At 64.3% G+C, this 115,343-nt stretch carries 82 protein-coding genes (1 of these 82 running past the window's edge); 40 read left to right on the top strand and 42 right to left on the bottom strand.

Annotation, left to right across the window (positions count from 1 at the left end):
• The 5 genes in view from QF015_RS03940 to QF015_RS03920 are tightly spaced (at most 31 nt apart) and all read left to right on the top strand, a layout consistent with a single transcriptional unit that may run on beyond the window.
• A protein-coding gene (locus QF015_RS03940; RefSeq protein WP_310201603.1) for a glycosyltransferase crosses the window boundary here: on the top strand, positions 1-370 show its final stretch. The gene continues 428 nt to the left of window position 1, outside the view; only the last 370 of its 798 coding nucleotides appear in the window; the start codon falls outside the window, past its left edge; the stop codon is at positions 368-370.
• On the top strand, positions 367-1,806 hold the full coding sequence (locus tag QF015_RS03935) for a glycosyltransferase family 4 protein (protein WP_310201601.1): 1,440 nt from the start codon (positions 367-369) through the stop codon (positions 1,804-1,806). Before QF015_RS03940 ends, QF015_RS03935 begins: the two co-directional genes overlap by 4 nt.
• 31 nt (positions 1,807-1,837) lie before the next feature.
• Positions 1,838-4,993, top strand: a complete 3,156-nt coding sequence (locus QF015_RS03930) for an oligosaccharide flippase family protein (RefSeq protein WP_429387186.1) — start codon at positions 1,838-1,840, stop codon at positions 4,991-4,993.
• A 4-nt stretch (positions 4,994-4,997) separates the two neighbouring features.
• Complete coding sequence (locus QF015_RS03925; protein ID WP_310201596.1) at positions 4,998-6,149, top strand: glycosyltransferase family 4 protein; 1,152 nt, start codon at positions 4,998-5,000, stop codon at positions 6,147-6,149.
• Between the two features lie 2 nt (positions 6,150-6,151).
• On the top strand, positions 6,152-6,943 hold the full coding sequence (locus QF015_RS03920) for a PIG-L deacetylase family protein (RefSeq protein WP_429387184.1): 792 nt from the start codon (positions 6,152-6,154) through the stop codon (positions 6,941-6,943).
• A 22-nt stretch (positions 6,944-6,965) separates the two neighbouring features.
• Here QF015_RS03920 and QF015_RS03915 read toward each other — a convergent pair whose 3' ends face one another.
• From QF015_RS03915 to QF015_RS03860, 12 genes are all read right to left on the bottom strand, one after another.
• On the bottom strand, positions 6,966-8,069 hold the full coding sequence (locus QF015_RS03915; protein ID WP_310201592.1) for a glycosyl hydrolase family 28-related protein: 1,104 nt from the start codon (positions 8,067-8,069) through the stop codon (positions 6,966-6,968).
• 101 nt (positions 8,070-8,170) lie between these two features.
• Positions 8,171-8,398, bottom strand: coding sequence for a hypothetical protein (locus tag QF015_RS03910; RefSeq protein WP_310201590.1), 228 nt, complete (start codon positions 8,396-8,398; stop codon positions 8,171-8,173).
• Between the two features lie 53 nt (positions 8,399-8,451).
• Positions 8,452-9,144, bottom strand: a complete 693-nt coding sequence (gene deoC / locus QF015_RS03905) for a deoxyribose-phosphate aldolase (RefSeq protein ID WP_310201588.1) — start codon at positions 9,142-9,144, stop codon at positions 8,452-8,454.
• 136 nt (positions 9,145-9,280) lie between these two features.
• Positions 9,281-10,189, bottom strand: a complete 909-nt coding sequence (locus tag QF015_RS03900) for an FAD-dependent oxidoreductase (protein ID WP_429387181.1) — start codon at positions 10,187-10,189, stop codon at positions 9,281-9,283.
• A 133-nt stretch (positions 10,190-10,322) separates the two neighbouring features.
• The gene (locus tag QF015_RS03895) at positions 10,323-11,702 is read right to left on the bottom strand and encodes a patatin-like phospholipase family protein (protein WP_429387179.1); all 1,380 of its coding nucleotides are present in this window, start codon (positions 11,700-11,702) and stop codon (positions 10,323-10,325) included.
• Positions 11,699-12,190 carry a hypothetical protein gene (locus QF015_RS03890; RefSeq protein ID WP_429387177.1) on the bottom strand — a complete coding sequence of 164 codons (492 nt, stop codon included), beginning with the start codon at positions 12,188-12,190 and terminating at the stop codon, positions 11,699-11,701. The genes QF015_RS03895 and QF015_RS03890 overlap by 4 nt, the downstream gene beginning before the upstream one ends.
• On the bottom strand, positions 12,187-12,669 hold the full coding sequence (locus QF015_RS03885; protein WP_310201579.1) for a hypothetical protein: 483 nt from the start codon (positions 12,667-12,669) through the stop codon (positions 12,187-12,189). Before QF015_RS03885 ends, QF015_RS03890 begins: the two co-directional genes overlap by 4 nt.
• On the bottom strand, positions 12,666-13,649 hold the full coding sequence (locus tag QF015_RS03880; RefSeq protein WP_310201577.1) for an acetoacetate decarboxylase family protein: 984 nt from the start codon (positions 13,647-13,649) through the stop codon (positions 12,666-12,668). Before QF015_RS03880 ends, QF015_RS03885 begins: the two co-directional genes overlap by 4 nt.
• The gene (locus QF015_RS03875) at positions 13,646-14,719 is read right to left on the bottom strand and encodes an alpha/beta fold hydrolase (protein WP_429387173.1); all 1,074 of its coding nucleotides are present in this window, start codon (positions 14,717-14,719) and stop codon (positions 13,646-13,648) included. The genes QF015_RS03880 and QF015_RS03875 overlap by 4 nt, the downstream gene beginning before the upstream one ends.
• The gene (locus QF015_RS03870; RefSeq protein ID WP_429387171.1) at positions 14,716-16,635 is read right to left on the bottom strand and encodes a hypothetical protein; all 1,920 of its coding nucleotides are present in this window, start codon (positions 16,633-16,635) and stop codon (positions 14,716-14,718) included. The genes QF015_RS03875 and QF015_RS03870 overlap by 4 nt, the downstream gene beginning before the upstream one ends.
• Positions 16,636-16,709: 74 nt before the next feature.
• The gene (locus QF015_RS03865; protein ID WP_429387169.1) at positions 16,710-19,445 is read right to left on the bottom strand and encodes a GMC family oxidoreductase; all 2,736 of its coding nucleotides are present in this window, start codon (positions 19,443-19,445) and stop codon (positions 16,710-16,712) included.
• 148 nt (positions 19,446-19,593) lie between these two features.
• Positions 19,594-20,025, bottom strand: a complete 432-nt coding sequence (locus QF015_RS03860; RefSeq protein WP_310201568.1) for a hypothetical protein — start codon at positions 20,023-20,025, stop codon at positions 19,594-19,596.
• Between the two features lie 177 nt (positions 20,026-20,202).
• Between QF015_RS03860 and QF015_RS03855 the strand changes: the two genes are divergently transcribed.
• Complete coding sequence (locus tag QF015_RS03855) at positions 20,203-20,799, top strand: dihydrofolate reductase family protein (RefSeq protein ID WP_429387166.1); 597 nt, start codon at positions 20,203-20,205, stop codon at positions 20,797-20,799.
• A 21-nt stretch (positions 20,800-20,820) separates the two neighbouring features.
• Here the strand turns inward: QF015_RS03855 and QF015_RS03850 are convergent, their stop codons facing one another.
• Positions 20,821-21,252, bottom strand: a complete 432-nt coding sequence (locus QF015_RS03850) for a hypothetical protein (protein WP_429387164.1) — start codon at positions 21,250-21,252, stop codon at positions 20,821-20,823.
• A gap of 244 nt (positions 21,253-21,496) precedes the next feature.
• On the opposite strand from QF015_RS03850, the gene QF015_RS03845 reads away from it, so the two are divergent.
• A complete protein-coding gene (locus QF015_RS03845) occupies positions 21,497-21,928 on the top strand; it encodes a LexA family protein (protein ID WP_310201562.1) in 432 nt (143 codons plus the stop codon).
• A complete protein-coding gene (locus QF015_RS03840) occupies positions 21,910-22,335 on the top strand; it encodes a hypothetical protein (RefSeq protein WP_310201560.1) in 426 nt (141 codons plus the stop codon). Before QF015_RS03845 ends, QF015_RS03840 begins: the two co-directional genes overlap by 19 nt.
• A gap of 23 nt (positions 22,336-22,358) precedes the next feature.
• Here the strand turns inward: QF015_RS03840 and QF015_RS03835 are convergent, their stop codons facing one another.
• Genes QF015_RS03835 through QF015_RS03825 form a run of 3 tightly spaced genes read right to left on the bottom strand, consistent with a single transcriptional unit; the run spans position 22,359 to position 26,658 of the window.
• Positions 22,359-24,011, bottom strand: a complete 1,653-nt coding sequence (locus QF015_RS03835) for an alpha/beta fold hydrolase (RefSeq protein WP_429387161.1) — start codon at positions 24,009-24,011, stop codon at positions 22,359-22,361.
• Positions 24,011-25,201 (bottom strand): MFS transporter, encoded by a 1,191-nt coding sequence (locus QF015_RS03830; protein WP_429387159.1) that lies wholly within the window; start codon positions 25,199-25,201, stop codon positions 24,011-24,013. Before QF015_RS03830 ends, QF015_RS03835 begins: the two co-directional genes overlap by 1 nt.
• A complete protein-coding gene (locus tag QF015_RS03825; protein WP_429387156.1) occupies positions 25,198-26,658 on the bottom strand; it encodes a tetratricopeptide repeat protein in 1,461 nt (486 codons plus the stop codon). The genes QF015_RS03830 and QF015_RS03825 overlap by 4 nt, the downstream gene beginning before the upstream one ends.
• 573 nt (positions 26,659-27,231) lie before the next feature.
• On the opposite strand from QF015_RS03825, the gene QF015_RS03820 reads away from it, so the two are divergent.
• Positions 27,232-28,530: a Y-family DNA polymerase gene (locus QF015_RS03820; RefSeq protein WP_429387153.1), complete on the top strand. Its 1,299-nt coding sequence runs from the start codon at positions 27,232-27,234 to the stop codon at positions 28,528-28,530.
• 31 nt (positions 28,531-28,561) lie between these two features.
• Here the strand turns inward: QF015_RS03820 and QF015_RS03815 are convergent, their stop codons facing one another.
• The 3 genes from QF015_RS03815 to nirB are packed head-to-tail and all read right to left on the bottom strand — an operon-like array spanning position 28,562 to position 33,406.
• Positions 28,562-29,719 (bottom strand): uroporphyrinogen-III synthase, encoded by a 1,158-nt coding sequence (locus tag QF015_RS03815; protein WP_310201550.1) that lies wholly within the window; start codon positions 29,717-29,719, stop codon positions 28,562-28,564.
• 12 nt (positions 29,720-29,731) lie between these two features.
• Positions 29,732-30,766 carry a uroporphyrinogen-III C-methyltransferase gene (gene cobA / locus QF015_RS03810; RefSeq protein WP_310201548.1) on the bottom strand — a complete coding sequence of 345 codons (1,035 nt, stop codon included), beginning with the start codon at positions 30,764-30,766 and terminating at the stop codon, positions 29,732-29,734.
• A gap of 9 nt (positions 30,767-30,775) precedes the next feature.
• Positions 30,776-33,406 (bottom strand): nitrite reductase large subunit NirB, encoded by a 2,631-nt coding sequence (gene nirB, locus QF015_RS03805; RefSeq protein WP_310201546.1) that lies wholly within the window; start codon positions 33,404-33,406, stop codon positions 30,776-30,778.
• Between the two features lie 283 nt (positions 33,407-33,689).
• Between nirB and nirD the strand changes: the two genes are divergently transcribed.
• Complete coding sequence (gene nirD / locus QF015_RS03800) at positions 33,690-34,052, top strand: nitrite reductase small subunit NirD (RefSeq protein WP_310201544.1); 363 nt, start codon at positions 33,690-33,692, stop codon at positions 34,050-34,052.
• An 8-nt stretch (positions 34,053-34,060) separates the two neighbouring features.
• Here nirD and QF015_RS03795 read toward each other — a convergent pair whose 3' ends face one another.
• From QF015_RS03795 to QF015_RS03780, 4 genes are all read right to left on the bottom strand, one after another.
• On the bottom strand, positions 34,061-35,806 hold the full coding sequence (locus QF015_RS03795; protein ID WP_429387149.1) for a phospho-sugar mutase: 1,746 nt from the start codon (positions 35,804-35,806) through the stop codon (positions 34,061-34,063).
• 101 nt (positions 35,807-35,907) lie between these two features.
• Entirely contained in the window at positions 35,908-37,533 is a 1,626-nt protein-coding gene (locus tag QF015_RS03790) for a glycoside hydrolase family 32 protein (RefSeq protein WP_429387148.1), read from the bottom strand.
• A 94-nt stretch (positions 37,534-37,627) separates the two neighbouring features.
• A complete protein-coding gene (locus QF015_RS03785; RefSeq protein WP_429387146.1) occupies positions 37,628-39,226 on the bottom strand; it encodes a glycoside hydrolase family 68 protein in 1,599 nt (532 codons plus the stop codon).
• 464 nt (positions 39,227-39,690) lie between these two features.
• A complete protein-coding gene (locus QF015_RS03780) occupies positions 39,691-40,491 on the bottom strand; it encodes a purine-nucleoside phosphorylase (RefSeq protein WP_429387143.1) in 801 nt (266 codons plus the stop codon).
• A gap of 123 nt (positions 40,492-40,614) precedes the next feature.
• On the opposite strand from QF015_RS03780, the gene QF015_RS03775 reads away from it, so the two are divergent.
• Positions 40,615-42,024 carry an NAD(P)H-quinone dehydrogenase gene (locus QF015_RS03775; RefSeq protein WP_429387140.1) on the top strand — a complete coding sequence of 470 codons (1,410 nt, stop codon included), beginning with the start codon at positions 40,615-40,617 and terminating at the stop codon, positions 42,022-42,024.
• Positions 42,025-42,128: 104 nt separating this feature from the next.
• Here the strand turns inward: QF015_RS03775 and QF015_RS03770 are convergent, their stop codons facing one another.
• The 4 genes from QF015_RS03770 to QF015_RS03755 form a co-directional block, all read right to left on the bottom strand.
• On the bottom strand, positions 42,129-42,860 hold the full coding sequence (locus QF015_RS03770) for an MBL fold metallo-hydrolase (protein WP_429387137.1): 732 nt from the start codon (positions 42,858-42,860) through the stop codon (positions 42,129-42,131).
• A 136-nt stretch (positions 42,861-42,996) separates the two neighbouring features.
• On the bottom strand, positions 42,997-44,559 hold the full coding sequence (locus QF015_RS03765; protein ID WP_429387134.1) for an FAD-dependent oxidoreductase: 1,563 nt from the start codon (positions 44,557-44,559) through the stop codon (positions 42,997-42,999).
• Positions 44,556-46,751, bottom strand: a complete 2,196-nt coding sequence (locus QF015_RS03760) for a molybdopterin oxidoreductase family protein (protein ID WP_429387131.1) — start codon at positions 46,749-46,751, stop codon at positions 44,556-44,558. Before QF015_RS03760 ends, QF015_RS03765 begins: the two co-directional genes overlap by 4 nt.
• Complete coding sequence (locus QF015_RS03755; RefSeq protein ID WP_310201529.1) at positions 46,752-48,164, bottom strand: MFS transporter; 1,413 nt, start codon at positions 48,162-48,164, stop codon at positions 46,752-46,754.
• Between the two features lie 294 nt (positions 48,165-48,458).
• On the opposite strand from QF015_RS03755, the gene QF015_RS03750 reads away from it, so the two are divergent.
• On the top strand, positions 48,459-49,868 hold the full coding sequence (locus QF015_RS03750) for an MFS transporter (RefSeq protein ID WP_310201527.1): 1,410 nt from the start codon (positions 48,459-48,461) through the stop codon (positions 49,866-49,868).
• A 69-nt stretch (positions 49,869-49,937) separates the two neighbouring features.
• Here the strand turns inward: QF015_RS03750 and QF015_RS03745 are convergent, their stop codons facing one another.
• The 6 genes from QF015_RS03745 to QF015_RS03720 form a co-directional block, all read right to left on the bottom strand.
• Positions 49,938-51,809: an acetyl/propionyl/methylcrotonyl-CoA carboxylase subunit alpha gene (locus QF015_RS03745; RefSeq protein ID WP_429387127.1), complete on the bottom strand. Its 1,872-nt coding sequence runs from the start codon at positions 51,807-51,809 to the stop codon at positions 49,938-49,940.
• Between the two features lie 60 nt (positions 51,810-51,869).
• Positions 51,870-52,544, bottom strand: coding sequence for a Maf family protein (locus QF015_RS03740; protein ID WP_429387125.1), 675 nt, complete (start codon positions 52,542-52,544; stop codon positions 51,870-51,872).
• Between the two features lie 150 nt (positions 52,545-52,694).
• A complete protein-coding gene (locus QF015_RS03735; protein WP_310201521.1) occupies positions 52,695-55,220 on the bottom strand; it encodes an MMPL family transporter in 2,526 nt (841 codons plus the stop codon).
• A gap of 1 nt (position 55,221) precedes the next feature.
• Positions 55,222-55,944, bottom strand: coding sequence for a TetR family transcriptional regulator (locus tag QF015_RS03730; RefSeq protein ID WP_429387122.1), 723 nt, complete (start codon positions 55,942-55,944; stop codon positions 55,222-55,224).
• A gap of 143 nt (positions 55,945-56,087) precedes the next feature.
• Positions 56,088-56,567, bottom strand: a complete 480-nt coding sequence (locus QF015_RS03725; RefSeq protein WP_429387119.1) for a YbjQ family protein — start codon at positions 56,565-56,567, stop codon at positions 56,088-56,090.
• Positions 56,568-56,659: 92 nt separating this feature from the next.
• Positions 56,660-58,093 carry a dicarboxylate/amino acid:cation symporter gene (locus QF015_RS03720; RefSeq protein ID WP_429387117.1) on the bottom strand — a complete coding sequence of 478 codons (1,434 nt, stop codon included), beginning with the start codon at positions 58,091-58,093 and terminating at the stop codon, positions 56,660-56,662.
• A gap of 339 nt (positions 58,094-58,432) precedes the next feature.
• Between QF015_RS03720 and QF015_RS03715 the strand changes: the two genes are divergently transcribed.
• The 3 genes from QF015_RS03715 (at position 58,433) to QF015_RS03705 (ending at position 64,935) form a co-directional block, all read left to right on the top strand.
• Entirely contained in the window at positions 58,433-58,714 is a 282-nt protein-coding gene (locus tag QF015_RS03715; RefSeq protein ID WP_026547649.1) for a hypothetical protein, read from the top strand.
• A 156-nt stretch (positions 58,715-58,870) separates the two neighbouring features.
• The gene (locus QF015_RS03710; protein WP_429387115.1) at positions 58,871-64,552 is read left to right on the top strand and encodes a DUF6531 domain-containing protein; all 5,682 of its coding nucleotides are present in this window, start codon (positions 58,871-58,873) and stop codon (positions 64,550-64,552) included.
• Between the two features lie 2 nt (positions 64,553-64,554).
• Entirely contained in the window at positions 64,555-64,935 is a 381-nt protein-coding gene (locus QF015_RS03705) for a hypothetical protein (RefSeq protein ID WP_429387113.1), read from the top strand.
• Positions 64,936-65,642: 707 nt separating this feature from the next.
• Here the strand turns inward: QF015_RS03705 and QF015_RS03700 are convergent.
• The 3 genes from QF015_RS03700 to QF015_RS03690 all read right to left on the bottom strand — a co-directional run bounded on the left by QF015_RS03700 (position 65,643) and on the right by QF015_RS03690 (position 69,229).
• Positions 65,643-67,325: a DUF885 domain-containing protein gene (locus QF015_RS03700; protein ID WP_429387111.1), complete on the bottom strand. Its 1,683-nt coding sequence runs from the start codon at positions 67,323-67,325 to the stop codon at positions 65,643-65,645.
• Between the two features lie 66 nt (positions 67,326-67,391).
• Positions 67,392-67,649, bottom strand: coding sequence for an acyl-CoA carboxylase subunit epsilon (locus QF015_RS03695; protein WP_429387110.1), 258 nt, complete (start codon positions 67,647-67,649; stop codon positions 67,392-67,394).
• On the bottom strand, positions 67,646-69,229 hold the full coding sequence (locus QF015_RS03690; protein WP_310201508.1) for an acyl-CoA carboxylase subunit beta: 1,584 nt from the start codon (positions 69,227-69,229) through the stop codon (positions 67,646-67,648). Before QF015_RS03690 ends, QF015_RS03695 begins: the two co-directional genes overlap by 4 nt.
• Before the next feature lie 212 nt (positions 69,230-69,441).
• Here QF015_RS03690 and QF015_RS03685 point away from each other — a divergent pair, with 212 nt between their 5' ends.
• The 19 genes from QF015_RS03685 to QF015_RS03595 all read left to right on the top strand — a co-directional run bounded on the left by QF015_RS03685 (position 69,442) and on the right by QF015_RS03595 (position 101,853).
• A complete protein-coding gene (locus QF015_RS03685) occupies positions 69,442-70,320 on the top strand; it encodes an SDR family oxidoreductase (RefSeq protein WP_429387106.1) in 879 nt (292 codons plus the stop codon).
• A 67-nt stretch (positions 70,321-70,387) separates the two neighbouring features.
• Positions 70,388-71,311, top strand: coding sequence for a biotin--[acetyl-CoA-carboxylase] ligase (locus QF015_RS03680; RefSeq protein ID WP_429387103.1), 924 nt, complete (start codon positions 70,388-70,390; stop codon positions 71,309-71,311).
• Positions 71,304-71,897 carry a PH domain-containing protein gene (locus QF015_RS03675; protein WP_429387101.1) on the top strand — a complete coding sequence of 198 codons (594 nt, stop codon included), beginning with the start codon at positions 71,304-71,306 and terminating at the stop codon, positions 71,895-71,897. The genes QF015_RS03680 and QF015_RS03675 overlap by 8 nt, the downstream gene beginning before the upstream one ends.
• Positions 71,887-73,065, top strand: coding sequence for an adenylate/guanylate cyclase domain-containing protein (locus QF015_RS03670; protein WP_429387099.1), 1,179 nt, complete (start codon positions 71,887-71,889; stop codon positions 73,063-73,065). The genes QF015_RS03675 and QF015_RS03670 overlap by 11 nt, the downstream gene beginning before the upstream one ends.
• Positions 73,066-73,383: 318 nt before the next feature.
• Complete coding sequence (locus QF015_RS03665; RefSeq protein ID WP_429387097.1) at positions 73,384-73,833, top strand: hypothetical protein; 450 nt, start codon at positions 73,384-73,386, stop codon at positions 73,831-73,833.
• Between the two features lie 157 nt (positions 73,834-73,990).
• On the top strand, positions 73,991-80,176 hold the full coding sequence (locus tag QF015_RS03660) for an Ig-like domain-containing protein (protein WP_429387095.1): 6,186 nt from the start codon (positions 73,991-73,993) through the stop codon (positions 80,174-80,176).
• A gap of 66 nt (positions 80,177-80,242) precedes the next feature.
• On the top strand, positions 80,243-81,214 hold the full coding sequence (locus QF015_RS03655; protein WP_310201494.1) for an AAA family ATPase: 972 nt from the start codon (positions 80,243-80,245) through the stop codon (positions 81,212-81,214).
• Between the two features lie 69 nt (positions 81,215-81,283).
• Complete coding sequence (locus QF015_RS03650) at positions 81,284-82,687, top strand: DUF58 domain-containing protein (RefSeq protein WP_429387093.1); 1,404 nt, start codon at positions 81,284-81,286, stop codon at positions 82,685-82,687.
• On the top strand, positions 82,684-85,179 hold the full coding sequence (locus QF015_RS03645) for a transglutaminase-like domain-containing protein (RefSeq protein ID WP_429387092.1): 2,496 nt from the start codon (positions 82,684-82,686) through the stop codon (positions 85,177-85,179). Before QF015_RS03650 ends, QF015_RS03645 begins: the two co-directional genes overlap by 4 nt.
• On the top strand, positions 85,169-86,722 hold the full coding sequence (locus QF015_RS03640; RefSeq protein ID WP_429387090.1) for an RDD family protein: 1,554 nt from the start codon (positions 85,169-85,171) through the stop codon (positions 86,720-86,722). Before QF015_RS03645 ends, QF015_RS03640 begins: the two co-directional genes overlap by 11 nt.
• Positions 86,719-87,654, top strand: coding sequence for a PP2C family protein-serine/threonine phosphatase (locus QF015_RS03635; protein WP_429387089.1), 936 nt, complete (start codon positions 86,719-86,721; stop codon positions 87,652-87,654). Before QF015_RS03640 ends, QF015_RS03635 begins: the two co-directional genes overlap by 4 nt.
• Positions 87,641-89,746 carry a hypothetical protein gene (locus QF015_RS03630; RefSeq protein WP_429387087.1) on the top strand — a complete coding sequence of 702 codons (2,106 nt, stop codon included), beginning with the start codon at positions 87,641-87,643 and terminating at the stop codon, positions 89,744-89,746. The genes QF015_RS03635 and QF015_RS03630 overlap by 14 nt, the downstream gene beginning before the upstream one ends.
• Positions 89,743-91,572 carry a protein kinase domain-containing protein gene (locus QF015_RS03625; RefSeq protein ID WP_429387085.1) on the top strand — a complete coding sequence of 610 codons (1,830 nt, stop codon included), beginning with the start codon at positions 89,743-89,745 and terminating at the stop codon, positions 91,570-91,572. The genes QF015_RS03630 and QF015_RS03625 overlap by 4 nt, the downstream gene beginning before the upstream one ends.
• A gap of 44 nt (positions 91,573-91,616) precedes the next feature.
• On the top strand, positions 91,617-92,321 hold the full coding sequence (locus tag QF015_RS03620; protein WP_310201481.1) for a hypothetical protein: 705 nt from the start codon (positions 91,617-91,619) through the stop codon (positions 92,319-92,321).
• Complete coding sequence (locus tag QF015_RS03615; RefSeq protein ID WP_429387081.1) at positions 92,318-96,772, top strand: FtsK/SpoIIIE domain-containing protein; 4,455 nt, start codon at positions 92,318-92,320, stop codon at positions 96,770-96,772. Before QF015_RS03620 ends, QF015_RS03615 begins: the two co-directional genes overlap by 4 nt.
• 98 nt (positions 96,773-96,870) lie before the next feature.
• On the top strand, positions 96,871-97,476 hold the full coding sequence (locus QF015_RS03610) for a hypothetical protein (RefSeq protein WP_429387078.1): 606 nt from the start codon (positions 96,871-96,873) through the stop codon (positions 97,474-97,476).
• A 39-nt stretch (positions 97,477-97,515) separates the two neighbouring features.
• Positions 97,516-99,813: an NAD-dependent DNA ligase LigA gene (ligA, locus tag QF015_RS03605; protein ID WP_429387075.1), complete on the top strand. Its 2,298-nt coding sequence runs from the start codon at positions 97,516-97,518 to the stop codon at positions 99,811-99,813.
• Positions 99,810-100,634: an inositol monophosphatase family protein gene (locus QF015_RS03600; protein WP_429387072.1), complete on the top strand. Its 825-nt coding sequence runs from the start codon at positions 99,810-99,812 to the stop codon at positions 100,632-100,634. Before ligA ends, QF015_RS03600 begins: the two co-directional genes overlap by 4 nt.
• A 10-nt stretch (positions 100,635-100,644) precedes the next feature.
• On the top strand, positions 100,645-101,853 hold the full coding sequence (locus QF015_RS03595) for an AAA family ATPase (protein ID WP_310201473.1): 1,209 nt from the start codon (positions 100,645-100,647) through the stop codon (positions 101,851-101,853).
• A gap of 88 nt (positions 101,854-101,941) precedes the next feature.
• Here the strand turns inward: QF015_RS03595 and QF015_RS03590 are convergent, their stop codons facing one another.
• The 4 genes from QF015_RS03590 to QF015_RS03575 are packed head-to-tail and all read right to left on the bottom strand — an operon-like array spanning position 101,942 to position 106,060.
• Positions 101,942-103,309 (bottom strand): LLM class flavin-dependent oxidoreductase, encoded by a 1,368-nt coding sequence (locus QF015_RS03590; RefSeq protein WP_310201471.1) that lies wholly within the window; start codon positions 103,307-103,309, stop codon positions 101,942-101,944.
• Positions 103,310-103,338: 29 nt separating this feature from the next.
• On the bottom strand, positions 103,339-104,058 hold the full coding sequence (locus QF015_RS03585) for an ABC transporter ATP-binding protein (RefSeq protein ID WP_429387069.1): 720 nt from the start codon (positions 104,056-104,058) through the stop codon (positions 103,339-103,341).
• Positions 104,034-104,948: an ABC transporter permease gene (locus tag QF015_RS03580; RefSeq protein ID WP_429387067.1), complete on the bottom strand. Its 915-nt coding sequence runs from the start codon at positions 104,946-104,948 to the stop codon at positions 104,034-104,036. The genes QF015_RS03585 and QF015_RS03580 overlap by 25 nt, the downstream gene beginning before the upstream one ends.
• A gap of 2 nt (positions 104,949-104,950) precedes the next feature.
• Positions 104,951-106,060: an ABC transporter substrate-binding protein gene (locus tag QF015_RS03575; protein WP_429387065.1), complete on the bottom strand. Its 1,110-nt coding sequence runs from the start codon at positions 106,058-106,060 to the stop codon at positions 104,951-104,953.
• 459 nt (positions 106,061-106,519) lie between these two features.
• Between QF015_RS03575 and QF015_RS03570 the strand changes: the two genes are divergently transcribed.
• Positions 106,520-107,026, top strand: a complete 507-nt coding sequence (locus QF015_RS03570) for a GNAT family N-acetyltransferase (protein ID WP_310201463.1) — start codon at positions 106,520-106,522, stop codon at positions 107,024-107,026.
• Between the two features lie 62 nt (positions 107,027-107,088).
• Positions 107,089-107,469, top strand: a complete 381-nt coding sequence (locus QF015_RS03565) for a RidA family protein (RefSeq protein WP_429387061.1) — start codon at positions 107,089-107,091, stop codon at positions 107,467-107,469.
• 71 nt (positions 107,470-107,540) lie between these two features.
• On the opposite strand, the gene QF015_RS03560 is transcribed toward QF015_RS03565, so the two are convergent.
• On the bottom strand, positions 107,541-108,200 hold the full coding sequence (locus QF015_RS03560) for a response regulator (RefSeq protein WP_310201459.1): 660 nt from the start codon (positions 108,198-108,200) through the stop codon (positions 107,541-107,543).
• Positions 108,193-109,893 carry a sensor histidine kinase gene (locus QF015_RS03555; protein ID WP_310201457.1) on the bottom strand — a complete coding sequence of 567 codons (1,701 nt, stop codon included), beginning with the start codon at positions 109,891-109,893 and terminating at the stop codon, positions 108,193-108,195. Before QF015_RS03555 ends, QF015_RS03560 begins: the two co-directional genes overlap by 8 nt.
• Before the next feature lie 156 nt (positions 109,894-110,049).
• On the opposite strand from QF015_RS03555, the gene QF015_RS03550 reads away from it, so the two are divergent.
• The 4 genes from QF015_RS03550 (at position 110,050) to gatB (ending at position 115,201) form a co-directional block, all read left to right on the top strand.
• Positions 110,050-111,525 carry a CitMHS family transporter gene (locus QF015_RS03550; RefSeq protein ID WP_310201455.1) on the top strand — a complete coding sequence of 492 codons (1,476 nt, stop codon included), beginning with the start codon at positions 110,050-110,052 and terminating at the stop codon, positions 111,523-111,525.
• Positions 111,526-111,813: 288 nt separating this feature from the next.
• A complete protein-coding gene (gatC, locus tag QF015_RS03545) occupies positions 111,814-112,110 on the top strand; it encodes an Asp-tRNA(Asn)/Glu-tRNA(Gln) amidotransferase subunit GatC (RefSeq protein ID WP_310201454.1) in 297 nt (98 codons plus the stop codon).
• A 5-nt stretch (positions 112,111-112,115) separates the two neighbouring features.
• A complete protein-coding gene (gene gatA / locus QF015_RS03540) occupies positions 112,116-113,693 on the top strand; it encodes an Asp-tRNA(Asn)/Glu-tRNA(Gln) amidotransferase subunit GatA (RefSeq protein ID WP_429387056.1) in 1,578 nt (525 codons plus the stop codon).
• Positions 113,693-115,201: an Asp-tRNA(Asn)/Glu-tRNA(Gln) amidotransferase subunit GatB gene (gene gatB / locus QF015_RS03535; RefSeq protein WP_429387053.1), complete on the top strand. Its 1,509-nt coding sequence runs from the start codon at positions 113,693-113,695 to the stop codon at positions 115,199-115,201. Before gatA ends, gatB begins: the two co-directional genes overlap by 1 nt.
• Positions 115,202-115,343: the final 142 nt, after the last annotated feature.

The raw sequence follows: 115,343 nt of genomic DNA, 5'->3' as shown, positions 1-115,343 counted from the left end.
GGGAGCCTCGGCTGTCATCGCCTCCCGCCACGCTCCCGGTTCCACCTTCGTTCAACCCCAACAGCTGGGACGCCGTGTGGGCGGAACCGCATTCCGTGTCTTGACCAAATCAAAGGTCAAAGGCATTTGGGATACGCAGTGCGGCTTTAAGTTCTTCGAACGCTCTGCCCTGACGGCTGCCATGGTTCAGTGCCGCACCACGGGTTTTGCCTTTGATGTGGAGCTCCTCCTCCGGCTTCAGCACCAGGGAGCCCGCATCGTTGAATTGCCCGTTGCCTGGACGGACGTGGCGGCGTCTACTTTCCGGCCGTTCAAAGATGGAATTTCCAGCTTTGCTTCAGTTCTCCAACTACAAAAGGCGATGCCGTGAACGAATCCCCGGGTAGTTCAAACCTCTCAGAACAGTTGGCAGGAAAACGAATACTCGTTCTGAACTGGCGGGACATCAGGCATTCACAAGCCGGCGGTGCCGAACAATACATGCATGAAATCTCGCATCGCTGGGTTCGCTCCGGTGCCGAGGTTACCTGGTTCACGAGCCGGGAGGCGCATCAGCCAGCCGAGGACGTCATTGATGGAATCCGGATGGTACGGTCCGGTGGTCCTTTGTCCCTTTACGGAAAAGCCGCCCTCAGGATGCTGCGCACACGGAGCGGATTCGATGCCGTGGTGGATTGCCAGAACGGCATCCCGTTCTTTTCCCCGCTGTTCCTGCCCCGGGAAATGCCCATTGTCCAGTTGATCCACCATGTACACCAGGACCAATTCCGTACCCGCTTTTCGGCTCCGATGGCTGCCGTCGGCCGTTTGCTCGAAAGCACAGGGGCCAAGGCCGTGTATGGACGGAGGGCCATAGCGGCGGTATCGCCGTCCACCCGGCTGGAACTGCGCAAGCTGGGGTTCGCCGGGGCAATCCACGTGGTGCCGAACGGGACCATCGACGTACCCAAGACTGTAGGCCCGCGCGATCCTGAACCGACCGTCGTCGTGGTCAGCCGCCTGGTTCCGCACAAGCGGCTGGACCTGCTGCTGGGCCAATTGGCCCTTGCCGCGGCCAGCATACCCAAGCTTCGCCTGGAAATCGTGGGCGATGGTCCCGAGCGGCCGCGCTTGCAGCAACTGGCCATGGACCTGGGCCTCGACGACACCGTGACGTTCCACGGCTACCAGCCCAACCACGTCCGCGACAGCATGCTGAACCGGGCATGGCTGACCGTATCCACCTCCGCTTCGGAAGGCTGGGGTTGCTCGGTGATTGAGGCAGCCGCATGGGGTGTTCCGTGCCTGGCGTTGCGTGTTCCCGGGATCAGGGACTCGGTGGTCGATGGCAGGACTGGCTGGTTGGTGGACACCGCAGCCGGGTTTGGGCCCGCGCTGGTGGACGCCCTCACAACCCTGTCTGAACAGCGAGCCGCCGGTGACATGTCGGCACGATGCCAGGAATGGGCGCGCTGCTTCACCTGGGACCGCAGCGCCGCCTTGCTCGCCGGAGTTCTCCTGGAAGAGGAAGCCCAGCGCCGCGAAGGGGCAGGGGCCGGTGCGACGTCGTCGGACATGTCCACGCTGGTGCATTTCGACCTGCCTGCCGGTGCCAACCTGGAGACCATCCTTCGGCCCACCGACGAGGTGGCCCACAGCGAAGGGCGCGTTTCTGTGTTGATGAAGGGCAAGGATGAATTCGAGGCCTTCGCGGTCATGCGGCGCATCGGAGTTGTGTCGGCCGAGCTCCGCGCCGTCGGCCGCAGCGCGCTCCTGGCCGGTCCTGGCAGCACCTTCACGGCCGCCGACGCCGTTGAAGGTATGTAGCACCTGCCCGTAGGCGATTTGAGGGGGAACCATGACTGAAACCATGCGTGACATCGGGCAGAAGGATGCTGTCCTTGCACTGGAGCGTCCGGAAGCGGCGGCGAAACGCCCCGCGGGACCCGGCACGGAACCACCCGGCACGGAACCACCCGGGGCACCTGCTGGTGATACCGGTGCCAAGGTCGCCGAAAACAGCGGCATCCTGTCGCTGTCTGCCGGCGTGGTGGGCGTCCTCAGCTACGCCTGCACACTGTTGATGGCCACCATGCTGGGAACTGCGGACTACACTCAGTTCGCAGCCGGCGCGATGCTTCTGGGGGTCGCGGGCATCGTCGCTTCCGCTCTGGTTCCCCTGCCCCTGTCCCACGTTGTCGCCGTCCACCCTGCAGGCTCTGAGGGTCGCCGGGAAGGCTTGGCTTTTTCGGTCTTTGTCTCCTGCCTCGCCGGCATCTGCGCCGCCGTGATCACCGGTGCCCTGACGTTGGCCTTTGCGACGCCGGCACTCGCCGCTGCGGTAGCGCTTGGTTCGCTGGCAGTCTTTGTGATGGCGGCGCCGTCGGGCTGGTTGCAGGGTGAACTGCGCTTCAGGTGGTACGCGCTGACAACCATTGGTGAGGTGCTGCTTCGCTTGGGATTCAGCCTCCTGGTGGTCGCCCTTGCCTGGGGGGCTGTGGGAGCTATCCTCGGATTCGCCCTGGGAGCTCTCGCCCTGGTGGTTGTTCCCTGGCCCTTCTACCGGGACCTGCAATGGCGCCCGGGAGTGCTCCGGCACAAGTGGCGGTGGGCCGAGACAGCCGATATCGCTTCTGTACTGTGCGTGGCCTCGGTGCTGGTGGGCATTGATGTGGTGGTGATGGCATTCCTGGACGAAGGGTCCGCTGCTGCAGGATTCCAGGCCCTGGCCACCATCGCCAAGGGCCCGGTTTACGTGGCGGCGGGTACCGCTTTGGTGGCGTTCCCCCTGCTCCGCACCCCCGGAATCAACGCCCGGCACGTGCTTGGCTCCGCTTTCGCTTCCTTCAGCCAACTTGCCGTGGTGGCCTTCGCCATTATTGCCACGGCGCCCCCGGTTTTTGCCGGCGTGATCATTCCGGAGAAGTATCACGGTTCCTTGGAACTTTTGCCCTGGCTGGCTGCCGCCGGATTGGGTTACGCCGTGCTGACCGTCCTGGCCACCATCCTCCTGGCGTTGCGGGCCTACCGCCGCTGCCAAATCGGCCTGGCGTACGCGTGCCTTCTGGTGGTGGCCGGACTGTGGGCAGGGTGGCACGTGGCGGCCGTCGGTGGCCTGGCCATGGGCTCGGCCATCGGCGCCGTCCTTGCCGCGGTGGTGCTGACACTCATTTCGTGGCCGGTCCTTTCGGCCCTTGGCCCCGTCAGAGGCGTTGGACGTCTGGTGGCCGGTGCCGGGATGCTCCTCCTGGTCCTGGCGGTTGCCGGCCAGCTGCAGCCCACGGTATGGCTGGTCCTGGCGACCGTCAGCGGGCTCGCGGTCCTGGCCCACCAGCGTGGCCTGTTGCCGCCAACGCCGGGCTGGGGGACCGTTCGACGACGGTCCGGGTCACCCTCCCGGGCTGCCGGGCGGCGCTCGAAAGACCAGGAGCCCGTCCTGTCCCGGCTCAAGGAAGCTTTACTCCGTGTGATGGGCAGCCCTGCGTCAGCGTTCGCCGCTGTGTCAGTTGCCGCTTTTGGAGTCCGGGCTTTCGGCTTGGAGCGCGGCTTTGAAGTGTGGGTGGATGAGGTGCTCTACGTCCGCCTGGGGGAGTCGCTCACCACGGGCCAGGTCCCCACCCTGCCGGACGGCCCGTTCTTCCTGCACCCGCCGGGCTTCTTCCTGTTGGAGGCCGGGGCCATCAAGCTCTTCGGCATCTCCGGCGACATCGTGGACGTGGTCCTGCAGCTCCGCTGGCTCAATGCCGCCCTGGGAGCCGTCACCGTCGGCCTCGGCTTCCTGCTGGTCAGACGCCTGGCCACCCCGACGACGGCATGGCTCACCGCCGTGGTCCTGGCCTTTGAGCCGTTCATCCTGCGCAATAACAGCCACGCGTTCCTGGAGACCTCAGCGATGGCCTTCGTCCTGGCGGGTTTCCTCGCCATGACGGTGAACCACACCAGGACGGCTACGAGCCACTCGGACGGCGCCCGGCGGACGGCCGGAAAGCTGCCCACCATGCTGCCGTTTGTCGGGGCCGGACTGCTTCTGGGATATGCCGTCCTGTGCAAGGACTTCTTCATCATCTGCACGGTCGGTCCGGTTGCCGTCGCCGTGATCTGGAAACGGACCCTGCCATGGCGGCAGGCCGTCGTCGTACTTCTTTGCGCTGCCGTGCCGTATGCGACGTACCTGGCCATCGCGGCGTCGCAGGCGCACCTTCCGGACTGGATCGAGGCGAAGACCAGCGGCTTGCTGCGCGCCTCGGGACTGGAAAAGAGCACGGGCTTCACCGCAGAAGGTTCACCGAACATCGTGACCCGGCTGATCGAACAGAGCGGGCACTTCGGCACCAGCTATCTGTTGCTGGCGCTGTGTCCTGTGGCCGGGGCGCTGTTGTGCTTCAGCCGCCGCGCGGACCGCCGGCTGATCGGGCTGGTTGGTCTCGCCCTGGGCGCTGCAGGGGCGTACAGTGCCGCCTTTGGAACCTTCGAAGAACAATATGGCTACGGGGTCATGATTGCCGGGGTGTTGTGCTCGGTGCTTGCGGTGGTCGAGCTCAGGGAACGCCATGCCAGGGGCCGGACGTTCCTGGCCGTGGCAGGCCTGTGCTTCGTGGTGTTGACCGTGGTGCTCGGTGCCCGGACGGCCCTGACGGTGGACAACGGCTTTGTCCAGGTCAAGGACTGGGTGAAAACCAACTTGCCCAAGGAAGCACGGGTGAGCGTCACCAACAGCACCGGGGAGTTCGCATTTGCCGATGACCCGAGGTTCGGGGTGTGGCCGTCGGCACCCCTGATGCAGGATGCCGGGGCCAACTACATCCTGACGCAGTCGCACCCCACCAGCCAAGGCTACGGCTACGCCAACCCTGCGATGCTCACCTGGCTCCAACAGCACGCAACACCGGTCTTCAGCGCCGAGGGACCCACCAACGGCTCCACCACTTTGTGGTTTGTGGCACCGGCCGATCTCAGCGCAGGAGCTGCCGACGGCACGGGCACGCCCTCCAAAACGTACGAGACAGAACGGTAGGGCCATGAGAATCCTGCACTTGGGCTTTGAGGACCCCCGTATGCCTGGCGCGGGCGGTGGATCGGTGCGGACCCATGAGACCGCCCGCCGCCTCGCGGCCAGTGGCTTCCGGATCACGGTGCTGACCACCCGGTATCCGGGATGGCAGGAACGGGTGCAGGACGGCGTGCATTACGTTCCGATCGGTTTCGGCCAGGCAAGCACCCGCATGGCCCGTTTGCTGGGATACGTGGTTCGACTGCCGTTTGAAGTCCGGAAGCGCCGTGCCGACGCCGACCTCGTGGTGGAGGACTTTTTCGCTCCTTTCTCCAGCATGGCTGCGCCGCTGTGGACCAAACGGCCGACCATTGGCGTGGTGCAGTGGCTCCATGCGCGGGATAAGGCACGCCAGTACAAGCTCCCGCTGCACTGGGTGGAACGCTTCGGCGTCCGGAGTCATGGGCGGGCCATCGCCGTCTCGCAAGGAATTTCGGACCGTCTGACTGCCCTGAACCCGGACCTCCACGTGGACGTGATCGGAAACGGCGTGGATCCGGCAGCCTGGAAACCTGAGCCCAAAGTTGGCCGGGACATCCTTTGCCTTGGACGGCTGGAGTTCACCGGCAAGGGCCTTGACCTCTTGTTGGCGGCCTGGGCCCAATGCTCCGGCCGAATCGAAGGGAAACTGCTCATTGCAGGAACCGGGCCTGATGAGGCAACCCTGCGCGCAGCCATTGAGGCCGCCGGCCTCTCGGACCGTGTTGTGCTCCTCGGTTGGCTTTCCGGGGAGGCCAAGTTTGAAGCCATGAGCGATGCCCGCTTGGTGGTGTGCCCCTCCCGGCAGGAAACCTTCGGGCTGGTCGCCCTTGAGGCACTGGCCACCGGGACGCCGGTTATCGCGTTCGACATTCCGTGCCTGCGGGAGATCGTTCCGGAGGGTGCCGGCTGGCTGGTGGACGCGTTCGACGTCGATGCCCTCGCCAAAGAGCTCGGGGACCGGTACTCCCAACCAGGGCTGGACGACGTCGGCGCGCGCGGCCGTGCCTTTGCCGCAGGCTACGACTGGGACCGGCTGGCGGCTCTGCAGGGAGTGGCCTACCGGGCCGCGGTTCCCGGTCCCACCCGCCCGGAACCGACGGACCTGTCCCACCGCGCGTCGTTGCTGGGGAAGGTTTGACAGTGTCTCCCCATTCCCGAATCGACCGGTCCCTCTCTGGTGATGCGCCGTGGCTGTTCCTCTCGCCCCACCTGGATGACGCCGTGCTGTCCTGCGGGGCGCTGATGGAGGCCCAGGCGCGGGGCCGTGAAGTGATCGTGGCAACCCTGTTCACCGAAGCGTCGCCGGGACCGCACACACGGGCCGCCCGGTCTTTCCTGGGCCAATGCGCGGTTAAGGATGCCGGAGAGTTGTTTGACGCCCGCAAAGCCGAGGACATGTCAGTGCTGGCGGACATGGGCATCCGATCGATCCATCTCGGCGCCGTTGATGCGCTGTTCCGCCAGCGGAAGGTGCCCAAGTTCGGCAGCGGTGCCTGGGACAGGCTTCTCCCGGAAATCACCCACCGTTATCCCACCTACAGGTTCGACATCGCGCTGGGACGGATCGCCGGCGGTGACCGGCCATTGATCACGCAACTTCGCACCGACGTTGCCGCCCTCATGGGACTGACCGGAGCCGAACTGCTGTTCTGCCCTGTGGGAGTGGGCAGGCATGTGGACCACCTCATCACCAGGGAAGCGGGCATGTCGCAGCGGGACAGTCTGGTCCTTTACTCGGATTTCCCCTACGACCTCACCGCGGAACCTGATGGAACGCGGTTGGCCCAGTGGGGTTACGTGCCATGGAGCTGGGACCAGGGCCTCGCTGCCAAACCCCCCAGAATCAGGCAGTACGCGACCCAGGCAGATGCACTGTTTCCGAGCGGCGAAATTCCTGTGAAGCCCGAGACCTACTTCGTCCCGGCCTTTTGAGCTGCCTGCCGAAGGACTCCGGTCAGCAGCCTTCCCGGTTATTGGACACAACATTGCCCGGAGCCTCGCCCAGCTTCATGGCTCCGCTCTGGCAGGAGACATTGTCCGTCACCGTAATGTTCCTCAAGTCTCCTTGGAAATCGAGCCACGGTCCCGGCGTATCGACGACGGAGTTGTTCTTCACCACGATGTCGTGCACAGCAGCATTGCCGTCGTAGTATCCGATCTTGATGCCGTTGGGGGATTCCCAGAAGCGGTTGTTTTCCACGGTGATGTCATGGATCTCGTGCTTTCCCACCGCCAACTGCAGTCCGGATCCGTGTGAACCGCCACGGACTTTGTTGTTCCGATAGGTGACGTCGTAAACCGGAGCGCCAATGGTCTGGGCCACCAGGCCGTCGTCGCCATCGTCGCCTTGGCGCTGATCAACGGTGTTGCCCTCCACCAAGCCGCCGTGCGAGTCGGTGATGTGGATGCCGTCCAGTTGGTCATACTTGCCGCTGCTGGTCACCAGCGTGTCGTTGTTGCGGATGCAGAAGTTGCTGCTGGCTACCACGGCGATCGAGTACGTGAATGGATTCCTTGTGCGGACATCTTCCACCAAGGCATTGGTAGTGTGGCGGACGTCCACCAGGTATTCATTCAGGCGCCCGGAGGCGTTGCCGTCCACCTCGTTGCCGCTGTGGTCCGCGGTGAGGTGGGAGATGGTGACGTTCTGCGCTCCGTTGGTGGTGATCAGCGGATGCCCGCCAAACGGACCCTTGCTGTCCAGGAAGCCCGGCCCGGCCTTCAGCACCGTGGCCGGCCCGGTTCCGGTGAGGGCAACGTTGCTTTTGAGGACCAAAGGCTTCCCCACGGTGAACGTTCCCTGGGGGAGCTGGACAATCCCGCCGCCGTCCTTGGAGGCGTTGTCGATGAGCTGCTGCAAGGCCTTGGACGTGTCTTCCGGATCCAGGTAGCCGTTGACGGTGAACTCCCTGACCTGGGTGGCTTGGCTGCCGGGGGAACTGCAGAATCCCGACGCCGGCCCCGCGGGCCCGGGTTTGGGCGCGACAACGGCAATCCCGAGGCCGGCCGCGGCCAAGGCAACCACTACCAACGCAACCTTCGGGACCGCCGATTTCATGGCAACACCCTATCTTCCACGGGTTTCCATCTGGTTAAAGCAGCTGGTTAAAAGGAAATGGCCCAGGCCAAAGCCTGGGCCATTGCCCGACATATCGGGGCTTAGCTCTCGCCGGCTGAATCAGAGCGGCCAAGAATGGTCTGCGGAATCCAGAAGGCCAAGGCGAACAGGCCCAGGCAAACGGCCATCGGCCACGGGTTCTCCAGGCTCAGGAAGGACAGCGAGTAGATGGCACCCAGAAAGAGCACGATCATGACCACGAACAGCACAATGCTTGTGCCCAGGTTGTTCTCGCGTTCAATGGGGGCGCTTGTTGCGTTCTTGGTCATTCGTTCCTCCTCGGCCCCGCGGGGCTCAAAAATCTCTGGCGGTTGCGGAAGCCTCAGTAGGCGGATGAACCTTGTTCACCCTTGACAATGGCAATTCCGGAACTCGCTCCGATACGTGTTGCACCAGCAGCAATCATAGCCTGTGCATCGGCGAGGGAACGCACTCCACCGGAGGCCTTGACTCCCAGATCCGGTCCAACCGTCTTGCGCATCAAGGCAACGTCTTCGACCGTGGCGCCGCCGCCGTTGAATCCGGTGGAGGTCTTAACGAAGTCCGCTCCGGCTTCCACGGCTGCCTGGCAGGCGATGACCTTTTGCTCATCGGTCAACATGGATGTCTCGATGATGACCTTCAGGATCGCTTCACCGGCGTGGACCGTCTCGGCGACGGCCTTGATGTCGTCAACCAAGGCACCCTTGTCGTTGGCACGTGCGGATGCCATGTTGATTACCATGTCGATTTCGTCTGCACCGTCCAGCACAGCTCCACGGGCTTCGAAGGACTTCACGTCGCTGGGTGTGGCACCCAGGGGGAAACCGATCACCGAGCACGTGAGCACGCCGGAACCCTTGAGGGCCTTGGTGACGGTCTTGACCCATACCGGGTTCACGCACACTGACTTGAACCGGTACTCGATGGCCTCGGCACACACCTTGAGGACGTCGGCTTCGCTTGCCTCCGGCTTCAACAGGGTGTGGTCGATGTAGGAGGCAATGTTCGCAGGGGCGACGGCTTGGTTGCTCATGGGATCCTTCCGTGCAGGGCGTGGCCGGCCCGGTGGCCGCAGGGTTGTCACTGCCCGTCAAAGGACCATCTTGCCACATGGCTCGCAGACCGCAGGGAGGCGTTGGGCGCCGTGGAAGGCGGGCGCGCCGGACCGGCTAGGCGGCCAGCGGAACCTCCTGATCCACCAGGCCCATGGTGCCCAGGAGCATTCCGGATGCGCACAGCATCGCGGAGGATTCGGCCGAGAGAAGCAGGCCAAGACGGAGGCCGTCGCAGGAAGCGGCGTCGCCGATCGCCCAGATGCCCGGGACCGACGTGGCGAGGTCACGCCCAACTGCTATGCCGCCGTCGGGCGCTACCCTCAGCCCGGCGCTCGCGGCGAGGTCGTTGCGGGCGGTGCGTTCCTCGGCAAGCACCACAAGGTCGCCGTTCATGCTGCTGCCATCCTCAAAAAGAATGCCGGTGGCCTGCGGTGTGGAGCCCGGTTCACCGGCCGCGGAAGCAACGGTTGCGGTGGCAGCGGTGGACGCTACGACGGCGGTCGGGCGAAGGGTGGTGCGGACGGGGCGGACTCCGCGGGCCCGCAGGACGGCTTCTGCCTGGCCCGCTGCGGGTCCGTTGCCCACCAGGATGCCCAGGGGGCGGCGCCCCACGATCCGGGTGACGTCCTTGACGGCCTCGCCGATGGTGGCGGCGTCGTCAATGGTGGAGTAGCTCAGGCTTGATTCGGCACCGGCAACGGGCGGGAGGGCAGGGGCTGAGCCGGTTGCGATGACCAGTTGGTCATAGGAGAAGTCCAGTCCGTCCACGGTGGTGACGATTTTGGCGTTGGCGTCGATGAAGCTGGCCGCTTGGCCGAAGCGGACTGAAACCTGGGGCAGCCCGGCAAGTTCCAACAGCGCGTCCGGGCACTCATCACGGTTGCTGAGCACGGTGATGGTCCCGTCGAAAGCGCGTTGCCGGGAGTCTGAGCTTCCGGCAAGCCGCCGCACCAGAGCCTGGGCCGCGGGGCCGGCGCCGGCAATGACGATGTGAAGGGAAGATGCGGACGGGGTGGCGGACATGTTTGGCCCTTTCGCTCAGATGACCTGCTGTTGACCATCAGCCTAGGGGGCCGGTTTTTCGTGGGTGTTTCCCCGCTGTTGCCATCTTTGGCGCATCCGTAGCGTGGTGTTTACCGGCCGGTAATAACGTGGGTCACACTTGGCTCGCGGCCGGGCCCCGGTAACGGCGGAGCACCTCCCGGAAACCGTTGCCCGCGAACGCCGCAACGGCCCCGGCCCGGTCCACGAATCCGTGGGCACCCACGGGCTCAACGGAGGCAAGGAGCGCCGCAGTTTCAGCCAGGCCCATGGTCAGGTCGGCAACCAGCCCACCCACTTCCAGCCGGGCACGCCGCGAATCCGCCCAGGCGTCCGGACCGGGGTCGTCGTGCAAGGTGCGCTTGACGGCAACACCGTGCCACCCGTCGTCGAACCTTATCCGGGCGTGATACGCGACCTCGTCCCCTGTCGCTTCCACCCGCCCGCCTGCCAGGTACGCCCGCCCGAACCGGGGGTGTTCCAGATAGCCGCTGACGTGTGGTGCTTCGTCACCGGGATCGGAGGGAAGAACCACCGTGGCTTTGAATGTCACGGGTGAACCGTCCAGTTCGCCCCGCAGGGTGTCATGGAAACGGACCCCCGGTGCCGGTTCTGTCATCGCGGTGCAGTTCGCGTCCTTGGCAAGCCCGGTTGGCGTCATCGTGTCAAGGTAGGCGCGGGCGTCCCGGTAGCCCATGCCGATCAGGGTCCCGGCGTCGATCCTCCCAAGGTAGAACTCCGGATCCAACGGAAGCGGATGCCGGGGCCGGACCACGTGCAGCACAAATTCGCGCCGGGCAGCCGCGGCGGCCTCGAAATCGGCCAGCAGCGCACCCATGGCACTCATCTCGATCATGTGCACGTACTGTTCCAGCGGTCCGTCGCCCCAGTACGGCGTGTTGCCGATGCACCAGACCAGCCACACCTCGTCTGCACCGCGCCTAAGTGCTTCAGCCACGTTGGCGTCCCTGACCCAGACGGCATCAGTCCAGATCTTTCCGTCACGGCGCAGGGGAGTCAGGAAAAGGGGGAGCGACATGCCCGCCGCCATGAGCTCGGCGTCAATGGCGGTTGCGTCGATCGCGTGGCAGCGCTTCCCGGTGAACTCCACGACGTTGAAGGAACCTTCGACGGCGTCCGGTTCAGCGGCACGGGCACGGATGGTGGCGTCGTTGATTCCCAGGGCGGGGAAGACCTTGCCGAGGATTCCATCGGCGTCGCCCAGGGCCGGAAGGGACCACGGGCCTTTCAGGTAGTCACCGACGGGCAACGCGGAGCCGAAATCCTTGACGTCCACGCCGGGCCAGCGGGCGCACATCTCCTCAGGTGACACCCCGGAGAGCAGCATGCCGGCCGTGAGGATTCCGCCGGAGGTGCCGTCCACGTGCTGAAACTCCAGGCCCTCCTCGGCGAGCGCCTTCACTACTCCTGCCTGCCATGCCACCCTCATGCCGCCGCCGGCGAGGACCAGGGAGCGTTTCGCGGGGTGTGTCATCCTGCCGGCCCTGCCGTGGGTGGTGCGGCGGTGATGCGGCGCCAATAGATGAAGAGGAGTACCGCCGTCGCGAGGTCGAAGACGGCGACTGCCAGCGCGAGGGGTGAGAAGACGCCGTTGAGGACGCCGATGTCTACTGCCCCGAAGGCCCCTGTTTTCTGGATTCCGGACCACAGCACCACGTCGGGGGATGGCGCGGTGTTCAGCAGGGTGTGGAGCAGCAGTCCGCCGACGATCACCATGAACATGCCCACGGTGCCGAAGAGTTGGCGGGTTTCCGGGGTGGATTCCGCGCCGATCAGCTGCAGGACCTGACCGCCGAAGGGAACCTGGACGGCTCCGGTCAGGACCGTGATGATGGCGATCACGGCGAGCACTGCGCGGAGGGGATCGGCGAGGGCCCAGGCGACGGTGCCGGGAGGGTGGTCTTTTCGGGAGCGGGACGGGTGCCCCGGGTGCGAGGGCTGTGTGGGCTGGTGGGCGGTCATGCGAACGACTCCAGCAGCCGGCCACGGTCCACCAGCAGCCACACCATGGCGGCCCACGTCAGGGTGGAGACGTAGAAGCGGATGTCGTTGAGCATCATCCACCGTTTGAGCAGCGACCGGAGCTCAGTGTCGTCTGCGAAGTCGCCGCCGCGGATCCGGATGTTGATGGGGATGATGATGCCTTGGCCCACCCAGGTCAGGACGATGATTCCCACCAGGCAGATGACGGCGGGGATGACCCTGACGGTGCCCCACTCGGACCAGACAAGGATGCCGCCGGAGATGAACATGATGGGTACCACGATGGTGAAGAACTTGGTGGCAGCGCGAGTCGGGATACCGAAATGCATGTCGACGTTGTCGCGGGCCAACGATTCCCATGTGGGGTAGAGGAAGAACTTGAGGACCCACATGGTGCCCACGTACATGGTGGCGCCGAAGAGGAAGTAGAGGGCATTGAGCAGGAGGAGCCAGTTCATTGGGCACCGCCTGTGGGCTCGGGGCTTGGGGCGGCAGCGCCGGGGATCCGGCTCCGGTCCGGCGGCGCCAGCCATTCCTGCCCTTGGCCCAGGTCGACGACGCTGTCCATCATGTCCCCGCCGCGCAGGGCCACTGCTTCGAGCTGGGTGGGGGCGGTGAGGAACCAGGCTTCGTAGTGGTCGTCCAGGACACCGTGGGCTTGGGGCAGCCAGGCGGTGAATACCGGTTTGGGCTCCACTTGCAGGTTCTTCAAAGGCTCGACGCCGGGAGCGTCACCGAGGATGAGCCGCGCCTTGGCTTGGGCGCCGAGGGCGATATCCCCGGTGGCCTCGAAGTAGATGTCCGATTTCCAGAGCATGTTCCGGAAGACGCAGTAGTTGGAGGCGGCCAGTTTGAGGGGGACCGCTAGTGGACTTGGTGCTACCGGGCGTTCGATTTCGATGTAGCAACCCAAATGACCGTCCTTGTCGTACTGGGCTGACACGGTGGTGTCGGTGACCACGAAGTCCAGGTTGGCCTGGTGTTTGGGCATGCCCCAGATTCCCTTGCCGCCCTTCACGGACACCTCGGAACTCACGGGCAGGTCCACTACGAACTGGCCCAGCTTGAAGGTCTTCTGGAAGAGCAGCGGAAGAATGGGCGGTGCTGGCCTGCTGCCGTGGGTGATGGCGATGGCCAGGGAGTATTCGATGTACTTGCCGATGTCGGTGGATTTGTAGTTGACCACCGTCACCACCAGCAGCCCTTTGCCGCCGAGGATGAACGGCCGCATCTCGGAACCGGGCAGTGCCGCGGCGGCTGCCCGCTTGTTGATGGGGAAGGCCGCCATCAGCACGGGTGAGTCGTCGGAATTGACCGGCATGACGTACCTGATCCCGTCTGCGAAGGCATGCTGCCCGCGAAGCCGTTCCTGCCGCCTGGGGATCGGTGACGGCAGGAGCTTGAGCAACGGTGTGGCCAGTTCGGTGAGGTTTTTCATGGTTGCGGCTCCTGGGCTGTGCTGTTGTTCGGGTGTCCGTTCAACTCGTCGACGATCACGGGAAAGGTGTCCTGCCAGGCGTGCTCGCCGAAGAAGACATCCAGGTGGCCGTAGCCGGGAATGAGGTGGAGGGAGTCCTTGCCGGGGCGGTGCTTTTGGAAGAAGGCGTACGTGCGCTGCTGGCTTTCGGGCAGGAAGCACAGGTTGTCCAGGCCGGCGATGAAGGCGAACCTCGCATCGGTCTGCGGCGCTTCGGCCACCAGGTTCTCCGGGAGCTCGGGGTGGTGGCCGGCAGCGACCATGTGCCCGGCCTTGATGCTGCGGCCCATTTCCTCGAAGAACGTCACGGGCACCTCGGCGAACTCGCCTGTGAGCCATTGGTGGGTGGCGTCGTCGAGGTTTTCATGGGACCAGAGGGCGGGACGGCCGCTGCCGTAGGTGAAGCTGACCATCTTGCAGACCGTGTTGTCGCATTCATGGTGCGTGGCTTTGACCAGGCCCCGGATGGCCCGGGTGAAGTAGCCCTGCGACTTGTAGCCCCACGCCGGTGACAGGTACGGCGTGAAGGCCTTGACCACTGGGGTGAGGTAGTCGATTTTCAGCCGGGAGAATGCCGGTACCACCGGGTGCAGGGACACGGCGTTGGACACGATGGTGTCCACCTGTGGCAGCAGCCCGGCCACCGCAGACATCGTGAACGATGTGGACCCTTGGCAGTGGATGACGGCTTTCATGGTTTCCGCGCCGGTAGCGTTCAGGACATGCTCGACGGCGGCGGGATGGTCGTACACGGCGGCGTCCGCGAGCGTCCAGGACAGCGGATCAAGGTCGATGGACGCCCGCCAGTTCAGCATCCATACATCCCAGCCGTCCTCAAGGAGGACATCGACGATGGTGGTCCGGACCGGCGGCCTGAACAGTTCGGCCCGGACGCCGGAGCCGTGGACCAGCATCACTGGCCCCTTGCCGGCTTCGACCGGCGAGGTGACATGGACCAGGCTCAAGGGTGTGTTGTCCCGGGCACGGATCGGGATGACCTCGGTCCTGTGCTCGGCACGGGTGATGATCATGGGGTGCTTCCCTTCCGTGCGATGGTGATGGGTTCTTCAAGCAGCCGCACGGCAGGTAGACCGGAAGCAGGAACCAGCCGCGCGCCGTCGTCGTTTGTTGCCAGCTGCCAGTCGCGGCAGATGGTGTCCACCATCAGCGGGTAGACGGTGAGGGTCCCGTCGGGTGCCAGGTGGATGCGGAGGAAACCTTTGTGGTCTTCGATGGCCTGGCCGGACATCTTCCACGAGGAAACCTCGCCGCTGGGTGTCGCCAGGATGTACAACGCAAAGGCCTCGCTGCCCACCGCCCACCCGGCCACGTGTACCAGGGCCAGTGCCAGCAGCAGGATGAGAAGGTCCGGCCAGCTCTCCGGCCAGGGAACCAGGATCACGACGGCGGCACTCACCGCGAGCGCGGCCAGCTGGTACAGAGCGCCGCGGGTAAAAACGACGATGCCCGCCGTGGCCACGCCCCACCAACGCGTGAGCAGGGAGCCGATAGCCAGGAGCAGCGGGATGGCCAGGACCATGATGGTCACCAGCACGATGGTGTTCACGCGGGTCAGGCTGCGCAGGCTGTCGACGAACGACTCCCCACGGAAAGCGCTGAAGACCGTCCACACAGTCAGGGCAGCTACCACGTGCACGATGCCGAGCGTCAGCCCGAAGCCGGGGTTTCGGAGGGGTAGCCAGAACTGTGAAAAAGGGTTGGCCAGTTGCGGGCCGAGCAGGCGGGAGTCTCCTTGGCCGGGGAAGGTGGTGGGCATCCGGGTGAAAGTGCGGGCTTCGCCCGTGTGTCCTGCGCCTGTGTGTCCTGCGCCTGTGGCGACAGCGTAGTGGGTGCTGGACGATTCACCCGCCGCAGCCGGGGCCGGGAGGGTGATTCTCCCAGGCAGTCCGTGCGTATCCGAAAGGTAGGCGCCTCCGAGCCCGCACGTGATCATGTGGGTGCTGCCGGGATCCGGCGCCTGGTTCTGGGTGCGGGAGTTTTCCTGGGAGTGGGAGTCTTCGTAGCGGGAGTAATGGTGGAGGTCGCCGGTGAGCCACAGCCGGACGCTGGCACCTGTGGCTTCGAACAGGCCGGTTGAGGGGTCGAAGCGGCGGCGCAGGTAGTCCTGCTCGAAGAAGTTCACCTGTCGGAATTCACCCCGGCCAGGTTCAACGGCGTCAACCCAGAACGGAGCGGCGACGCAGAGGATGATCGCGTCGCCGGGCTGCAGTTGCAAGGTGACGTTCCGGTAGAAGTAGTCCAGTTGCGGCTCATCAATGTACTGGCCCAATTGGCTGTCGAGGCCGAGTAACCACCATCCGGGTGTACCGTCCCTGCCCGGTCCGGGCGGGCCGCCGGTGAGCCGGACGGCGAAGTAGCTTCGGGTTTGAATGGTCCGCCAGCCACCGATGCTCCGTTGTCTGGTGAACGTCCGGATGAACGAGGTGAGGCCGTCGTACCAGTCGTGGTTTCCGGGGAGCGCGAGCATGACGGGCACGGGATTCAGGTGACCCCGGGCGGGGAATGCCGTCCGGTAAGGGCCCGCCATCCGGTTCTCGTAGGCTGCCGGGGAAGCTACCGGGTAGACCTCGTCCCCGCCCAGGACCAGCACCCGGCCCCGGGGGAGTTCATGACCGTCCACGGCCAGCTTGTCCTGGGCCAGTAAGGACGCCACCGTGTAGGTGGCGTCGAAACCATCGCCGAGGTCCGCAGCGAAGTCGATCCACATCGCCGACGTTCCCGGTCCGGCGGCGCGCTCCTCCTGGAGGTCGGCAGGCGAGGGAAGGCCGCGGCTGCTGACAGGGGGCTGCGCGGGCTGGCCGGCGGCCGGGAGCTTGTCGAGGCGCAGGAAATCGGCAGGGAAGCTGCCCTCAAGTTCGCGCTTGTCGCCAAAGTCGGCAAACACGGTGGCGGCCGCGACCTTCAACGCAGTCCGGGCAAGAGACATGGGAGAGAGCCAACGAACGGCCGTCTGGGGTGTGAAGCCCAGAACAGCCTGGTGTTTCGCGAGCTCCCGGCTTTTCATCGCTGTGGCTTGAACGGGAACGGGACGCGCTTGAGTCCCCGCCCGTAGACCTGCCAAAGCTCGCCGCCGAACAGCTTCCCGAAGGTCATGAGGCCCGCCGCGGGGGCGGGCCCCTCGGCACGGAACGTGGTGAGTTGCTTCGCGAAGTCCAGGGGCCGGATATGGAGGATACCGGCGCCGACACTGCCTTCATGCGCTGCGCCGCCTGTGTGCCCGGGGCGGCCCGTGTGCCCGGTGCCGCCCGTGCCCAGTGTGTCCGGGGAGCCGGTATCCGGCGGCGCGGTATCCGGCGGAACATGGCCTCGGAGGATGGTGGCGTAAAGGGTGGTGGTGTCCGGCCAAAGGTCGAAACCTGCCTCGTTGTGAATGAGTTTGTATCCGGTGAACGTGAACGGCGTGCCGCCCGGATCCCGGAGCCACAACCGGTACAGCATGCGCCTGGCCGGTGCGCCGTCGGCGGAGGCGTCCTGGACAAACAGATTGAACCAACCACGCTCCACCGGCATCCGTCCGCCGAAGTAGTCCGCCAGCACGTAGCCCTCAGCCTTGGCCAGGTGGTTCGGATCTGCCGCGAACGCGTCGATGTCCTCTGCGGTGATGGTCAGCTCAAACATGATCTTCCGGCTCCGGTCCCGTCCCAAGCTGCGACCCTTCTCCGGATCGGTGGTTCCGGGACTGAACCACCCGTGCATCTGTTCGGTGAACCGCACGGAGGTCGCTTCCTTACCGGGCGCGCCGGGCATTCCCAAGCCCCGGCTCCGCGCCGCGGGCACCTCAGACACGGCGCTCGCAGGCTGTTCCTCGGGTGCGCCCTTACCCTTGGTGGCGTCCGGCGCCAAAGCGCGCGGAGCGGAAGCGCCGACGTCGACGACGGCGCCGGCCGCCTCCCGCTGGGCGGCAACCGTTCCGCTGTCACCCCCGGAGCCGGCCGCGTCTGCGGGGCTGATGCCCCGGTGGGCCGCCTTGTCTGCGTCCCCGATGATGTGCGCACAGGTACGCTCAGCGAACGCGGCAATGGTCAGCGACGGGTTCGCACCCACCGGCCCGGGCATCGCGGCCCCATCCACGACGAACAATCCCGGATACCCGAACACCTCGCCGTAGGAATCGCAGACGGCCTCACCTGGGTGCCGGCCGGAGGGAGCACCTCCGATCGGGTGGACCGTAATGACCCGCTTGGCCCACCAGAGGGGGTTGTCAATGAAGTCCCCGTCCAGGTCCTGGGAAATCGACTCCATCGTTTCGCGGACACGGCCGAAGTACTCCTTGGACGTGGCCATGGTCCACGCTATGGCGAGCCTTCCGTCGCGAAGGGTCATGACGCCGTCGGGAATGTCCCTGCCCATCCCCAGCATCGGCACCGAACTGGACGACAGCCGGCCGTCACCCAACGCGGCGGCGAGGTCGGCGGACACGTTGGACCGGCCGGCGTCGAACAGCCTGTCTTTGAGCAGTTGCCCCGCAACCTTCGCCGTCCGCTTGACGGTGGTTCGCAGTTGGGCTGTCTCGATGAGCCAGTTCATGAAAGCCGGATACCCGGCGTCCTCCACATAGAAGCCGCGGCCATCGCCGTCGTCGTCGTGGGCATCCGGAACCCTGATCGCGGTGGTGATCACCGGCCCCTTGCTTCCGGTGAGCGTTCGCACGCCCGGCCGCGAGCCGTTGGTGGGGGGAGTCTTTGCACCCATGATGAATGTCAGGAGGTCGCCGTTGCCACTGAAACGGGTGCCCAGGGCGTCGCTGAGGCCGGGAAGCGAGGCGCGGTTGCGCAGCAGCAGGAAATTGGTGCCGAACGTGCCCGCACCCAGGATGAGCCGGCGGCAATGGATGATGCGTTCGGTGAGGAGTTCGCCCTGGCGATCCGGACGGTGGACCACGTACCGGACTTCGTAGCCTCCGGCCTGCGTTCCGGCATTCAGCGGCCGGATTCCGCGGACGTCATGGAACGTACGGACGTCGGCGCCCTTGGAGGCTGCCGCTGAAACGTAGTTGTGGTCCAGCGTGTTCTTGGCGCCGGCATTGCACCCGATGTCGCATTCGCCGCTGAGAGTGCACGTAGTCCGCACCGTGGCGGGGCCATGGATGCTGCCGTAGCCGGGCAGCGGCAGCGCGTGGTTGGTCCGTGGCTCCGTGTCCGGTGCGGGGGAGAACGTAATGGCAAGGGGCGGGCGGCTGATGGAGAGGCCCAGGCTCGCCGCGGACTGCTCCATGGCCAGGGTCTTGGCCGTGTCCTTGTAGGGGTAGGGGACAGGCTGGAGCATGGCTTCGGCAGCGTCATAGTACGGATCGAGGTCTGCCCGGGTGAAGGGCCAGTTCTCGTAGCCGCCTCCGGGGATGGGAGATTCGTTGACGAACCACTTCTCGTCCTTGCGCAGCAGCACATTGGCGTAAATCAGCGAACCGCCGCCCAAGCCGCTGGACACCAGACCCTCGGTGCCACGGAACGTCCACGCATCGAAGAGCCCGTACAAGCCGCGGTCCGGGTCCCAGAAGTTCCGGCCCATCTCGGAGGGAGAGCGGGCGAAGCTGCCCGGCGGGTACGGTTTGCCGCGCTCCATGAGCACCACGGATTGCCCGGCTTCGGCCAGCCGAAGAGCAGCCACCGAGCCGCCGAAACCGGAACCCACCACCACGACGTCGACTTTTTCGATCCCATTGCCCCGGTGGCGTGGCGGATCAGAAGCGGGCTCAGACCCCGCATCCCCACTGTTCCCGGTCCCCAGACGACCCATGGCCGTTCCTCTCAGAGGAGAGCTGACTACATAGCTGCAGGTGACGGTGCCGGGCGTGGCCGGGCGATGCCTCCGCGGACTATGGGGCTTATGTTCCCACCGGGCAGGGCATCTGTAAATGAGGTGGAGTAACCGGATTCAGGAGGCGTTAGGCAATGCGGGCGTAGATCATGTCGAAGTCGTGCTCCAACGGGCCGCCGGGGTAGGTTCCGCGTTCCAAACGGGCAGTGATGGTGGTGCCGTCCTCGCTGAAACGGCCAACAAAGCGCTGGGGCCAGTCCGGACCGTCCCGAAAAAGGGTCCAAACATTATCCTTGAGCGTCATGTCGAAGATCCGGGCAACGCCCCGCGAGTCGAAATAGTGCTGCTGGAATGCTCCATCCGAGCCCGTGGCGCCAATGATGCTGACCGCGTTGGGATACTCGGGCCGCTGGACAGTGGAGCGCTGGATGAGGAAGCCCCCGTCCTCCAGCCATTCGAACGTCGTCCGGCCGGAAACTTCTTTGCCGGGGACTGTCGTGTCCCACTCGCCGACCAGGATGTTCAGTTGCTCCAACGTGGGTTTTGGATCGCGCGCCATGGCCTTACTCTCTTTCGCATCTTCGCGCCGGTAGACAGCTTCAGGGTAAGACTCGTCCGTTCCGCCGTACAGGTCCGCCGCCTGGGGTCGGAGGGTGACTTTGCTGTCGTGGCCGGCGCGGGGTGGTGCCCGGGGTGGAAGCTAGGCGCCCCGGGCGGACGGTGGCAGGATGGGCGCATGAGTCGAGTCACCTGTGATCTCACTGTTTCCCTTGACGGATTTGTTGCCGGACCCCACCAGAGCCCGGAAGAGCCGCTGGGGAAGCGTGGCGAGAGCCTGCACCGCTGGCAGTTCGAGGAGCGGGAGGCCAACGCCGCTGAGATCGCCGGCATTCTGGAAGCCGGGGCCTACATCATGGGCCGGAACATGTTTGCCGGGCCGGGGGCCGATGTGTGGTCTGAGGACTGGCGGGGTTGGTGGGGCGAGGAGCCGCCGTACCACGCACCCGTGTTCGTCCTCACCCACCACAGCCACGAACCGCTGGAGATGGAGGGTGGCACCACTTTCCACTTCGTCACCGATGGCATCGAATCGGCGTTGGCACAGGCCCGGGAAGCCGCCGGGGACAGGAATGTGGCGATTGCCGGTGGAGCCCACACTGCCCGTCAATATCTCTCGGCCGGCCTGATGGACGAGTTGCGGCTTCACATCTCGCCCGTGATCCTGGGCGGTGGCGAGCGATTGCTCGAGGACATGGGCGAGCTGAAGCTTGAACCGATCGACGTGCGCGGGACCGGCCTCGTCACCCACGTACGGTATCGGGTGGGGCACTGACATCCCGGCGTCGTCGGGGCATTATGGCCGGCGCGTGACCCTCCGCGTCTCGCGGAACTCCCCCGGCACCGTGATCGCGCCTTTCGGGGCGGCAACTGTAATGCGGTTCTTGGTGACACTGGTGACTTTATGACCCAGCTGCTCCGCGTACTCGACGATCGGTCGCGAAGCAGCCCTGTTCCGGACAATGGCGACGAGCACGACCGTGAGGAAGGCGCAGGTCACCAGTCCAGGCACCAGGATGGCGAAGACCGGGCTGATGATGCCGGCCAGGAAGAGGGCGGCACCGAGGAACCACAGCGCGATGGAGGAAAACATGTACGCGAGAACCACCTTCCCGGACCGTGCGTGTACAGCCTGCGCGCGGGCCAGTTCTTCCGGATAGCGTTCTCTGAAAACGCGTGTAATGTCCGCGCTGAGCGCGTCAGCCACATCTTTGCCCCTGGGGGTCATGGTTCTCCAATACGCGATGCACGGACCTGTCGCGGCAGCAGTGGGCGCCGGATCCAGCGACTGTAGTTACCTTGGGTACCAGCCAGGAAGGTATTCCCTTGGCCTTCCCCAAAAGTACTCGCCTTTCGCTTGGAGGCCTGAGCAACACCACCCGTGTCCCGGGCATCGGCTCGGTGGGTGGCCACAATGTCCGTCATCCGCTGTACACTCGAGTATCGAACATATATTCGAATAAAGGTGTGTTGTGGGCGTGATCGTCGGCCCCCGCGTGATAGATGCGGGCTTTTCCCTGATGTCAGTACTGCTGGCACCCATCCCGGTGGCAGCCGGGTATCCATCGCCTGCACAAGACTATTTTGATGGCCGGATCGACCTGAACGAGCACCTGATCAAGGACGTGACCAGCACTTTTGTGGTGAGGGTGACGGGGCAATCCATGGAGGGGGCCGGGATCAGCGACGGTGATGAGTTGATCGTCAACCGAGCGCTGGAGCCCAAGGACGGGTCCGTCGTCGTAGCTGTCCTCGATGGTGAGCTGACCATCAAAAGGCTTCGCATCACGCCATCCGGGGTGATCCTCCAAGCGGACAATCCACGGTACCCGGATATCCGTGTGCCGGCCCTTTCCGAGCTCACCATCTGGGGAGTTGCCACCACGTGCCTGCATCACATCTGACCAGTGCACATCTGCGCGGGCCGATTCCCGATGCGCTCTGGCAGCAACTCGGTGCTGAATTTGGCCTGCCGGGCCTGGAGGCAGTCCGCGGACGGCTGTCGCAGCTGCACGAGGATCCAGAGCCGGTGATGCAGCGGTTGGTGCGCGTCTTCTCGGCGGATGGCACGTACTGTCCGGGCTTCCAGTTCCGCGAAGACCTGTCATTGCACCCCGTGGTGCTGCGCCTGTTTGAACGGGCGATGTCCTTGGGGATTGCCCACAACTACTTTGCGGCCTGGATGGTCACCGTGTGTCCCGCCCTGCGGGACAGCAGGCCGGTGGACCAACTGGACCGCCTGGCGCCCCATGTGTTGATGGCTGCCCTGGAGCGCTCCTTCGGTTCCGGAGCAGGTGAAAGGCGCACTTGAAGATCGAATGCCCGCGTTGCGGGTCAGGGCGTCCGGCTCCTCGTCAGGGCGGCAACCAGTGCAGCCCAGCGTCTTTCTGCGTCAGCGGATACCTGGGGGTAGTGGTTGCCCGGAACCGTCACTGAGGTCCACGCGCGCCCGGATTTTTGTGCTGTGAGCACTGACTTTTGTGTGGACGCCGGCAGGACCACTTCATCACTGTCCGGGGCAATGACAATGACGGGGCCTGCGAAGGTGGGTGCGTCCGGTTCGCCACCGTGTGGAGCCAATGCAGGAAAAGCAAAGCGGGCCTCCGCCCACGTGCGGAACTCCGGGTCGTCCCCGTGCAGCAGAAGATGCTGGTGCAGGTCAATGATGGGGGACAGGGCAACCACCCGCCTCGCTTGGAGGTGCGCCGCGAGTTGAAGCCCGATCCAGGCACCAAAACTAACGCCGAGGATGGATACGGCAGAGGTGGGGCTACTCTTCAAGAGCCCGGCAACCGCATCAGCAGAAGACTGAACGGCTCCGTCCCAGTTATGCCAGGCCTGCTCTTGAAAGGCGACGCCGAACCCTGCGGAGCCAGGGTAATTCACCATCAGTAGGTCAAAACCCGCATCAAGGAGTTTGCGATACGTGCCGCCAAATCTCAGATCATCGAGCTCGTGACTGTCAGGACCTCCGTGCAGGCAGACCAGGAGTTCCCCGGCGCCAGGTTGCCGACCTTGAACGTAAACGCACGGCAGGCCCGCCAAGGTGAGGTGAACAGCCCGCAGATCGACCCGTTCCGAGGCGATCCCGGCAAACACCCCGCGGCTGGTGCGCCAGGAGGAACCCTGCACAAGGCCGGTGGATCGGATCACGGGATCAACGTCCGCTCCCATGGCAAATACCTGCGACGTTGCGGCTTCGGTACCGTCAAACGTGAAGAATCCATCCTTGGGAGCCATGTGGAGAAGGCGTTGTCCCAAGGCGGAATGGATGGCATATGCCGTGATCCGCGTATCGGATGCGGCGAGGGAAATGATGTTCCAGCCCGCAGGGGCTGCGATATCTTGGACGTCTGTGCCGCTCACCAGCGAAAACAAGCTTCCTGTCTTGTCCGACCGCCTGACCACGGCAAAGTCGGAGGTCACCGAAATGACAGATCCCGGTCCATTCCGGACCGGGATCCCGTGCAGGGCAGTGCTCCACCCGGTATCAGACTCGGCTACCAGGGTTCCATCGGCGAGAATGCATTTCGGGCCGCCGGACACAACTTCACATGGCCGCACGTTCCCGGCGTGGATATTTAGGAGAAACCATGTCCCACCCGCGAAAAGGGGCTCAAAGACTGCGCAGAGTGTAGCTTCTGCCGCGTCAGGCACCAGGCTGATCAGCCGGTGCGTGCTGTCCGCCGGAGCTTCGAAGGATCGCACGGACGGTGCGCCCAACCCTGACTCCAAGAGGGCGAACTCCCTCACAGTCACCATGTTGTCGCCGTGGATGAGGTCATAGATGAAGGGGCGCCCGGGTACGCAGAAGGGTGCCAACAGGTCGGACATCGGCAGAGCTTGGTATTCACCAACTTTGCCACGCCCACGCACTGACGTCTTGTAGAGGTTTCCATCCAGCCTGCTGAAGGCAAACAGGGTGTCGTTTGCCAGGGCGAGGGGGACCAAATGGTCCTCCTCAAAGACAGTTTCGACGCTAGCCATTACGCCACCTTCACCAGCGGTTCTGTTCGTACCCCTCTTAGTAAGAGCGGGAGCAGTCCGGCATTGACCACGGTGATGATGCCGGCAGTAAGGAGTAATCCTTCCGGGCCGAGGCCCATCCAGAGCGGTGCACCCAACACGCCACCGAGCGCATCACCGACCAGGAAGGCGGTCTGCGAGATCCCGAAGATGAATCCCGTGGCTTTCGCAGGGATCACGGCGTACTGGATGGTTTCTTCTGCCGCGACGGCAATGGAGACGAATGCGGCGCGCAGAATAAAAATAATGGCAATCCACGCCACTCCCAGCCCCAGGGCAAGGGCCGCTGCCGCCGTCATGATTCCAGTGAGAACTTCGGTGATGGTGAACAACCCGAAGGGTTTGGTCCCCTTGCTGTGGCGGGAAAAGAGCCATGTAGCACCGATTTGGGCGAGGCTCATGAACGCCATGATGAGTGCTGCCTGCGCCGCTGTGGCACCACCGTTGGTCAGAATCAGTGGCAGGTAGGGGGCGACCAGGCTGACATAGAAGCCGGAGAGCACTCCTATGGCAGCCAACTTGGCTGCAATTGCCGCATATCGCCGGCGTCCAAGGCCCAGGTCAGCCTGTTGTGGCTGTGCTTCCATGCGAGGACGCGCAGGCGGTTGGGGGGAAAAGAGCACCCAGACAAAAGCGGCGGCGACCAAGGCGGGAGCGATCAACAAGGCAGTCCTTGCTCCATCTCCCTGGGTTGCCGCCAGTGCGAAGACCGAGGCGGCGCCTACGGTCCCCAGAAGGATGCCGGCCTGATGACCCAGGTTTCTGGCTCCAACGATCTTCGGAATTTCCTCATCACTTGCGTTGGCTCGAACCCAGGGCCGGATGGCGACGAGGACCAGCGAGGCTCCTGCGCCGGCGATTGCCGAGAAGACAACGACAGGAATAACGTCCGTCATAACTCGGCCGGCAATTCCGATCCCGTAAATCAGCGTGCCCAGCCGAACAGAATTAAGCCCCCCAAATCGATCCGCGAATGCGCCCCAAGCAAAAGAGAATCCTCCGACGACTGCCATGACGGCGTATCCGATGCCGAAGGCGACGAGCGCACCGAGTTGTTCAAAATAAAGAGGCTGGGCAATCTTGGACATCCACATGCCGCCGGCGAAAAGAACCGTAAACAGCCCGAGTTGACCGCGTAGTCCCACCCTCATGCCGAATAGCTCAAGATTGCTTCGCGGTTGGCTGTCAGCACTTCAGATTCCGGGAAAAGAGCCAATCCTGTTTCCAGCGGCTCCAGTGCATCAGCGAAACGACCCTGACGGATCAGGATCTCTGCGGCGAGGGAGGCGCGGCGTTCAGCCTCGCTTTGGGCCAGATCGCCGCCGATCCAGCCATCACTGTGCTGGGCTGCTTCGTCCACACGTCCGGCCAGCACGAGGCTGTAGACCAGATCTGTGGTGTGGGCATGAGTTCGGGGGGCCAGGGAAGCGGCCCGTGCATGCGCGGCCGCGGCCTCGTTGTGCCTGCCGAGTTCCCCTTCGTATACTCCGGTCAGCCCCCACGCGGATGCCAGGGTCTGATCGAGCTCGAGAGCGGTTCTGCATGCATCCAGTGCCTTGGCGAAATCGCCCGCCGCAGCAAGGCATTTCGCAGCTTCCAAATGGTACTCAGGCATGTGGGGGTCAACGTCCAGAAGCTCAGCGTACGTTGATATCGCGGCGGCCAGATCTCCGGATTGCTTGTGGCACTGCGCGAGGTTGTAGATCAGGACCGACCTGTGAATCGCCACTTTCTCGCCGGTCAGTGTCAGCTTGTCGATTCCCCAGCGAAGGAGCCGGACTGCTTCATCCACGTTGCCTTGACGAAAAAGGATGAGCGCGAGCCCGTTCCGGTTGAACACCTCATCGAAAACGACGTTGTCATCTTCCCGGTTGTCCGGCATCAGATCTTGAATGATGGCGTAGGCCTGATTCAGCAGCGCTTCACTCCGCTCAAGGCTCCTCAACCCGGCCGGGTGGTGCCGGGCGTACAACATGGCTTTCCCATAGAGAGCTCGCACGGCGTCGAGCGGTTCCCCGGCATCGCTCCAGCGGTCGTAGTAGAACTCGGCCTGGATGGTTGCATCCATCATGGCGCTGGCCAGGGCCAAAAGGTTCCACACGCGTGGTGACTGATCAACCTCTTGCAGCCTTTGCCCCAGAGCCAGGGCAGTCCAGGCATCACCCGAGTTGACGTAGTCAAACGCCAGGGATGCCAGGCGGGCGGCGTTTTCGGTCAGGGACGGCTCTCCAAGCAGGGCGAGCAATGCTCGCTCTTCTTCCTCGACCGGGACAACAGCTGCCCGGTTCAGGGTGTCAACTTTCATCTGGACGGACCAGCCGCAAACCCGGACTGCGACATCAAGGAAGTCCCGGCTCGCTTGGTCCATCTCAAGGGCGTCCACCACCACGATTTCCACTGGCCCATGCGTCCGCTCGATGTACTGGGCAATCTTTATGTAACTCCGCTGGGCTCTCTGCTGCTGAAAGAAGCGGATCTGCTCACTCGATGTTGCCGCGTCCGTCAGGCTGGCTGATCCAGCCCTGACCTTTGCCGACAAGGTGGTGTTCAGCGGGTAGAGGAGGCGAAGACTCTGTGAGAGTTCGTCCGGGTGCGCGGAAGGAGTCAATCCGAAATTCCGGAGTATGGCCTTGACGATGCCAAATGAAATAGGGGAATTGTGTGATGCGCTGACGCAGAACAAGAAAGGTCCTTAGATATGAAAAGGCAGGGGTGCCGGCTCTGAACCGACACCCCTGAAGCGGGAACTAGAGTGTTGCTTTGCCGCCGTAAAGGACCGCGAAATCGATCTTCTGTTCCTTGGGCTTTTCGATCTTGAGCTGCACTGATTTCCCCAATCAATAAATGAGTACAGCCTGCTGCTGTGCTCCGTAAGGAAGCTAACACACATTTATTGACCGTCAAAGTCATATGCTTGTTGATTTTTTTTGGATCACTCATAGCCCTCGCCGTGCCGCACTTGGCGGACTTTGGGGCACATCTTCCGCTTCCTTGCGGCGGGAGATGTGGGGGATCCCGTCCGCGCTGCTTCATGCCCTGGTGGAGCTCCTGGATGCAGGGGGCAGGTGTGTTTTTGTCGGTGGGCGGCGATACAGTGAGAGTATTCGAATATATCTTCGAATGCATGGCGTGTCCTGCGTACGAATGTGGGCGGGCGTGCTACAGCCAGTCAAGGAGGGGAATGTCCAAGCCAGCACTGATGCATCGGATGCAGGAGATCGCCCACGTGGATATCAACTGCTTCTATGCGTCGGCGGAGCGTGCATTCAACCCGGCGTTGGAAGGCAAGCCGCTGATCGTGCTGTCCAACAACGACGGCTGTGCCGTCACCAGGTCGCCGGAGGCCAAAAAGCTGGGGATTGGGTTGGGGGAGCCATGGTTCAAACTTGCTCCGCGGGCCAAGGAGTGGGGCCTTATTGCTCTCTCAAGCAACTACGAACTGTATGGCGACATCAGTTCGCGTGTCATGGAACTTCTGGCCCGCTACTCGGCGTGGCAGGAGGTCTACTCCATCGATGAAGCATTTCTCGGCGTGAAGGGCCGCCCGGAGGACCTGGTGGAACTGGGACGTACCATCAAAGCTGCGTGCCAACGTCATGTCGGCGTGCCCGTGTGCGTGGGAATCGCGCGCACCAAGACCCTGGCGAAGCTGGCCAATAAATGGGCCAAACACAACCCGGCTTTCAAGGGAGTGTGCCGCTGGGATTCGATCCCTGAGGCCCAACGCGAAGCGCTGATGGCGCGGCTCTCCGTGATTGAAATCTGGGGCGTTGCCACCAGGCTCACCAAACGCCTCAACGCCATGGGTATTTTCTCCATCCTGGACTTGGTCCGGGCCGATCCCGTGGCGTTGCGGGACAAGTTCTCCATCGTCATGATGCGCACGGTCCTGGAACTGCAGGGTACCCCGTGCATCCCCATGGAAGAGGAAAGGATCGGGAGGGACCAGTTGATCTTCTCCCGCTCCTTTTCTACGCCCATCACGAGGACGGCCCAGCTGCGGCAGGTGCTGAGCGTCTATGGCCAGATGGCCAGTGCCAGGCTGGCCAAGCATGACCTCCAAGCCACGTTACTGACTGCCTTCGCTGCCACTTCCTTCTATAACCCGAACGACAAATCGTTCCCCAGTGTTACCGTCAGACTGCCCATGCCCACGTCGGATCCCGTGCTGCTGACGAAGGCCGCACATGCGTTGGTTCCCAAAATCCAGGAAGGCGTGAAATACGCCAAAGCCGGGATCATGGTCACAGACCTTCGCCCCAGCGGAAACCAGAAGCCCTTGGAGATCTTCGAGAACCGCCATGAGGAGCGCGGAATCGGCCCGCTACTGGAGCAAGTCAGCAAGCGGTACGGCCGCGGTTCCATCGGGTTGGGCCACGCGGGCATCAAGGGTGGACCGGATTGGTCCATGAAACGTGACATGCTCAGCCCCCGGTACACCACCCATTGGGACGAGCTTCCCTTGGTGAAGGCGGCTTAGCGGGGTGACCCGAGGCCGGTTGGCTCGAAAGCTAGGCGCGGAGCCGGTAACCGCGCTTCACCACGGTTTCCACCAGCTTGCCGTCCGGGAGGGAGGACCTGAGCCGGCTCACTGTCATGTCCAGGGCATGCACGGAACCACGCAGGTCCAACAGATCGGAGAGCGCTTCACGGGACAGGACAGCTCCACCCGCACCAAGCAGCGCCCGCAGCAGCAAGAGGGGAGCCGGTGCAAGGTCCACCACTTCACCGTTGATCCGCAGGCAGCGCCCGCGCAGTTCGATGGTGGCGCTCCTGGTTTCCAACCGGCGCACGTGGTTCAGGGACAGGTGCTCGGTCACCAGGCGGATCAGCGCGCCCATGCGGTAACGGTCCGGGATCAGCGGCGCCAGACCGGCGTCGACCAATGGTTGTGCGGTGACCGGCCCAACAGCGGCAACCGTCACGGGGCCCTTGAGGGCCTCGATGAGCGGCCGGTAGAGGCCCATTTCGTGAGCCGTGCTCCACATCGCGTCTACGGCAGGTGCGCTGGTGAATGTCAGTACATCCAGGTTGCCGCCCACCACTGCCTCGATCAGGCGGGGCAGCTTGTCTTCACCGTCGGGCTTCACCCAGCGGTAGGGGGTCACCGTCAGCACGGTGGCGCCGGACATGCGGAGCCGTTCCAGCTGGCGGACATCCGTGTAGCCATGCAGCTGCACGGCCACGGTCTTGCCGCGCACGCCTTCGGCCAGGAGCATGTCCACCAAGGTGGCGGTGGTTTCGTCACTGCTGATGCCGACGTCGGCAAGACCTGCAGCGCGCACGGCGCCGCGGGCTTTGGGCCCACGGACGAACATGCGGCAGGCAGACAAGGCTTCCAGGAGTTGTTCACCGATGCCGAAAGAGTCAGCGGCCTCGCACCAGCGCCGCATGCCGTAGGCCGTGGTGGCGATGCAGATGTCCGGCTTGGCAGCAATGATGGTGCGGGTGTCCTCAATGAGGACCATGTCTTCCTGGACCGGGGCGATCTTCAGGGCGGGGGCGTGCAACACACTTGCGCCGCGGCGTTCCAATGCCTCAATGAGGTCACGGGAACGGCGGTGCGAGGTGACGCCGATGCGGAATCCATCCAGCGGCGCGTCGGCGGCTTCGGCAACTTCCGGAGCGGCAGCAGCGTCGTGGACTTCGATGGCACGTGCAACAGTCATGTGTTCTTACCTTCAGGCTTCAAGAAGCGAAGCCGCCAGGCGGCTCAGTTCAGCGGATGCTTCAGCATGATTTCGGTTGGCTTCAGCCACACGGACCACCTCGCCGATGACCAGCACAGCCGGGTTGCTGCAACCGGTGGCTGCTGTTTCGATCGTACCCAGATCGGCGATCGTGGTGCGCTGACCCGGTCGGTAACCACGTTCCACCACGGCCATGGGCATGTCCGGATCCATGCCCGCCCGGCGCAGGCCTGCCGCAAGTTGGGGAAGGGTTCCGATGCCCATCAGGACCACAATCGTTCCCCCCAGACCGGCAAGGTGGGTGTGTTCCTTCTCGGTCAAGGGTGCATGGCCGGACACAACGGTGAACATGTGGCTCACTTCGCGGTGCGTCACCGGAATCCCGGCTGCTGCGGGAACAGAAATGGCACTGGTGACACCGGAGATAACCCGCACCGGGACTCCGGCGGCAACACAGGCGGCCACTTCCTCGCCGCCGCGACCGAAGACGTACGGATCGCCGCCCTTGAGCCGGACCACGTTCCTGCCCAACAGTGCAGCTTCGACCATGAGCTTCTCGATGTCACGCTGCGTCACCTTGTGGAGGCCCGGTTGTTTTCCGACATCCACCAGTTCAGCAGATGTCAGGTCCGCCAACTCCTGGTACGGGGCCAAACGGTCGTAGAACACGACGTCGGCATCCCGCAGGGCGTCCACGGCACCCACCGTGAGCAGATCCAACGCACCAGGACCTCCCCCCACCAGGGTTACCTGCCCTTCGGCCCCTGGAGCAGGCTCAAACGCCACAGGGATGCCGGCGTCGCGGCAGCGTTCCACCAGCGGAAGCCAGCCGGCCCCGCCGTCGTCCACTACTGCCACCAGGAACGGGCGCTCCGGGAGTTGACCGTCCGCAAGCGTACCCTCAGGGGTGCTCAGCCGGAACACGGTGGCGCCGGCGGCCTGGTAGCGGCGAATGGCTTGGCGGGCAGACTTTTCCGAGCCCGTGACAAGGACGTCGCGGCCGGTGAGATCGATGGTGAGCTGCATGGTGAACCCCTAGTTTTCTGCGCCGACGGTTTCGCTGCGGACCGGGATGGTGGAGGCGATAAGCACTCCACCCTTTTCTTCGTTGGTGGCGGGGCGGATCTGGCCCCGCTCCGGAACGAAGGAGATGGACTCGTCCTTCTGGTTGGGGGCGTTCACGAAGGAACGGAATCGGCGGAGACGCTCAGGGTCCTTCAGGGTCTCGGCCCACTCGTCCTCATAGGTGTCGATGTGCTTGGCCATCGCAGCTTCGAGCTCCTCGGCGATACCCAGGGAGTCGTTCACCACCACTTCCTCGACGTGCTTGATGCCCCCATCGAGCTCTTCCTGCCAGCGGGCGGTGCGCTGGAGGCGGTCAGCGGTGCGGATGTAGTACATGAGGTAGCGGTCGATGTACTTAAGCAGGGTTTCGTCGTCCAGGTCCTTGGCGAGGAGCTGGGCGTGGGCCGGAGTGGCACCCCCGTTGCCACCGACGTACAGGTTCCACCCATCGGCGGTGGCGATGACGCCGACGTCCTTGCCGCGGGCTTCAGCACATTCGCGGGCGCAACCGGAAACACCCATCTTCAGCTTGTGCGGGCTGCGCAGGCCACGGTAGCGAAGCTCCAAGGCGATGGCCATCGCCACGGAATCCTGGACACCGAAACGGCACCACGTGGAACCAACGCAGGACTTTACCGTACGGAGGCTCTTGCCGTAGGCCTGCCCCGATTCGAAACCGGCGTCCACCAATTCCTTCCAGATGTCCGGGAGCTGCTCCAGGCGGGCACCGAACATGTCGATGCGCTGGCCACCGGTGATCTTGGTGTACAGGTTGTACTTCTCAGCGACGGCCGCGATGACACCGAGGCCCTTGGGCGTGATCTCCCCACCGGCGATGCGGGGGACCACCGAGTAGGTGCCATCCTTCTGCATATTGGCCAATGCGCGGTCATTCGTGTCCTGCAGGGAGCCGCGGCCGGCATCAAGCACGTAGGCGGAGTGCTGGCTGGCCAGGATCGAAGCGATGGTCGGTTTGCAGATATCGCAGCCCGCACCGGTGCCGTACTTTGCCATGATCTCTTCGAAGGACGTGAGTTCCAGGACGCGGATGGCGTCAAAGAGTTCCTGGCGCGAGAGGCTGATGTGCTCGCAGAGGGCCTTGGAGACTTCGATGCCGGACTTCGTCAGTTCGCCTTCGAGGAGCTTCTTCAGCATCGGGACGCAGGAGCCGCACTGGGTGCCGGCCCGCGTGCAGCCCTTCAGCTCACCGAGTTCCCGGACGGGTGCATTGCCCTCGCAGGCTCCGCATCCGTTGATGGTGTCTCGAATGGTTCCAGCCGCCACGTTGTTGCAGGAGCAAAGGATGGCATCATCGGGCAGCTCGGTCTCTGGAGCTTCACCACCGCCGGCAGCGCTCAAGTAGGCGCCGGGTTCCGCGGCAAGTTCGCGGCCCAACAGCGGGCGGAGGCTCATGTACGGGGAAGCGTCACCCACGAAAATGCCGCCCAGGAGGGTCTTGGCGTCGTCAGTGGTGACAATCTTTTGGTACACGCCGCGTGCGGGGTCGGCGTACACGATTTCAAGGGAGTGCTCGGTCCGGGCGAACGCGTCGCCGAAGCTGGCAACGTCAACACCGGACAACTTGAGCTTGGTCGCAGTGTCGAAGCCCGGGAACGTTGCCTGGCCACCGTGCAGGCGGTCGGCCACGATCTCCGCCATGGTGTTGGCCGGAGCTACGAGGCCGAGGCACATGCCGCCATAGTTGGCCACTTCGCCGATGGCCCAGATGCCCTCCACTTCGGTGGCACAGAAGTCGTTGATCACCACGCCGCCACGCTGGCCGAGGCTGAAGAGCTGTTCTTCGCCTTCTGCGGCGCGGAAGAGGTCGTCGCGGGGCCTGACGCCGATGGCAACGATGACGAGGTCGGCGTCGATGGTGCGTCCGTCAGCCATGAGGACACCGGTGACCTGGCCGTCGGCGTCCGTGACAACCTCGGAGGGGAACACCCCGCCATGGACTTCGAAGCCCTTGGCCTCGATCAGACGGCCAAGCGACTGGCCGGCGCCCTCGTCCAGTTGGGTATTCATCAGCCACGGTGCGCCGTTGATGACGATCGGGGTGGCGCCCAGTTGCTCGGTGCCGGCAGCAGATTCGAGCCCGAGGAGGCCGCCGCCGATGGTGACCGCGTTGACCTTGCGGCCCAATTTCCCGCGCAGCCCGGCGATGGCCTTGTTGATGGCCCAGACGTCGTCGAGCGTGCGGTACACGTGAGTGTGCTCGGCACCGGGAATGGGGAGGCGTGCAGCGTCGGAACCCGATGCGACTACCAGGTGGTCGTATTCGTACTTGTTGCCTGCGGCGGTGAGGACACTCTTGGCTGCAGGGTCGATCTTGACGGCGCGCTCGCCGGTCTTGAGGGTCACGGCCTCGTGATCCCACATGGAAGCGTCGCCCAGGGTGAGATCCACGTCGGTTTCGGTGAGGGCCTTGCTCAACGCCACGCGGTCGTAGGGGAGGTGGGCCTCTTCCGTCAGGACCGTAACCTGCCAGCCTTCAAGACCGCGATTGACCATGGCGTCGGTGAAACGGTGGGCAGCGGGGCCGCCGCCGACGACGACGATGCGGCGCGGGTTCTCTGTACTTGAAGTGTGTCCGGTCACTGGTGGGCCTTTCGCAGATGTTGCAGACGGATCTGTCGCAACTTGTGGTTCCAGCCTAGGGACGGGCAGTTTCGCTTCAGTTTCCCTTTTGTTTCGTGAGCTTAACTTCTGCATCACGAACGCATTTCGAGGCGTGTGAGGTCTCTTTTACGCGTTGGACACAAACCCTGACACCTGATGAAACACCGGCGTCCTAGCTTGGAAGAGTGGCCGCAAGCGTGGCCCGGTCCGGGGGATTGAGGGCGGAAAATGCCAGCACCCGGACACAGTGAGAGGGGCTGAAATGACCGTAATTCTGGACCGTGCCGAGGACCTGGCCACCACCGGTGAGTGGCACCGCGTTTGCCCGTTGGATGAGCTCGAACCCGCCTGGGGCGAAGCGGCGCTGATCGCGGGCCGCCAGGTTGCCCTGTTCCGTACCGCGCCCACCGAGGTCTTCGCTGTCGCACAGCAGGACCCGGCAACCCTGGCCAATGTCATGGCCCGCGGCATCATCGGATCCCGGGGAAGCCGGCCCACCATCGCATCGCCGCTCCACAAAGAGGTCTACGACCTCGAAACCGGGGAGTGCTTCACCAACCCCGAACTGACGCTCCAGGCTTTTGCCACCCGGTTGGTGGACGGCTTCATTGAGGTTGAGCTCTAGGCCTCCTCTTACAGGCCGAGTGCCTCGCGGACATCCCTGAGGACGTCGTCCAGGGATGTCCGTGCTGCCAGGCGTGCAGCGGGAAGCTCGGCTGCGGACTCCACCGCTTGGATGACTTCCAAGTAACACTTGAGCTTGGGTTCCGTGCCACTGGGTCTGATGATCACCCGGCTGTGGTCCCTGGTCAGGTAGAGAAGCCCGTCCGTGGGCGGCAGGGCTTCACTTCCTTCGGCAAGATCCGTGGAAACTTCGACGGCGGAGCCCCCGAACGCCTCGGGCGGGTTGACCCGCAGGCGGTTCATCATGGCATCGAGAAGCCCCAGGTCAGCCACACGGATGCTCAGCTGGTCGCTGGCATGCAGGCCGTGCACCAGGTAAAGGTCGTCCAGGGTGTCGAAGATCGTCTTTCCGTCAGCCTTGGCAGCTGCTGCCAGTTCGGCGATCAAGACAGCGGCGGAAATGCCGTCCTTGTCGCGCACCAAATCGGGCGCAACACAGTAACCCAGCGCTTCCTCGTACCCGTAGGTGAGGCCGGGGACCCGTGAAATCCACTTGAAGCCCGTGAGCGTTTCCTCGTGGGCGTACCCTGCCGCTGCGGCGATGCGTGAAAGCAATCGCGAGGACACGATCGAGTTGGCGAAGACGCCGGTCTGCGGTTCGTCTCCGGCAGCCGCAGCCCTGCGCGCAACCACGTGTGCGCCCAGCAGGGCTCCCACTTCGTCGCCCCTGAGCATCCGCCAGGATCCCGTGGCGGGGTCCAGAGCGGCCACGGCGGCGCGATCGGCGTCGGGGTCGTTGGCCAGGACGATGTCCGCGCCCGAGTCCGCGGCAGCCGCGAGGGCCAGGTCCAGCGCGCCGGGCTCTTCGGGGTTGGGGAACGCGACAGTGGGGAAGTCCGGGTCAGGCTCGGCCTGTTCAGCGACGAGCGTGACGTCAGTGAAGCCGGCGGCGTGCAGGACAGAAACAGCTGTTTCTCCGCCCACGCCGTGCATCGGAGTCAGGACGATCTTGAGGTCCCGGGCGGGGAAGTGGTCAGGATCCACCAGGCCTGCCATCGCGGATTCATAGTCCGCGGCGATGGAGGTCGGCAGGACGGTCCAGCCGCCTTCCGCCAGCTCAATGGAGTCCAAGGCACCCACAGCCTCGATTTTGGCGGCAATCTCTGCGTCGTACGGAGCGACGATCTGGGAACCTCGGCCGCTTTCAGACACGGCGTGTCGCCCCAGGTACACCTTGTAACCGTTGTCCTGCGGAGGGTTGTGGCTGGCAGTGACCATGACACCGCCGTCGCAATCGAGGTTCCGGACGGCGTAGGCGAGCAACGGCGTCGGCAGAGCAGCCGGCATCAGGAACGTCTCGATGCCTGACGCAGTGAAGATCGCCGCTGTCTCTTCCGCAAAAATGTCCGAGTTGTACCGGGCATCGAAGCCGACGACGGCGCGCGGCTGGGTTCCCGGCGCAGCGGCAGCTACCGTCTCGCTGAGGAAGGCAGCCAAGCCGGCCGCGGCCCGGCGGACGACGACACGGTTCATCCGGTTGGGACCCGGGCCAAGGGCTGCGCGCAGGCCCGCCGTACCGAATTGCAGCGTGCCGTTGAAGCTGTCGCCCAATTCCTGCGTTGCTCCCGCATCCCCGCCGCTGGCGAGGTCGGCGAGCTCCACCAAGGCAGCCGAGGTCGCCGGGTCTGGATCCTGGGAGGCCCACTCGCGGGCGTCGGTGAGCAGTTGTTCAAATGCGGCATCGCTGGATGTCATAGGGTCAAAACTATCCTCAATGAGCCCCGAAGGGGCAACGAGGGGTGGGAATCCGGCACCATGTGGGGTCGTAAAGGGTGGGATCCCGCCCCCGGCGGCCGTTACAGCGTGCGGGAAGTGACGGTGAAGCCGGTGTCGCCCTCCACGCTGAACGCCGAGGATCCAGTGTTGTCCCATTCCGGGAAGAACGTCTCCGTAATAACCGCCGCGCCACCGGCAGCAAAGACTTCCACCGAGGATGCGTCCAGGAGAATCGTGAGCTGGACTGTGCCGTCGTTGGCGGACGACGGCAGGACCGCCTCGTGATAGGGGCTGAACTTGGCGGAGAAGTTGCTGGTCCCTGCCTCGGAACGGTCCACCCGGACGGTGTTGGTTTCCTTGGTGAAGGAGACCCGCAGGCCGGCTTTCCCGTCGGAGGATCGGCGGAGGACGAGTCCTGCTTCGCGCGCTGACGTGAGGTCCATGGTGAGTTCAATCAGTTGCGAACGGGCGGTGAAGTCACCACCGAGATCCTGGAGTGAGGATCCAAGGGTGAGGTCTTTCCTCTTCACTTCACCGGAGCCCTCCAGCGTGTCGCGTGCCGCAGCGGCTATCGCAGAGCGCAACTCGAGGCGTTTCTGTCCCCGGACCAGGGTGAGCTCGCGCGGGATCGCCATGGAACCGCGCCACGGCGTGGTGGGCACGTCCTGGGCGTAGTCCCAGTTGCCCATCCACCCCAGCAGCACGGGCTTGTCCCCGGGCGCGCCGGAGATGGAATTGGCTGCGTAATAGTCGGCGCCATGGTCCAGCCATTGCGATTCATTGAGCGGCGCATCGGGGGCGGCCGCGTTTTCGGCCGTAAAGCGGGTTCCGTCGAATTCGCCCACAAAGTACTGCATGCCCGATCCGCCCGCAATGCCACCGGGGTTGATGCTCAGGATCATGACCCACTTCTTCGCGGTGGAGTCCTCCACGTCCATCTGGACCAGCTCCGGTACTTCCCAGAGGCCGCCCTGGGCGCCGGCGCCGGAGAAATCGCTCAGGAATTCCCATCGGAGGAGGTCCGTGGACTTGAACAGTTTCACCACCTGCGCGTCCGCCACCACGGTGGTCATCACCCAGTAGCGGCCGGGCTCGTACCAGGTGACCTTAGGGTCGCGGAAATTGTTGTTGGTGGGGGCGAGGTTCAGCACCGGGTTGCCGTGGTACTTCTGCCACGTGGCACCACCGTCCAGGCTGAACGCAACCGATTGGGCCTGCGCTCCTTGGGGGAGTGCGCCGTTCTTGCCGTAGGCGCTGGTGTAGAGGGCCACCATGGGCGGGTTCGATGCGGACCCGAGGCCTGATGCATTATGCGAATCCATCACGATGCAGCCCGAGAAGATTTCCTCGTCGTCACTGGCTTCCATGGCCACCGGTTGCTCTTCCCAGTTGACCAGGTCCTTGCTGGTGGAATGGCCCCAGGACATGTTGCCCCAGGAGTTTCCGCGGGGGTTGTACTGGTAGAAGGCATGGTAAGTGCCGTCGTGGTAGACGAGGCCGTTGGGATCGTTGAGCCAGTTCTTGCCGGCCGTGAGGTGCGCGACGGGACGCCATGGATCCGAGGCGGCAGGCCGGTGGCCGCCCGCGGTGGGGCCCGGCGTCGGACTCTCCTGCTGCGTGCAGGAAGCCGCGGAGAAGGCGACGACGACGGCGGCACTTGCGGCCAGCAACTGGCGGCGGGACAGGTGGGGGCTGGGGTAAGTCATGAGGAGAATTCCTGAAGGGGTCGGGGTGGCAGGGGTGCCGGCTCTTCCGGAGCCGCCACCCCTGCCGTGGCCTCACGGCCGGGGGTGTATCGGCCTACTTGTAGTGGCCTTCGCCGCCGACGCGGACGTTGGTGGGCAGGTAGCCGAACGGGCCCAGGCCGTCCTGGCCTAAGCTGCGGTCAACCTGTGTCACTCCGCCTTGGAAGTTCATCTTGACGGTAGGTGACAAGGAGCCGCCCCGGACCCCGTCCACGTTGTCGATGAACGACTGGACGAGCCCGCCGGGCTGCACGTAGTGCGAATATGCCTGGAACTGGCGGCCGTTCTGGCGCGGGTCCGGACCTTCGGGCGCGTTTGCCGGCATGTTGAGGTCGGTGGGCGAACCCAGGGCCAGGCCGCTGTTGTTGACCGGCTGGTAGTCGGACCGGACGCCGTCCCCGACGAATCCGTAGACGCCGTCGGGGCCGCGCATGCCGTCTGCGTAGGTGAACTGGTGGCTGATGGTGAACAGGTAGTACTTGTTCTTGCCGTTCTCGTTCTGGATGTAGATCTGCGGACGCTCAGTCTGGTCATTGACGCAGTTGGCGGACAGGACGGGCGGGAGGAAGCTCCACTTGCTGAGGTCCTTGTTGTCAGCCACCGCAAGGCCCACGTTTGCCGTCTGGTACCACGCCCCCGTGCTGTTGACCTGGCTTACGGTCTCCGCATGGGGATCACCCGGGCGGTAACCGAGGTCTTCCTGCTTGCACTTGTACGAGCCACGCGTGCCACCGGTGTTGCCTTCGAAGACCATGAAGGTCTTGCCGGGGTGTGCGGGGTCCGCGAACGTGTAGGGGTCGCGGAAGGCGAAGCCCGGGTTCTGGGCCTTGTTCTGGTACAGCTTTCCGTCCGGTTCCAGCAGTTTGGTGTGCTGGAAGCCGTCGAACGTGACGCCGTTCTGGTTGGCGTGGATGTTGCCCAGGGCCTTGGCGATCACGGCATCGGGAGCAATCCCGCCGCCGCCCGCGTTCCGCTCGGCCACGTCGTAGAACGTGGTGGCCGTGTAGAAGACGTTGATCTTGTTGCCCTGCATGAGACGCGCGGAGCCGGACCATTCCGTGTTGCCGATGGACGTGTTGTCCAGGAACAGGTGTCCGCCGTAGTTCCATTTGTCCTTGGCGGGATCGGCGTTGGTCTTCCGGAAGAAGTAGCCGATCCGGGCGTTCCAGTGGCGTTGGTCGAAGCCATAGCCTGCATGCCGGTCAGCAACCAGGGAGAAGATGACATCCCAGCCCTTGTAACTGATCTGGTTGGCTTTCTCGTCCGTCAGGGACCAGGTGTCCCAGACCCATACGTCGTCGTTCATGGCCGGGAAGTCCTTGGGGATTTCCGGCATGGTGACGTTGGGGCTCATCGAGTTCTGGCCGGGTGCAACGTTGGGGTTGCTTTGGGCCATGATCTGCTTGGCGTCGGCGCGCGTCCATTTGGACGTGAAGTCCGCCGCCGGATCGTAGGCCTGTTGCGTGTGCTTGGTCGGCAGCGGGAAGCCGGGTGTGGGTGCCGGCATAGTGCTCGACGGCGGATCCGCCGGCAGGTTCGCCTGCGCGGCCGGCGTCACCAGCAGGATGCTGCCGGCCACGGCGGCTGCAGCCGCGAGGGCTGCTGCCTGTCGCAGCCGGCGGCGTGGCCGGTGAGGGTTTGAGTGCGTGTTCATGCTTGCTCTTCTCGCGGAGTGTTGGACTTCGTGGAATGGGGCGCATGCCCTGACCCCGGGTGGGGGTTTTCTACTCAGGCGTCCGTCGATCCGCTGGAGGCGTCATCGAGGGACGCCATCGTTTCGAGGTGGCGGCGAGCCCTCGTGAGGCACTCGCCGCTGTGTGGTCCAGTACGTCGACTTACCGGAACGCTCTCCACGCTAGACACGTGTTAGGTCGCAAATCAAAGGGCATTTCCTGTGGCTGTTTTGCTACTCGTGAGTACATGCGCAAGCGCTTACATTGCCAACAGGCGCGCGTGGCACGCAGGGCAGGTGAGAATCAAATGTTTCGTCACAGATCAGATATTTTCTGTGAATTCACTGTGCGTTTACTTCCCGCTCGGAACCGCGGGCGGGCGCGCTTTAACGCAGAACGGGGCCCACCGCCGAAACGTGTGGCCCCGTTCTTGTCGTCGGGATGGTTAGAGCTTCGCGATGATGTCTGCCAAGAGCTTCGAAATGCGCTTGCCCGCAGCCTGGCCGGCCTCGAGGACCTCGGCATGGCTCAAAGGAACGGGGCTGATGCCGGCTGCGAGGTTGGTCACCAGGGAGATGCCGAAAACCTCCATGCCGGCGTGGCGGCCGGCGATGGCTTCCAGCGCAGTGGACATGCCCACCAAGTCTGCTCCGATCCGCTTTGCGTACTGGACCTCTGCCGGCGTTTCGTAGTGCGGCCCGGTGAACTGCGCATACACGCCTTCCTGCAGGGAGGCGTCGACTTCCCGGGCGAGGTCGCGGATGCGCGACGAGTAAAGGTCGGTGAGGTCGACGAAGGTGGCGCCCTCAAGCGGCGAGGTCGCCGTGAGGTTGATGTGGTCACTGATGAGTACAGGGGTGCCCGGGGTCCAGTCTTCGTTGAGCCCGCCGCAGCCGTTGGTCAGGACCAGGGTCTTGCAGCCCGCTGCTGCCGCAGTGCGCACGCCGTGGACAACGGAGCGCACGCCGCGGCCTTCGTAATAGTGCGTCCTGGCACCGAGGACCAGCGCGCGCTTGCCCTCCTTGGTGAGGACGGAGCGGATGGTGCCTACGTGGCCCACCACCGCTGGTTTGTGGAAGCCGGGAACTTCCGAAGCATTCAGTGTGGCGGTGGTTTCGCCGATGAGGTCGGCGGCCTCCGCCCAGCCGGATCCGAGCACCAGGGCTACGTCGTGGGATTCGATGCCGGTCTCCGCGGCAATGAAGTCTGCTGCGGCCTGTGCGGCTTCGAAAGGGTCTGTGTTCATCAGCTCAGTGTTACTCACTGGTACAAGCTACCTTGCGGCCGCAGGACTTTGGTAGGGACCCTCGGGCGTGGTGAGGGTGGGCTGAGTGGCAGCCGGCGTGGCAATGAGAGAGAATTGAGGACTGTGACCACCCAAGTTGACTTCAGTGCCCCCCGTATCGCGATCCTGGGAGGTGGTCCCGGCGGATATGAAGCTGCCATGGTGGCCGCCTCACTCGGCGCCCACGTCACCATCGTTGAGCGGGCAGGCCTCGGCGGCTCAGCCGTGCTGACCGACGTCGTGCCGTCCAAAACCCTTATTGCCACCGCTGACCTCATGACCCGCGTCGGTGAGGCGGACGAGCTGGGAGTGAAGTTCGACGGCGACGGTACCGCCTCCAAACCCCGCGCAGACCTCAAGCACATCAACGACCGCGTGCTGAATTTGGCCCATGGACAGTCTGAGGACATCCGTGCAGGCCTGGAGCGCCTGGGTGTGGAGATCGTCATTGGTTCCGGCAAGCTGCTGGACAACAACACCATCGAGGTCCTGACCATCGACGGCACCCGCACCATTGACGCGGACGCCATTTTGCTGGCTGTCGGCGCCCACCCGCGCGAACTCCCCACGGCCAAGCCCGACGGCGAACGCATCCTCAACTGGGCCCAGATCTACAACCTGGACGAACTTCCCGACGAACTGATCGTGGTGGGATCCGGTGTCACCGGCGCCGAATTCGCGTCCGCGTACAACGGTCTGGGCTCCAAGGTCACCCTCATCTCCAGCCGCGACCAGGTCCTCCCCGGCGAGGATACTGACGCGGCCAAGCTGCTGGAAGGCGTCTTTGAGCGTCGCGGCGTGCGCGTGTTGTCAAAGTCCCGCGCGAACGCCGTCGAGCGGACGGACGACGGCGTGAAGGTCACCTTGGGCGACGGATCGGTCGTCACCGGTTCGCACTGCCTTGTGTGCGTTGGTTCCATCCCGAACACGGCCGGGATTGGCCTGGAAGAAGCCGGGGTAACCCTCACTGAGTCCGGCCACATCAAAGTCGACGGCGTCTCCCGCACCACGGCCCCCAACATCTACGCGGCCGGTGACTGCACAGGCGTGTTCGCGCTGGCATCCGTGGCAGCCATGCAGGGTCGCATTGCGATCGCGCACTTCATGGGCGACGGCGTGAAACCGCTCAAGCTCAACCAGGTGGCGTCCAACATTTTCACCTCTCCGGAGATAGCGTCCGTGGGTGTTTCCGAGGCCGATCTTGCATCCGGTAAGTACCAGGGCGACGTGGTGATGCTGTCCTTGCTCAGCAACGCCCGCGCCAAGATGCGCAACACCAAGGACGGGTTCGTCAAGATCATCGCCCGAAAGGGTTCGGGCACGGTGATCGGTGGCGTGGTGGTTGGCCCGAACGCATCCGAGCTCATTTTCCCCATCTCCGTGGCCGTGACCCAGAAACTCCACGTGGACGACGTCGCCAGCGCTTTCACGGTGTACCCGTCCCTGACTGGTTCCATCTCGGAGGCCGCACGGCGCTTGCACGTCCACATGTAGCTCCCACAGTCAGAGCCCGAGCGCCCGTTTCGGGGCTTCGCTGCACACCATGCCGTTCGCACGGCACCATGCGCAGCGAGCCATCGAAACGGGCGTTTCTGCTTCTAGTGGCGGAGTGTCTGCACAGCCTGAGCCAGCGGCATGTGCAGGGCCGCGCCGTGTCCTGGCAGGATCACGTTGGCCTGGACACTCTCCAACTGCCGGGCAGAGGCCAGTGCTGCCGCCGCATCGGAGTGGTACATCCTGTGCAGCATCTGGGGTCCGGATGCCGGGCTGATCGGGTGACCGCTGACGAAAGTGTCACCCACGGCGATCGCACCGGCCCCGGGCAGAAGCAGGGCGCTGTTGCCCGGAGTGTGTCCGGACAGCGGTATTGCCCGCGGCTGGCCGGGCAGGCTCCGGAGCTTTTCCTCGGTCCAGGCCCGGGCATCAGTCGCGGGCTCGGCCTGCAGGGCCTTGGCCTTGATGACGTGGAGCAGCCACCGGAAAACACGCGGACGCCAGGCTCGGACCAGGACCTGGCCGAACGTCACCTGGTGTTTCTCTTTGCCCTGCACGTGGGGGAGTTCAGCGGGGGAGCACAGGATGGGTGTTCCGAAAGTGCGCGAGAAGTAGGCCGCGGATCCCGTGTGGTCCACATGGCCGTGCGTGATCAGCATGGCCTTTGCATCGGCCGGGGCCAATCCCAGTCCCCGGATCGATTCCAGGACGAGGTCGCGGTCGGCAGGGTAGCCGCCGTCGATCATCATGAAGCCTGAGGAATCACGGACGAGGACCCAGTTTGACGCAGGTCCCTCAACAAAATGGACGCCAGGGGCGGGTTCGGATACCTTCACTCCGGAATTCTAGGCCTGTTCCTTGATCTGGTGACGCGAGAACGCTGGAATGCTGCGGGATCGCCGGTCCGGACCGGCGATCCCGCAGCGTTCCAGCGAGGTCGGGGCCGGCGCCAGCTGCGGGGCCCCCGTGGTCTCAGGCGGCAGCCGTTTGGAAGTGTTTCTCGATGATTCCTTTGATGTCCCCATGGCAGCCTCCGCACCCTGTGCCGGCGCGGGTGGTCTTGGAGACCTCGCCAACTGTGCTGCAGCCCTCCAGCACGGAGTCCGAGATGGTGGACGCGCTCACTCCGGCGCAACGGCACACGGTCCGCTGGGGATCGTTGCTGGTAGCGCCGGCGTCCAGCTGGTCGGGCCCATCCAGTCGAAGCAGGAGCGATCGGTCCGCGGGCAGCTCCGAGGAACGTTCGAACAGCACCACCAGCTCGGCAGCCGTTCTGGGCATGCCCACGGCAACAAGGCCTTCAAGCACCCCGCCGCGGGTGGTCATCTTTACGTAGCGGCCATGTTCGGGATCGGCCCACTGGGAAATCTGGCGGCGGGGACGCCCTGACGCTGCGCCGGCTTCCAGCAACTCCTCATCCCATGGATCAGCTTGGTTGTCGCCGGCCACCGCGAGGTTGATACCGCGTGCCTTCAGGACCACCACGCCAGACTTTTCCTTGGGTAGTGCTTCAAGTCCATCCGCGGCCTCCTGTCCATCACGGGCCAGGACTACCAGGTACCCGGCCAGCCATTCTGCCTGGCGCCAGCCCGGACCCACTAAACCGGAGGGCCCACCCGCAGTTCGGCAGTCGATGCAGGATGCATCCGGGCAGCGTACTTCGGCGCAATCGCCGATCGCGAACATGTGGGGCTCGTGATAGGTCCGGAGATGGTGGTCCACCAGGATGCCGGCGCCGGTAGGAAGTCCACAGCCCTCGGCAAGTTCGATCCGGGGGCGGACACCACATGACAAGACCAGCAGGTCGCCGTCGATCGCTGAGCCGTCGTCCAGCAACAGCGCCGAGAAGCTGCCGTCAGGGCCGGATGTTTCGATCCCGGTGGAGCGGGCGTTGCCGGCCATCCGGACTCCGCCGGCACGCAGGCTGTTGGTCAGTACGGAGCCACTGCCGCGGTCAATGCTGCGGCCGAGCGGGAAGGGCCCGTTGTGGACCACAGTTGTGTGAGCGCCCTCCTCGGCAGCAGCCAAGGCAGTTTCCAAACCCAGGACACCGCCGCCCAGGACCACTACGCGCTTGCCGTTGGAAACCGCGGCACGAAGCACAGCCGCGTCCCGCAAGTCGCGCAAGGCAGTCACTCCGGAGGGCAGTACCGGCCGGGCTGGGTCGGGGTTCAGTCCGGTGAGGTTCGGTATGACCGGACGCGAACCGGTGGCGAACACCAGGCGGTCGTAGTGTTCGGACGTGCCATCGGAAAGGACTACCTGCTGACGCGCCCGGTCGATCCTCTTGACTTTGGTGCCCAGCCGAACGTCAACGCCGTCGGACTCCAACTCGGACGCATCGGCCATGGCCAGAGCCCCGGCCGTTGTGCGGCCGACGCCAAGCTCAGCAACCATGACCCGGTTGTAGGCAGCTTCTGCCTCCTGGCCCACTACGAGAAGCTGCACCAGCCCCGTGCGGACGGCGGGAAGCAGCTCATCGACGAGCCGTGCTGCGACCGGTCCGAATCCAACAACAACAATGCGCTCGCTCATGAGGCCTCCTTGACGCGCAGTGGCAGTCGCGCACCGGCCGGAACTGTGTACGGGTCCTGGGTGGTGACTGCCCGCCGGACCCATACACGGCTGGTCTTGAATTCCGGCATGCCGGAAAGGGGATCTGTTGCCGCTTCGGTGAGGCGGTTGGCGTTTTCCTGGCCAGGGAAGTGGAACGGCAGGAATACAGTGTCCGGGCGGACAGCAGTGCTGAGCTCGGCGCGGCAGAGCACTTCACCGCGCTCGTTGGTCACGGTGGCGTAGTCGCCATCGGCAATACCGCGGGCAGCGGCCGTACCCGGGTGGATGAGGAGCCGGGCCTGCGGCTGCGAGGCCATCAGTTCCTGGACGCGGCGGGTCTGGGCGCCGGACTGATAATGCTCCAGGAGCCTGCCGGTAGCCAGGGCCAGCGAATCATCCGCAAACGAACGGACGGCCCGCTTGGACGGGGTCACCGGAACCATGACGGCCCGGCCATCGGCGTGGGCAAACCCGTCGGCGAAAAGTCGCGGAGTCCCGGTGCTACCCACAGGGTAGGGCCAGTAGGCGGCTTCGCCGTTGTCCAACATGGCGTAGTCAATCCCGGAGTAGTCGGCCAGGCCCCCGGCAGACGCCAAGCGAAGTTCTTCAAAAACAGTCTCGGGATCATCGCTGAACGTTGAAGGGGCCTCAAGCAGTTCTGCCAGCCGGGCCATGAGCCACAACTCGCTGCGGACGCCCGGGGGAGGACTCAATGCGCGACGGCGACGGATCACGCGGCCCTCGAGGTTGGTGAGGGTGCCTTCTTCCTCGGCCCACTGCGTCACGGGCAACACCAGGTCGGCTTCGGCAGCGGTTTCTGACATGAAGAAGTCACATACCACCAGGAAGTCCAGGCTGCGAAGTCCTTGGAGCACGGCGTTGGTATCGGGTGCGGACACCACCACATTGGCGCCGTGGACGAAAAGGCACCGGACGCCGTCGGGCCTTCCGAGCGATTTAAGGAGTTCGACGGCGGGCAGGCCGGGACCGGGGATGAGGGACTCATCGATGCCCCACACGCCGGCCACATGGGCGCGTGCGGCGGGATCGGTGATCTTGCGGTAGCCCGGGAGTTGGTCGGCCTTCTGGCCGTGTTCGCGGCCGCCCTGGCCGTTGCCTTGGCCGGTGAGGGTGCCGTAGCCGCTGCGGGCTGACCCGGGCAGGCCAAGGAGCAGGCTGAGGTTGATGGCGGCGGTGGCGGTGTCCGTGCCGTCGACGTGCTGCTCCACGCCGCGGCCGCTGAGAATGTAGCTGCCGCCGTCGCGGGCTCCTTGCGCCAGGCGGCGGGCGGTTTCGCGGATCAGCGTGGCGGGAACGCCGGTGATGGATTGGACGCGCTCGGGCCAGAACGCGTTGAGGCTCCGAACCACCGCAGCGTAGCCGCTGGTGTTGGCCTCGATGTACGCGGAGTCGGCCAGCCCCTCGTGGACCACTACGTGGCTGATGCCCAAAAGGAGGGCCAAATCAGTACCGGGCGTCGGCTGCAAGTGGAGGCCGCCGCCGTCGGACGTGAACGCTGCGGTCGCCGAGCGGCGGGGGTCCACCACAATCAGGCCGCCGGCGTCCCGCGCGCCCTGCAGGTGCTGGACGAACGGCGGCATCGTCTCGGCAACGTTGGATCCGAGCATGAGGATTACGGACGCGGTGTCGAGGTCCGTGACGGGGAAGGGAAGGCCCCGGTCCACGCCGAAGGCGCGGTTCCCGGCGGCGGCAGCGGAGGACATGCAGAAGCGGCCGTTGTAGTCGATGCGCGACGTGCGCAGCGCAAGGCGGGCGAATTTGCCCAACATGTACGCCTTCTCGTTGGTGAGGCCGCCTCCTCCGAAAACACCCACGGCGTCGTTCCCGTACTGCTGCTGGGTGTCCTTCACGGCTGCGGTGATCAGCATGAGCGCCTGGTCCCAGGAGATTGGCTGGTGGACGCCGTCTGAGCCTTTGAGCATCGGTTCGGTGACGCGGCCGTTATGACGCAACAACGACGCCGATGTCCAGCCTTTGCGGCACAGCCCGCCCCGGTTGGTGGGGAAGTCGCGCCCGGAAACCTCCAAGGGCGCAGCCGGTGCTGTCTCCGGCGCTGCCGCCGCCTCTAGAACTGCAGGTGCAGCCGGGGTCAGCGTCATCGCGCACTGGAGCGCGCAGTAGGGGCAGTGGGTATCGGCGCCGTTGGGCATCTAGATGTGTCCGATCATGTTGCGCTTCCGGGCGGGGCGGATGTAGCAGACCCAGCAGACGGTGAGCATCAGGACGTAGGCTCCAACGAATCCGTAGAACGCGGGGGTGTAGGAGCCGCTGGCCGTGTTGGAGGCATTGAGTACCTGGGGGATCACGAAGCCGCCGTAGGCGCCGATCGCGGAGATCAGGCCGAGCGAGGAAGAGGCGAGGCGGGCTGTGGTGGCGCTGGATGCCCCCGAGCGTGCTGCCCGGCTGGACGTTGCGAAGATGACGGGAATCATCCGGTAGGTCGCACCGTTTCCGAAGCCGCTGGCCAGGAAGAGCAGCAGGAAGAGGGTGAGGAAGAGCCAGAAGTTCTTCAGTGGGAGCGTCCAGATCATGGTCAGGGTGATGACGGCCATGGAAGCGAACGAGGTAATGGTCATGCGGGCGCCACCCATGCGGTCGGCCATGCGGCCACCGTAAGGGCGGGCGAGCGACCCAACCAGCGGGCCGAGGAAGGCCAGGGAGAGTGCCACTGCGCCGACATGGATGGAGGAGAAGTCCGGGAAGTAGTCCTTGATCAGCTTGGGGAAGACCCCTGCGAAGCCGATGAAGGATCCGAACGTACCGATGTAAAGGAACGCCATTACCCACAGATGCGGTTCCTTGACGGCGGCGAGTGAGCCGGCCACATCGCCCTTGGCGCTGGTGAGGTTGTTCATGTATTTGAAGGCACCGAAAGCGGCAATGAGGATCAGTGGAATCCAGATGATGCCTGCCATGGGCAGGTTGACGGTTCCGGCAGCCAGCACTGTGATGGCGATCGGGACAACAAGCTGCGCGACGGCGGCACCCAGGTTTCCACCGGCTGCGTTCAGTCCCAGCGCCCAACCCTTTTCACGGGCCGGGTAGAAGAAGGTGATGTTGGCCATGGAGCTGGCGAAGTTGCCGCCACCGAAACCGGCGAGGGCTGCCATGAGCAGCATGACGCCGAACGGTGTTTCCGGGTTGGAAACGCAGATGGCCAGGCCCGTGGTGGGGATCAGCAGGAGCAGCGCCGAGACGATGGTCCAGTTCCGGCCACCGAACTTGGGAACCATGAACGTGTAGGGGATACGGAGCGTAGCGCCTACGAGGCTGGGGATGGAGATGAGCCAGAAGATCTGGTTGGTATCGAAAGTGAATCCGGCTGCGGGCAGTTGGACCACCACGATGGACCACAACTGCCATACGACGAAGCCGAGGAATTCGGCAAAAATGGACCAGTAGAGATTGCGCTTGGCGATGGACCGGCCTTCGGACTCCCATTGGCCCTTGTCTTCGGCATCCCAGTTGGCGATCCAGCGGCCGGGGCGGTGCTCAAGGGTGGAAGTGGCGGTGGCAGTGGACTGGACGGGAGCCAGTGCATCTGCGGTGCGGTCAACAGTCACGGAATGCCTCCTTGGTGGGGGACGTTGTTCTTCCAAGGTAGGTTTGGCGCATTTCGCGGACGGTCGCCGTTTGTAAACGCCCTGTGACATTTCCCTATCGGCGGGGTCACCGGCGCGTGAGGCCGTGGTGAGGTATTGTGGCGCGGACCACAGTGTGGGACTTTTACGATCGTCCGCATGGTGGACTTAGTTGTCCATTCAATGGACAGCGGGAACTATTATTGAACTCTCGAATAATCCTTCGCCGGGTAGGCTCCTGAGGCATCGGCCGGCGTGAAAGAAAGCTGCAAATACATGTCTTCCACTGCACCATCCAAGGAAGGCGAGTCCACCAAGCCGGTGAACTCGCGGGGCAAGGTGATCTTCGCGAGCCTGATCGGCACGACGATCGAGTTCTACGACTTCTATGCCTATGCCACCGCGTCGGTACTCGTCTTCCCGAAGCTGTTCTTCCCCGACGCTACTGACATTAATGCGCTGCTCAGCGCGTTCGCCATCTTCGGTGTCGCCTTCTTCGCGCGTCCCATCGGCGCCGTCGTCTTCGGGCACTTTGGTGACAAGATCGGCCGTAAGGGCACCTTGGTTGCTTCGCTGCTGACCATGGGTATTGCAACGTTCCTCATCGGACTCCTGCCTACGGCCTCCATGCCGGGCTGGGCAATCCTCGCTCCGATCATGCTTGTGATCCTGCGCTTCTTCCAGGGCCTGGCACTGGGCGGCGAATGGTCCGGTGCCGCGCTGCTGGCAACGGAGAATGCGCCCGAGGGCAAGCGTGCCATCTACGGAACGTTCCCGCAGTTGGGTGCACCCATCGGCTTCATCATCGCCAACGTGATCTTCATCTGGATGAACGTTGCGCTGAGCGCCGAAGAGTTCCTTGCCTGGGGCTGGCGCGTTCCGTTCATCCTGAGCGCAGTCCTGGTCATCGTGGGTCTGTACGTCCGCCTGAAGCTGGTGGAAAGCGTGTCCTTTACCAAGGTGATCGAGCAGGAGAAGGTCCAGAAACTTCCCCTCGCCGCCACGCTCAAGAGCCACTGGCGCCCGGTGGTGGCCGGTACGTTCATCATGTTTGCCACGTACGTGCTGTTCTACATCATGACCACCTTCACCCTGTCCTACGGCACCAAGCCCACCTTGGCCGGTGCCCAGGCAGCAGCTGAAAAGGCCGGCAAGCCCATGACGGCTGACCAGATCGCAGCGTTTGTCCCCGGTTTGGGCATCACCCGGTCCGACTTCCTCTGGATGCTGATCATCGGCGTCGTCTTCTTCGGTATTTTCACCGTCGTTTCCGGTCCGCTCGCGGAGAAGTGGGGTCGTCGCAAATTCCTGCTGGGCGTCACTGCCGGCATCTTCGTGTTCGGTGCGCTCTGGTTCACCATGTTTGGCCCCGGCCAGGCAGCGGCCATGGTGGGCCTCATTGTCGGCTTCACCCTTATGGGCCTGACCTTCGGTCCCATGGCGGCCATTCTTCCGGAGCTGTTCCCGGCCAACGTCCGCTACACCGGATCCGCGGTGGCGTACAACCTGTCGTCCATGATTGGCGCGGCTCCTGCTTCGTTCGTGGCCATCGCACTCTGGTCCGCAGCCAACGGCAGCACCTGGCTGGTTGGGGCCTACATGGCTGCCGCAGCGGTGGTGACCTTTATCGCCCTCTGGCTGACGCGCGAAACCAAGGACATGGACTACGAGAACAACGTGTCCTAAGCAGTCCACCTACGACGGCGGCCCCGCACCAATGGTGCGGGGCCGCCGTCGTTAAGAGCTTTTTTGCGGTTAGTCCTCGATGGTGGCGATGACTGCGCCCGCCGCGACAGTCTCCCCGGCGGTGGCGGCAAGGCCCCGAACGGTGCCGGACTTGTGGGCGGTGAGGGGTTGTTCCATCTTCATGGCTTCCAGCACCACGATCAGGTCGCCCTCGGCCACAACATCGCCCTCGGCGGCTGCCACCTTGACGATGGTGCCCTGCATGGGGGAGGTGAGTGCGTTGCCGCCCGCAGCAGCAGCGGTGGCACCGGCCGAGCGGGAGCGCTTCTTGGACTTGCCGGACTTGGCACCTGAGCCGCTGGAAACGGCGGCGACGCCGGCACCCAGACCGGACGGCAGGACGACCTCAAGACGCTTGCCGCCAACCTCGACGACGACGCGCTGGCGCTCACCGGCGTCGGCAGTTTCTGTCCCGGCAGTGCCGGCCGACCACGCCGGAATGCTGTTGACGAACTCGGTTTCGATCCAGCGGGTGTGAACCTTGAACGGTCCTTCCGCAGGGGCGAAATCGGGGTCCGTGACCACGGCGAGGTCGAATGGGATGACGGTGGGAATGCCCTCAACCACCATCTCTTCCAGGGCACGGCGTGAACGCTGAAGGGCTTGCTCACGGGAAGCGCCGGTGACGATCAGCTTGGAGAGCATGGAGTCGAAGTTGCCGCTGATGACGTCACCCTGCTCCACACCGGAGTCGATCCGGATGCCGGGGCCGGTGGGGTTCTTCAAGGTGCTGATGGTGCCCGGGGCAGGCATGAAGTTGCGGCCCGGATCCTCACCGGTGATGCGGAACTCGAAGGAGTGGCCGCGCACCTCGGGGTCGTCGTAGCCGAGTGCTTCACCGCGGGCGATGCGGAACTGCTCGCGGACCAGGTCGATGCCCGTGACTTCCTCGGACACGCAGTGCTCCACCTGGAGGCGGGTGTTGACCTCAAGGAAGGAGATGGTGCCATCCTGGCCCACAAGGAATTCGCAGGTTCCGGCGCCCAGGTAGTTGGCTTCCTTCAAGATGGCCTTGGAGGACTCGTAGAGACGTTTGACCTGTTCATCGCTCAGGTACGGGGCAGGGGCTTCCTCAACCAGCTTCTGGTTGCGGCGCTGCAGTGAGCAGTCGCGGGTGGAGACGACCACCACATTGCCGAAGGAGTCGGCAAGGCACTGGGTCTCGACGTGGCGGGGAGCGTCAAGGAAGCGCTCGATGAAGCATTCGCCGCGGCCGAAAGCTGCAACGGCTTCGCGGACGGCGGATTCGTAGAGCTCGGGGATTTCGTCCATGGTGCGGGCGACCTTGATGCCGCGCCCGCCGCCGCCAAAGGCAGCCTTGATGGCCACCGGAAGCCCGAATTCTTCGGCGAACTTCAGAATTTCGTCTGCGGATTCCACAGGATCGGCCGTACCGGGAACCAGGGGTGCGCCCACCTTTTCTGCGATGTGGCGTGCCTGGACTTTGTCGCCCAGGGCTGAGATGGCCTCAGGGGAGGGGCCGATCCAGGTGATGCCGGCATCAATGACTTTGGCGGCGAACCCGGCATTCTCAGCGAGGAAGCCATAGCCGGGGTGGATTGCGTCCGCGCCGGACTGCTTGGCGACATCGATGATCTTGTCCATCACCAGGTACGACTCAGCGGCGGTGTTGCCGCCCAAAGCGTAGGCTTCGTCGGCCAGTCGGGCATGGAGTGCGTCACGGTCAGGGTCGGCGTAAACCGCTACGGAGGCAATGCCTTCGTCCCGGGCGGCTCGGATGATGCGGACCGCGATTTCGCCGCGGTTGGCAATCAAGACCTTGGTGAGAGGGCTGGAAATGGGCTGCGCCGGGTTAGCTGACAAGTTGTTGACTCCTTCTGTCCTTGAGGAGCCTAGCGCGATTGTGAGGGTTCCGCCCATATTGATGGGGGATTCCGTGTGTGAGGCGATGTTCCTTTGTAGGGTTGCTACAAATAGCTTCTACTGCTCGTCCATGTCCCACAGTTCGGTGATACCCACGTTGGCGTGGACCAGCAAGTCCCTGAGAGTGGAGATGGAAAGCCCGACGACGGCGTGCGGGTCGCCGTCCACCTTACGGATGAAGGCCCCGCCCAGGCCGTCGATGGTGAAGGAACCCGCGCAGTGGAGGGGTTCTCCCGTGGCGATGTAGGCGTCGATCTCCCGTGCGCTCATCCGGGCAAAGTGGACCTCGGCGCTTGACACTGCGCCGACGGTGGCGCCTGTGCCTTCCGGGGCTTCATTTCCAGTTGCATCTTCCTCGTCGGCATCAGCGGCCGTGTCCCGGCAGTCCACCAGCCAATGGCCGGTGTGCAGCACACCTTGCGAGCCACTCATACGCAACATCCGTTCCCGCGCGACCTCCGCGGTGTACGGCTTGCCGTGGGATTCGCCGTCGAACTCGAACACCGAGTCGCAGCCGATGACCAGGGCACCTTCGGAGTCGGGGAGGGCGGCTACGGCCTCGGCTTTGGCACGAGCCAGCAGCAGCGCTGTATCGTGTGCGTCTGTTACGCCGTACTTGGCCTGCACCGCGTCCTCGTCAACGTCTGAAACCAGGACGTCATGCCGGATCCCGGCTTCCGTGAGCAGCTTGGTGCGGGCGGGGGACTGGGAGGCGAGGATCAATCGGGTCACGGTCCCCAGCCTAATACGATCCCCTCTCACCTCCAGCCTGTTCCCCGCTGATCCCCTCTCACCTCTCACGTGTTTAAACCGAACGCTCGCTCACTTGTTTCAAGCAAGTCAGCGAGCGTCCGGGAATTCAGGCGGTTATCTGATAGAGCGTCAGTGGACCAGTTCCTCCGAGTTTGCCTGGGAACGGTCACTTCGCGTGAGCTTGGCGCCCTCCACATCCACATCCGGCAGGATACGTGCCAGCCACTTGGGCAGCCACCATGCCTTCTCTCCGAGCAGGTACATCACAGCCGGAACGATGGTCATGCGGACGACGAAGGCGTCAATGAGCACACCGAACGCCATCGCGAAGCCAAGCGGCCGGACCATGGTCAAGTGGCTGAAAATAAAGCCGGAGAACACGCTGACCATGATGATCGCGGCCGCGGTGACCACGGCAGCGGCGTGGCTGAACCCGGAACGGACAGCGTGCTTGGCGGACTCACCGTGCATGTACGACTCCCGCATGCCGGAGGTGATGAACACCTGATAGTCCATGGCAAGACCGAAGAGTACGCCGATCAGGATAATGGGCAGGAAGCTCAGCACCGCGCCGGGGTTGGCGACGTCGAAGATCCCACCCAGCCAGCCCCACTGGTACACGGCAACCACGGCGCCGAAGGCGGCGGCCAGCGAGAGAAGGAAGCCACCTGTAGCCAACAGTGGAACAACGATGGAGCGGAACACCAGAAGCAACAACAGCAGGGAGAGCCCCACCACGATCGCCAAGTAGGGCGGCAACGCGGCGCCCAGCTTGTTGGAGACGTCGATGTTGCCTGCGGTTTGCCCTGTCAGGCCAATGGTGACGTCCAGATCGTCGTGAATCGTTGAGCCCTTGGCGCGGAGATCGGAAACCACCTGGACTGTGCCTGCGCTGGCGGGCCCTTCCTTGGGGATGACCTGGAAGACGGCCGTGCGGCGGTCTTCGCTCAGGGCAATGGGCACCGCGGCGATGACGTTTTCTACGCTGCGGAGCTGATCCGCGACGTCGAACTGCTTGTTCTTGGCGTCATTCTCGCTGAGGCCTTCGGGGAATTCGCCGACGACGACGATCGGCCCCGTCACGCCTTCACCGAAGCTGCTGCGCGTGAGGTCGTAGGCCTTGAAGGCTTGCGAATCCACGGGCTCGGAGCCGCCGTCGGGCAGTGCCAGCCGCAGCTGGGAGGCCGGCAATGCTACGGCTCCAAGCAGGACGACGCTGAGGATCAAAGCAACCCAGGGGTGACGCGTCACCATGCCACCCCAGCCCCCGCTGCTGCGCTTCTCTTCGAGTTCGCGATCGGCTGCTTCGTGGCCGGGCTCCGCATTGTGCTTCGCGGCCTTGGCCCAGGCGCGCTTGGAGATCAGCCTGCGGCCGATCAGCGCCAGGACGGCGGGCGTCAAGGTCAAAGCCACGACGACGGCGACTGCAACTGTCGCTGCGGCAGCAACACCCATCACAGCGAGGAAGGGCAGCCCCGGGACCACGAGTGCTGCCAAGGCGATGATGACGGTGAGCCCGGCGAACAACACAGCGTTACCGGAGGTACCTGTGGCCAGCGCCGCGGATTCCTCGGCATCCATGCCAGCCAGGAGCTGGGTGCGGTGGCGATTGACGATGAAGAGCGAGTAGTCGATGCCCACCGCGAGGCCGAGCATTAGTGCAAGCATCGGCGAGATGGAGCTCATGTCGATCACGCTGGTCAGGGCGAACGTACCGCCTACACCCACGGCGACACCGATCAAAGCCATCACCAGCGGCAGGCCGGCAGCGATCAACGTTCCGAGCATCAGGATCAGGACCAGAGCTGCAACAGCGACGCCCACAATTTCAGCAATGCCAAAGATTTCCGAGACGTCCTCGGTGATTTCCTTGCTGGCGTAGGCCGTCACGCCGGCGGAGGAGACTCCGTGGACGATCTCCTGGACCTCTTCGCGGACGGCGGGGTCAACGGCGTTGATGGAAGTCTTGAACTGGACCTGGGCTACCGCTGCTTTGTTGTCGCTGGATACAAAGCGGAGGCCTTCAGAGGCTTCGAGCTGACGCTTGCCAAGAGCCAGCGTGGCGGCGCCGTCGGCAGCTTCCTTGGCTCCGGCGTCGAGCTTTTCCTTACCGGCAGCAAGTTCCGCGCGCTGCGGAGCCATTTGCGCCTCAATCTGCGCGGGTGTCAGGCCTGATGCGGCCAGTTGCTGTTCGGCCCCGGCCAGTTGGGCCTCACTCGCTTCAATCTGCGCACGGGAAGCGTCTAGCTGTGCCTTACCCTCAGAGGCCTTGGCTTCACCGGCTGCGATTTCGCCGGCGGACTTGTCCAGCTGCTCCTGCGTGGTGAACGGGTTCACCGTCCCCTGCACGTCAGGCATGGCCTCAAGTTTGGTCAACGCAGCGGCCACTGCGTCCTTCTTGGCTTGGTCGAATCCGCCGTCCCCGGCATCGAAGACCACGCTGGCGGAGCCTCCCGAAGAATCAGGGAGCGCTTCCTTGAGTTTGTCGGCCATCTGCTGGGTTTCGGTGCCCGGGATGGTGAAGTTGTTGGACATGGTGCCGTGGAAGGCTGCGGCCGAGCCGCCCACTGCCACCATGACTGCCAGCCATATGGAGATGACCAGCCAGCGGCGCCGATACGAAAACTTGCCGAGACGGTAGAGGAACGAGGCCATGTCAGAACCGATCTGTGGTGGTTGGAACGGAGGGGAAGGCTGCTGAAGCGTGGACAGACGCGTCCGACGGCGGCGCGAAGCCGGCACCGAGGAGGCCCATCGCGTCGATGAGGTGCTGGCGAAGAACCGCGAGGGACTCCGCCGAGAGATCCGGGCCGCGGTCAGCGAACCAGACGGTCATTGCGGCTTTGCCGCAGGAGATCACTGAACCGGCCAGTGCGTGGAGATAGAGCTCACTGATGCCGGCGCCGAGCCTGCTGCGGGCGGCGTCAATGATCTGCTCGGTGCAATGTTCCCAGGCCTCAAGCTCGGAGCGGGCCAGCTGGCGGTTGTCCTGGGTCAGGCTGAACAGTTCGGCCATGGGCGCCACGGACATGGGATCGGCCAGCGCCATGAGGGCTGCCCGGGCGGATTCGAGGATTGACTCATCTGCCGGACGCAGTCGGAACTGCTCCAAGGCGTGGTCCATGAAGCCGTCGGCAACGGATGCCAAGGCGGCCTCGAGGCTGGGGAAGTAGTTGAAGAAGGTCCGCCGGGAAACCCCTGCGCTGGCTGCGATGTCCTCGACGGTGAAATTGCCGGAACCGTTGCTTCGCAACAGATCCAGGGCCGCGGAAGCGATGGAGCTGCGGGTGGCCGCCTTGTTGAGTTCTCGCCTGGAAGGGGCGGCCGGCTCGGAAGGGGACGCCTCCGCAGCGGCATCATGGGTGCTGGTTTGGGTCACTTACTTACACTAAGTGCAAGTTTGCACTCTGCGCAATTTGAGCGTGCCCGTGCCCCTGATACGAAAAGTCCCGCCCTCGTTCGCTCAGCTCACCGCTGGGCGGCGAGGGGATGAAGGAGGGCGGGACCTTTGGGCTGATCCGACTAGAACCGGTGAGGCTGGGCCGGGGGAGTCTGCGGGGTAGATTGCTGCGGCTGGGCGGGCTGCTGGGCTGACTGCTGCGGCTGTGTCGGCTGAGCGGTCTGTTGCGTGGCCGTCTTGGTCAGATAGACCGACTGTCCCGTAGCTCCGGGTTCGCCTTCACCCAACGGCAGGACGTACACGGCGGTGCCGTACGCGCAGACTTCGGTCCAGTTGGTGCCCATTTCAGAGGTGTCGAACCGCATGGCGACGATGGCATTGGCGCCACGTTGCTGCGCTTCGTTGACCATGCGTGCCATAACTTCCTGGCGGCTTTCATAGAGTGCCTTGGTCATTTCGGGCAGTTCGCCGCCGCCGAGGGAGCGGAAGCCGGCGAGCATTTGCGAGCCGATGTCCCGTGAGCGGACGGTGAGGCCCATGACTTCGCCGAAGACGGCGTCGATCCGGTGGCCCGGGATTTCATTGGAAGTGACGATCAACATGGTCCGAGCCTATCCAGAGTTGGCCCCTTTAACGGGGAAATCCCCCGGGGAGAACTCCCCGGGGGATTTCCGCCGTTTCAAAGGGACTGAAATTAGGCCTTCGAGTCGGCCAATTCGCGGTGGTCCGCTTCGGCTGCTGCTTGGTCGGCGGCGTACTCGTCGGCAAAGGCGGCACCGTTGCGGGGTGCGTTGTACAGCGTTTCATCCAGGATGCCCTGGCGCTTGGCCACGATGGCCGGGACAAGTGCCTGGCCCGCCACGTTGACGGCGGTCCGGCCCATGTCCAGGATGGGGTCGATGGCCAGCAGGAGGCCGACGCCGGCCAGCGGCAGTCCCAGCGTGGACAGGGTCAGCGTGAGCATGACGACGGCGCCGGTGGTACCTGCCGTAGCCGCGGAACCGAGGACGGAGACCAGAACGATCAGCAGGTACTGGCTGAAGTCAAGGTTGATGCCGAAGAACTGCGCCACGAAGATGGCTGCGATCGCCGGGTAGATCGCTGCGCAGCCGTCCATCTTGGTGGTGGCGCCCAGCGGCACGGCGAAGGAAGCGTAGCCGGAGGGGACGCCGAGGTTCCGTTCAGTGACGCGCTGCGTGAGCGGCAGCGTGCCAATGGACGAGCGGGAAACGAACGCCAGCTGCACGGCCGGCCACACTCCGGAGAAGTACTGCTTGATGGAGAGCCCGTGAATGCGCACCAGGATGGGGTAGAGGACGAAGAGCACCAAGGCCAGGCCGATGTAGATGGCCGCAGTGAACTTGCCCAAAGAACCGATAGTGTCCCAGCCGTAGATGGCCACAGCGTTACCGATCAGTCCTACTGTGCCCAGCGGAGCGAGGCGGATGATCCACCACAAGACCTTTTGGATGACGGCCAGTGCGGAAGCGTTGAACGTAAGGAAGGCTTCGGCCTGCTTGCCCACCTTGAGGGCGGCAACACCGATTGCGATTGCGATCACCAGGATCTGGAGCACGTTGAAGTTGACCGCGGTGCTGACGGTCGTTGCAGCGTTGGCGCTTTCAGTCACAGTGGAGCTGGCGCCGAGGCCCAGGAAGTTCTTGGGGAACAGGCCGATCAGGAACGCCCACCAGTCGCCGGTCTTGCCGGCGTACTTGGCTTCCTCAGTGATGCCCGTGGCTGCGCCAGGCTGCAGGAGCACGCCCAGGCCGATACCGATCAGCACCGAGACCAGTGAGGTGATCGCGAACCAGAGCAGTGTGTTCCATGCCAATCGGGCGGCGTTGGACACCTGGCGCAGGTTGGCGATGGAGCTCACCACAGCGGTGAAAATCAAAGGAACGACGGCGGTCTGCAGCAAGGAGACGTAGCTGGAGCCGATCGTCTGGAGAGTAGCCCCCAGGGCATTGGGGGCGGACTTGGTGCTGCCCGTGTACTTTGCGATGAGGCCAAGGATGAGGCCCACAATGAGGGCTGCGATGATCTGGACGCCGAAGGAACCGGCCCACTTGGGGAGCCGGAAGCCGCTCTTGTCAGCTGCTGGGGAAGTGTTGGTTGAGGTGCTCACCGGAACACGTTAGGTGCAGTGCCAATAACATAGCGAACGGACGTTGAGAAATGTTACGTGCGCAAAAGTTATTCCCGCGGTTTTGTGACGTTGATCTCAGCGAGAGCGTTCGGCCCGGATTGCGAGGCCGTGGATCCCGTCTTTGCGGTCATGGTCGCTAAAAAGGGACTCGCATGGTGGCGACTGTTGCAGTGGAGCGCGGAACGTCCGCTGGCGTTACCCCCGCGCGGTTTGTCTGTTTGTTGGATTTATTCGGGGGTGTTGGTAGTTTGTGGGTGTTTGGTTGCCTGGGTTTTTTGGCTTGGGTGTTGCGATTGTTCTTATTGGGAGGAAAGTTCTATGTCGCGTGTGTTGTCTACTGAGCAGGCCAAGGCTGCTATCGGTCAGGTGCAGTCGATTATTACTGGTGGGTTTACGGATCAGATTTCGGCGTTGGATGCCCAGGGCCGGGTTTTGTCGGATCCGAATGTGTGGGATGGTCCGTTGGCTGCTGAGTTCCGTGGTTCGACGTGGCCGGAGACGAAGGCTGCGTTGGACAAGGCCAAGGAAGAGTTGGAGCAGTTGCGGGGTCAATTGCAGAAGATTTCGCAGGATATTTTCTCTGCTGGTGGCGGGGCCTGATTCCCCTTTCTTGATTCGGGTGTGAGGGCCGGGTGATCGTGCCACGTTGATGCGTGGTGTGGTTGCCCGGCCGTTCCGCTGTCTTTTGGTGCGCTCTGTTTGTGGTGTGGGTTTGTTGGTTTTGTTCGCGTTCTTGTTCTGTGGGGGGCTGTGGTTGTGACCGAGTTCGTTGAGATGCCGTTGTTGCCGGATTCCGGTTCTGCTCATGGTGGCCGGTTTGTGTATGGGGTCGCTGAGTCGGTGAAGGGTGCTTTTGAGTCCGCAGCGTCGCGGGTCCAGGAGCATTCGGGGTCGCGGGGCCCGTTGGTGACCGCGGCGGGGGAGGATTTCCGGGGGCATTTTTCGGAGGTGTTCGCCGCGAACGCGGCCACGGCGTCCCGGGACGCGGAGTCCCTGGCGTCGGCGTTGCGGACGGTGGCCGGGTATGTGGGGACCATGATTTCCGAGGCGCGGGACGAGGATGACCGGCGCCGGCAGAACAATGAGTGGGTGAGGCGGCATAACAACCGGAACTGGCTTGAGCAGTTCGGTGACAACCTTTGGGGTGAGGAGGCCCGGCCGAATATGGAGCCCGGGTCAGCGCCGTCGTTCCCTTCGGAGTCCCCGGGTTCGGGGGCGCGGGAGACCCCGGGCCCGGGTGGCGGGTATGGGGGCGGGGTCTCCTCGGCCCGTCCGGAGTCGTTGCGGAGTTTCGCTGCTGGTTCCCGTGGCCTGGATGAGGGGATCGCATCGGTGCCGGGGTCCTTGGAGTCGGAGTTGTCTTCGTTCGCGGACCGGTGCGGGTGGGGCCGGATTGACGCCGCTGGTGTGGTGACCGCGTTCCGGCAGTATTTGCAGTTGAATGAGGCGGACGCGGCGTGGGCGGTGGTGGTCGCGGACGCGTTTGCTGCCGCCGGCAGCGAGGGGGCGGTTTCGACCCTGTCGGACGCGGCGGTGAACGAGGCGTTGGCCGCGGCGGGGGTGTCGGGGACCCGGACCGGGCTTGTGATTGATCCGCCCACGGCGGCTGGGGCGATGCCCTCGTCCGGGTATGCGAACGATCCGGTGAACACGGCCACGGGGAACTTCATTGAACCCGAAACCGATCTGGGGTTCGCCGGGGCGGCCGCTGACCTGGCGGTCACCCGGATGTATAACTCCCTCGGTTCGGGCTTGGAGACTGTTGGGGTGTTTGGTCCGGGGTGGGCGTCGGTGTTGGATCAGCACCTGGCCTTCTCGGATGAGGGTTGCCGGTGGGTGCTGGCTGACGGCCGGGCGGTGGACTTCCCCCGTGAGGGTGCAGGCTGGGCCCGCGCCGTCGGAGAGAATTGCTGGCTCACCCGCGAAGATGCCAGCACACCGTTCTTGGCGGAGTTGACCTCCGTCCCGGAGGGTGTCTCCGAGGTGTTGGTGGTGGCCGATAACCAGGGCGGTTGGTGGGCTTACACCACTGCCGGGGTGTGGCTCGGGACCGGGGCAGGGCCCGGCCGGACCATCTCCGCCCACCGCCACACACCATCGGATTCTTCCGCGGGCCGCGCTGAAGCGGTCGATGGCGGTGTGCCGGGGGCGGTTGACCGGTTAATGCATGTGCGGGGCCGGTTCGTGGAGATTGATTACGTCGACGGGCTGGTGGGCGTGGTTCGTTCCTCGGATGGGCGCCGGGTCGAATACGGGTACGACGGCACGGGCCGGCTGACCAGTGTGGGTACGGAGACCGGCACCCGCACGTATCGGTGGAACGACCAGGGCCTGATCGGCTCGGTGGTTTCGGCTGCGGGGGTGGTGGAGGCGGAGAACACGTATGACGAGGCCGGCCGGGTGGTCTTGCAGGTCACACAGCATGGGCGGCGGACGAGGTTCGCGTATTTACCGGGCCGGGTCACGGTGGTCTCCGATGAGGACGGGTCCCGGTCGAACTCCTGGGTCGCTGATGGCAAGGGCCGCCTGGTGGGGGTGTTGGACGCGGAGGACCGGCGCCAGTCCATGTCCTATGACGCGCACTCGAATCTGGTGTCGTTGACCGAGCGTGACGGCGCGGTCACTGTCCATGGTTATGACGCCCGGGGACGGAAGATCCGCACGGTGACCCCGGAGGGCGCGGACCTGACGTATGGGTGGGACGAGCAGGACCGCATCACCACCCTGGTCACCGCATCCGGTGCCACCGTGACCTACGAGTACGCCGACGAGATCTCCCGGGACCCGTCCGTGGTGGTGGACCCGCTGGGCGGCCGGACCGAGCTTCAGTGGCGGGACGGGCTCCTGGAACGGGTGACGGACCCGGTGGGGGTCACGATCGGTTTTGAGCACGACACGTTCGGGGACCTCATCGGAACCCGTAACGCGGCCGGTGACACCGCGAGGATCGTGCGGGACCAGGCGGGCAGGCCGGTGACCGCGTACACCCCGTCGGGGGCCGCGACCCGGTTCGCCTATGACGACGCCGGTGTGCTGGTGCGCCGGGTGGATCCGGACGGGGCGGTGTGGGCTTTTGAGCACGATACCGCGGGCCGGACCACCGCAATGATCGCCCCTGATGGGGGCCGGACCGTGTTCGAGTACGCCCCCAACGGTGAACTGGCCCGCACCACCGACCCGCTCGGCCGCAGTATCGAGCGGGTTGTTGACGAGCTCGGGAACCTCACCGCCGCGGTGCTGCCCGACGGGGCGAAGTGGGGGTTCACCCACGACAACCTCTCCCGGCTGGTCGGCATCACGGATCCTGCTGGGCATGATTGGGTGCGGGAGTACGACACGGTCGGTGCCCTCACCGCCGTCGTGGACCCGACCGGTGTCCTGACCGGCGCGGTCACCGACCGGACCAACGGCACCGCGACCCTGACCGACGCCTTCGCCACGAACACGTACAGTTTTGATGAGTACGGCCGCCCCACGAAAGTCGAATCTGTCGACGGGTCCGCGGAGCTGGTCTCTTATGACGCGGCGGGGAACCCGGTCGAGTTGATCGATGGTGAGGGCGGGTTGACGGTCCTGGGCCGCGACGCCGCGGGGAAGATCACCTCGATCACCTCCCCGACCGGGGCGGTGACCCGGTTCGAGTACGACCACTGCGGCCGCCCATGGAAGAGTATTGACCCGGTCGGGGCGGTCACGGAACTGTCCTACGACGTCGACCAGCGCCTCACCTCAAGGAGACTGCCCACCGGGGAAGTCGAAACCTTCGCCTACGACGCCTGTGGCAGGTTGACCGCGAAGCACACGCCCGGGGAGGGCACGGCCCGGTACGGGTACGACAAGGTCGGGCGGCTGACCTTCGCGCAGGATTCCTGGTACGGGACCCGCCGCTTTGAATACAACCTCGCCGGGGAACTGACCGGGACCATCAACGGGGTGGGGGGCAGGACCCGGTTCGAGTACGACACCCGCGGCCGCCTCACCCGCATCACCGACCCTTTGGGTGGGGTGACCACCCGCACCTACACGGCCACGGACCAGGTCGATAGTGTGACTGACCCGCTCGGGAGGGTTACGACCGCGACGTATGATCCGGCGGGCCGGCAGCTCTCCCAAACGGACCCGGACGGGTGCACGACCACCTGGAGTTACGACACCGCCGGACGGGAAGCCACCACCTCGGTGGACGGGACACTGATCGCCGCGATCGAACGTGACGTGGCCGGCCGCCGGGTGGTCATCACCGACCACACCGGCGGGCCCGGGTACGCGGTGGAGCACGAACTGTGCTTTGACCGCCGCGGCCTCCTCACCCGAAAGTCCAACGGGAACGGGAACGGGACCGGGACGCTGGGGTGGGAGTATGACGGTGACGGGAACCGGACCGGGTTCACCGACCCCACCGGCACCACCACCCGCTACACAAGGGACGCCGCGGGCCGGGTTGTGAAGGTTTCGAACCCGTTGCTCGGGGACGCGGCCTTCACCCACGACCCCTCCGGACGGATTACCTCCGCGACCGCCGGCCAATACACTCAGGAATGGGCGTACCGGGACGGGGCCCTTGCAGAGCACACCCGCGTCCATGCCGATGACCCGGGCACAGCTGATGTGACTCTCATCCGCCGCGAGGACGGTGGGCGGATTACCGGCCTGTCCCGGAACGGGGCCGTGACCCGGTACGGGTACGACACTGCCGGACAAATGACCTCCGCCACCACCACAGAAACAGGAACCACCGCTGCGGTGTCGGAGTGGGTGTACGACGCCGGTGGGCGGCTGCTCCGCGAAACCACCACGGCCGAGGCGCGCACCTACAGCTACGACGCCGCGGGCCAGCTACAGTCCGTCACGGAACCTGATGGTTCGGTCACCGAGTTTGTGTATGACGGGTTGGGGCGTCGGGTGCGGGTGATCGGGGCGGACGGGTCCTGGACCGAATACGTCTGGGGACCTACCGGCTACCTCACCGGGACGGTCGAGCGGGACCGGGACGGGGCCGAACGCAACCGGCACCGGCTCCACGTGGATGCGCTCGGTGAACTCGCCACCGTGGACGGCACCGCGTTGTGGTGGGACACCGCCGCACCCGTCCCGACCCTCGCTGGTATAGAGACGACCCAGGTGTTGTCCCTGCCCGGCGGAGTCTCCGGCATCGGCGACGCTTTCACCGCGCCCGGGTGGCGGGCCGCCCGCCCCACCGACCAGCACGACCCCTGGGCCGTCCTCGGCACCCCCACCACCCCCGCCCCCGGCACCACCACAACAAACGGTGCAGGAGCTGGTGCCGGGGTGGGTGTGGGTGGTGTGTTGCCCGCCGGGATCGCCCTGACCGCTGGTGGCGGTGTCGACATCGCCGGGCTTGAATGGCTCGGCCAACGGGCGTACGACCCGGCCACCCGCGGGTTCCTCTCCACCGACCCCCTCGCCCCCGTCCTCGGCGCGGGCTGGGACGGGAACCCCTACTCCTACGCCGGAAACAACCCCCTCAACACCACCGACCCCACGGGCCTGAAACCCATCACCGACGCTGACCTGAAAGCGTATGACGGCTCCACCCGCGGCGCCCTCGCAGCCACCGGGGACTGGCTCGGAGACAACTGGGAATACGTCGTCGGCGGCGCCGCTGTGGTGGGTGGGGCCGTGTTGATGTTCGTCCCCGGCGGACAAGTTGCGGGCATGGGATTGATGAGCTTCGGCGCCGACGTCGTCATCCAAAAGGCAACTACCGGCCAAGTCAACTGGGGCCAGGCCATTGGGAGCGGTGTTATGGGTGTAGCCGGCGGTGGCGTGGGAATGATCGTTACTAAATCTGCTTCACTGGTTGTTGGAAGAGTGGTGGCGGGCCAGGCTGCGCGAAGTATGGCTTCAAATGTCGCGACTTCGACGTTGACTCGTGCGACAGGCAATGCCGCGGTCATTGCACGGAGGTTCGGTGCAAATTTGTTGAAGGACATGGTGGGTAGCGGGGCAGCAGGTGGTGTCACGGGAACCGCCGATTACGTCCGTGATCGCGTTCAGAAGGGAGGCCCCTGGACAGCCCAAGGACTGCTGGGTAGCGCAACTGGAGGTGCCTCCACGGGTGTCATCAGCGGGGCACTGAGTCCAGCAGCCGGCCACGTTACGGGCAAAGGCGCCCAGTTTCTCCTGAGTGCGAGCGTCAACACAGGCGCCGGGTTCGCGGGGGACATGCTCAAGAGTGGTGTGAATGGCGAAGCATTTGATCCGATCAAGTCTCTGGTTTCTTCTACTACGTCCGGAGTGTTCTCTACGGGTGTTTCTACTTCGCGGGGAAACTCATCGCAGGGTTACGCTGATCTCATTGGAACAAGCACCTCTTCTCCTATTGAGTATTTTACGAAGTCCAATATGACTACAGACTTAACTAATTCACTCATTGGACTCGGAACGAATGGAATGATCGATGAAGCATGGAAATAATGATGACTAAAGAGACTGCCGGGGACCGCACCCTTCGTGAAAGAGCGATGCCCCACTGGTACCAATGGCTGAGCGTGACAATTCCCGGTCTTATAGCGATTTTAACCTGCGTAAATAGATTTGACGAGTTTGGCTTATCTGCTTGGCTAACAAACTTTATTATCTTGTTTATATGTATTGCCGGCATGGGGTTTGTGACTTATGTCAGTTCAAATTTTGCCTCAGTAAATACTTTGGTTGGCACAATTGTCCTAGGCAGTCTAGCCATAGCGGCTCTGTCCAACGTACTTCCGGTCATTGCGACATCGTATGGATCGCTATGGGCGGGCTGTGGTCTCGGCTTCATGATTGGGCTGACTCTAACTGCTGGTGAACAACGATAAGTCTGGGCCTCGGTGTGATTGGCAATGAAATCCAAGCAGCACAGCAAGCCGCGAAGCCGTCATGACTAAAGAGCGGCGGAATTCTTGGCGGGGCTCCCTGATCTTCAGTGGGGTGGTTTTAATGGCCACGCTCTCTGTGGGGAAAGGGTTGCTTTATGTTGCCGGTTTCGGTTTGTATGAGCTTTTTGAGCTCCAATAGTTGCTATTCGGCACCCACGAAGGAGTCGTTGCTGCTTTGGTACCTGCATCCAGTTATTTTTCAGCGTGACGGTGCGGGTTGTCGATATGCCCGTACTCGTGTTTGTTGTGCCGCCGGTTCGGATGTCTATGACGAGACCCCAGGGTTGCAATTGAGTGTGTGGTCACTGGTGCTGAAGGCGGCGTAGCTTCAGGGGGGACCGTAGTGATCTTTCAGTTCCCATACACCACTGATGGGGCGGTCCGTGGAACTGCAGGAAAAAGAACCCATCGATCTTTTCGACTGCTATGAGGAAGGCTGGTTTCTTTTAGCTGTCGACGACGGCGCAGAATGTTGCATTGCCAGTTCTCTATGACCGCACGATCGAGCGAGCATGGTGGATCTGGAACCTTGGGAACTTCTACGAGGAGCCCAGCAGGCGCAGCGAATGAAACACGCGGACGAGGCTTTCCCTGGCTGGAACCTGATTCCTTTTGCCTGCAGGTCCGGCTGGAGCCACTCGAAAGAATCAGCCCAGCAGCGCCCTGCGCAACACGTCCAAGCCCACAGAGCCGATGTTCAACGCTCTGCTGTGGAAGGACTTGAGATCGAAGCCTTCACGGGACTCCAGTTCGGCACGGATTTGCTCCCACAGACGCTGCCCCACCTTGTAGGACGGCGCCTGTCCCGGCCAGCCCAGGTAGCGGGTGAATTCGAACTGGAGCTGGCCTTCGCTGATGTCGAGGTTGGCCTTGAGGAAGTCGAAGCCCTTCTCCGGTGTCCAAGCGCCGGTGCCCCAGCGTTCGGGGACGGGGAGCTCCAGGTGGACGCCGATGTCGAACACTACGCGGGCTGCCCGCATTCGCTGGCCATCCAACATGCCCATGTGGTCACCCGGGTCCTTGAGGTAGCCAAGTTCCAGCATGAGCTGCTCGGCGTAGAGCGCCCAGCCTTCACCATGGCCGGAGACCCAGCAGACGTTACGGCGCCAGTTGTTCAGGAGTTCCCGACGGTAGGTTGCCGTGGCGACCTGGAGGTGGTGGCCGGGCACGCCTTCGTGGAACACGGTGGTGGTTTCGGACCAGGTGGTGAACGTGTCTTCGCCGGCGGGCACGGACCACCACATGCGACCGGGCCGGGAGAAGTCGTCCGAAGGGCCGGTGTAGTAGATGCCACCCTCGTCGGTAGGGGCGATCATGCACTCGAGGGTCTTCATGACGTCCGGAATGTCGAAGTGGACATCTGCGAGTTCAGAAACGGCACGGTCTGAGAGTTCTTGCATCCACGCTTTCAAGGCGTCGGTGCCCTTGATCTGACGCGCGGGATCGTTGTTGAGGATGCTCTTGGCTTCCTCAATCGAAGCGCCGGCCTTGATCTGCCCGGCCACTTTCTCCTGCTCGCCGATGAGCCTCTCGAGCTCCTGAACGCCCCAGGCGTACGTCTCTTCCAGATCGACTTCGGCACCAACAAATGAACGGGAGGCCAGCGCATAACGTTCGCGGCCCACGGCGTCCTTTTCGGGGGCAGCGGGCAACAATTCGTCCCGGAGGAAAGCACCCAAGGCTCTGTACGCGGAACGCGCGGCCGCAGTCCCGGCGTCGAGCTTTGACTGAACCTCGGCGGGCAGGGGCGAGCCATCAAGCGCAGCGTTGGCGGACATCTTGGCGAAGAAGCCGTCCTCTGCGGCGTATCGGTTGGTCTGCTCGATGACAATCCGGACTTGGCGGGCGGAGGCTACTTTTCCGGCGTCAGCGGCGGTCCGGAGGGAAACGATGTACCCCTCAATCGCCCCGGGGACATTAGCTGCACGGCCGGCAATATGCTCCCACTGTTCCACCGTGTCCGTGGGCATGAGGTCGAAAATCGCACGAATGTCCTGGGCGGGTGAGGCGATGTTATTGAGGTCTGCCGCATCCCAGCCGGACTCGTGAATCTCCAGTTCCAGGCCGAGCCGCTCGCGCATGGCGTCGAGGGTGACAGCGTCCACATCATCGGACGGCTCAAGGCCAGCCAGGGCATCCAAGGCCAACTTTGTGGCCTCCGCATGAGCCTCGGCACCGGCAGGGGAGTAGTCCTGGTATTCGGTTTCATGTCCCGGCAAGCCCAGCGTGGTGGCGAAACTGGGATTGAGTTCGATCAACTTTTCTGTGTACGCGTCAGCGACGGCATCGATGGCGGACTTCGGGCGTACAGGAGTGTTTGCAGTAGTCACCCACAGAGCCTAGCCGCGACGCCGCCTACGTGAAAGGGTTGTTGAACTTTTCTACGTGAGCGAAAACTAGCCGCGGCTGCGCTTCCACGCGCCGGGACCCGGGGTGGGGTCCAGCCGCAACTGCTGGCGACGCACCCAATGCCGGACGTTCGGCTTCGATGCAGCAACTTCCTGCGTTGTCCCGAGTGAAACCACGACGGCGGCAATCGCCGCGAGCTCTTCGGCCGTCGGTTCGCCCTTGACCACCGAAAACAGCGGCGCAGCGGCTGCTTCAGCGGGTACCTGATCAGGCGCGGAATCAGCCCGGTGCTTCGGCGTGCTCACAGCGGGATGTTTCCGTGCTTCTTGGTGGGCAGGCTCGCGCGCTTGTCGCGGAGCGCCCGGAGGCCGCGGATGATCTGGAGGCGCGTGTCGGACGGAGCGATGACAGCGTCCACGTAGCCCAGTTGGGCAGCCTGGTAGGGGTTGAGGAGTTCTTCCTCGTAGCCCTGGATGATCTCGGCCCGCTTGGCCTCGACATCACCGCCGGCTTCGGCAACAGCAGCAAGATCGCGACGGTACAGAATGTTCACCGCACCCTGTGCGCCCATGACGCCGATCTGGGCGGTGGGCCAGGCGAGGTTCAGGTCTGCGCCGAGCTTCTTGGAGCCCATCACGATGTACGCGCCACCATAGGCCTTGCGGGTGATGACGGTGAGCTTGGGAACAGTTGCCTCGGCGTAGGCGTAAAGGAGCTTGGCGCCGCGGCGGATGATGCCTTGGAACTCCTGGTCCTTGCCGGGCAGGAAGCCGGGCACGTCGACCAGAGTGATGATCGGGATGTTGAAAGCGTCGCAATGGCGGACAAAGCGGGCAGCCTTTTCCGAGGCTGAGATGTCCAGCGTTCCCGCGAACTGCATGGGCTGGTTGGCCACGATGCCCACGGTGTGTCCCTCGACGCGGCCGTAGCCGATCATCACGTTGGGGGCGTACAGGGACTGCATTTCCAGGAAGTGCGCGTCGTCCACGATCTGCTCAATGACCTTGCGCATGTCGTACGGCTGGTTGGCGGAATCGGGAATCAGCCCGTCCAAGGCGAGGTCGTCGTCGTTGAGTTCCAGTTCCTGGTCGTGCTCCACAACCGGGGCCTCGGACAGGTTGTTGGACGGCAGGAAGTCAAGGAGTTCGCGGACGAACTCAATGGCGTCTGCTTCGTCGGAAGCGAGATAAGTGGAGGTGCCGGTGGTGGCGTTGTGCTGCCGCGCGCCGCCGAGGGTTTCCATGTCTACGTCCTCACCCGTGACGGTCTTGATGACGTCGGGTCCGGTGATGAACATGTGGGATGTTTTGTCCACCATGACCACGTAGTCGGTCAGCGCGGGGGAGTACGCGGCGCCGCCGGCGCACGGGCCCATGATGAGGGAAATCTGGGGGACCACGCCGGAAGCGTGGACGTTGTTGCGGAAGATGTCCGCGAACATGGCCAGGGAAGCGACGCCTTCCTGGATGCGCGCGCCGCCGCCGTCGTTGATGCCGACCACCGGGCAGCCGTTACGGAGGGCGAATTCCTGGACCTTCACGATCTTCTCGCCGTTGACCTGGCTTAGTGAGCCGCCGTAGACGCTGAAGTCCTGGCTGTAGATGGCGATGAGGCGGCCATCCACGGTGCCGTATCCGGAGACTACGCCGTCGCCGAGTGGCTTCTTCTTCTCCATGCCGAACGCCGTGGAACGGTGGACTGCGAGAGCGTCGAACTCGACAAACGATCCCGGGTCGACCAGGAGGTCGATGCGTTCGCGGGCAGTGTTCTTTCCGCGTGCGTGCTGCTTTTCAATGGCTTCCGGGCCGGAAGGCTGCTCTGCACGGGCCTGGCGGTCGCGGAAGTCGGCAATCTTTCCCGCTGTCGTTGTCAGATCGTGGCTCATCAAGTGTCTCCGGCTCTGTAGCTGATTTTCGTCGGCGCAGTTCGGTGTTGCTCGCAAAGCTTAAGTAGCTTCCGTACAAAGAACAGGCCCCGCAGGCCAGTCTAGTGACGCCTTTGCCGCGAACCGCTGTAGAAACCCTACAATTTTCCGCGTCCAAGCCAAAGCCATCGCTATGTTACCCGTCAGTAACATAGTTGCGTTAGAGTGTCCCCATGACTTCAAGCAACGACGCTTCCCGCGCACTTGCGCCGGCGCAAACTCCCTACGTCGCCACCGGTTCGCTCAAGGACCGGACCATCCTGATGTCAGGCGGCAGTCGTGGCATCGGGCTGGCCATAGCTACCCGCGCAGCCCGCGATGGCGCCAACATCGTGCTCATGGCCAAGACCGGTGATCCCCATCCCAAACTCGAGGGAACGGTCTTCACCGCCGCTGAACAACTGGTCGCCGCAGGCGGCCAGGCGCTGCCGCTGGTCGGGGACGTCCGCAATGATGACGACGTCGCCGCAGCAGTAGCCGCCGCCGTCGAGCGTTTTGGAGGGATCGACGTCGTGGTCAACAACGCATCGGCAATCGACCTGTCCCGCACCGATGCCGTTGACATGAAGCGTTATGACCTCATGCAGGACATCAACGTTCGTGGAACGTTCCTGCTCTCCAAACTGTCGCTGCCGGCCTTGAGGGAGTCCAGCCATGGCCACATCCTCACGCTGTCGCCGCCGCTGAACCTCGACCCCAAATGGGCCGGCATGCACTTGGCCTACACCATGGCCAAGTACGGAATGAGCCTCACCACCCTGGGGCTGGCTGAAGAGCTGAAGGACGACGGCATTTCGGTCAACTCGCTCTGGCCGTGCGCCTTGATCGATACCGCCGCCATCCGGAACATGCCTGGTGGGCAGCAGATTGTCCAGGCTGCACGCGGCCCGGAAATCATGGCGGATGCGGCGCACGCCATTCTGACGGGTACAGGTGCCACCGGCAACTTCTTCACCGACGAGGAAGTCCTGCGTGCGGCCGGCGTGTCCGACTTTTCGCCCTACAGCTTGGGTGCCCCCGAAGAGCGCCTGGTTCCGGACATCTTTCTCTAGGCGGATTCCCAGCCGCTTTCCTGTTCACGGGCCGTCCCGGGACGCCGCAACTGGATAGGATTCAGCTATGGATGTCGAACAGCCAGAGAGCAGCGAACCCCACGTCCCGACCAGCGGGCCGGAGCGGGCCGCCTTGGATCGTGAAGCCTTGCTGCAGCCGGACTTCCTTTCAGCCACGGGCATTTCGCAACTGACCATCGTCGAATCCACAGGGTCCACCAACCAGGACTTGGTGCGGGCTGTCACCGTTGAGCCCAAAAAGTGGGCCGACCTCGCCGTTCTGACAGCTGAGCACCAGACGGCTGCGCGTGGTCGGTTGGACCGGCACTGGGAATCGCCCGAGCGATCGGCTGTCTCCGTGTCCATAGTGCTTCGTCCCGTCACGGCAGAGGGCATGCCGGTACCAACGCAGAGCTATTCCTGGCTGTCCCTGCTTGCTGCCGTTGCCCTGCGGGAGGCATTGCAGGAAACCGCAGGGGTGACAGCAGACATCAAGTGGCCCAATGACGTCTTGGTCAACGGGCGCAAAATCGCTGGGATCCTGGCCCAGATGACAGCCGTGGGCGATGGCTCTGTTCCCGCCGTCATCCTCGGCGTGGGCCTCAACGTCACGCTGGCCGAGGAAGAACTGCCGGTTCAAACAGCCACGTCGCTGGCCCTGGAAGGGGCCACGACGACGGACCGCACCGCGCTGCTGAAGAGCTACCTTTCGCGCTTCGCCCGGCTCTACCGCAGTTTCTGCAATTCCGAGGGAGACCCGGCCGCAGGATTGGCGGGAGGACCTTCCCTGCACAAGCGGGTTGAGTCCGCCATGGTGACCCTGGGCCGCGAAGTCCGGGCGCACTTGCCCGGTGATCACGAACTGGTGGGCCACGCTTCGCGCCTGGATGAACACGGCTCGTTGCTGGTGGTGGACCATGGGGGCAGGGAACACGTGGTGACAGCTGGTGACGTGGTGCACTTGCGCGCCACGGAAAGTGGTTATGCGTAAAGAGTTGCTTCCGGGGGAGCAGGTCATCACCATCACGCGTCAACAGGCCCGATCCCTCTTCTTCCCGGTGCTGGCATTCCTCATCGCTCCGGCCCTGACGGGTTATGCCTGCGCTTGGATTGTCAAAGGCAATGCCCAGCGCCTTGCGCCGTTCATTACAGTGGAATGGACGCCGTGGCTGATGGGTGTCATTGTGGGACTCGCAGCCTGGCTGTTGATTGGTTACAGCATTCGTCGGGTGATGCGCTGGCATTCCATCCGGTACATCCTGACCAGCAGGCGGATACTTGCCAAATACGGAATGTTTCGACGCCGCGACTGGCAGGTCTCGCTGGTGGCCGTACGCAATGTGGGTGTCCACCAGAGCATGCTTCAACGGGCATTGCACTCCGGGAATATATCCTTGGATACCGGGCACTCCGGCACGGCCATCCTGAGGGATGTTCCCGACGTCGGGAAATTTCGGGGATTCATTCTTGACGCCATGGACGAACTCCCGCAGGGTGAAGTTTTTGAGGGCCAGGTATTGACGGACTATGACCAGTTGCCATGGGAGCTGAGAGAAGGTGGAAGAGATGAGCGTTGAGGATCAGCAGTCCGGCGAGGACTTGGACGAGGAGTTCGACGCCGTCCCCGAACCTTCTGTAGATGAGGACACGGAGGCAGGGCCTGCTCCGGTTGTGGCGCAGACCGGTCCGCCCACCGGCGTCATGTCCGCGGAGCGCCTGGCCATTAAGGCGCTGGAGTCAAAACTGCTGGGTGGCGAACGCAAGCTCCGCCGTCGTGAAGTTGCTGCCGGCGCGGGCGTTTCCATTCTGTCCGCCCGGAAAATTTGGCGCGCACTTGGGTTCCCGAACTTCGGCGACGAAGACGTTGCCTTTACGGAGCGGGACCAAGCAGCACTATCGACCATCCTGGACCTGGTCCGGGCAGGGATCCTGACTGAGGAAGCTGCCATTTCGGTCACCCGTTCCATTGGGCAAATGACGGACCGCATGGTGGTCTGGCAGATCGAAGCCTTGGTGGAAGACATGGTGTCCGAGCAGGGCATCCCGGATGCGGTGGCCCGCAAACAACTGGTGGGCCAGTTGCCCGCGTTGGTGGACTCGCTCGAGGAGATCCTCGTGTACTCCTACCGCCGTCAGCTCAACGCGGGCGTGCAGCGCCTTGCGGTGCGGGCAGAGGCCGGCCTGCAAGCCAGCGAGGAAGGCCGCGAAGGCGACGAAGACGATTCGCCGTTGCCCCTGGCACGTGCCGTGGGTTTCGCCGACCTCGTCTCCTACACCAGCCTTTCGCGTCGGATGAACGAAAAGACGCTCGCGCAGCTGGTGCAGCGCTTTGAGAACAAGTGTGCCGAAATCATTTCCGTGGGCGGCGGACGCCTGGTCAAGACCGTGGGGGACGAAGTTCTCTACATCGCCGAGACGCCGGCAGCCGGGGCCGAGATTTCCCTGGCGTTGGCGCAGGCCTTCACGGAGGACGAAATCCTGCCGCAGTGCCGCGTCTCCATGGTTTGGGGCCGTATCTTGTCCAGGCTGGGCGATATTTACGGACCTACCGTCAACCTCGCTGCCCGGCTCACCACACTGGCTCAGCCCGGGACTGTCCTGGTGGACGCTATGACGGCCGCTGCACTGGGGCAGGATGACCGGTTCGTCCTGGTTCCCCAGAAATCAGAGAATGTCCGTGGCTTCGGCGAAATACATCCCGTGATGCTGGCCCGTGGCCGAGGCAAGGGCCTGGTGTTGGACTAAGAGCCTGTTGACGGACCGCGTCCCGAGCCCGACGCTCTCTCACCTCCGGTCATGTTCTGCCCGACGCTCTCTCACTTTCTTCAGAAAAGTGGGAGAGCGTGCCTGTTGTGGGGGCGTTTGGTGAGAGGGGGTCGGGGAGAGTGGGGAATAAGCCGGACGGGAAACCGGGGTACTAAAGCGGGGCGTACTTAGATGATGCCTGTCACGGCTTAGCTAATCGATGGAGTAACCCGGTAGGCTATGGGGTGTTCGTGTCGTGTTTCGCCGTGGGGGTCGGCGCCGGCTGCTTCATGCTGCTGAATTGTGGGGGATGGTGGGATGGCTCTGCCTGACGGGTCCGGCAAACGCACCATCAATACAGCTGGCTGGGAAGAGACGTACAGCATCACCGTGCAGACCTTCAACTCGCTGGGAACCGGAGGCCCCGCGGCTTCGGCCAGTGCCAAGTCCGGGCGTCAAGGGGAGTGGACCACCACCATGAACCCGGGGGCGGTGGTGAGGTCCTGCAGCTTTACTCTGGGCGGGGCCAACTATGATCCCAAGAAGTTCACGTGTGACGGCCAGAGCAACAACACGCCCCCCTGGATGGCATCGGCCGATCAAAGCGCCATTGTGGTGCGTTGTTACATCGACCAATCAGATAACTGGACCGGTATGCACCGCTGGTGGCGTATCGAATCAGGGTCCTACCGCAACGTGGGCCGGTACATCGTTGCAGGTCACACCCACTTGGGGGATCCCGCAGGCATTGGAGCGCCACCATGCTGAGTGTTACGGGGCCCGGGCGCGGGGCAGATCTCCCCATCGCGCGCCCAGTGGTTAAGGCCGTAGTCTGTCAAAGCCAATGGATAGCCCGGTCTCGGGTTTCCTTGGTTGGCCGTGTGGTGCGTGGGATAGTCTTAGGGACTGAAAATTCCGCCGCCGTATGGGGGTACTGCGGAATGCACGGCTGCCGGCACATGTCGGTTGGCCCGGACGTCGCTGGTGGGCGGCTGTACATCAAGGGAATTTTGGGGCTGTGAGGAATTTCTTCGGCAAGCTGGGGCTGAAAAAGCGTCACAACAAAAAGTTCATAGCGGGAACTGCTGCCACAGCGGCGGGCGCGTTGTTGATCACTGGGGCTGTGCTGTACCCGGGCTTCAAGACCACCGAGGTGGACTTGAACGATGGCGGCGTGTGGGTCGTGAGCAAAACCAAGAACGCCGTGGGACGGTTGAACTACCCGTCACGTGTGCTTGACGGTGCCGTGACGCCGGCCAGCACTACATTTGACGTCCTGCAGCACGATGGCAACGTCTTTGTCGACGACGAATCAGGCTCAACCATCAACCAAGTGTCGGCCGCAAACCTGAAGCTTGGCGGCGATAAACAACTGCCGTCGTCGTCACAGGTCAGCTACGGCTCCACAGTCCTTTCGGTCACAGATCCCGCCCGCGGCAAGGTATGGGCATTGTCGCCCTCCACAGTCAACGGCTTTGATGAAGAAGGCACTGAGCCGGTTCTCACGGGCGACCAGGGAATCGTGTCAGCCGTTGGCCGGGACAACCGCATTTACACAGCGGATCCGGGCAAGGGCGAAATCACGGTCACCACGGTTGACGCCAACGGGGAGCGGACAGACTCGCAGGTCACCAAAGTCGACGAGCTCAAGGGAGCCGGCGACCTTCAGATTGCCGTCGTCGGTGATAAGCCCGTAGTCCTCGATGCCGGCTCAGGAAACCTGTTCCTGCCCGGCGGCCGCAAGCTCCAACTGCAGGATGCCCGCGAAGCCAAGCTTCAGCAGAGCGGCGAGGACAGCGGCTTCGTTGCCATCGCCACCCGGAAGGCCCTCCTGAAGCAGCCACTGGACGGGTCTACCGCAGCCACCGTCAACGCCGACGGTGAAGGGGTCCCCGCAGCACCCGTGCAGGTCAGCAAATGTGTTCATGCTGCCTGGTCCGGAGCCAATAAGTACGTCCGTGACTGCGACAACGACGCCAACGACAAGAAGAACGACGTCCCTAAAGCCAGTGCTTCACCCAGCTACGTCTTCCGCGTCAACCGCGACCTCGTAGTTCTCAACGATGTGAACTCGGGCAGTGTGTGGCTGGTCAACCAGAACATGCAACTCGTCAACAACTGGGACGACGTTGTCCCTCCCAAGAACCAGTCCGATGACCAGGACCAGGAGTCCGCGGACAACAACACCATCAACGTCCTCCCGGACCGCACCAAGCCCAACCGTCCGCCGGAAACCAAGCCTGACGAGTTTGGTGTCCGTCCCGGACGGACGTCCATCCTCAGCGTCCTGGACAATGACTCAGACCCCGACGGCGATGTCCTCACCGCTGCTGTAGGCCCTAACGGGCCCAAAGCAGGAGCACTGGAGAACATTTACGGCGGCTCTGCGTTCCAGATCAAGGTTCCGGCTGACGCAAAGCCGGGCACGGAGGTCTTCGATTACAACGCCGCGGACGGGCGAAGCCTGTCCGCCGGAGGCAAGGTCACCCTGCGGGTCGTGGCTCCTGAGGAGAACAAGCCTCCGTTCTTCAAGCGCGGTGAGCCCACCACCATGCTGGTGGAACAGGGCAAGTCCGTCAGCCAGAACATCCTGACCGACTGGATGGACCCGGACGGTGACGACCTGGTCCTCCTGGACGCCAAGACCGACAACGACCAGGACCAGGTTAAGGTTCGCCGCGATGGCCTGCTGACCTATCAGGACTCGGGTGCGGCACCGGGCAAGAAGAACGTCACCATCACTGTGTGGGACGGCAGGGCAACCACCACGGGCCGCGTCGTCGTCAACGTTCAGCCCCCGGGCGCCTTGGCGCCCGTGGTCAACGCCGACCACGTCACGGCTGTAGTTGGCCAGGACCTGGTCATCGCACCTCTCAAGAATGACGTCGATCCCAACGGCGGTGCCCTGCGTGTAGCCCACGTCGAGGCCGCCGGACCGGCGGAGTTGGGTGCAGTGACCGACGGCGGTACCTTTACCTTCCGCAGCACCACGCCAGGTCCGATCTACTTGACGTACATCGCCAGCAACGGACCCCAGAGCAGCCAAGGGTTGATCCGCGTCGATGTGGAGTCCGGCAAGGATTCCGGGGCCCCGGTAGCTGTGCACGACGTCGCGCTGCTCCCGGTTGGTGGCAGCGTCCTGGTCGACCCGCTGGCCAACGACTCCGACCCGTCAGGTGGCGTGCTGGTCCTGCAATCTGTCACCGTCCCCGATGGCTCGTCCGCGTCAGTCAGCGTGATCGACCACAGTGTCCTGCGCGTCACGGACGTCCTGGGCGCCAAGGAACCCTTCGTCTTCAGCTACACGATGTCCAACGGCCGCGGCTCGGCCACCGGAACCGTAGGCGTCGTCCCGGTGCCGGCCCCCGCCGTCGTCGAGGCCCCGCAGCCGAAACCCGACGAAGTCAACGTCCGCGTGAACGACGTCGTGACCATTCCGGTCCTGGACAACGACACCCATCCGCAGGGTGAAGAGCTGTCCGTCGATCCTGTGCTGGCCCAGGGCATTCCTGAGGCAGACGGCAAGGCGTTTATCTCCGAGAAGACACTTCGCTTCATCGCCGGCCCTACCCCGAAGACCGTGCGTGCCATCTACAACGCCGTGGACCCGCAGGGACAGAAGAGCGCTGCCTCCGTCACCATCCACATCCTGCCGCTGGAGGGCGCCCAGAATTCGCGTCCGCAGCCCCGGAACCTCACTGCACGCGTGGTGGCCGGCGGCAGTGTCCGGATCCCCGTGCCGCTGGACGGCATTGACCCCGATGGCGACTCGGTCCAGCTGACCGGCATTGACAGCACACCCACCATGGGAACCGCGACGGCGGGCAGCAGCTTCATCGACTTCGTCGCCGCCGGTGACGGCGCTGGAACCGACACGTTCCGATACAAGGTGATTGACCGCCAAGGTGCTGTCAACACCGGTACGGTGACTGTCGGCGTCGCGCCCCGTGGAGAGAACAACCAGAAACCCGCTCCCGTCGACGACGAAGTCCAGGTCCGCCCCGGCCGCCAGATCGCTGTGGATGCCACCGCCAACGACACCGACCCCGACGGCGACATCATCCGCATCCTGACGGACAGCATCGAAGCCGACTCCGGACTTGAAGCCCAGGTCAGCAAGACCAGCGGCCGGATCCTGGTGACCGCTCCTGCCGCCGAGGGGACCGTCAACGTCCGGTACTCTGTGGCCGATGACCGGGATGCCGTGGGTAATGCCAGCATCAGGGTGATCGTCAAGAACGACATTCCGCTCAAGGCCCCGATCGCCCGCGATGACCGCGTCACGTCTGCCCAAACCCTGGGCAAGACCGCCGTGGACGTACCAGTCCTCAAGAACGATGAGGATCCGGACGGCGTGGGGGAGAACCTCAAGGTCACGACGGGCCTGGAGACAGCCCGTCCGGGCTCCGAGGGCAACGTGGTGGTGGACCTCACCGAGCAGCCCCAGTTGGTGCCCTATACCGTGGAAGATGTGGACGGCCAGAAGTCCACAGCCATCATCTGGGTTCCGGGCATCGGGCAGCAGGTTCCGACGCTCGCCAAGGACGACGTCGTGGAACTGGTCTCGGGCCAGTCCGTCACTGTGGACCTCCGTGAATGGGTGAAGGTCCGCGACGGAAAGTCGCCCCGCCTGACCCAAGCCGACCGCATCAAACTCATCGGTGCTGACGGCAGCGACCCCGTAGCGGGCGATGGAACGGCCATCAAGTACACGGCTGGTGCTGAGTACGTTGGTCCTGGTTCCATCAGCTTTGAAGTAACGGACGGTTCAGGTCCGGATGATCCCAACGGCCTGAAATCGACGCTGAGCATCCGCACCAAAGTGCTTCCTGACCCGAACAAGAACAACCCCCCGGTGCTGCTTGGCAGTGACTTGGAGGTGCCCAAGGGCGACTCGGCCAGCCTGGACTTGGGCAAACTTACGTCAGACCCCGACGCCGACGACGTCCAGAACATGAAGTACGAACTGGTTGGCGCTGCACCCGGCGGGTTCAGGGTGAACGTCGATGGCAGGACCCTCAAGGCTTCCGCCGACGATTCGGTTCAAATCGGCCAAGGCGGAACCGTCCAGGTGAAGGCCAAGGACCCGCGTGGACTTGAAGCGGTTGCGACCTACAAGCTCTCCCTCTCAGCCTCGAACCGACCCAAGCCGGTGGCCAATGACGACGCGGAGCAGGATGCGCAGTCAGGCAAGCCAGTAACGGTCAACGTCCTGGCCAATGACTCCAACCCGTTCCCTGACACGCCCCTGAAGATCATCTCAGCGGTGACGGAAACAGGCCAGGGAACGGCCGAAGCCGGCGGCAGCAACGTCACCGTTACCCCCTCCGACGGGTTCACGGGAACCATGGTTGTTGCCTACGTGGTGGGGGACAAGACGGGTGAAACCTCCCGTTACGCCACGGCCCGTATCCGCCTTACTGTCAAGGACAAGCCCGCAGCACCGACTACTCCGCTTGCCCAAAGCGTCGGGGACCAGACCGCGCTGCTGACGTGGAACGCCTCGGCTGACCGTGGCTCGCCCATCACCAAGTACACCGTGTATGGCGAGGGATTCAAGCAGGACTGCCCAGCCAACACCTGTACCTTGACAGGCCTGACCAACAACGTGAAGTACCACTTTGCGGTGACGGCCACCAACGCCATCGGCGAGTCCGAACGGTCACCGGTATCCGCCGAGGTCCGTCCCGACGTCAAGCCTGATACTCCGGTTGCTCCCACACTGAAGTTCGGTGACAAGCAGCTCTCTGTGGCCTGGGTTCCCCCTGCCAGCAAGGGCTCGCCCATCAAGTCCTACGATCTTGAGATCTCGCCTGCCCCTGCCGGCCAGAACCCGCAGATCCAAAACCTCACGGGCAACAGCCACGTCTGGTCCGGACTGACCAACGGCGTGGCCTACAAGGTCCGCGTCCTGGCCCGGAATGACGCCAAGGAACCGTCCGAGTGGAGCCCTTACTCGGCGGCGGAAACGCCGGCCGGCGTACCGGCAACCCCTGCCGCGCCATCCGTAGTCGGCGCCAAACCCCTTGGCAGCACGAGCCAACTCCAGGTCACCTGGGCTGCGCCCAACAACAATGGCGACGCCGTGTCTGCGTACACCTTGACCACGTACCGGGGCGGAGCCGTCGTGACTACCCAGTCGGTAGCCGGAACCTCCCAGAACGTCACCGTGGTCAACAATGAAACCGACTACAGTTTCACGGTTTCGGCAACAAACAAGGCCGGCGTCAGCGGTGTCAGCCAGCAGTCGGCGGCGGTGCGCGCAGCAGGCAAGCCAGCCATGGTGGCTGCCCCGACTGCGGCCCTGCTGGAGACCAACGGGGCCGGTGGCAAAATCCGCGTTGCCTTCAACCCGCTGTCTCAGACCGAACGCAACGGAGCCAACGCCAATGAGATCAGTTATCGCTATGCCCTGACTTCGGGAGCCGGCAGCGGAGCCATCCCCGCCGGCGGCGGTGTGGTAGCGGCTCCGAATGGCCAAGACACAGCCGTCGTGGTGTGGGCAGTCTCCTCACGTGCCAGCACACCTGGCGACAGGAGTCCCGCATCGAACACCGTGAACCCCTATGGGCTTGCGGCTGCGCCGAACGTTACCGGCAGCAAGAGCAGCGGCGTCGGAGATAAGACGGTGTCCTGGACGTGGAACCAGCCCAGCGGCAACGGCAGGCCGGTCACCGGCTACCAGTACAGCTTTGACGGCGGCGGATGGACTGACACAACGCAGAGAAGTTTCTCTACGACCGTGGGCTTCAGCGAGACGAAAACGTTGAGGGTCCGCGCCATCAGTGGTGGCCAAGCGGGCAACATCGGAAGCGATACATCCCGCAGTGGGTCTGCGCCTCCGCCTCCGGACCCTCCCAAGGGCGAGGTCATAGCCCACAACAACACATGCCCCGGCCAGCCGGGAAGGACCGATACCTATAACCCAAGCGGTCCGTCCTGCGGCGCTGGCTGGGTCTCCAGGAATGAAGGGTGGTTGAACATTAACTGCACCAAGGACATCTACAACAACGGCACGCCCTGGTACCGCGTCACTGAGGGCAGCCACCCGGGCTGGTACGTGAAGTCCACCACTGTGGATCTTCGCGGAACCAAGCCCGGCGGTTGCTAGTCCCTTCCGGCGAGCATCGACACCAACGTCAAACCCCTACCGATACACAAGGAACAGGATCAACCCATGACCATGACAAACGAGCAGGCCGCGTGGTTTGCAGAGACGTTCGAGAAGCTCGTTGCCAACGTGGGCAAGGCTGTGCTCGGCAAGGAGCACGTCATCCGGCTGACGTTCACAGCGATGCTTGCCGAAGGGCACGTCCTTTTTGAGGACGCACCGGGCACAGGTAAGACCTCATTGGCCCGCGCCCTGGCCGCAACGGTGCAGGGTTCGCATAACCGCATCCAGTTCACCCCTGACCTCCTGCCGTCGGATGTGACTGGTGTGACCATCTACGACCAGAAGACCCAGAAGTTTGAGTTCCATAAGGGTCCGGTGTTCAACAACATTGTCCTGGCTGACGAAATCAACCGTGCTTCGCCGAAGACTCAGTCCGCGCTGCTGGAGGTCATGGAAGAATCCCGCGTGACCGTGGATGGCACTACCTACGAGGCCGGGCGGCCGTTCATGGTGCTCGCCACCCAGAACCCTATCGAGCAGGCAGGAACGTACCGCCTCCCCGAAGCACAGTTGGATCGCTTCTTGATCAAGACATCCATCGGTTACCCGGACCACGCTTCCACCGTGCGCCTGCTGGGCGGAGCCAATTTGAAGGACCGTTCCAAGGAGCTCACCCCGCTCATCACCACCCAGGCCGTGGCCGACATGGCGGACCTCGCGGCCACGACGCACGTGGATACGGCAGTTCTTGAGTACATTTCGCGGCTCTGTGAGGAGACCCGCAACGCGTCCGAGACGCGACTCGGTGTTTCGGTTCGTGGCGCACTGGCCATGGTTCGCGCCGCCAAAGTGTGGGCAGCGGGCCAGGGCCGGAACTTCGTGCTCCCGGATGACATCAAGGAACTTGCACCCGTGGTGTGGACGCACCGTTTGGTGATGGACCCGGAAGCCGAATTCTCCGGTGCTACACCCGAGGTCGTGCTCACCCGCGTCCTGGCCGACGTCGCTGCCCCCCAGCAACGCGCCAGCGCGTAGGTTCAAGCCTGCGGTCATCGCCGGCGTCCCGCGGCACCCACCAGCCCCAGCTCAAACAAAGGTCCCCACATGTCCTCCAGCACACCCCTGACCAGGGCTGCTGACTCGTTCAAGCGCGCTACGGCCGCAGTGAGCGGCAAGATTCGCGGTGCCCGCACCTCCGGCAACGAACCGGGCAACCGCCCTGGCCGCACCGCTAAATCCGGCAAGGCCAGCTCCCTCCACCCCGCTGCAGTGTGGGCCGAGGCCGCTCGAACAGCCGGCGAATTCCTCACTCCGGCGTGGAAGAAGGTCCGCGCCCTGTGGTTGACCTTCGTATGGCCGGTGCTGTCCGTGGTGAGCTTGCTGGGCTGGGTTGTCCTGGCGGCTGCGATCGGGCTCTGGTGGGCAGGGCAGGCGTGGGGTTGGCAGGAAGCCAAGGCCGCGGCAATGGTCGCCTTCCTGCTGTTTGTGCTGGCCATTGGGTTCATCGTGGGCCGCTCGGCGTATGGCGTGGTCCTTGACCTGGCCCGCACTCGAGTGGCTGTGGGGGATGACGCGGTGGGCAGCATCGCGGTGTCCAACACTTCCACGAGGCCCTTGTTGCCCGCGTCGCTGGAGTTGCCGGTCGGTGCCAATACGGCTGTCTTCCACCTGCCCCGCATGAAGCCGGCGCAGGTGCACGAGGACCTTTTCACCATTCCCACCGCCCGGCGTGCCGTGATCGTGGTGGGCCCCGTCCGCTCAGTCCGGGCTGATCCGCTCCACCTTCTCCGCCGTCGCGTGATGTGGACTGAACCGGTGGACTTGTACGTCCACCCCCGCACGGTGTCGCTGGGCAGCTCCGCCGCAGGTTTCATCCGGGACCTGGAAGGCATGCCCACCACCGAGCTGTCCAGCGCCGACGTTTCCTTCCATGCCTTGCGTGACTATGTTCCCGGGGACGATCGCCGCCACATCCACTGGAAGACCACAGCCCGCACCAACAAGCTGATGGTCCGCCAGTTCGAGGAAACCCGCCGCGCGCACCTTGCCGTCTCGTTGTCCATCAATACGGACGAGTACGATTCCGAGCCGGAATTCGAAATGGCCATCTCTGTTGCCGCGTCCATCGGCCGTCAGGCCATCCGTGAACAGCGCGAGCTGGACGTCCTGACCCAAAAGGGACCCCTCCGCTGCGAAACCGGCCGCAACCTGCTGGACGACACCACAAGGATTGTCGGGGCACCCATGCGGAAGACCGCCGTCGACCTCGCCCGGACCCTGTCCGACACGGTCCCCAACGCGTCGGTGGTCTTCTTTGTGGTGGGAAGCCACGTAACGGCCACGCAGTTGCGCTCGGCGGCCGCGTCCGTCCCGCCCGGCGTCCGCAGCCTGGCGGTCCGTGTCCAACCCGGCGCGGCGCCGTCGAGGGCCAACATCGCGGACCTGACGGTCCTCACTGTCGGCGACCTGGACGATCTGGCCATTGTTCTCCGAAAGGCGGCAGCATGAGCACCGCGCCGAACCTCCGTGTGCGTCCCCGCGCTGCCAAGGGCTCCAACCCAACAGGACGCGCCAACCGGGCCGCCGGAGGATCACTCTTTTCGGACGGCCGCCCGTTGTGGCACTTCGCCGTCGACTGCGGCGCGTTGGTGGTGCTGCTGTTCCTTGGCGTCCTTGGCTTCAGCCTGAGCTTCGGGGGAGACCCGCACTATCTGATGGCCGGCCTGGGCGGTGTGCTGCTTGGACTGGGTATCGCGGTGCTGAACGCGCACCTTCGACTGGGGCTGCTGATTACTGCCGCGGTGGCCTTTGGCGCGTACATGCTGTTCGGCTCCGCGCTGGCCGTTCCCGATTCAGCGGTCTTCGGTGTCCTGCCCAGCCTTGATTCGCTGAGGACCCTGCTGCTGGGTGTCGTCTTTTCGTGGAAGGACATGCTGACCGTTGGCGTTCCCGTGGGGACGGCCAACGGCATGCTCATTGTGCCGTTCCTCAGTTCGCTGCTCACCGCGCTGGCTGCAGGCCTGCTCACGTGGCGGCTGAAGAGCCCGTATTGGCCGCTGCTTCCTGTGCTGGTCCTCTTCGTCACGGGTATCGCCTTCAGCACCAGCGCCGGCTTCCTCAACGTGGAGCGCGGCATCTCCCTGACCATTGTCTCGATCGTCTGGGCAACGTTCCGTCGTGATGTCCTTCGGCAGCGGAGCACCAAGACCGTTTCGGCCAACAGGCCGGATTCCGACGCCGGTGCAGCGCGCCGCGGCCAGCTCCGCCGGTTGGGGACTGCTGCAGCCGTGATCGCCGTCGCGGTAGGCGTCACCGCCATCGCGTCGCCGATCGTCACGGCCAGCGACGACCGGAAGGTGCTGCGCAACACGATCGTCCCGCCGTTCGATCCCCGCGACTACATCACGCCCCTGGCCAGTTTCCGGAACTTCGTCAAGGATGAGAAGGACACCACGTTGTTCACGGTCAAGGGGCTGCCCAAGGATGCCCGTGTGCGCCTCGCCGCGCTGGATGCCTTCAACGGCTTGAACTACACCATGGATCCCAACAGCTCCGGCAACTTCAGCAAGGTAGGCGACGCCCGGTCGCTCAATACCCTGGCTGACACGGGGAGCCCGGTGAAGGGCACCAACTACACGCTGGACATCACCATCGAGGACTACCAAGGGTACTTCGTCCCGGGCGGCCGGCACACTACGGGCATGAGTTTCGCGGACACCTCGGGCGCGGCATCGGGTCTGTACTTCAACGCCGGAACGGACACCGCAGTGACCACCAAGGGCATGGCCAAGGGCGACAACTACACCGTCCAGGTCTCCGATCCCGGCACCTTGGAACACGGCCAGCTGACCCAGTACGACTTCGCCAAGCTCACCCTGCCCGAGGCCCAGGAAGTGCCGCCGATCGTTGCGTCCCAAGCCAACGAGCTTTCCGCGGATGCGCCGACGGCCATCGACCGCGTGCGCCAGATCGAAGCGCACTTCCAGAAGAGCGGTGCCTTCAGCAACGGCTTGGTGACGGAAGGACAGCTTCCGAGCCTTCCCGGCCACAGCGCTGCGCGTGTACGAAACATGCTCTCGGCCAAGCAGATGCTGGGGGACGACGAGCAGTACGCCGTCTCCATGTCGCTCATGCTCCGACACCTTGGCATCCCGTCACGCGTGGTGATGGGCTTCTACCCGGATCCCAAGAGCCCTGAAAACGGTGCCGGCGACATCAAGATCACCGGCAAGGATGTCCACGCCTGGGTTGAGGTGGCCTTTGACCGCGTCGGTTGGGTTGCGTTCGATCCCACTCCGCCCAAGGACAACGTGCCCATCCCGCCGGACCCGGAGAACAAGTCCAAGCCCAAGCCGCAGGTCCTGCAGCCGCCGCCCCCGCCGCAGGAGCCCGCGGACCTTCCGCCGGATTCCACGCCGGACGCGTTGGACGCCGACGAGAAGAAGAACAACCCCTGGCTGTTCTGGGGTCCGCTGTTGGCGGCCATCGGTGTGGCACTGATTCCGTTGGGGATCCTCGCCTTGCCGCTGTTGCTGATCCTTTTGTTGAAGGCACGACGCCGGAAGGCCCGTTTCCGTGACGGCCACCCCGCCCAGCGGGTCGGCGGTGGTTGGAACGAGGTGATCAGCCTTGCCACCGACATGGGCGCATCGATCGACACCAAGTCCACCCGCCGGGAATCGGCAACGGTCATTGCGGACGCGTTCCCGACAGCCGGCAGCACCACCACGATGCTGGCCCACCGGGCTGACGCCGCAGTATTCGGTGCCGGTCAGCCGAGCGAGGACGAGGTCAAGGATTATTGGGAGATCGTAGATTCGTCCCTCACCGATATCACGGGAAGCGTTGGCTTCTGGAAGCGGCAGCAGGCCCGGTTCTCGCCGCGCTCCTTGTTGTCCGATGGGCGGGCTGCCCTGCGACGCAGGGACCAGGCGCCGGCTGCTACAAAAAGGCGCCGCTTGAGGTTGCCGTTCACGAAGGACACCACGGATGAACATTGAGGCGGAACTTTGTCCGGCCTGCCGGCATGCGGTACGTCCCGGGGCGGCATTCTGCACGCAATGCGGATCCCCGCTGAACAACCGTGGAGCCCGCAAGGAAGGGAACATCAACCACGCCCGTAAGGCGGCCCTGGAGTTCGCGACCCGGCAAGGCCTGCCCGATCCCGGTAGTATCTCGGTAGTGTCGGCGCCGGCGTCGCCGATGCACCCGGTCTCTCCGGGAAGCACCGCGCCGGACCGTAAGACTGGGCCAGGGGGAGGGACCATGATGACCACCAAGCTCGAACTGGTGCCCGCGTCTGCCGGGAAGAGGCTTGGGGCCGCCGTGCTGGACTGGCTGGGTCCCATCGCAGTCCTGGCAACCACCTTCGCTATCGGCATTGCCGGCATCACACAGACCCGCAGGAACGGCTTCATCGTCTACGACACGGGCCTGCTGGTCCTCTTGGGCAGCATTGGCTTGGGCGTGACGGTGGTGTACATCTTTGTTCTCCTTGCCCTTGAGGCAAAGTCCGGGAATACCATCGGAAACCAGCTCATGGGCATCCGCAGTTCGGATGCTGAAGGCTATGCCCCCGGGGCCGGCGCCGTTTTTGTGCGTGGCATTGTTACCGGCGGTGTGCTGCTCCTCGGCGGGATTGTCTCCGTCATTCTTTCCGCCCTCGGATTGATCCCGCTGGTTTTGTGGATCGGACTTCCCCTGATGGTCCTGGGCGCTGTGTGGGCCATCCTTGTGGTGGTCTCGAATGCCTGGGATAAGGACGGCAAACTGCGGGGCTGGCAGGACAAAGCGGCGAAGTCCCTGGTCTTCGACGTCAATGCGGGACGCAACCCCGTGGCGACCGGCGGCATCCAAGGACCGTACAGTTTTGCGCCAATGAACCTCCCGCCGGTGCAACCGGTGGCATCGCCGGTTCCTTCGGGGACGCCGTCTGCTGTCACCCCTTCCGTTGCCGCACCGTCTGCGGCCACGCCGTCCGGGGCGTTGCCTGCGCAGGTGGCTCCCGCGGTTGCCGCTCCGCAGCCGCAGCCCTCGCATGATCCCAACCAGTGGCGCCCGCCAGCGGCCCCCCGGCCTCCAATGGCCGCACCACAGCCGGTTCCTGCCGCTCTGCAGCCTGCCGTAGTTCCGCCACCGGCTGCCCCGGCCCCGGGACATCCCGACGACGACGTGGAACGCACCCAGATGCGTCCGGGTACTGCCCGGGCACAGGCCGTCCTGCGAATCCGGATCGATGACGGCCAGGACGTCCAACTCGGCGGTTCTGTCCTTCTCGGACGCAACCCGGCACCACAGGCCGGGGAGGCCGTGGAACAACTTTTGCCCGTTGCCGATCCCGGCAGGTCCATCTCCAAAACCCATCTGCATCTGCGGGTGGACGGTGATGGTGTGTGGGTCACCGACCGCAACTCAACCAACGGCAGCGCCGTCACCACGCCCGACGGTCTCCAGACCCGGCTCCAGCCGGGCCAGGCAGTCTTGGTCCGCCCTGGTTCCACCGTTCACTTCGGGGACCGTTCCTTCCACCTAGGACAAGCATGAATTCACAGCCGGCCATCCCTGCCAATGCCGAAGCCGGTGCCCCCGCGGGTGGGTCGCCCTTTGGCCTGAGCTACGGGTACGGGACGGACCGCGGCCTGCGCCGGGAGTTGAACGAGGATTCCTTTATCGCCTCGGACCCCGTCTTTGCAGTGGCGGACGGTATGGGCGGACATGAAGCGGGCGAAATTGCCAGCGGCATGTGTGTCCGGGCCTTGGGCAGTGCCCCCGAACTCGCGGCGGGTGTGCGCAGCGCGTCCGCAGCGGACTTGCAGGCATGCCTGTTAAGGGCCGACGCAGCCATCCGCAACGCCACGGGGGCCCGGGCAGGAACCACGCTGTCCGGTGTTGTGGTGGTGGAACAGATGGGCCTGCCGTACTGGCTGGTGATGAACATCGGCGACTCCCGCACGTACCGTCTCAGCCAGGGCGAATTCACCCAGGTCAGTGTGGACCACTCCGAAGTGCAGGAACTGGTGGATTCCGGGGATATCACTGCAGAGCAGGCAACGGTCCACCCCCGCCGTCACGTGGTTACCCGCGCTTTGGGGACCGGTGACGAAACCGAGGCCGATTTCTGGTTGCTTCCCATCCAGGAAGGTGACCGGATCATGATTTGCTCGGATGGCCTCAACGGTGAACTGGGTGATGACCACATGTTCCGCATCCTCAGTACGGTGGCCCATCCCCAGGATGCCGTGGACGCGCTGATCCAGGCTGCACTGCGGAGCGGCGGCCGCGATAACGTCACCGTGATTGTGGTTGACGCAAAAAACGTCCTGAACGACGCCGGTATCGCCACCACCGCGCCCCGCCCGGAGGCAGAGACCGACGTCGAAGAAGACACCCTGCCGCGGGCCTGGGTTAACGGCACCGACGGGCCTGGCACGGATCAGCCCAACAGTCAGGAGGAAGGCGTAGATGGCAAGCAGTGACCGCCTTTCGCCCGTCCGGTACCAGCAGGGCGAATGGTTTGGTGTTGTCCGCAACGGAACCGTGGTGCTTTTGGGACCTGACACACCGCTCGCCCTGATTGACACGGTCTGGGAGTTGCTGGCATCCGCGCCTGAGGCCCACGAGGTCCTGCACGAGGTGACAGACGCCTTTGGTGTTTCCCTCAGCCGCATTCCGCCATTCGGGATCATCGACTCCAAGGACGCACTCCGCGTGTTCCTCCGCGGCGATCTCGAACTGCTGGTCCACATGGCTTCCGGTCAAGAACAGATCACCGGACGTGACGTGACCACCTGGACCGAGCGCAGGCTCGCCGACGCTGCGTCCTACAGTCTCCGTGTCGGAGGCGGTGCCGACTCCGCCGTGCCGTTGAGTGCTTCTCCGTTGAACAGCCTTCCTTTGACGGAGGGGGTGGTGCTGCTGTCAGTACTGGACGTTGCGCCCCGCGAAGCCGTGCCTGCGACCGACGCGGCGACTGCTACCGACGCCGTGACTGCTACCGACGCCGTGACTGCTACCGACGCCGTGACTGCTACCGAGGCAGCAACCGTGGCGGTGGCGGAGCCTGCCCCCAGGCAGGACGACCGGCATGCCGTCCCGGACAGGGTCTCTGACGAAACCATGATCGGCTACACCGAGGCGGATCTCGGCCTGACCATCGCACCAGGACACTCGGGCCTTGGGACGGAATCCTCACCCTCCGATGAGCCCGCGGCCTCCGATGCCCCCACATCCTCAGCTGAATCTGCGGCCCCCGACGAATCTGCGGCTGGTGGGGTGGCCAGCCAGGAGCCTGCCACCGGTGAATCCGAGGGTTACGCACCCGCCACCCCGGATTCGACGACACACCCGGATGCCGGCGGATCAGCAGGAGAAGTCTCCTCCGCGGAAGAACCAGCCACGGAACCAGCCGCGGACGAAGTACCGGCCGTTGAGGAGGCCCATGGAGAATCCGGGGCTGCCGTCCACACCAGCACCACCGATCCCTTGGTGCCCTCGCTGGAAAACACCACCAACTACGATCACCTCTGGGACAAGACGGTGATGCGCAATATCGAGGACGCCGCCGTCCGGGTGGACGACGCCTCCGACGACGACGCTCCCGTGTCCAAGTCCCCTGGTACACCAGGGACAGCTGAACCTGCACAGGAACCTCACACTCCGGAACCACTGAACTCTGAACCACCGAACTCCGAACCACTGAAATCTGAACGACCGCTCCCTGAACCACCGGTACCCGGGCCAGGAGATCAGCTCCCGGCAGCACCGCACGCAGGCTCACTGCCCCCGGCAGCCCAGTCCCCAACGGCACAGTCCCCGGCAGCCAATGAGGGCACCGGGCTGATCGACTCCGTTCCTTGGTTGCGCAACAGTTCCAGCGTGCCCCGGACAGGCGCCGCCCCATCTGCGGCCCCGTCCGTATCCTCGATTCCGGCCGGACTTGGAAGCAGCCCTGCTCCGCAGCTCCCTGGCGGCTGGCCCCCACCGTCCCCGGCGCCGGTGGACGAAGATTCGGACCATGACGGCCAGACCATCATGAAGAGCAGCCTCGCCGCCGACCACGGGAACGCGGACAAACGGTCAACGGCGGCACCGGAAGGCGCCGTGGCCAACGGGCCAAGCGTCCTGGCAAGGGTGTGCCCCCAAGGGCATGCGAACCCGCCCACGTACCCGCAGTGTTCTGTCTGCGGGACGGACTTGGCCGGCGACGCCGAGCAGGTCCCGCGCCCACGTCTTGGCCGTATGCGCCTTTCCACGGGCGAAGTCATAGACCTTGACCAGTCGCTGATCATCGGCCGTCAACCCTCCGTTTCCCGGGTCCAAGGCGGCACCATGCCCAAGCTGGTGCAGGTGGAAAGTCCCGGAGGGGACATTTCCCGTTCCCACGTCGAGGTCAGGTTGGAAGGTTGGCACGTCATGCTGTGCGACTTGAAGGCAACCAACGGAACGGTGCTGATCAGGGAAGGCCAAGCACCCCGCCGGTTGGCCCAAAACGAAATGGCCATCCTGCTGGATGGCGACATCGCCGAGTTGGGTGACGACATTTCATTGCGTTTCGAGGAGATTCTTTGAGTTCCAAGAGGCCCCCTGCGCCGCCTCCACCCATTCCGGGTTTCCACTATGTCAGCCTGCTCGGCTCCGGTGGATTCTCGGACGTGTACTTGTATGAGCAAGACAGGCCACGCCGCAAAGTAGCCGTCAAAGTGCTGTTGTCGGACCTGAAGACCGAAGGCGCACGCCGTCGCTTCGAGTCCGAGGCGAACCTGATGGCGCAACTGTCGTCGCATCCGTACATCGTGACGATTTTCGAGGCCGAGATTACGGAGACCGGCCACTCCTACCTCGCCATGGAGTACTGCTCCCGGCCAAGCCTTGATGTCCGGTACCGACGCCAGCGCTTCAGCGTGGACGAGGTCCTGGCCGTCGGCATCCAGGTGGCGTCCGCCGTCGAGACCGCACACCGGGCCGGCATCGTCCACCGTGACATCAAACCGGCAAATATCCTGGTCACCGACTACAACCGTCCCGCCCTGACGGACTTTGGAATTTCCGGCACGATCGGTGCCGACACCGAGGACGACGCCGGCATGTCCATTCCGTGGTCACCGCCCGAGCAGTTCCGGGGTGGCGCCGTTGATGGTGTTCCCGTCGATATCTGGGCCCTGGGTGCCACCCTCTACACACTTCTGGCGGGCAGGTCGCCCTTTGTTCTGCCCGGGCAGGACAACTCGCAACGCGAACTGATTTCGCGCATCACCAACTCGCCGCTTCCCAGGCTTGGCCGCGCCGATGTCCCCGAGTCGCTGGAACTCGTCCTGGCGACGGCCATGGCCAAGTCGCCGGGATCCCGCTATTCGTCGGCGCATGCCTTTGCCTTGGCACTCCAGCGGATCCAGACTGAACTGAACCTGTCCGTGACGCCCTTCGAAGTGCTTGAAGAGCCGGGGCACGGCGATGAGCAGCACCCCGATGACACCTTCGAGGAAACCCGGGTCCGGAGCATCGCGTCCATCGATCCGGATGCTTCGGGAACAGCCACTACCGGCTCGGCGCCCACGTTCCCGGCGCGGACTTTCCCGTCGACAGTTCCCGGGGCAACCCGGGCTCCCGGGCTGCCTGCAAGTCCGCCGCAAACGTACCAGCCGGGCCAGGTTCGTCCCACCCCGGCGGACCCTGCCCAGCAAAACTCTGCCCAGCAAAACTCTGCCCAGCAAAACTCTGCCCTGTCGGACCCAGCCCAGCCCAACGCGGCCCCAGGCCAGGCCCACGCCCGACAAACCCCGCCGCTCTTCCAGGCGCCCACCCGGGACGACAGCCAGGTCCTGGCTGATTCGGAGGTCGCCGAGTCCACCGTCCTGCGCGGCTGGCAGGCCCCGGCAGCTTCAGCGGATGTTGACGCAACCGTCAGCCGTTCCGGTGCGTCGCCGGCGTCGACGCTTGAAGACGTTGACGCCCCGCCGGTCGACCATAGCAAACGCAATTTGTGGCTGGCTGCCGCCGGAGCAGCGGTCCTGGTGGTCGCCGTCGTGGTTGGCATGGTCCTTGGCTCATCGGCACAGCCCAAAGTGGCTCCGACCGAATCGGCGAGCAAGCCGCCGGCCGACGCGCTGGACAGCGGCAGCGTTCCCGACGTCGAGGGGCTCTCCGCAACGCGGGACACCAAGGATCCGAACATCATCGTCTTCTCGTGGAAGAACCCGCAGCCAAAAGACGGCGATGCCTACAAGTGGCGCACCAAGTCGGCCAAAGCGGACGGCGCCTTTGAAACGACGCGGACCGAAAAGGCATTCGTTTCCGGATTTGGCGAGCCGCCCATTTGTGTCCAGGTGATCATTGTCCGCTCGGACGGCAGTGCCTCGCCGGGCGAAGCGGGTTCCATTGCCTGCCTGGACGGGTAGCTGGACATGAGACTTACTTACTGCCGACTGAGGAGGCACAGATCATGGGGGATCTAGCAATAGATTTCTGTGGGGAATGGTACGAACCATCCGACGAGGACGTCTTTGATATCGGTCGCGAAGGCGACCTGGAGGTCGATGACAACCCGTACCTGCACCGGCGCTTCCTGCAGATCGCCCGTTACGACGGTATGTGGTGGCTCAGCAATGTGGGCAGCATGTTGTCCGCGACCATTGCCGACGGCTCGGGCGGCATGCAGGCCTGGCTTGCACCCGGTGCCCGGATCCCGCTGGTCTTCAGCCACACGAACGTTATTTTCACAGCCGGACCCACGACGTATGAGTTCGCCGTCCATTTGAAGACCCCGTCGTTCCGCCACGAGGCCCGCGACGAGGACCAAGCCGGGGACACCACCATCGGACCCGTGGTCTTCACCGACTCACAGAAGGCCCTCATCGTTGCCTTGGCAGAGCCCATGCTTCGACGCGAAGGCACGGGGTTCAGCGCCATTCCGTCCTCCGCGGAGGCTGCGAAGCGGCTCGGGTGGGCGTTGACGCGCTTCAACCGCAAGCTGGATAACGTATGCGACAAACTGGACCGCGTGGGAGTGGTCGGCCTGCGCGGCGGCGCAGGGAAACTCGCCACCAACCGGCGGGCCCGTTTGGTCGAACATGCCGTGACCTCGCATCTGGTGACCCCGGCCGACCTGCACCTTCTTGAAAAAATGACTGGAGTCGACGAAGGATGAAGTTTCGCCTGACCTTGCGGCGCGATCCCGCGGACGCCAAGGATCTCGCCGTCACGGTGGATGGTCGTGCAACCGTGGGGGACATCGCCACGGAGCTCTGGGCTGCCGACCCAGTACGCAAGGGGACCGAACCGCCGTCGAACCTGTCCATCAGCGTTGACGAAGCCTTTGTTGGCGGAGGGCTGTCCGGCCATGTCCTCAGGCCCACCGACAACCTGCTGGAGTCCGGGTTGCGGCCGGGTTCCAAGGTGTCGCTGGCGCAGGTGAGTGAGCAGTTCGCCTCGAACGGCCATGCCGCCGGCACCAACAGGGGACCGGCGGCGGCGACGTTGCGCGTCATGTCGGGGCCCGACGTCGGACGCGAATTTTCGCTGCCTTTCGGCACCAGCTACATCGGACGGGACCGGGACGCGGACATCCGGCTTTCCGACCCGCTGACGTCCAAGCGCCATGCGCGCATTACGGTGGGCGAGACGGTGGAGATCGTGGATACGAACTCCGCCAACGGCCTCCTCATGGACGGGCTGCCGGTCACGCGGGCAACGCTGCAATCCTCGGACACCGTCACTTTGGGTGACACCACCGTTGGCGTGGTTGCTTTGTCGCGGAACCACGGCGGCGGCCCGTCGTCGCCGTTGGTGGACTTCAACCGGTCGCCGCGGGTGCTGCCGAGGTTCGACTCTCCCAAGCGGGTGCCTCCTGCGGGTCCGAAACGCCCCGAACACCAGCCGTTCCCCTACATCATGTTGGTGGCCCCGCTGTTGATGGGCGGGGTGCTCTTCGCTGTCACCCAAAACCTGCTGTCTGTGCTTTTCATGGCCATGATGCCGCTGTTCATCGTGGGGCACTACGTGGACCACAAGATGCAGGGCAAACGCCAGGCCAAGGAAGGCCACAAGCAGTTCAAGGCCGCGATGCTGGCGTTCCGCGAGGACATTGATCGGCAGCAGAACATTGAGCGCGCCGTCCGGCTCCAGGAAGCGCCGTCCGTCAGCGATACCGTGGACGCGATCTACAAGCTTGGCCCCCTCCTGTGGACCAACCGACCCGAACACCAGCACTTCCTGGGCGTCCGCTTTGGTCTGGGGTCCGCGCCGTCGCGCATCCCGTTTGACGAGCCGGGCGCCAACGAGACCGAACCCCAGTACATGCGGGAAATCCAGGAATGCCTACAACAGGTCCGGGTGATCGAAGGCGTCCCCATCGTCTCGCAGCTGCGTACCTCCGGTTCGTTCGGCGTGGCGGGGGACCGCAGCGTGGTGGATGACGTAGCCCGGGGCATGGTGCTCCAACTGGTGGGCCTGCACTCACCGGCAGAAGTGGTCCTGACCTCGCTGACCTCGGCACGGTCCCGTGAACGCTGGGACTGGCTGCAGTGGCTCCCTCATGTCGGCTCGGGCCACAGCCCGCTGTCCGGAGACCACCTCGCAGCGGGCCCTGGCGCCGGTGCCGCGCTGTTGTCACGGCTTGAGAACCTGGTGGAAGAACGCGAATCCATGGCCAAGGAGCCGGGCCCGCAGTTGCGGCCCGGGCTCAAGGACGAGCACGAGGAACTTCCCGGTCCCGTGGTGCCCGCTGTCCTGGTGATCGTCGAGGACGATGCTCCCGTGGATCGGGGACGCCTCACCCGCTTGGTGGAACGCGGCCCCGACTACGGCGTCCACGTCATGTGGGTGGCCGCCAATGTGCAGTCCCTCCCCGCGGCGTGCCGCGACTTCCTCTCGGTCGACGGCGACCACGGAACCACCACGGGCCAGGTCCGGCTGGGCCGCCACACCTATCCCGTGAGCTGCGAAAGCCTCGATGCGGATCTCGCCACCCAGTTGGCACGCATGATGTCGCCCTTGGTGGACGTTGGGAACCCCCTCGAGGACGACTCCGACCTCCCGCGCGCAGTCTCCTACGCCACGCTGATCGGCAAGGAGTTGATGGACAACCCGCAGGCCGTGGCGGAGAGGTGGCAGGAGAACAACTCTGTCCACGCCACCGCGGTGCCCAACCGCAAGGACAACGGCAGCCTCCGTGCCCTGGTTGGGTCCAAGGGCGTTGAGCCGTTCTACCTCGACCTGAAAAATGAAGGACCCCACGCTCTGGTGGGCGGAACCACGGGTGCGGGCAAGTCCGAATTCCTCCAGTCCTGGGTGATGGGCATGGCCGCGGCGTACAGCCCGGACCGTGTCAGCTTCCTGTTCGTGGACTACAAAGGTGGCGCTGCGTTCGCGGACTGCCTGCATTTGCCCCACACCGTGGGGTTGGTGACGGACTTGTCCCCGCACCTGGTCCGCCGGGCACTGACGTCCCTTCGCGCGGAACTGCACTATCGTGAACGCCTCCTGAACCGTAAGAAGGCCAAGGACTTGCTTGCGCTGCAACGCGAAGCTGATCCTGAAGCGCCGCCGTACCTGATCATCATCGTGGACGAATTCGCGGCCCTGGCTACCGAAGTACCCGAGTTCGTTGACGGAGTGGTGGATGTTGCTGCCCGTGGCCGTTCGTTGGGCCTGCACCTGATCCTGGCCACCCAGCGGCCTGCCGGCGTCATCAAGGACAACCTGCGCGCGAACACCAACCTCCGCGTGGCACTCCGCATGGCCGATGAGGTGGACGCCGTGGATATCCTGGGCGTACCTACTGCCGCCTATTTCGATCCCGCCATTCCGGGCCGTGGCGCCGCGAAGACCGGCCCCGGGCGTATCCAGGGTTTCCAGACCGGATATGCCGGCGGCTGGACCACCGACAAGCCGCAGCGTCCCCGCATCGACATCGTGGAGATGGCCTTCGGTTCAGGTCCCACCTGGGAACCGCCGTTGGTCACCCAAGCGGAGGAAGAACCGGCCGGACCGAACGACATTGCGCGGATGACCGGAAACATCATCCGCGCCGCCGACGTCCTCTCCATCGAGCCTCCCCGAAAGCCATGGCTCAACGAACTGGCAACCACCTACGACTTCTCCAAGCTTCCGAACCCACGGACGGATGAGCGGCTCCTGTTGGGCGTCGCAGATGATCCTGCGCACCAGGACCAGCCCACCGTGTTCTATGAACCGGACAAGGACGGCAACATGGCCGTCTACGGCACGGGCGGATCCGGAAAGTCGGCAGCGTTGCGCAGCATCGCCATCGCCGCGGCCGTTACGCCCCGCGGTGGTCCGGTGCATGTCTATGGCATCGACTGTGGTTCTTCGGGCCTGAAGATGCTGGACGGTCTCCCTCACGTCGGTGAAATCATCAACGGCGATGACGTGGAACGCGTTGGCCGGTTGCTGCGCTGGCTCAAGGAAGTAGCCGACGACAGGGCAGCCCGGTTCGCCGAAGTCAGGGCCTCCACCATTGTCGAATACCGGCAGTTGGCCAACCGGCCGGACGAAAAGCGCATCTTCATCCTGGTGGATGGCATGTCCGCCTTCCGGGAAGGGTATGAGTACAGCAAGCTGTCCACGCTGTGGGACATCTTCCTGACCCTGGCCACCGACGGTCGTCCCCTGGGGATCCACCTGGTCGTCAGCGGTGACCGCACCAACTCTGTTCCGGCGTCGCTTCTTGCTTCCATCCAGAAGCGGTTGGTCCTTCGTCTTAGCTCAGAAGACGACTACATGACCCTCGACGTCCCCAAGGACGTCCTCAATGCCGCCTCACCTCCGGGGCGTGGACTGCTGGACGGACTCGAAGTCCAGCTCGCCGTACTGGGTGGCAACTCGAACCTGGCTCTGCAAGCACGCGAAGTGGCCAAGCTCAGCCAGGCCATGGTCCGCCAGGGACTCGAGCAGGCCCCGCAGATCCAGCGCCTCCCGGAGTTGGTGGACCTGGACATCCTGCCGACCGGCGCTCCGGACAACCCCGTTATTGGTGTCGACGACGAGACGTTGGGTTCGGCGGCCATTGCCGCCAAGGGTTCGCTCCTCCTTGCAGGCCCTCCGGGGGCCGGGCGGACGGTTGCCCTGGTGACCTTGGCCTATGCCTTGCGCCGCTCCAACCCTCGGACTGACCTGATCTACATCGGCTCGCGCCGCTCGGCTGTTGCGTCGCTGAACATCTGGAGCCGCTCGCTGGTGGGTCCGGATGAAGTGTCCGACGTCGTGGACGACCTGATCGACAAGGCCTCGGACAACCCGGGCAGCATGGCCATTTTCATCGAGGGCTTGACCGAGTTCACGGACACGCTGGCAGAATCCGGGGTTGGGCGCCTGGTCACGGCAGCCATCAAGGCAGATCAGTGGGTGGTGGGGGAGTCCGAAACGTCCACCTGGTCCCAGGCCTGGTCCTTGGCGCAGCCGTTCAAATCCGGGCGCCGTGGGCTGCTGCTCAACCCGGGAGACGTGGAAGGCGACAGCCTCCTCAACACCTCCCTGGGCCGGATCAGCACGGACTTCATTCCAGGCCGTGGGTACATCGTGGGACGTGGAAAGGTACGCAAACTGCAGATCGCGATGCCACCGGAAAACCGAAGCTAGGATTTGCAGCTGCGCGGGGGATGTAGGAGGATTTCTCGAAACACCCGAACTTCCTGATTACCGGGGACGCCCCCAACGCCCCGGCTGAGGTTACTTTCATGCGACACTCCGTTGTCCCTGCCGTTCTATTGGCTGCCGGTTTGCTGCTGGCACCCGCTGCTGCCGCACACGCTGCTCCGTGCGAGGGGAAGTTTTCCTGCGCTCCCAGTGAGGGAGTCCAGGACCCCTTGCCGACGCAGCCTTCGCTCGCTCCGGAAACCGACAAGAAACCAACGCCCAAGCCGGAGCCCACCCGGGTGCGGGAAACCCAGGTAGCGCCGGCACCGGCTGCACCGGAACCCACGATGGAGCCACCACGGCCCGTCGCGACCCACGCGCCGGTGACGGTCGCACCCCAGCCGGGCAATCCGGCGTCGAGCTCCTCCGAACACGTGCCGACCGTTGACGAGACCGTGGCCCCGGCAACTCCGTCGGCTTCTCCGTCGGCGAGTCCGAGCCCCGCGAGCCCGAGTCCCTCCAAGTCCTCCAACTGGAACACCCCGGTGGACAAAGGCAAGGAGACGCAGGCCGCCGTGTTGGCGACAAGCTCCTTCTCCGGTCCCAACATGCTGGGCCTGTTCGGCATTCTGGGCGCGGTCTTGCTGGTGGGCCTGGGCGGGTTGGCGTTCGCGTTGTGGAGCAAGAACCGGCTTTCCTCCCACTAGCAGCGGAAGAATGTCTGTGGCTTGCGGCAAGATAGACCTGTGAGCACACCAGAAACTGCGAATCCGGTAGAAACCACAGGTGACGACGCGGCGGCCGCCGTCGTGGAGGCAGAAGGCACCCCGCCTTCGGAGTCCTTGCGGGACGAGTATGAGCAACTGGCAGACCTGGTCCGAAAGTACCGGTATGCCTATTACCAGGAGGACTCGCCCACGGTATCCGACGCCGAATTCGATGAACTTTATCGGCGTCTGGAAGAGCTGGAAGCCCTTCACCCGGAGCTCGTCTCCAACGATTCCCCCACGCAGGAAGTGGGCGGTGAAGTCTCCTCGGCCTTCGCTGCCGTGGAGCATCTGCAACGCATGTACAGCCTGGACGACGTCTTTTCCCTGGACGAGCTCGAAGCATGGGTGCGGAAGGCAGAAGCGTCCGTCGCAAAGCTGGGCGACTCCGTCCCGCCCATCGCCTGGCTGACTGAGTTGAAGATCGATGGCCTCGCCGTGAACCTGCTCTACAGGGACGGAAAACTGGTCCGAGCGGCGACGCGCGGCGATGGCACCACCGGTGAGGACATCACCCACAACGTCCTGACCATCAAGGAAATCCCGCGGGAACTCAAAGGTTCCGGATATCCCTCGGAAGTGGAAATCCGGGGTGAAGTGTTCATCCCGTCCAAGGCATTTGTCGAGTTCAACGAGACCCTCGTGGCTGCCGGCAAAGCCCCGCTCGCCAACCCCCGCAACGCAGCCGCCGGTTCCCTGCGCCAAAAGGACCCGGCAGAAACCGCCAAACGGCCCCTGAGTATGTACGTCCACGGCATCGGCGCCCGCGAAGGGCTGGACGCCAAGAGCCAGTCCGAGACGTACAAACTCCTGGAGGCATGGGGGCTGCCGACCAGCCCGTACCTCAAGGTCCTGGACTCGTTCGAGGACGTTCTGGAATTCATCGCGCACTACGGAGAGCACAGGCACGACCTCACGCATGAGATCGACGGCATCGTGGTCAAGATCGATGATTTCGCCACCCAACGCGCCCTCGGGTACACCTCCCGCGTTCCCAGGTGGGCTGCTGCCTACAAGTACCCTCCGGAAGAGGTCCACACCAAGCTCCTGGACATCGCCGTCAACGTTGGCCGCACCGGCCGGGTAACTCCTTTCGGTTTGATGGAACCCGTGAAGGTGGCCGGGTCCACGGTGGGTATGGCCACGCTGCACAACCAGGACGTGGTCAAAGCCAAGGGCGTCATGATCGGCGACATCGTGATCCTCCGGAAGGCCGGCGACGTCATCCCCGAAATCGTCGGCCCGGTGCTGGCCCTGCGTGACAAGCAGGACCCGCCGGTCCGGGAATTCGTGATGCCCACCGAATGTCCTTCCTGCGGCACTCCGCTGGCACCGGCCAAGGAAAGCGATGTGGACATCCGCTGCCCTAACGCCAAGTCGTGCCCGTCGCAGCTGCGTGAGCGCGTGTTCCACCTCGCGGGCCGTGGTGCGTTCGATATTGAAGCGTTGGGGTGGGAAGCGGCCATAGCGCTCACGCAGCCCGCGGAGCCGGAGATCCCGCCGTTGACCAGTGAGGCGGGCCTGTTCAGCCTGACCCCCGAGGACCTGGCCAACGTCCTGATTCGCAGGGAGAAGCGCTCCAAGGGCGTGGGCACCGGCGAGTATGAACTCGTGCCGTACTTCTACACCAAGGGCACGGCCAAGTCTCCGTCCAAGCCAACGGCAACCACGGAGAAATTGTTCGTGGAGTTGGAAAAAGCCAAGAAGCAACCGCTGTGGCGGGTGCTGGTTGCGCTGTCCATCAGGCACGTTGGACCCACAGCGTCCCGGGCCTTGGCCACCGCCTTCGGCAGCATGGATGCCATCCGCAATGCCACGGAAGAGCAGATGGCCCACGTCGATGGCGTAGGTCCCACCATTGCCGTGGCACTTCAGGAATGGTTCGCCGTCGACTGGCACAACGAGATCGTGGACAGCTGGGCTGCTGCCGGTGTGCGGATGGAGGATGAGCGCGACACCTCCATGCCGCGGACCCTTGAGGGCCTCACCATCGTTGTCACCGGTACGTTGCCCAATTTCAGCCGCGACGAAGCCAAGGAAGCCATCATCATCCGTGGTGGCAAGGCCTCAGGCTCCGTTTCCAAGAAGACCAGCTACCTGGTCGCCGGCGAAAGCGCAGGCACCAAGCTGGATAAGGCGGAGCAACTCGGTGTTCCCGTGCTGGACGAAGATGGTTTCCGTGAGCTGCTTGCCAACGGGCCCGCGGCTGCGGCAGACGACGAGCCTGCGGACAACGAAACGGCGCAGGACGACGCCACGGAAGCAGTCTCCGAATGACGGACGTCAATGAGCTGTTGGCGGTAGCCAAACGTGCCGCTGCCGCCGGAGCCGCCGTGCTGGCGGAGAGGTCTGTCAGCGGCACTGGTGGTGACGGACTCGAAACCACCAACAAGGGCGAGGCAGGTGACTGGGTCACGGCCTTTGACGTCGCAGCAGAGAACGCAGTCCGCGAAGCCATCCTCGCCGAGCGGCCCCACGACACCATCACGGGGGAGGAACACGGCACGACGAGACCCCATCAGCCTTCCGGGTTCCGCTGGTCGATTGACCCCCTGGACGGGACTACCAACTTCATCCGCAACATCGCCTATTACGCCACGTCAGTGGCGGTAGCTGATGCCGACGGCGTGTGGCTGGCCGGCGTCGTCCACGCACCTGCCCTGGGACGCGTCTACTCGGCCGCCCGCGGGCACGGCGCCTGGCTGGAGGTCGGAGGGGAAACCGCCCGGCTGGCAGGCCCCGTCCCGGGACGGACTGGACTCATCCTGGCCACGGGTTTCAGCTACGATCCCGAGACCCGCGCCAGCCAAGCGGCCGGCCTGGCTGAGCTCATGGAAGGGTTTGCCGACGTTCGACGCCTGGGCTCGGCGGCCCTGGACCTGTGCCTGGTGGCCGACGGAACGTTTGACGCCTATGGCGAGCGTGGCTTGAACGAGCACGACTTTTCGGCGGGCGCCCTCATCGCGGAAGAAGCTGGTTGCTGGGTGCGCAGGCCTCGGTTGGAAAGCCCGTTGAACGGTGGGCCCAGGACCGAGGACCGCCTGGCGGCGTGGATGTGTGCCGGCGCCTTGGAACTGTCCGGCAAATTCCCGTTGTAGCGATCCGCCAGTGATCACGACTCTCGCCATCGCCAACTACCGGTCCATCCGGGAGCTCGCCATGGAGCTGCATGGCCTGGACGTCGTGACCGGCGCAAACGGCAGTGGAAAGTCTTCGCTGTACCGCGCCCTCCGGCTGCTGGCCGAGTGTGCCGGGGGCGACTCCGGGAACGTAGTGGGCTCGCTGGCGCGGGATGGGGGTCTGGCATCAACCCTGTGGGCCGGCCCGGAGTCCATCAGCGAGGCCATGCGACGTGGTGACGTGTCGGTCCAGGGAACGGTCCGGCGCGAGTCGGTGAACCTGAAATTGGGTTACTCCGGCGACGACTTCGGATACTTGGTGGACCTGGGCATGCCCGCATCCAGTGGTGCGGGGTTTGACCCTGACACCGGACGGTCCCGCCCCTCCGCGTTCAGCCTGGACCCTGAGATCAAGCGGGAACAGATCTTCTCCGGCCCCTTGGCGAGGCCGGGTTCGCTGCTCGTGGATCGCAAGGGAAGCCTGGCCAAGCTGCGCGGTGCCGACGGTGAATGGACCGAGCTCTCCCGCCGGCTGGACACGTACCAAAGCATGCTCACCGAGGTGTCGGACCAGGATCGGGCTCCTGAGGTGCTGCGGGTCCGGGACTCGGTACGATCCTGGCGTTTCTATGACCATTTCCGTACTGATCCCGAGGCTCCTGCGCGCCAAGCGCAACTCGGGACACGCACCCCTGTGCTGCACCACAGCGGCAAGGACCTCGCTGCGGCTCTTCAGACGCTGCGCGAGGTGGGGTTCGAGCGGCAGCTGGATGCCGCCGTCGACCATGCCTTTCCCGGAAGCCGCCTTGGGATTGCCGTCAGCGACGGCCGGTTCAGCGTAGAGCTGCGGCAGCCGGGCATGCTCCGGCCCATGAAAGCTGCCGAGCTCTCGGACGGGACCCTGCGGTTCCTCCTGCTTACGGCGGCATTGCTGACGCCGCGTCCACCGGAGCTCATGGTGCTCAACGAACCCGAGACGAGCCTCCACATGGATCTGATGCCGGCACTGGCTGGGCTCATCGTCCAAGCCAGTGCCAACAGCCAGATGATCGTGGTGACTCACTCGGAAGCGTTGCTCAAGGCGCTGCGTGAGAGCGGGGCGGCGCACGAGCATGAGCTTTACAAGGACCTCGGTGAGACCAAGATCAAAGGCCTCGGTGCTCTCGAAGGGCCGTTGTGGAGCTGGCCCAAACGCTGACGGCCGCCCACGTGAGGGCGGCCCACCCTGAAGGTGGCAGCCCCGGCGCCTGCCCGGTCAAGCTCCAGTCAAGGTCCGGTATCGGGTCCTAGAAGGCTGATCCGATGGACGTGAGCTGCTGTGCCGCGGAACCAGCGAAACGGTTTCCAGGGCGTGCCAGGCCGTAGTGTCCACGGAGCGTCGACTCGGTGTACTCCGTGCGGAACAGCCCGCGCTGCTGGAGGATCGGCACTACGTGGTCCACGAAAACCTCCAGTCCTGAGGGCAGGACCGGCGGCATGATGTTGAAACCGTCAGCCGCGCCGGCGAAGAACCAGTCCTGGATGGCGTCGGCAACCTGCTCCGGCGTTCCGGAGAATGTACGGTGGCCACGCCCGCCGCCCAGGCGGCCGATCAACTGACGCACCGTGAGCTGCTCGCGCCGTGCCAGTTCCACGATCAGTGTGTAGCGGCTCTTGGCACCCTCGATCTCATCCTCGGAGGGCAGGTCCGCCGGCAACTGCCGGTCCAGGGGGAGGTCTTCGGGCTTCAACCGCAGGGTCTTGGCAAGCTGTTCCCTGGCATACTCCGGCTTGATCAATTCGTCGAGTTCCCGCTCAAGCTTGAGCGCTTCGGCTTCCGTGGAGCCAATCACCGGGACGATGCCCGGCAGGATCTTGATGCCTTCGGGGTCCCGGCCCACGGCGGCGGTACGTGCCTTCAGGTCCGCGTAGAAGGCCTGGGCGTCGGCCAGCGTCTGGTGTGCGGTGAAGACGGCTTCTGCGTACTGCGCGGCCAGCTTCTTGCCATCCTCGGAGGATCCGGCCTGGACGATCAGCGGGTGGCCTTGCGGTGAACGGGGGACGTTGAGCGGTCCCCTCACGCGGAAGTGCTTGCCCTCGTGCTCAATGGCGCGGATCTTGTTGTCATCGCCCCACACGCCCTCCGCCTTGTCCGCCAGGATGGCGTCGTCCTCCCAGCTGTCCCACAACTTCCGGGCCACCTCGATGAACTCCGCTGCCCGTTCGTAGCGAACGGCGTGGGCCGGCTGGTCATCCACGCCGAAGTTGCGGGCGGCGTCCGGTCCCGCCGTCGTCACGACGTTCCAACCGGCGCGGCCGCCGCTGACCCAGTCCACCGAAGCGAAGCGGCGGGCGAGGTTGAAGGGGTCGTTGTAGGTGGTGGAGGCGGTAGCGATCAGCCCGATGTTCTGCGTGACAGCGGCGATGGCGGTCAGCAGCACGGTAGGTTCCAGTTTCCCGGCAGGACGGCGGCCTACTTCCCCGAACAGGACAGGGGAGTCCGCGAAGAAGATGGAGTCCAGCTTTCCGCGTTCGGCTGTCCGGGCAAGGTGCTGGTAGTGCTCAACCTTGGTGGAGGACAGGGGATCGCTTTCGGGCAGGCGCCACGAAGCTTCGTGGTGTCCAGTGCTCATGAGGAAGGCGTTGAGGTGGAGGTGGCGCTGGGGTTCAGACATGGGTTTCTCCTTTGTTTGAGTACGAGGGGTCAGGCGGCTGCGTGGACGCCGAGGGCTTCAAGAAGTTCGCCCCTCAGCGAGGAATGGTCGACGGCGGTTCCGGCCTTGCGTTCAAGGGCGACACGACCGTCTTGGAGGACGATGACGCGGTCGGCAAGGGTGATGGCCTCGTCGACGTCGTGGGTGACGAGCAGGACGGCCGGCCGGTGCGCGGCCACGAGGTCCTTCAGGAGCGCGTGCATTTTCAGGCGGGTAAGGGCGTCGAGGGCGCCGAAGGGTTCGTCGGCCAGGAGCAGCCGGGGCTCCCGGACCAGCGACCTGGCCAGGGCGACGCGTTGCTGCTCGCCGCCGGACAGTTCGTGCGGCCACGCCTTTTCGCGGCCGGCGAGTCCCACCTCGGCGAGTGCGCGGCGACCGCGGGCATCGGCGTCGTGGTCCGTGAGTCCCAAGGTGACGTTGCCCAGTACGGTGTCCCACGGCAGCAGCCGGGAGTCCTGGAATACCACCGAAACCTGGTCCGGGACTTTCACGACACCACTGCCGCGGACGTCGCGGTCCAGCCCGGCGAGGGCGCGGAGCAAGGTGCTTTTGCCGCAGCCACTTGGACCCAGGAGGGCGACGAACTCACCCGGAGCGATATCGAGGTTGACGCCGTTGAGGACACCTTTCGGGCCGAAGCTGCGAATCAGGTTCCTGACGGAGACCTCGTAGGTCGGCGCCGGGGTCAGCCCGCCAGAGTGCGTTGCCATGACAGTGCCTTTCGTTCCAAAAGCCGGATGGCTGCGTCGGAGAGCAGGCCAAGGATGCCGTAGAGGGCCAGTCCGAGGACGATAATGTTGGTCTGGCCGTAGGTGCGGGCGAGCTCCATCATGTAGCCGATGCCGCTGGTGGAGTTGATCTGCTCCACCACCACCAGGGAGACCCAGGCGCCGGTGACAGCGAACCGAAGTCCCAGGAAGAAGCCGGGCAAGGCCCCGGGCAGCACCACCCGGCGGATGAACCCGGCGCGGCTCAGGCCCACGGTTTGTGCCAGTTCGACGTAGCGGAGGTCGATGCCGCGCAACCCGGCATGGGTTTGGAGGTAGATCGGGACGAATACGCCCAGGGTGATGGTGAGGACCTTCATGGTTTCGTCGATGCCGAACCACAGGATCAGCAGGGGAATCAAGGCCAGCCCGGGAATGGCGCGCTTGATGTGCACCGGACCATCGATCAGGGATTCCCCTACACGGCTCAACCCTGACAGCACCGCAAGCACGGCACCCACCACGATCCCGAAGAACAGTCCCAGGCCTGCCCGTTGCGCAGACACAGCCAGGTTTTCCTGGAGCCGGCCATCGGAGATCAGCTCGCCGGCCGTCGACACCACGGTCCATGGTTCGGAGAGGATGCGGGGGTCCAACAGCCCGGTCGCCGAGGCAACCACCCACAACAGGATCAGTGCGGCGGGACCCACCAGGCCGGCAAAGCGCCGGCGCGGCCCGGGACCCAGGCGACGGCTCGTCGGCCGGACGTCGGGGCGGCCCGTCAAAGCCGGGTCAAGGTGGGGTTCGACGGCGGCGCCCGGCTGAGTGCCGACGTCGCCTGTCCGCGGGGGAGCGGTAGCCGTGGGCGACCGCCGCGCAGCAGTTGTGGTCATGGCTACGCCCCCTTTCCTGCGGCGGCGTAGGCCGTGCCGCCGATGGCCTCGAACCGAAGGTCGTACAGCTTGGCGGCGTCCAGCTTCGGCTTTTTCTGTTCGCCTGACAGGAGGTCGATGGTTTGTTGGTGCCGGGCAATCGCGTCGGTCCAGGACGTCGGCAGGTCGCGCTCGCCGGCGCCATCAATCAGGTACTGGCCGTCCTCGGCGGAGAGCCCTTGGTTCTTGACGTAGTAGCCCTCGAGCCATTCCTTGGGGTGGTCCTGGATCCAGCGCTGGGCTTGTCCCCACAAACCGACGTATTCGGCGAGCGCCGCAGCCTTGGCCGGATCATCCAACACTTTGGCCGGAGCGTAGAGGTGGCCTGGATCGTCCCGGAGCCCGTGCCGCACCGTGGTTCCGCCGTCGGCGCCGTATTTGGCCAGGTACCTCTTGATCTGGACGCCACCGAGAGGGGCGGCATCGACCTGCTTGCTGGAGAGTGCCGTGGAGTAGGTGTCGCCGGTACTTGGCAGTTCCACCAGCTTCACGTCACTTTGCTGGAGCCCGGCTTTCTCAATGATGCGCAGCACCAGGGCACCTTGCGCCTGGCCTGGGCTGTACGCGATCTTCTTGCCGCGGAGGCCTTGAAGGTCCGTGATGCCGGCGCCGGGCGCTATGCCCAGTTCATACAAGGGGTGGTTGACGGCATCCTGGCGGTACACACTGGCGATGATGCGGACATCCAACCCGGTCCACGTTGCGTGAATCGGAGGGATGTCGGCCACTGAGCCCACGTCCAGGGCGTTGGCCCGGAACGCTTCGGTGGTGGCCGGACCGCCGGAGATATTGGCGAATTTCACCGGGAAGGTGAGCTTTTTGTCCAGCCCGGAGAGCTCGAGGGCGGCCTGCACAGAGGGATCGCCGACAACCAGGGTGGTACCTGACGGAACGGTGGTTGCCAACGGCGCAGTGACCTGGGCCGCCTGTGTAGTTTCGCCGCCGGCTGTTGCTGCTCCGCCGCAGGCCGTGAGAAGGCCAAGGGCAGGGATGGCGAGCAGGGCGCAGAGGACATGGCGGCGGTGGAGGTGGTTGGTGGGGAGTTTTTGGGCGCGGGAGGACGCGGAGAACATGGAAGCCTTTCAGGTGCGGGGGTGTTCGCTGGCGGCCCGGAGCCAGGGGCATCGACGGGGCAGCGATGTAGATCGCTTAGGTCTGAAGGCGGGTCGGACAGCAGGAGTGAGCCTGCGTGACGCGTGCATGGTGGTCGCTCGTGGGCATCGGTTCCTCCTGCCTGTCTCTACGAAGTTTCACGGCCTGGTGTTCGCCGTGTGGCAACTCAAGCATGCCCGCGTGGCCCTGCGCCAGCGTTTCGACATGTCCCCGCAACAGCACGAAACCAGGGTTCACCGCACGCCACGGAACTCCATCGGACGCCACGGGAAGCAACACAAAAGCAGCCCAGCGGGTGTCCACCTGGTCAACAAAAGCACGGGCCGCCGTCGTCGTGCGTTCCGTTCGTGACTGATAGTTCCATCACGGAAAGGCCCTTTTGGCGTCTTCGGTGCGACCGGCACGACTACCATTGGTAGGTGCTTTCGCCGATTACCGTCCGTCCCGCCCTGCCCGAAGACTACGACGCCGTTGCCCGCATTACGCAGGACTCCTACGTCACCGCGGGGTATTACGGCGACGCCGACCACCCGTACCTGCAGAAGCTCCAGGACGTGGCCGGCCGTGCAGAGCACGCAGACATCCTGGTGGCAGAGCGCAACGGCGAGGTCATCGGTTCGGTGACCGCGGCTCCTGCCGGCGGCGGCTTCTCAGACATCGGCCTGGAGGATGAGCTGGAACTGCGGACCCTCGTGGTCGACCCTGCGGTGCAGCGCTCCGGTGCGGGCCGGGCTTTAGTGCAGGCCGTCATCGACCAAGCCAAGGCCATGGACGGCATCAAGGCCGTATCACTGACCACCGGCGCCACGTGGGAAAGCGCCAACGCCCTGTACGCACGCACCGGCTTTGACCGCGCGCCGCACCGCGACTGGTTCGTTCCCGGTACCGACATAAAGCTGTTCGTTTACCGACTGGACCTTCCGTAGTCATAAAGTTTCCTTCGTAAACGCCGGTCACCGGACCGTGCGAAGCGACAGGAAGGCGCGGCATGCGCAAGACATTCGGCACGGGTTCGGTCTGGGAGCAGACCCTTGGATACTCCCGCGCTGTCCAGGTGGACAACACGCTCTTCATTTCGGCCACGGCTGCTTCCGGGCCTGACGGGATCGTGGGCGATGACTTCTACTCGCAGACCAAGTACATTCTCGAGAAACTCGGTGCCGTCCTTGACGATGCGGGCTTCTCCTACGAGGACGTGGTGCAGTCCAAGCTGTACCTGACGGACATCAGCAAATGGGAAGACGCCGGCCGCGCGCACGGTGAGGTGTTCGGCGAGATCCGTCCCACGCTTGCCCTGGTTCACGTCTTGCCATTCCTTGACCCGGAAATGCTGGTGGAGATCGAACTCGTGGCGCAGAAGTCCGCCTAGCTACACCCAATTGGGTAACAGCAGATGCTCCAGCGGGCATTGACTGCAGCGTTTGCTGTTACTTGCTCGGGTCAGGCCGGGACGCCGTAACGGTGTTCCGGCCGGCCTGTGGTTCCGTAGCGCAGCTGGATTTCGACGGCGCCATCGTCCGCGAGCGAGGACAGGTACCGTTGCGCTGTCGCCCGGGAAACGCCAACCCGTTCTGCCACCTCGGCAGCAGAATACTGCTCGCCGGGAAGCAACGATTCCAGGACGGCCGCCTCGGTTGCCGAGCGGGGTTTTGCGGCCGGGGTGACGTCACCGGGAATCAGGGAGCGCTTGGCGCGTTCAATGGTGGTCTGGTCCACGGCGGTCTGCTGCCCCAGAATCCTGCGGTACCTGGCGTAGGAGCGCAGCTGCTGGGAGAGGGACTCTGCGGTGAAGGGCTTGAGCATGTAACCCAGGGCGCCCCGCCGCAGCGCCACCCTGATGGATTGAGCGTCCGAGGCAGCAGTGAGCATCACGGCATCGACGTCCAGCTGGCCCAGGAGGTCCAGGCCGGAACCGTCCGGGAGGTAGACATCCAGCAACACCAGGTCCGGGCGCAAGCTGTGGATCGCTTGCAGGGCCTGGGAGACCGACCCTGCGGGGGCCAACGCCATGAAGCCGGCCACGGAATCCACATAGGCAGCGTGGAGCCTTGCCACGTGGAAGTCGTCATCCACGATCAGCACCCTCAAATCCTCAGCCACTGCTGTCCTCCCTCAAGGTAGAGTCGGCACCTGCATCCACTGTGCCGGAAAAGTCCATGACGCCGGGGATGGCCGCCATGAACACTGCCCCCGGGCCGCCTGTACTGCCTGGCTCCAGGATCCGGACGTCTCCGCCCCGCCGCCGGGCCAGCTGCCGCACTAAAGCCAGCCCCAAACCTTGTCCAGCCCCCGAGCGTACCGGTTGTTCCGACGTCGTAAATCCTTCCGCGAAAACCTCTTCGGCCGCCAGGCTTCCCAAACCGTCGCCCGAGTCTCCCACCACGATGTGGAGGGTACCGTCGTCGTGGGTGGCATCATCCAACAGTTCGACCTCCACCCAGCGCTCCCCAGCCGAACCGGCGACGGCGGCACTGACCGCGTTGTCGATCAGGTTGCCGAGAACTGTGGTCACGTCCTGCGGATCGGCCACGTGGCCCCGGACCAGCGTTTCGGGACCGATGCGGAGGGCCACACCGCGTTCCGATGCCTCCACGCCCTTGGCGCCGATAAACGCTTGCAGGTACGTGTCCTGCAGGAGCTCGGCCTGTTCCACGGGGAATTTCAACGGGCCGGTGGCCGAGATGCGGGCCAAGTATTCCTTGGCGGAGTCGTGCTGGCCGATGCTGAGGAATCCGGCGATCGTGTGAAGCTGATTGGCGAACTCGTGGCGCTGGGCGCGGAGGGCCGTGGACATGGTTCCCACGGCGTCGAGCTGGCGTGTGAGCTGCTGCAGTTCGGTGCGGTCACGCAGCATGACCACCCAGCCGAGGTCCTCCTTGCGGTGCCAGGCTTTTCGGGCGCTGACCACCAGGACCCTTCCGCCGGCCACGATTTCCACAGCCTCGGCGTCCCGTGCCGCCGGCTGCGTGAGCTGCTTCAGCTGATCCGGGACCGGCGCGGAAGCCCAGTCCTGCCCGGTCGCATCGGGCATGTCCAGAAGTCTGGCAGCGGCGGCATTGAAGACCGAGATGCGCCCGTCCGCGGCGATGCCGATCACGCCGTCGTCCACGCCTTGGAGTACCGCCACTTGGTCGTGGACGAGGGTGCTGATTTCTTCCGGCTCCAGGCCGAGAGTGAGCCGCTGCAACCTGCGCCGGAGCAGGAACGATGCCAGGACGCCGGCCAGCAGTGCTCCACCTGCGGTGAGGGCAATGGGCACGATGTCGCGGGCCAGGCTGTTGGTGAGTGACTCCACGGAGTAGCCCACGCTGACCTCGCCCACGATCGCGCCGGACGTGTCCGGCGCGTACACCGGGACCTTCGCGCCGGCGGAAGGACCAAGCGTTCCGGTGTTACGGGTGGTGATTTCCTGCCCGCTGAGCGCTACCGACGGATCGGTGCTGACGCGTTCACCCAGCCGGGCGGTCTCGGGGTGGGCGAGGCGCAGGCCGGTTTCGTCCGTGATGACGACGAACAACGCACCAGTCCGGACCCGCACGGCTTCGGCCGAGGCCTGAAGAGGTCCGGCGGCGAGGATCGCCTGGGGAGGCGTTCCCTCTTCCCTGCTGATGAGCTGCACATTGGTTCTGATATCCGGATCCGCGGCCACCGTCCGGGCCAGGGTGAGCGCTTGGTTTTCGGCTTCGTCGCCGATCCGTTCGTACACCAGCCAGGCGTGGACTGCGCCGCTGAGCAGGACCACCAGCAGCACTACTCCGAGTTGGAGGAGCAGGGTCTGGGTGGAAAAACGCATGCTCCATTGAAGCACTGAGCACAATGCGCAAAACGTTCGCAACGAGCAGTATTCCCAACAATTCCCCGAAACCCCTGCCCGTGACGGGCGCCACCCTATCGTCTGTAGTGCGCATCACACTGACGTGGTGCCATTCACAGTAGTAAGGAGCCGGCCGTGCTGGTTTTGCTTGGATTCGCAATGATTGCGGTATTCATGGTCCTGATCATGACCAAAAAATTGACGCCAGTGCTGGCGCTGATCATCGTCCCCACCGTCTTCGGCCTTTTCGCCGGTGCAGGCCTAGGCATCGGCGACATGGTGATGGACTCCATGAAGTCCATGACGTCCACGGCCGCGCTCCTCATGTTTGCCATCATCTACTTCGGTCTGATGATCGACGTCGGACTCTTTGACCCCCTGGTGAAGTTCATCCTGCGCAAGCTGGGCAACGACCCGGCCAAGGTGGTCCTCGGCACCGCCATCCTGGCAGCAGCAGTTTCTTTGGACGGCGACGGCTCCACTACCTTCATCCTCACCACGGCCGCGATGCTTCCGGTGTACCTGCGGCTCAAGATGAGCCCGGTGGTCCTCACCTGCGTGGCCGGCCTCGCCAACGGCACCATGAACATCCTCCCGTGGGGCGGCCCCACAGCCCGTGCAGCCACAGCGCTTCACCTGGACGTCAACGACGTCTTCGTGCCCATGGTCCCCTCACTCATCGTTGGCCTGATCGTCGTGCTGGTCTTCGCCTGGCTCCTCGGCCTGCAGGAACGCAACCGCCTCCGTGCCACCGCTCCCGGGATTTGGGGCGACGCCGCCGATGCAACAGATACGTTCGACGGCGGCACGGGTCGCGGCGGCTCTGTCGCCTCCGGCCTGGGTTCAGGGAAACGCGGTTCAACCCGCGCTGCAGGCAAGCCGGGCACCGGCGGAGGTTCCGGCGTCGCGGTTCTCAACGACCCCGCCACGCTGGTTGACGATCACGACACCGCCATGGCGGACACCGCACTGGACCCCAACCGTTCCACCCTGCGACCCAAGCTGTTCTGGTTCAACCTGGGCCTGACCGTCGCTGTCATGGTGGTCCTGGTAGCCAACATCGTCCCTCTTCCCTTCGTGTTCATGGTGGGCTCCGCGATCGCCCTGCTGGTCAACTTCCCCAAGGTCAAGGACCAGGGCGCACAACTGATCGCCCACGCACCGTCCATCGTGGCCGTGGTCAGCATGGTCATGGCCGCCGCGGTCCTCACCGGCGTCCTCAACGGCACCGGCATGGTCAAGGCCATGTCCGAGTGGCTCGTCCAGATCATCCCCGCCGACATGGGCCCTTTCATGGCAATCATCACCGGCATCCTGAGCATCCCGATGACGTTCTTCATGAGCAACGACGCCTTCTACTTCGGCGTCCTTCCGGTGCTCAGCGAAACCGCAGCCCACTACGGCGTGGATGCAGTGGACATGGCACGTGCCTCCATCACCGGCCAGCCCTTCCACCTCCAGAGCCCCCTGGTCCCGGCCATCCTCCTGCTGGTCTCCCTGGCCAAAGTGGACCTGGGCGACCACCACAAGAAGGTCCTCTGGCGCACGGCAGTGATCTCCCTGGTGATGCTCGCTGTCGGTGTCCTGACCGGAGCCATTGGCATCGGCTAACCCGCCGAAGCACCCAAGTCCGACATGGTCCGCTCTGCTGTCTCGCTTGTTGTGGGGGTTGGCTAAGCGCCGGGTGGGTTCCGCGTTAGGGGGTGAGGCACATCGGCGGTAGTCGGGACCTCCCGTAGGCTGCGTCCAAGCGAGGAACGAGCGAGCAGCCGAGGGAGCGTCGCGTCTGGCGCCGAAAGGCGCCAAAGCCGCTGCAGCCCACCCATTCGGCGTCGGTACCGTCCCGCCCGGACAAGTAGACTGGTTCGGAAAACCATTTAAACTTTGCAGGGGAGATCCATGGCTGCGATCAACCGTGAGGACGTCGCGCATCTTGCGCGTCTGGCTCACATTGAAATGAGTGCCGAAGAACTGGACAGGATGGCTGTTGAGCTTGCTGTCATCGTGGATTCGGTGAAGAGCGTGAGCGAAGCTGCGGGGGAGGATGTCCCGGCGACGTCGCACCCGATTCCGTTGACCAACGTGTTCCGTGAGGACGTTGTGGGCCACACGTTCACGGCTGAGCAGGCGTTGTCCGGCGCTCCGGATGCTTATGAGAACCGTTTCAAGGTCCCGGCAATCCTGGATGAGGACTAATCACTATGACTGAATCGAAGAACGAGCTCATCCGCCACTCCGCTGCCGATCTCGCTGCGAAGCTGGCCGCCCGCGAGGTTACAGCCGTCGAGGTGACCCAGGCGCACCTTGACCGCATTGCCCTTGTTGATGGCGGCGCCGACGGTATCCACGCATTTTTGCACGTGAACAGCGAAGAGGCTTTGGCTGTCGCGGCTGAAGTTGACGCCGCCCGTGCCGCCGGCGGTGCCGCTGCCGGGGAGTTGCACGCCCTCGCCGGTGTGCCGATCGCGGTCAAGGACCTCATCGTCACGATTGGCCAGCCGACGACGGCTGGTTCGAAGATCCTTGAGGGCTGGCACAGCCCGTATGACGCCACCGTGGTAAAGAAGCTGCGCGCGGCGAAGATGCCAATCCTGGGTAAGACCAACCTGGATGAATTTGCCATGGGTTCCTCCACGGAGCACTCGGCGTACGGCCCCACCCGCAACCCGTGGGACCTGGACCGGATTCCCGGCGGTTCGGGCGGTGGCTCCGCTGCCGCCGTCGCCGCTTTCGAAGCGCCGCTGGCGCTCGGCACGGACACCGGCGGCTCCATCCGCCAGCCTGGTGCCGTCACCGGAACCGTTGGCGTGAAGCCGACATACGGCGCAGTGTCCCGTTACGGTGCCATTGCCATGGCGTCGTCCCTGGACCAGATCGGCCCCGTTTCACGTACGGTTTTGGACTCGGCATTGCTGCAGGAAGTCATCGGCGGCCATGACCCCTTTGACTCCACGTCCCTGACGGATCCGTTCAACGACCTTGTGGCCGCCGCCCGGGTGGGCAACGTCGCCGGCATGAAGATCGGCATCGTCAAGGAACTTCACGGCGAGGGCTACCAAGCCGGCGTCGAGAACCGTTTCAACGAGTCGCTTCAGCTTCTGAAGGATGCCGGTGCGGAAATCGTCGAGGTGTCCTGCCCCAACCTGAAGTACGCCTTGGGTGCCTACTACCTGATCATGCCGTCCGAGGTGTCCAGCAACCTGGCCAAGTTCGACGGCGTCCGCTTCGGCATGCGCGTCCTGCCCAAGGACGGTCCCATGACCATCGAACGCGTCATGGGTGCTACCCGTGCCGCCGGCTTCGGCGACGAAGTGAAGCGCCGCATCATCCTGGGCACGTACGCACTGAGTGCCGGCTACTACGACGCCTACTACGGCTCGGCACAGAAGGTCCGTACGCTGATCCAGCGCGACTTCGACGCCGCGTTCGCCAAGGCCGATGTCCTCATTTCGCCTACGGCTCCCACCACGGCGTTCAAGCTGGGGGAGAAGCTGGACGATCCGCTGGCGATGTACCTGAATGACGTCGCCACCATCCCCGCCAACCTTGCGGGGATCCCGGGCCTGTCCCTGCCGGGTGGCCTGGCTGACGAAGACGGCCTGCCCGTCGGTATCCAGTTGCTGGCCCCTGCACGCCAGGATGCCCGCTTGTACCGCGTGGGTGCGGTCCTCGAATCCATGCTCGAAGAGAAGTGGGGCGGCCCGATGCTTGCGCAGGCGCCGGATCTGAAAAATGCTGTCCTTGGCGCAGCATCCAACACCGCCGGAGGTTCCAACTAATGTCCGTCGACGCAACCCTGAGCTTCGAAGAGGCGATGGAGAAGTACGATCCCGTCCTGGGATTCGAGGTCCACGTGGAGCTCAACACCAAGACCAAGATGTTCTCCTCCGCGCCGAACGTTTTCGGTGACGAGCCGAACACCAACGTCAACGAGGTTGACCTGGGCATGCCCGGCGTCCTGCCCGTGGTGAACAAGACGGCTGTGGAGTCCTCCATCAAGATCGGCCTTGCCCTGAACTGCAAGATCGCCGAGTCCTGCCGCTTCGCCCGGAAGAACTACTTCTACCCGGACACTCCCAAGAACTTCCAGACCTCCCAGTACGACGAGCCGATCGCCTACGACGGTTACCTCGACATCGAGTTGGAGGACGGCGCGGTCTTCCGCGTGGAGATCGAGCGCGCCCACATGGAAGAGGACGCCGGCAAGCTGACCCACATGGGTGGCGCTGCGGGCCGGATCCAGGGTGCCGACTACTCGCTGGTGGACTACAACCGGTCCGGTGTGCCGCTGGTGGAAATCGTCACCAAGCCCATTGAGGGTGCCGGCAGCCGTGCGCCTGAATTGGCCAAGGCCTACGTTGCGGCTGTTCGCGAGATCGTGAAGAACCTCGGCGTGTCCGATGCCAAGATGGAGCGCGGCAACGTCCGCTGCGACGCCAACGTCTCCCTGCGCCCGCACGGCCGGGAGCGGTTCGGCATCCGTTCGGAAACCAAGAACGTGAACTCGCTGCGCGCCGTCGAACACGCCGTCCGTTACGAAATCCAGCGCCATGCTGCCGTCCTGGAATCCGGCGAGCCGGTCATCCAGGAGACGCGCCACTGGCACGAGGACACGCGTTCGACGACGTCGGGCCGGCCCAAGTCCGACGCTGACGATTACCGCTACTTCCCGGAGCCTGACCTGGTACCCGTCGTCGCCTCCCGTGAGTGGGTGGAAGAGCTCCGCGCCACCCTTCCCGAGCCGCCGGCCGAGCGCCGCAAGCGCCTCAAGGAAGCCTGGGGCTACTCGGATCTGGAGTTCCGCGATGTGGTCAACGCCGGCGTCATGGATTCCATTGAGGAAACCATCGCCGCCGGTGCGTCCGCCGATGTCGCCCGCAAGTGGTGGATGGGTGAGATCGTGGGCCGCGCCAAGGTTGCGGATGTCGATCCTTCCGAGCTCGGTGTCACGCCCCAGGTCATCGTCGAACTCAACAAGCTCGTCGAAGACGGCAAGATCAACAACAAGATGGCCACCCAGGTACTGGACGGCGTGCTCGCCGGCGAAGGCACCCCCGCGGAGATCGTCGAAAAGCGCGGACTCGCCGTTGTCTCCGACGACGGACCCCTCCTGGAAGCCATCGACGCAGCACTGGCAGCACAGCCGGATGTCGCTGAGAAGATCCGTGGCGGCAAGGTCCAGGCCATCGGCGCGATCGTTGGCGGTGTCATGAAGGCCACCCGTGGCCAGGCCGACGCCGGTCGTGTCCGTGAACTCATCCTGGAGAAGCTCGGCGTCGAGGGTTAAGTCCCGCAGCATACGCCCACGCAGCCCGCAGTTGTGGGGGGTTTTTTTGTCGTGAAAAACACCACCACACCCGGCGGGGGTTGGGTGTGTGGGGGGCCCCAAGGGGGGACGGGCCCCCCCACCCCCCGCCCGCGCCACGCCC

This window comes from Paenarthrobacter sp. TE4293 (assembly GCF_050435325.1).
Classification (GTDB): Bacteria; Actinomycetota; Actinomycetes; order Actinomycetales; family Micrococcaceae; genus Arthrobacter; species Arthrobacter nitroguajacolicus_C.
This window is presented reverse-complemented; position numbering and strand designations above follow the sequence as displayed.

Excerpts from the sequence above, each read along its gene's own strand:
- QF015_RS03930 (WP_429387186.1), top strand. The coding sequence starts at position 1,838 with ATGACTGAAACCATGCGTGACATCGGGCAGAAGGATGCTGTCCTTGCA.
- deoC (WP_310201588.1), bottom strand. The coding sequence starts at position 9,144 with ATGAGCAACCAAGCCGTCGCCCCTGCGAACATTGCCTCCTACATCGAC.
- QF015_RS03665 (WP_429387097.1), top strand. The coding sequence starts at position 73,384 with ATGGCTCTGCCTGACGGGTCCGGCAAACGCACCATCAATACAGCTGGC.
- QF015_RS03655 (WP_310201494.1), top strand. The coding sequence starts at position 80,243 with ATGACCATGACAAACGAGCAGGCCGCGTGGTTTGCAGAGACGTTCGAG.
- QF015_RS03640 (WP_429387090.1), top strand. The coding sequence starts at position 85,169 with ATGAACATTGAGGCGGAACTTTGTCCGGCCTGCCGGCATGCGGTACGT.
- QF015_RS03885 (WP_310201579.1), bottom strand. The coding sequence starts at position 12,669 with ATGAACTGGCTCCTCCTGCTCAATGCCCTCTACTTCCTCTTCGGCGCC.
- QF015_RS03680 (WP_429387103.1), top strand. The coding sequence starts at position 70,388 with ATGGATGTCGAACAGCCAGAGAGCAGCGAACCCCACGTCCCGACCAGC.
- QF015_RS03645 (WP_429387092.1), top strand. The coding sequence starts at position 82,684 with ATGAGCACCGCGCCGAACCTCCGTGTGCGTCCCCGCGCTGCCAAGGGC.
- QF015_RS03895 (WP_429387179.1), bottom strand. The coding sequence starts at position 11,702 with ATGACACACCCCGCGAAACGCTCCCTGGTCCTCGCCGGCGGCGGCATG.
- QF015_RS03915 (WP_310201592.1), bottom strand. The coding sequence starts at position 8,069 with ATGAAATCGGCGGTCCCGAAGGTTGCGTTGGTAGTGGTTGCCTTGGCC.
- QF015_RS03620 (WP_310201481.1), top strand. The coding sequence starts at position 91,617 with ATGGGGGATCTAGCAATAGATTTCTGTGGGGAATGGTACGAACCATCC.
- QF015_RS03865 (WP_429387169.1), bottom strand. The coding sequence starts at position 19,445 with ATGGGTCGTCTGGGGACCGGGAACAGTGGGGATGCGGGGTCTGAGCCC.
- gatA (WP_429387056.1), top strand. The coding sequence starts at position 112,116 with ATGACTGAATCGAAGAACGAGCTCATCCGCCACTCCGCTGCCGATCTC.
- QF015_RS03660 (WP_429387095.1), top strand. The coding sequence starts at position 73,991 with ATGGGGGTACTGCGGAATGCACGGCTGCCGGCACATGTCGGTTGGCCC.
- QF015_RS03875 (WP_429387173.1), bottom strand. The coding sequence starts at position 14,719 with ATGATCATCACCCGTGCCGAGCACAGGACCGAGGTCATCCCGATCCGT.
- QF015_RS03790 (WP_429387148.1), bottom strand. The coding sequence starts at position 37,533 with ATGACTTACCCCAGCCCCCACCTGTCCCGCCGCCAGTTGCTGGCCGCA.
- QF015_RS03690 (WP_310201508.1), bottom strand. The coding sequence starts at position 69,229 with ATGAGCCACGATCTGACAACGACAGCGGGAAAGATTGCCGACTTCCGC.
- QF015_RS03795 (WP_429387149.1), bottom strand. The coding sequence starts at position 35,806 with ATGACATCCAGCGATGCCGCATTTGAACAACTGCTCACCGACGCCCGC.
- QF015_RS03575 (WP_429387065.1), bottom strand. The coding sequence starts at position 106,060 with ATGTTCTCCGCGTCCTCCCGCGCCCAAAAACTCCCCACCAACCACCTC.
- QF015_RS03735 (WP_310201521.1), bottom strand. The coding sequence starts at position 55,220 with ATGGCCTCGTTCCTCTACCGTCTCGGCAAGTTTTCGTATCGGCGCCGC.
- QF015_RS03650 (WP_429387093.1), top strand. The coding sequence starts at position 81,284 with ATGTCCTCCAGCACACCCCTGACCAGGGCTGCTGACTCGTTCAAGCGC.
- QF015_RS03830 (WP_429387159.1), bottom strand. The coding sequence starts at position 25,201 with ATGAGGGTGGGACTACGCGGTCAACTCGGGCTGTTTACGGTTCTTTTC.
- QF015_RS03580 (WP_429387067.1), bottom strand. The coding sequence starts at position 104,948 with ATGACCACAACTGCTGCGCGGCGGTCGCCCACGGCTACCGCTCCCCCG.
- QF015_RS03590 (WP_310201471.1), bottom strand. The coding sequence starts at position 103,309 with ATGTCTGAACCCCAGCGCCACCTCCACCTCAACGCCTTCCTCATGAGC.
- QF015_RS03780 (WP_429387143.1), bottom strand. The coding sequence starts at position 40,491 with ATGAACACAGACCCTTTCGAAGCCGCACAGGCCGCAGCAGACTTCATT.
- QF015_RS03815 (WP_310201550.1), bottom strand. The coding sequence starts at position 29,719 with ATGACTGTTGCACGTGCCATCGAAGTCCACGACGCTGCTGCCGCTCCG.
- QF015_RS03925 (WP_310201596.1), top strand. The coding sequence starts at position 4,998 with ATGAGAATCCTGCACTTGGGCTTTGAGGACCCCCGTATGCCTGGCGCG.
- QF015_RS03760 (WP_429387131.1), bottom strand. The coding sequence starts at position 46,751 with ATGCCCAACGGCGCCGATACCCACTGCCCCTACTGCGCGCTCCAGTGC.
- QF015_RS03765 (WP_429387134.1), bottom strand. The coding sequence starts at position 44,559 with ATGAGCGAGCGCATTGTTGTTGTTGGATTCGGACCGGTCGCAGCACGG.
- QF015_RS03630 (WP_429387087.1), top strand. The coding sequence starts at position 87,641 with ATGGCAAGCAGTGACCGCCTTTCGCCCGTCCGGTACCAGCAGGGCGAA.
- QF015_RS03890 (WP_429387177.1), bottom strand. The coding sequence starts at position 12,190 with ATGACCGCCCACCAGCCCACACAGCCCTCGCACCCGGGGCACCCGTCC.
- QF015_RS03670 (WP_429387099.1), top strand. The coding sequence starts at position 71,887 with ATGAGCGTTGAGGATCAGCAGTCCGGCGAGGACTTGGACGAGGAGTTC.
- QF015_RS03715 (WP_026547649.1), top strand. The coding sequence starts at position 58,433 with ATGTCGCGTGTGTTGTCTACTGAGCAGGCCAAGGCTGCTATCGGTCAG.
- QF015_RS03585 (WP_429387069.1), bottom strand. The coding sequence starts at position 104,058 with ATGGCAACGCACTCTGGCGGGCTGACCCCGGCGCCGACCTACGAGGTC.
- QF015_RS03600 (WP_429387072.1), top strand. The coding sequence starts at position 99,810 with ATGACGGACGTCAATGAGCTGTTGGCGGTAGCCAAACGTGCCGCTGCC.
- QF015_RS03785 (WP_429387146.1), bottom strand. The coding sequence starts at position 39,226 with ATGAACACGCACTCAAACCCTCACCGGCCACGCCGCCGGCTGCGACAG.
- QF015_RS03615 (WP_429387081.1), top strand. The coding sequence starts at position 92,318 with ATGAAGTTTCGCCTGACCTTGCGGCGCGATCCCGCGGACGCCAAGGAT.
- gatC (WP_310201454.1), top strand. The coding sequence starts at position 111,814 with ATGGCTGCGATCAACCGTGAGGACGTCGCGCATCTTGCGCGTCTGGCT.
- QF015_RS03860 (WP_310201568.1), bottom strand. The coding sequence starts at position 20,025 with ATGGCGCGCGATCCAAAACCCACGTTGGAGCAACTGAACATCCTGGTC.
- QF015_RS03855 (WP_429387166.1), top strand. The coding sequence starts at position 20,203 with ATGAGTCGAGTCACCTGTGATCTCACTGTTTCCCTTGACGGATTTGTT.
- gatB (WP_429387053.1), top strand. The coding sequence starts at position 113,693 with ATGTCCGTCGACGCAACCCTGAGCTTCGAAGAGGCGATGGAGAAGTAC.
- QF015_RS03685 (WP_429387106.1), top strand. The coding sequence starts at position 69,442 with ATGACTTCAAGCAACGACGCTTCCCGCGCACTTGCGCCGGCGCAAACT.
- QF015_RS03565 (WP_429387061.1), top strand. The coding sequence starts at position 107,089 with ATGCGCAAGACATTCGGCACGGGTTCGGTCTGGGAGCAGACCCTTGGA.
- QF015_RS03635 (WP_429387089.1), top strand. The coding sequence starts at position 86,719 with ATGAATTCACAGCCGGCCATCCCTGCCAATGCCGAAGCCGGTGCCCCC.
- QF015_RS03610 (WP_429387078.1), top strand. The coding sequence starts at position 96,871 with ATGCGACACTCCGTTGTCCCTGCCGTTCTATTGGCTGCCGGTTTGCTG.
- QF015_RS03820 (WP_429387153.1), top strand. The coding sequence starts at position 27,232 with ATGTCCAAGCCAGCACTGATGCATCGGATGCAGGAGATCGCCCACGTG.
- QF015_RS03705 (WP_429387113.1), top strand. The coding sequence starts at position 64,555 with ATGACTAAAGAGACTGCCGGGGACCGCACCCTTCGTGAAAGAGCGATG.
- QF015_RS03870 (WP_429387171.1), bottom strand. The coding sequence starts at position 16,635 with ATGTCTCTTGCCCGGACTGCGTTGAAGGTCGCGGCCGCCACCGTGTTT.
- QF015_RS03555 (WP_310201457.1), bottom strand. The coding sequence starts at position 109,893 with ATGCGTTTTTCCACCCAGACCCTGCTCCTCCAACTCGGAGTAGTGCTG.
- QF015_RS03750 (WP_310201527.1), top strand. The coding sequence starts at position 48,459 with ATGTCTTCCACTGCACCATCCAAGGAAGGCGAGTCCACCAAGCCGGTG.
- QF015_RS03900 (WP_429387181.1), bottom strand. The coding sequence starts at position 10,189 with ATGTCCGCCACCCCGTCCGCATCTTCCCTTCACATCGTCATTGCCGGC.
- nirD (WP_310201544.1), top strand. The coding sequence starts at position 33,690 with ATGACCGTAATTCTGGACCGTGCCGAGGACCTGGCCACCACCGGTGAG.
- QF015_RS03880 (WP_310201577.1), bottom strand. The coding sequence starts at position 13,649 with ATGAAAAACCTCACCGAACTGGCCACACCGTTGCTCAAGCTCCTGCCG.
- cobA (WP_310201548.1), bottom strand. The coding sequence starts at position 30,766 with ATGCAGCTCACCATCGATCTCACCGGCCGCGACGTCCTTGTCACGGGC.
- QF015_RS03910 (WP_310201590.1), bottom strand. The coding sequence starts at position 8,398 with ATGACCAAGAACGCAACAAGCGCCCCCATTGAACGCGAGAACAACCTG.
- QF015_RS03835 (WP_429387161.1), bottom strand. The coding sequence starts at position 24,011 with ATGGCTAGCGTCGAAACTGTCTTTGAGGAGGACCATTTGGTCCCCCTC.
- QF015_RS03675 (WP_429387101.1), top strand. The coding sequence starts at position 71,304 with ATGCGTAAAGAGTTGCTTCCGGGGGAGCAGGTCATCACCATCACGCGT.
- QF015_RS03745 (WP_429387127.1), bottom strand. The coding sequence starts at position 51,809 with ATGGGCGGAACCCTCACAATCGCGCTAGGCTCCTCAAGGACAGAAGGA.
- QF015_RS03725 (WP_429387119.1), bottom strand. The coding sequence starts at position 56,567 with ATGTTGATCGTCACTTCCAATGAAATCCCGGGCCACCGGATCGACGCC.
- QF015_RS03850 (WP_429387164.1), bottom strand. The coding sequence starts at position 21,252 with ATGACCCCCAGGGGCAAAGATGTGGCTGACGCGCTCAGCGCGGACATT.